The sequence below is a fragment of the Bradyrhizobium sp. AZCC 1578 genome (assembly GCF_036924675.1).
GTDB lineage: Bacteria > Pseudomonadota > Alphaproteobacteria > Rhizobiales > Xanthobacteraceae > Bradyrhizobium.
On the sequence record NZ_JAZHRZ010000001.1, the window covers coordinates 788,108 to 898,174 of the forward strand.

General features: G+C 63.1%; 117 protein-coding genes, 2 tRNA genes and 1 pseudogene (2 of these 120 only partly in view). 54 read left to right on the forward strand and 66 right to left on the reverse strand.

Annotated elements, in window-relative coordinates; all coding sequences use genetic code 11:
- Together V1290_RS04030 and V1290_RS04035 are read right to left on the reverse strand one after the other, a co-directional pair.
- Nucleotides 1-1,343, reverse strand: the 5' portion of a protein-coding gene (locus tag V1290_RS04030; protein ID WP_334363128.1) for a porin. It extends 301 nt beyond the left edge of the window; only the first 1,343 of its 1,644 coding nucleotides appear in the window; the start codon lies at nt 1,341-1,343; its stop codon lies beyond the left edge, outside the window.
- A gap of 262 nt (nt 1,344-1,605) precedes the next feature.
- A complete protein-coding gene (locus V1290_RS04035) occupies nt 1,606-3,204 on the reverse strand; it encodes a porin (RefSeq protein WP_334363129.1) in 1,599 nt (532 codons plus the stop codon).
- Between the two features lie 858 nt (nt 3,205-4,062).
- Here V1290_RS04035 and V1290_RS04040 point away from each other — a divergent pair.
- Together V1290_RS04040 and V1290_RS04045 are read left to right on the forward strand one after the other, a co-directional pair.
- A tRNA-Ser gene (locus V1290_RS04040) sits at nt 4,063-4,156 on the forward strand.
- A gap of 139 nt (nt 4,157-4,295) precedes the next feature.
- Entirely contained in the window at nt 4,296-5,267 is a 972-nt protein-coding gene (locus V1290_RS04045; protein WP_334363130.1) for a DUF1186 domain-containing protein, read from the forward strand.
- Between the two features lie 12 nt (nt 5,268-5,279).
- Here V1290_RS04045 and V1290_RS04050 read toward each other — a convergent pair whose 3' ends face one another.
- From V1290_RS04050 to gatC, 7 genes are all read right to left on the reverse strand, one after another.
- Nucleotides 5,280-5,546 carry a hypothetical protein gene (locus V1290_RS04050; protein ID WP_028345640.1) on the reverse strand — a complete coding sequence of 89 codons (267 nt, stop codon included), beginning with the start codon at nt 5,544-5,546 and terminating at the stop codon, nt 5,280-5,282.
- Between the two features lie 75 nt (nt 5,547-5,621).
- Entirely contained in the window at nt 5,622-6,185 is a 564-nt protein-coding gene (locus V1290_RS04055) for a hypothetical protein (protein ID WP_334363131.1), read from the reverse strand.
- Between the two features lie 940 nt (nt 6,186-7,125).
- Nucleotides 7,126-8,610 carry an Asp-tRNA(Asn)/Glu-tRNA(Gln) amidotransferase subunit GatB gene (gene gatB, locus V1290_RS04060; protein ID WP_334363132.1) on the reverse strand — a complete coding sequence of 495 codons (1,485 nt, stop codon included), beginning with the start codon at nt 8,608-8,610 and terminating at the stop codon, nt 7,126-7,128.
- Nucleotides 8,607-8,900 (reverse strand): hypothetical protein, encoded by a 294-nt coding sequence (locus tag V1290_RS04065; protein WP_334363133.1) that lies wholly within the window; start codon nt 8,898-8,900, stop codon nt 8,607-8,609. Before V1290_RS04065 ends, gatB begins: the two co-directional genes overlap by 4 nt.
- A gap of 1 nt (nt 8,901) precedes the next feature.
- Nucleotides 8,902-10,377 (reverse strand): Asp-tRNA(Asn)/Glu-tRNA(Gln) amidotransferase subunit GatA, encoded by a 1,476-nt coding sequence (gene gatA, locus V1290_RS04070; RefSeq protein WP_334363134.1) that lies wholly within the window; start codon nt 10,375-10,377, stop codon nt 8,902-8,904.
- Entirely contained in the window at nt 10,374-10,589 is a 216-nt protein-coding gene (locus tag V1290_RS04075; protein ID WP_057850177.1) for a hypothetical protein, read from the reverse strand. Before V1290_RS04075 ends, gatA begins: the two co-directional genes overlap by 4 nt.
- 29 nt (nt 10,590-10,618) lie before the next feature.
- Nucleotides 10,619-10,906, reverse strand: coding sequence for an Asp-tRNA(Asn)/Glu-tRNA(Gln) amidotransferase subunit GatC (gene gatC, locus V1290_RS04080; protein WP_334363136.1), 288 nt, complete (start codon nt 10,904-10,906; stop codon nt 10,619-10,621).
- Between the two features lie 376 nt (nt 10,907-11,282).
- Between gatC and V1290_RS04085 the strand changes: the two genes are divergently transcribed.
- Nucleotides 11,283-11,462 carry a hypothetical protein gene (locus V1290_RS04085; protein WP_334363137.1) on the forward strand — a complete coding sequence of 60 codons (180 nt, stop codon included), beginning with the start codon at nt 11,283-11,285 and terminating at the stop codon, nt 11,460-11,462.
- 14 nt (nt 11,463-11,476) lie between these two features.
- Here V1290_RS04085 and V1290_RS04090 read toward each other — a convergent pair whose 3' ends face one another.
- The gene (locus V1290_RS04090; protein ID WP_334363138.1) at nt 11,477-12,553 is read right to left on the reverse strand and encodes an NAD(P)H-dependent flavin oxidoreductase; all 1,077 of its coding nucleotides are present in this window, start codon (nt 12,551-12,553) and stop codon (nt 11,477-11,479) included.
- A gap of 33 nt (nt 12,554-12,586) precedes the next feature.
- Complete coding sequence (locus tag V1290_RS04095) at nt 12,587-13,561, reverse strand: NAD(P)H-dependent flavin oxidoreductase (RefSeq protein ID WP_334363139.1); 975 nt, start codon at nt 13,559-13,561, stop codon at nt 12,587-12,589.
- Nucleotides 13,562-13,664: 103 nt separating this feature from the next.
- Between V1290_RS04095 and V1290_RS04100 the strand changes: the two genes are divergently transcribed.
- Complete coding sequence (locus tag V1290_RS04100) at nt 13,665-14,546, forward strand: LysR family transcriptional regulator (protein ID WP_334363140.1); 882 nt, start codon at nt 13,665-13,667, stop codon at nt 14,544-14,546.
- Here V1290_RS04100 and V1290_RS04105 read toward each other — a convergent pair.
- The gene (locus V1290_RS04105; RefSeq protein ID WP_213286452.1) at nt 14,533-14,748 is read right to left on the reverse strand and encodes a hypothetical protein; all 216 of its coding nucleotides are present in this window, start codon (nt 14,746-14,748) and stop codon (nt 14,533-14,535) included. The genes V1290_RS04100 and V1290_RS04105 overlap by 14 nt on opposite strands.
- Nucleotides 14,749-14,947: 199 nt before the next feature.
- Between V1290_RS04105 and V1290_RS04110 the strand changes: the two genes are divergently transcribed.
- From V1290_RS04110 to V1290_RS04120, 3 genes are all read left to right on the forward strand, one after another.
- Complete coding sequence (locus tag V1290_RS04110; protein ID WP_334363142.1) at nt 14,948-15,883, forward strand: cyclase family protein; 936 nt, start codon at nt 14,948-14,950, stop codon at nt 15,881-15,883.
- 85 nt (nt 15,884-15,968) lie between these two features.
- Nucleotides 15,969-16,451: a Holliday junction resolvase RuvX gene (gene ruvX, locus V1290_RS04115; protein WP_334363143.1), complete on the forward strand. Its 483-nt coding sequence runs from the start codon at nt 15,969-15,971 to the stop codon at nt 16,449-16,451.
- A 2-nt stretch (nt 16,452-16,453) separates the two neighbouring features.
- A complete protein-coding gene (locus tag V1290_RS04120) occupies nt 16,454-17,383 on the forward strand; it encodes an AEC family transporter (protein ID WP_334363144.1) in 930 nt (309 codons plus the stop codon).
- A gap of 14 nt (nt 17,384-17,397) precedes the next feature.
- Here V1290_RS04120 and V1290_RS04125 read toward each other — a convergent pair whose 3' ends face one another.
- From V1290_RS04125 to V1290_RS04135, 3 genes are all read right to left on the reverse strand, one after another.
- Complete coding sequence (locus tag V1290_RS04125) at nt 17,398-18,180, reverse strand: CPBP family intramembrane glutamic endopeptidase (RefSeq protein ID WP_334363145.1); 783 nt, start codon at nt 18,178-18,180, stop codon at nt 17,398-17,400.
- Nucleotides 18,181-18,286: 106 nt separating this feature from the next.
- Nucleotides 18,287-19,930, reverse strand: coding sequence for an acyl-CoA dehydrogenase family protein (locus V1290_RS04130; RefSeq protein ID WP_334363146.1), 1,644 nt, complete (start codon nt 19,928-19,930; stop codon nt 18,287-18,289).
- A 22-nt stretch (nt 19,931-19,952) separates the two neighbouring features.
- Nucleotides 19,953-20,753, reverse strand: coding sequence for a M15 family metallopeptidase (locus V1290_RS04135; RefSeq protein ID WP_334363147.1), 801 nt, complete (start codon nt 20,751-20,753; stop codon nt 19,953-19,955).
- A 184-nt stretch (nt 20,754-20,937) separates the two neighbouring features.
- Between V1290_RS04135 and V1290_RS04140 the strand changes: the two genes are divergently transcribed.
- The 3 genes from V1290_RS04140 to plsY are packed head-to-tail and all read left to right on the forward strand — an operon-like array spanning nt 20,938 to nt 23,824.
- Nucleotides 20,938-21,891 (forward strand): aspartate carbamoyltransferase catalytic subunit, encoded by a 954-nt coding sequence (locus tag V1290_RS04140; RefSeq protein WP_028345624.1) that lies wholly within the window; start codon nt 20,938-20,940, stop codon nt 21,889-21,891.
- 4 nt (nt 21,892-21,895) lie between these two features.
- Entirely contained in the window at nt 21,896-23,197 is a 1,302-nt protein-coding gene (locus V1290_RS04145; RefSeq protein ID WP_334363149.1) for a dihydroorotase, read from the forward strand.
- A gap of 33 nt (nt 23,198-23,230) precedes the next feature.
- On the forward strand, nt 23,231-23,824 hold the full coding sequence (plsY, locus tag V1290_RS04150) for a glycerol-3-phosphate 1-O-acyltransferase PlsY (protein ID WP_334363151.1): 594 nt from the start codon (nt 23,231-23,233) through the stop codon (nt 23,822-23,824).
- Between the two features lie 16 nt (nt 23,825-23,840).
- On the opposite strand, the gene V1290_RS04155 is transcribed toward plsY, so the two are convergent.
- The 3 genes from V1290_RS04155 to V1290_RS04165 all read right to left on the reverse strand — a co-directional run bounded on the left by V1290_RS04155 (nt 23,841) and on the right by V1290_RS04165 (nt 25,827).
- Entirely contained in the window at nt 23,841-24,221 is a 381-nt protein-coding gene (locus tag V1290_RS04155; RefSeq protein WP_334363152.1) for a helix-turn-helix domain-containing protein, read from the reverse strand.
- A complete protein-coding gene (locus V1290_RS04160) occupies nt 24,211-24,498 on the reverse strand; it encodes a type II toxin-antitoxin system HigB family toxin (RefSeq protein ID WP_334363153.1) in 288 nt (95 codons plus the stop codon). The genes V1290_RS04155 and V1290_RS04160 overlap by 11 nt, the downstream gene beginning before the upstream one ends.
- 87 nt (nt 24,499-24,585) lie before the next feature.
- Entirely contained in the window at nt 24,586-25,827 is a 1,242-nt protein-coding gene (locus tag V1290_RS04165) for an amidase (RefSeq protein ID WP_334363154.1), read from the reverse strand.
- Between the two features lie 86 nt (nt 25,828-25,913).
- On the opposite strand from V1290_RS04165, the gene V1290_RS04170 reads away from it, so the two are divergent.
- Entirely contained in the window at nt 25,914-26,123 is a 210-nt protein-coding gene (locus V1290_RS04170; protein WP_334363156.1) for a GDCCVxC domain-containing (seleno)protein, read from the forward strand.
- 67 nt (nt 26,124-26,190) lie between these two features.
- Nucleotides 26,191-27,306 carry a DNA-processing protein DprA gene (gene dprA / locus V1290_RS04175; protein ID WP_334363157.1) on the forward strand — a complete coding sequence of 372 codons (1,116 nt, stop codon included), beginning with the start codon at nt 26,191-26,193 and terminating at the stop codon, nt 27,304-27,306.
- On the opposite strand, the gene V1290_RS04180 is transcribed toward dprA, so the two are convergent.
- Nucleotides 27,303-27,704, reverse strand: coding sequence for a winged helix-turn-helix transcriptional regulator (locus tag V1290_RS04180; RefSeq protein WP_334363158.1), 402 nt, complete (start codon nt 27,702-27,704; stop codon nt 27,303-27,305). The genes dprA and V1290_RS04180 overlap by 4 nt on opposite strands.
- Before the next feature lie 97 nt (nt 27,705-27,801).
- On the opposite strand from V1290_RS04180, the gene V1290_RS04185 reads away from it, so the two are divergent.
- Nucleotides 27,802-28,410 carry an FMN-dependent NADH-azoreductase gene (locus V1290_RS04185; protein ID WP_334363159.1) on the forward strand — a complete coding sequence of 203 codons (609 nt, stop codon included), beginning with the start codon at nt 27,802-27,804 and terminating at the stop codon, nt 28,408-28,410.
- 49 nt (nt 28,411-28,459) lie between these two features.
- Here the strand turns inward: V1290_RS04185 and V1290_RS04190 are convergent, their stop codons facing one another.
- Nucleotides 28,460-28,600, reverse strand: a complete 141-nt coding sequence (locus V1290_RS04190) for a hypothetical protein (RefSeq protein WP_176721964.1) — start codon at nt 28,598-28,600, stop codon at nt 28,460-28,462.
- Nucleotides 28,601-28,772: 172 nt separating this feature from the next.
- Entirely contained in the window at nt 28,773-29,546 is a 774-nt protein-coding gene (locus V1290_RS04195; RefSeq protein ID WP_334363162.1) for an SDR family oxidoreductase, read from the reverse strand.
- A gap of 111 nt (nt 29,547-29,657) precedes the next feature.
- On the opposite strand from V1290_RS04195, the gene V1290_RS04200 reads away from it, so the two are divergent.
- The gene (locus V1290_RS04200; RefSeq protein WP_334363164.1) at nt 29,658-30,134 is read left to right on the forward strand and encodes a winged helix-turn-helix transcriptional regulator; all 477 of its coding nucleotides are present in this window, start codon (nt 29,658-29,660) and stop codon (nt 30,132-30,134) included.
- 77 nt (nt 30,135-30,211) lie between these two features.
- Here the strand turns inward: V1290_RS04200 and V1290_RS04205 are convergent, their stop codons facing one another.
- Nucleotides 30,212-30,466, reverse strand: a complete 255-nt coding sequence (locus tag V1290_RS04205; protein WP_334363165.1) for a hypothetical protein — start codon at nt 30,464-30,466, stop codon at nt 30,212-30,214.
- A gap of 229 nt (nt 30,467-30,695) precedes the next feature.
- Between V1290_RS04205 and topA the strand changes: the two genes are divergently transcribed.
- The 6 genes from topA to rpmG all read left to right on the forward strand — a co-directional run bounded on the left by topA (nt 30,696) and on the right by rpmG (nt 38,962).
- The gene (gene topA / locus V1290_RS04210) at nt 30,696-33,461 is read left to right on the forward strand and encodes a type I DNA topoisomerase (protein WP_334363166.1); all 2,766 of its coding nucleotides are present in this window, start codon (nt 30,696-30,698) and stop codon (nt 33,459-33,461) included.
- Complete coding sequence (gene rnr, locus V1290_RS04215) at nt 33,462-35,804, forward strand: ribonuclease R (RefSeq protein ID WP_334363168.1); 2,343 nt, start codon at nt 33,462-33,464, stop codon at nt 35,802-35,804. It abuts the gene before it with no gap.
- Entirely contained in the window at nt 35,792-36,229 is a 438-nt protein-coding gene (locus V1290_RS04220) for a DUF983 domain-containing protein (RefSeq protein ID WP_334363169.1), read from the forward strand. Before rnr ends, V1290_RS04220 begins: the two co-directional genes overlap by 13 nt.
- A 39-nt stretch (nt 36,230-36,268) precedes the next feature.
- Nucleotides 36,269-37,006, forward strand: a complete 738-nt coding sequence (locus V1290_RS04225) for an NUDIX hydrolase (RefSeq protein WP_334363170.1) — start codon at nt 36,269-36,271, stop codon at nt 37,004-37,006.
- A 274-nt stretch (nt 37,007-37,280) separates the two neighbouring features.
- The gene (locus V1290_RS04230) at nt 37,281-38,606 is read left to right on the forward strand and encodes an LLM class flavin-dependent oxidoreductase (RefSeq protein ID WP_334363171.1); all 1,326 of its coding nucleotides are present in this window, start codon (nt 37,281-37,283) and stop codon (nt 38,604-38,606) included.
- Between the two features lie 188 nt (nt 38,607-38,794).
- Entirely contained in the window at nt 38,795-38,962 is a 168-nt protein-coding gene (gene rpmG, locus V1290_RS04235; RefSeq protein WP_007603295.1) for a 50S ribosomal protein L33, read from the forward strand.
- 205 nt (nt 38,963-39,167) lie between these two features.
- Here rpmG and V1290_RS04240 read toward each other — a convergent pair whose 3' ends face one another.
- The gene (locus V1290_RS04240; protein ID WP_334363172.1) at nt 39,168-40,400 is read right to left on the reverse strand and encodes an MFS transporter; all 1,233 of its coding nucleotides are present in this window, start codon (nt 40,398-40,400) and stop codon (nt 39,168-39,170) included.
- A gap of 133 nt (nt 40,401-40,533) precedes the next feature.
- On the opposite strand from V1290_RS04240, the gene V1290_RS04245 reads away from it, so the two are divergent.
- Nucleotides 40,534-41,136, forward strand: coding sequence for a TetR/AcrR family transcriptional regulator (locus V1290_RS04245; RefSeq protein WP_442894964.1), 603 nt, complete (start codon nt 40,534-40,536; stop codon nt 41,134-41,136).
- A gap of 182 nt (nt 41,137-41,318) precedes the next feature.
- Entirely contained in the window at nt 41,319-42,536 is a 1,218-nt protein-coding gene (locus V1290_RS04250) for a serine hydrolase domain-containing protein (protein WP_334363173.1), read from the forward strand.
- Between the two features lie 47 nt (nt 42,537-42,583).
- Here the strand turns inward: V1290_RS04250 and V1290_RS04255 are convergent, their stop codons facing one another.
- Both V1290_RS04255 and V1290_RS04260 read right to left on the reverse strand, forming a co-directional pair.
- Nucleotides 42,584-43,957 (reverse strand): PleD family two-component system response regulator, encoded by a 1,374-nt coding sequence (locus V1290_RS04255; protein WP_334363174.1) that lies wholly within the window; start codon nt 43,955-43,957, stop codon nt 42,584-42,586.
- 12 nt (nt 43,958-43,969) lie between these two features.
- On the reverse strand, nt 43,970-44,335 hold the full coding sequence (locus tag V1290_RS04260; RefSeq protein WP_027538546.1) for a response regulator: 366 nt from the start codon (nt 44,333-44,335) through the stop codon (nt 43,970-43,972).
- Nucleotides 44,336-44,564: 229 nt separating this feature from the next.
- Between V1290_RS04260 and V1290_RS04265 the strand changes: the two genes are divergently transcribed.
- Nucleotides 44,565-44,864, forward strand: a complete 300-nt coding sequence (locus tag V1290_RS04265) for a DUF3572 domain-containing protein (protein ID WP_334363175.1) — start codon at nt 44,565-44,567, stop codon at nt 44,862-44,864.
- A complete protein-coding gene (locus tag V1290_RS04270; RefSeq protein ID WP_334363176.1) occupies nt 44,861-46,168 on the forward strand; it encodes a DNA polymerase IV in 1,308 nt (435 codons plus the stop codon). Before V1290_RS04265 ends, V1290_RS04270 begins: the two co-directional genes overlap by 4 nt.
- Before the next feature lie 35 nt (nt 46,169-46,203).
- On the opposite strand, the gene V1290_RS04275 is transcribed toward V1290_RS04270, so the two are convergent.
- Nucleotides 46,204-46,605 (reverse strand): RidA family protein, encoded by a 402-nt coding sequence (locus V1290_RS04275; RefSeq protein WP_334363177.1) that lies wholly within the window; start codon nt 46,603-46,605, stop codon nt 46,204-46,206.
- Nucleotides 46,606-46,899: 294 nt separating this feature from the next.
- On the opposite strand from V1290_RS04275, the gene V1290_RS04280 reads away from it, so the two are divergent.
- Nucleotides 46,900-47,247, forward strand: a complete 348-nt coding sequence (locus V1290_RS04280) for a hypothetical protein (RefSeq protein ID WP_334363178.1) — start codon at nt 46,900-46,902, stop codon at nt 47,245-47,247.
- Between the two features lie 132 nt (nt 47,248-47,379).
- Here the strand turns inward: V1290_RS04280 and V1290_RS04285 are convergent, their stop codons facing one another.
- The 5 genes from V1290_RS04285 to V1290_RS04305 form a co-directional block, all read right to left on the reverse strand.
- A complete protein-coding gene (locus V1290_RS04285; protein WP_334363179.1) occupies nt 47,380-47,673 on the reverse strand; it encodes a GYD domain-containing protein in 294 nt (97 codons plus the stop codon).
- Nucleotides 47,674-47,772: 99 nt separating this feature from the next.
- Entirely contained in the window at nt 47,773-48,873 is a 1,101-nt protein-coding gene (locus V1290_RS04290) for a dihydrolipoamide acetyltransferase family protein (RefSeq protein ID WP_334363181.1), read from the reverse strand.
- Nucleotides 48,874-48,892: 19 nt separating this feature from the next.
- Nucleotides 48,893-49,873, reverse strand: a complete 981-nt coding sequence (locus tag V1290_RS04295) for an alpha-ketoacid dehydrogenase subunit beta (protein WP_334363182.1) — start codon at nt 49,871-49,873, stop codon at nt 48,893-48,895.
- The gene (pdhA, locus tag V1290_RS04300) at nt 49,866-50,966 is read right to left on the reverse strand and encodes a pyruvate dehydrogenase (acetyl-transferring) E1 component subunit alpha (RefSeq protein WP_334363184.1); all 1,101 of its coding nucleotides are present in this window, start codon (nt 50,964-50,966) and stop codon (nt 49,866-49,868) included. Before pdhA ends, V1290_RS04295 begins: the two co-directional genes overlap by 8 nt.
- Nucleotides 50,967-51,404: 438 nt before the next feature.
- Complete coding sequence (locus tag V1290_RS04305) at nt 51,405-52,271, reverse strand: cell envelope integrity EipB family protein (RefSeq protein ID WP_334363185.1); 867 nt, start codon at nt 52,269-52,271, stop codon at nt 51,405-51,407.
- 252 nt (nt 52,272-52,523) lie between these two features.
- On the opposite strand from V1290_RS04305, the gene V1290_RS04310 reads away from it, so the two are divergent.
- From V1290_RS04310 to V1290_RS04325, 4 genes are all read left to right on the forward strand, one after another.
- Nucleotides 52,524-52,991, forward strand: a complete 468-nt coding sequence (locus V1290_RS04310; protein ID WP_334363186.1) for a RidA family protein — start codon at nt 52,524-52,526, stop codon at nt 52,989-52,991.
- A gap of 15 nt (nt 52,992-53,006) precedes the next feature.
- On the forward strand, nt 53,007-53,759 hold the full coding sequence (locus V1290_RS04315) for a glycerophosphodiester phosphodiesterase (protein WP_334363187.1): 753 nt from the start codon (nt 53,007-53,009) through the stop codon (nt 53,757-53,759).
- A gap of 108 nt (nt 53,760-53,867) precedes the next feature.
- Nucleotides 53,868-55,106 carry a GNAT family N-acetyltransferase gene (locus tag V1290_RS04320; protein WP_334363189.1) on the forward strand — a complete coding sequence of 413 codons (1,239 nt, stop codon included), beginning with the start codon at nt 53,868-53,870 and terminating at the stop codon, nt 55,104-55,106.
- A 53-nt stretch (nt 55,107-55,159) separates the two neighbouring features.
- Complete coding sequence (locus tag V1290_RS04325) at nt 55,160-55,582, forward strand: HIT family protein (RefSeq protein ID WP_334363190.1); 423 nt, start codon at nt 55,160-55,162, stop codon at nt 55,580-55,582.
- Between the two features lie 41 nt (nt 55,583-55,623).
- On the opposite strand, the gene tsaA is transcribed toward V1290_RS04325, so the two are convergent.
- From tsaA to V1290_RS04345, 4 genes are all read right to left on the reverse strand, one after another.
- Nucleotides 55,624-56,115 (reverse strand): tRNA (N6-threonylcarbamoyladenosine(37)-N6)-methyltransferase TrmO, encoded by a 492-nt coding sequence (gene tsaA, locus V1290_RS04330; RefSeq protein WP_334363192.1) that lies wholly within the window; start codon nt 56,113-56,115, stop codon nt 55,624-55,626.
- A gap of 82 nt (nt 56,116-56,197) precedes the next feature.
- A complete protein-coding gene (locus V1290_RS04335) occupies nt 56,198-56,542 on the reverse strand; it encodes an AzlD domain-containing protein (RefSeq protein WP_334363194.1) in 345 nt (114 codons plus the stop codon).
- Nucleotides 56,539-57,282 carry an AzlC family ABC transporter permease gene (locus V1290_RS04340; RefSeq protein ID WP_334363196.1) on the reverse strand — a complete coding sequence of 248 codons (744 nt, stop codon included), beginning with the start codon at nt 57,280-57,282 and terminating at the stop codon, nt 56,539-56,541. The genes V1290_RS04335 and V1290_RS04340 overlap by 4 nt, the downstream gene beginning before the upstream one ends.
- Before the next feature lie 255 nt (nt 57,283-57,537).
- The gene (locus V1290_RS04345; protein WP_442895045.1) at nt 57,538-58,440 is read right to left on the reverse strand and encodes a transglycosylase SLT domain-containing protein; all 903 of its coding nucleotides are present in this window, start codon (nt 58,438-58,440) and stop codon (nt 57,538-57,540) included.
- A 286-nt stretch (nt 58,441-58,726) separates the two neighbouring features.
- Here V1290_RS04345 and V1290_RS04350 point away from each other — a divergent pair, with 286 nt between their 5' ends.
- Nucleotides 58,727-59,083, forward strand: coding sequence for a PilZ domain-containing protein (locus V1290_RS04350; protein WP_334363198.1), 357 nt, complete (start codon nt 58,727-58,729; stop codon nt 59,081-59,083).
- A 77-nt stretch (nt 59,084-59,160) separates the two neighbouring features.
- Nucleotides 59,161-59,346: a DUF1737 domain-containing protein gene (locus V1290_RS04355; protein ID WP_028345587.1), complete on the forward strand. Its 186-nt coding sequence runs from the start codon at nt 59,161-59,163 to the stop codon at nt 59,344-59,346.
- Between the two features lie 59 nt (nt 59,347-59,405).
- On the opposite strand, the gene clpA is transcribed toward V1290_RS04355, so the two are convergent.
- Complete coding sequence (gene clpA, locus V1290_RS04360) at nt 59,406-61,808, reverse strand: ATP-dependent Clp protease ATP-binding subunit ClpA (RefSeq protein WP_334363199.1); 2,403 nt, start codon at nt 61,806-61,808, stop codon at nt 59,406-59,408.
- Nucleotides 61,809-62,074: 266 nt separating this feature from the next.
- Nucleotides 62,075-62,407 (reverse strand): ATP-dependent Clp protease adapter ClpS, encoded by a 333-nt coding sequence (gene clpS / locus V1290_RS04365; protein ID WP_028345585.1) that lies wholly within the window; start codon nt 62,405-62,407, stop codon nt 62,075-62,077.
- 502 nt (nt 62,408-62,909) lie between these two features.
- Between clpS and V1290_RS04370 the strand changes: the two genes are divergently transcribed.
- Nucleotides 62,910-64,559 carry a TadE/TadG family type IV pilus assembly protein gene (locus V1290_RS04370; protein WP_334363200.1) on the forward strand — a complete coding sequence of 550 codons (1,650 nt, stop codon included), beginning with the start codon at nt 62,910-62,912 and terminating at the stop codon, nt 64,557-64,559.
- Nucleotides 64,560-64,635: 76 nt separating this feature from the next.
- On the opposite strand, the gene V1290_RS04375 is transcribed toward V1290_RS04370, so the two are convergent.
- Nucleotides 64,636-64,974, reverse strand: coding sequence for a phasin family protein (locus V1290_RS04375; RefSeq protein WP_334368930.1), 339 nt, complete (start codon nt 64,972-64,974; stop codon nt 64,636-64,638).
- A gap of 398 nt (nt 64,975-65,372) precedes the next feature.
- Here V1290_RS04375 and V1290_RS04380 point away from each other — a divergent pair, with 398 nt between their 5' ends.
- Entirely contained in the window at nt 65,373-67,220 is a 1,848-nt protein-coding gene (locus V1290_RS04380) for a serine hydrolase (protein WP_334363202.1), read from the forward strand.
- A gap of 255 nt (nt 67,221-67,475) precedes the next feature.
- On the opposite strand, the gene V1290_RS04385 is transcribed toward V1290_RS04380, so the two are convergent.
- The 4 genes from V1290_RS04385 to V1290_RS04400 all read right to left on the reverse strand — a co-directional run bounded on the left by V1290_RS04385 (nt 67,476) and on the right by V1290_RS04400 (nt 71,169).
- Complete coding sequence (locus V1290_RS04385; protein WP_334363203.1) at nt 67,476-68,204, reverse strand: DnaJ domain-containing protein; 729 nt, start codon at nt 68,202-68,204, stop codon at nt 67,476-67,478.
- A gap of 67 nt (nt 68,205-68,271) precedes the next feature.
- Nucleotides 68,272-69,036 carry a VWA domain-containing protein gene (locus V1290_RS04390; RefSeq protein WP_334363204.1) on the reverse strand — a complete coding sequence of 255 codons (765 nt, stop codon included), beginning with the start codon at nt 69,034-69,036 and terminating at the stop codon, nt 68,272-68,274.
- A 104-nt stretch (nt 69,037-69,140) separates the two neighbouring features.
- Nucleotides 69,141-70,040, reverse strand: coding sequence for an alpha/beta hydrolase (locus V1290_RS04395; protein ID WP_334363206.1), 900 nt, complete (start codon nt 70,038-70,040; stop codon nt 69,141-69,143).
- A gap of 340 nt (nt 70,041-70,380) precedes the next feature.
- Nucleotides 70,381-71,169, reverse strand: coding sequence for a helix-turn-helix transcriptional regulator (locus tag V1290_RS04400; RefSeq protein WP_334363208.1), 789 nt, complete (start codon nt 71,167-71,169; stop codon nt 70,381-70,383).
- 106 nt (nt 71,170-71,275) lie between these two features.
- On the opposite strand from V1290_RS04400, the gene V1290_RS04405 reads away from it, so the two are divergent.
- A complete protein-coding gene (locus V1290_RS04405; protein WP_334363209.1) occupies nt 71,276-72,358 on the forward strand; it encodes a zinc-binding alcohol dehydrogenase family protein in 1,083 nt (360 codons plus the stop codon).
- Between the two features lie 23 nt (nt 72,359-72,381).
- On the opposite strand, the gene V1290_RS04410 is transcribed toward V1290_RS04405, so the two are convergent.
- Nucleotides 72,382-73,317, reverse strand: a complete 936-nt coding sequence (locus V1290_RS04410) for a division plane positioning ATPase MipZ (RefSeq protein WP_213286404.1) — start codon at nt 73,315-73,317, stop codon at nt 72,382-72,384.
- A gap of 323 nt (nt 73,318-73,640) precedes the next feature.
- On the opposite strand from V1290_RS04410, the gene panC reads away from it, so the two are divergent.
- Entirely contained in the window at nt 73,641-74,492 is an 852-nt protein-coding gene (gene panC, locus V1290_RS04415; protein WP_334363211.1) for a pantoate--beta-alanine ligase, read from the forward strand.
- A 121-nt stretch (nt 74,493-74,613) separates the two neighbouring features.
- On the opposite strand, the gene V1290_RS04420 is transcribed toward panC, so the two are convergent.
- From V1290_RS04420 to V1290_RS04435, 4 genes are all read right to left on the reverse strand, one after another.
- Nucleotides 74,614-75,054: a DUF1489 family protein gene (locus V1290_RS04420; protein ID WP_057848543.1), complete on the reverse strand. Its 441-nt coding sequence runs from the start codon at nt 75,052-75,054 to the stop codon at nt 74,614-74,616.
- 56 nt (nt 75,055-75,110) lie between these two features.
- Complete coding sequence (locus V1290_RS04425; protein WP_334363213.1) at nt 75,111-76,088, reverse strand: hypothetical protein; 978 nt, start codon at nt 76,086-76,088, stop codon at nt 75,111-75,113.
- Between the two features lie 151 nt (nt 76,089-76,239).
- Complete coding sequence (locus V1290_RS04430) at nt 76,240-76,443, reverse strand: hypothetical protein (protein ID WP_108517906.1); 204 nt, start codon at nt 76,441-76,443, stop codon at nt 76,240-76,242.
- Nucleotides 76,444-76,731: 288 nt separating this feature from the next.
- Nucleotides 76,732-77,388, reverse strand: a complete 657-nt coding sequence (locus tag V1290_RS04435) for a glutathione S-transferase family protein (protein ID WP_334363214.1) — start codon at nt 77,386-77,388, stop codon at nt 76,732-76,734.
- Between the two features lie 102 nt (nt 77,389-77,490).
- On the opposite strand from V1290_RS04435, the gene V1290_RS04440 reads away from it, so the two are divergent.
- Nucleotides 77,491-78,168, forward strand: a complete 678-nt coding sequence (locus tag V1290_RS04440; protein ID WP_334363215.1) for a DUF599 domain-containing protein — start codon at nt 77,491-77,493, stop codon at nt 78,166-78,168.
- A gap of 247 nt (nt 78,169-78,415) precedes the next feature.
- Nucleotides 78,416-79,234: a phytanoyl-CoA dioxygenase gene (locus V1290_RS04445; RefSeq protein ID WP_334363217.1), complete on the forward strand. Its 819-nt coding sequence runs from the start codon at nt 78,416-78,418 to the stop codon at nt 79,232-79,234.
- Nucleotides 79,235-79,293: 59 nt separating this feature from the next.
- On the opposite strand, the gene V1290_RS04450 is transcribed toward V1290_RS04445, so the two are convergent.
- From V1290_RS04450 to mgtE, 4 genes are all read right to left on the reverse strand, one after another.
- Complete coding sequence (locus V1290_RS04450) at nt 79,294-80,076, reverse strand: hypothetical protein (protein WP_334363219.1); 783 nt, start codon at nt 80,074-80,076, stop codon at nt 79,294-79,296.
- A 114-nt stretch (nt 80,077-80,190) separates the two neighbouring features.
- Nucleotides 80,191-81,009 (reverse strand): aldo/keto reductase, encoded by an 819-nt coding sequence (locus V1290_RS04455; RefSeq protein ID WP_334363220.1) that lies wholly within the window; start codon nt 81,007-81,009, stop codon nt 80,191-80,193.
- Between the two features lie 113 nt (nt 81,010-81,122).
- Entirely contained in the window at nt 81,123-81,482 is a 360-nt protein-coding gene (locus V1290_RS04460; RefSeq protein ID WP_334368932.1) for a helix-turn-helix domain-containing protein, read from the reverse strand.
- 73 nt (nt 81,483-81,555) lie between these two features.
- A complete protein-coding gene (gene mgtE, locus V1290_RS04465) occupies nt 81,556-82,992 on the reverse strand; it encodes a magnesium transporter (protein WP_334363221.1) in 1,437 nt (478 codons plus the stop codon).
- Nucleotides 82,993-83,098: 106 nt separating this feature from the next.
- On the opposite strand from mgtE, the gene V1290_RS04470 reads away from it, so the two are divergent.
- Nucleotides 83,099-83,893 (forward strand): polysaccharide deacetylase family protein, encoded by a 795-nt coding sequence (locus V1290_RS04470; protein ID WP_442894965.1) that lies wholly within the window; start codon nt 83,099-83,101, stop codon nt 83,891-83,893.
- Between the two features lie 184 nt (nt 83,894-84,077).
- Complete coding sequence (locus V1290_RS04475; protein ID WP_334363223.1) at nt 84,078-85,370, forward strand: polysaccharide deacetylase family protein; 1,293 nt, start codon at nt 84,078-84,080, stop codon at nt 85,368-85,370.
- Nucleotides 85,371-85,438: 68 nt separating this feature from the next.
- Here the strand turns inward: V1290_RS04475 and V1290_RS04480 are convergent, their stop codons facing one another.
- Both V1290_RS04480 and V1290_RS04485 read right to left on the reverse strand, forming a co-directional pair.
- The gene (locus V1290_RS04480) at nt 85,439-85,813 is read right to left on the reverse strand and encodes a hypothetical protein (RefSeq protein ID WP_028345561.1); all 375 of its coding nucleotides are present in this window, start codon (nt 85,811-85,813) and stop codon (nt 85,439-85,441) included.
- A gap of 467 nt (nt 85,814-86,280) precedes the next feature.
- On the reverse strand, nt 86,281-86,706 hold the full coding sequence (locus V1290_RS04485) for a hypothetical protein (RefSeq protein ID WP_156908435.1): 426 nt from the start codon (nt 86,704-86,706) through the stop codon (nt 86,281-86,283).
- Between the two features lie 719 nt (nt 86,707-87,425).
- On the opposite strand from V1290_RS04485, the gene V1290_RS04490 reads away from it, so the two are divergent.
- The 6 genes from V1290_RS04490 (at nt 87,426) to V1290_RS04515 (ending at nt 90,747) form a co-directional block, all read left to right on the forward strand.
- Entirely contained in the window at nt 87,426-87,806 is a 381-nt protein-coding gene (locus tag V1290_RS04490; RefSeq protein WP_334363225.1) for a hypothetical protein, read from the forward strand.
- 132 nt (nt 87,807-87,938) lie between these two features.
- Nucleotides 87,939-88,181 (forward strand): type II toxin-antitoxin system Phd/YefM family antitoxin, encoded by a 243-nt coding sequence (locus V1290_RS04495; RefSeq protein ID WP_334363227.1) that lies wholly within the window; start codon nt 87,939-87,941, stop codon nt 88,179-88,181.
- A 5-nt stretch (nt 88,182-88,186) separates the two neighbouring features.
- Complete coding sequence (locus V1290_RS04500) at nt 88,187-88,633, forward strand: type II toxin-antitoxin system VapC family toxin (protein ID WP_334363229.1); 447 nt, start codon at nt 88,187-88,189, stop codon at nt 88,631-88,633.
- A 293-nt stretch (nt 88,634-88,926) separates the two neighbouring features.
- Nucleotides 88,927-89,556 (forward strand): DUF1326 domain-containing protein, encoded by a 630-nt coding sequence (locus tag V1290_RS04505; RefSeq protein ID WP_334363230.1) that lies wholly within the window; start codon nt 88,927-88,929, stop codon nt 89,554-89,556.
- Between the two features lie 49 nt (nt 89,557-89,605).
- The gene (locus V1290_RS04510) at nt 89,606-90,418 is read left to right on the forward strand and encodes a DUF2182 domain-containing protein (RefSeq protein ID WP_334363231.1); all 813 of its coding nucleotides are present in this window, start codon (nt 89,606-89,608) and stop codon (nt 90,416-90,418) included.
- A 161-nt stretch (nt 90,419-90,579) separates the two neighbouring features.
- Nucleotides 90,580-90,747 carry a hypothetical protein gene (locus tag V1290_RS04515; protein ID WP_334363232.1) on the forward strand — a complete coding sequence of 56 codons (168 nt, stop codon included), beginning with the start codon at nt 90,580-90,582 and terminating at the stop codon, nt 90,745-90,747.
- A gap of 186 nt (nt 90,748-90,933) precedes the next feature.
- Here the strand turns inward: V1290_RS04515 and V1290_RS04520 are convergent.
- Together V1290_RS04520 and V1290_RS04525 are read right to left on the reverse strand one after the other, a co-directional pair.
- A tRNA-Leu gene (locus V1290_RS04520) sits at nt 90,934-91,018 on the reverse strand.
- Between the two features lie 97 nt (nt 91,019-91,115).
- Nucleotides 91,116-91,358 (reverse strand): FliM/FliN family flagellar motor switch protein, encoded by a 243-nt coding sequence (locus V1290_RS04525; RefSeq protein WP_027583831.1) that lies wholly within the window; start codon nt 91,356-91,358, stop codon nt 91,116-91,118.
- A gap of 63 nt (nt 91,359-91,421) precedes the next feature.
- Between V1290_RS04525 and lipB the strand changes: the two genes are divergently transcribed.
- Nucleotides 91,422-92,150 carry a lipoyl(octanoyl) transferase LipB gene (gene lipB, locus V1290_RS04530; RefSeq protein ID WP_334363234.1) on the forward strand — a complete coding sequence of 243 codons (729 nt, stop codon included), beginning with the start codon at nt 91,422-91,424 and terminating at the stop codon, nt 92,148-92,150.
- Nucleotides 92,151-92,257: 107 nt separating this feature from the next.
- Complete coding sequence (locus tag V1290_RS04535; protein WP_334363235.1) at nt 92,258-92,554, forward strand: hypothetical protein; 297 nt, start codon at nt 92,258-92,260, stop codon at nt 92,552-92,554.
- 116 nt (nt 92,555-92,670) lie between these two features.
- Here the strand turns inward: V1290_RS04535 and V1290_RS04540 are convergent, their stop codons facing one another.
- Entirely contained in the window at nt 92,671-93,564 is an 894-nt protein-coding gene (locus tag V1290_RS04540; RefSeq protein ID WP_334363236.1) for a LysR family transcriptional regulator, read from the reverse strand.
- Nucleotides 93,565-93,657: 93 nt separating this feature from the next.
- Between V1290_RS04540 and V1290_RS04545 the strand changes: the two genes are divergently transcribed.
- Entirely contained in the window at nt 93,658-94,074 is a 417-nt protein-coding gene (locus V1290_RS04545; protein ID WP_334363237.1) for a tautomerase family protein, read from the forward strand.
- Nucleotides 94,075-94,118: 44 nt separating this feature from the next.
- Here V1290_RS04545 and V1290_RS04550 read toward each other — a convergent pair whose 3' ends face one another.
- Nucleotides 94,119-94,547 (reverse strand): tautomerase family protein, encoded by a 429-nt coding sequence (locus tag V1290_RS04550; protein ID WP_334363238.1) that lies wholly within the window; start codon nt 94,545-94,547, stop codon nt 94,119-94,121.
- Nucleotides 94,548-94,639: 92 nt separating this feature from the next.
- On the opposite strand from V1290_RS04550, the pseudogene V1290_RS04555 reads away from it, so the two are divergent.
- Both V1290_RS04555 and V1290_RS04560 read left to right on the forward strand, forming a co-directional pair.
- Nucleotides 94,640-95,516, forward strand: a pseudogene (locus V1290_RS04555) (LysR family transcriptional regulator).
- 82 nt (nt 95,517-95,598) lie between these two features.
- Entirely contained in the window at nt 95,599-97,116 is a 1,518-nt protein-coding gene (locus V1290_RS04560) for an ATP-binding protein (protein ID WP_334363239.1), read from the forward strand.
- A 27-nt stretch (nt 97,117-97,143) separates the two neighbouring features.
- Here the strand turns inward: V1290_RS04560 and V1290_RS04565 are convergent, their stop codons facing one another.
- Genes V1290_RS04565 through V1290_RS04575 form a run of 3 tightly spaced genes read right to left on the reverse strand, consistent with a single transcriptional unit; the run spans nt 97,144 to nt 99,821 of the window.
- Nucleotides 97,144-98,580, reverse strand: a complete 1,437-nt coding sequence (locus V1290_RS04565) for a TIGR01777 family oxidoreductase (RefSeq protein ID WP_334363240.1) — start codon at nt 98,578-98,580, stop codon at nt 97,144-97,146.
- Nucleotides 98,577-99,236 carry a DUF4166 domain-containing protein gene (locus tag V1290_RS04570; protein ID WP_334363241.1) on the reverse strand — a complete coding sequence of 220 codons (660 nt, stop codon included), beginning with the start codon at nt 99,234-99,236 and terminating at the stop codon, nt 98,577-98,579. The genes V1290_RS04565 and V1290_RS04570 overlap by 4 nt, the downstream gene beginning before the upstream one ends.
- A gap of 27 nt (nt 99,237-99,263) precedes the next feature.
- Nucleotides 99,264-99,821 carry a GbsR/MarR family transcriptional regulator gene (locus V1290_RS04575; protein WP_334368934.1) on the reverse strand — a complete coding sequence of 186 codons (558 nt, stop codon included), beginning with the start codon at nt 99,819-99,821 and terminating at the stop codon, nt 99,264-99,266.
- 272 nt (nt 99,822-100,093) lie between these two features.
- Here V1290_RS04575 and V1290_RS04580 point away from each other — a divergent pair, with 272 nt between their 5' ends.
- Nucleotides 100,094-101,998: a diguanylate cyclase gene (locus V1290_RS04580; RefSeq protein ID WP_334363242.1), complete on the forward strand. Its 1,905-nt coding sequence runs from the start codon at nt 100,094-100,096 to the stop codon at nt 101,996-101,998.
- Nucleotides 101,999-102,083: 85 nt separating this feature from the next.
- Here V1290_RS04580 and V1290_RS04585 read toward each other — a convergent pair whose 3' ends face one another.
- The 5 genes from V1290_RS04585 to V1290_RS04605 all read right to left on the reverse strand — a co-directional run bounded on the left by V1290_RS04585 (nt 102,084) and on the right by V1290_RS04605 (nt 106,226).
- A complete protein-coding gene (locus V1290_RS04585; RefSeq protein WP_334363243.1) occupies nt 102,084-102,455 on the reverse strand; it encodes a nuclear transport factor 2 family protein in 372 nt (123 codons plus the stop codon).
- Between the two features lie 132 nt (nt 102,456-102,587).
- A complete protein-coding gene (locus V1290_RS04590; protein ID WP_334363244.1) occupies nt 102,588-102,887 on the reverse strand; it encodes an acylphosphatase in 300 nt (99 codons plus the stop codon).
- Nucleotides 102,884-103,753: an isocitrate lyase/PEP mutase family protein gene (locus V1290_RS04595; RefSeq protein WP_334363245.1), complete on the reverse strand. Its 870-nt coding sequence runs from the start codon at nt 103,751-103,753 to the stop codon at nt 102,884-102,886. Before V1290_RS04595 ends, V1290_RS04590 begins: the two co-directional genes overlap by 4 nt.
- A gap of 109 nt (nt 103,754-103,862) precedes the next feature.
- On the reverse strand, nt 103,863-105,878 hold the full coding sequence (locus V1290_RS04600; protein WP_334363246.1) for an acetyl/propionyl/methylcrotonyl-CoA carboxylase subunit alpha: 2,016 nt from the start codon (nt 105,876-105,878) through the stop codon (nt 103,863-103,865).
- 138 nt (nt 105,879-106,016) lie between these two features.
- On the reverse strand, nt 106,017-106,226 hold the full coding sequence (locus V1290_RS04605; protein ID WP_334363247.1) for a hypothetical protein: 210 nt from the start codon (nt 106,224-106,226) through the stop codon (nt 106,017-106,019).
- 109 nt (nt 106,227-106,335) lie between these two features.
- Here V1290_RS04605 and V1290_RS04610 point away from each other — a divergent pair, with 109 nt between their 5' ends.
- From V1290_RS04610 to V1290_RS04620, 3 genes are all read left to right on the forward strand, one after another.
- Complete coding sequence (locus V1290_RS04610) at nt 106,336-106,512, forward strand: RNA polymerase sigma factor region1.1 domain-containing protein (RefSeq protein WP_334363249.1); 177 nt, start codon at nt 106,336-106,338, stop codon at nt 106,510-106,512.
- A 75-nt stretch (nt 106,513-106,587) separates the two neighbouring features.
- Entirely contained in the window at nt 106,588-107,352 is a 765-nt protein-coding gene (locus V1290_RS04615) for a thermonuclease family protein (protein WP_334363251.1), read from the forward strand.
- A gap of 56 nt (nt 107,353-107,408) precedes the next feature.
- The gene (locus tag V1290_RS04620; RefSeq protein WP_442894966.1) at nt 107,409-109,862 is read left to right on the forward strand and encodes a PAS domain S-box protein; all 2,454 of its coding nucleotides are present in this window, start codon (nt 107,409-107,411) and stop codon (nt 109,860-109,862) included.
- Nucleotides 109,863-109,868: 6 nt separating this feature from the next.
- On the opposite strand, the gene V1290_RS04625 is transcribed toward V1290_RS04620, so the two are convergent.
- Nucleotides 109,869-110,067, reverse strand: partial view of a bifunctional diguanylate cyclase/phosphodiesterase gene (locus V1290_RS04625; protein WP_442895046.1) — the 3' end only. The gene runs 2,462 nt beyond the window's last position; only the last 199 of its 2,661 coding nucleotides appear in the window; its start codon lies off the right edge, out of view; its stop codon occupies nt 109,869-109,871.

Consider the following 110,067-nt stretch of genomic DNA (forward strand, 5'->3'; position numbering starts at 1 on the left):
GTCGAGGTTCCTGCACCGAGCAGATTGTCGTTCGCGCCACCATCGTACCTGACGGCAGAGTAGCTGCCGAACAGGCTGGTCGACCAGTTCGGATTCCAGTTGTGGTTGAACGCGCCACGGACGCCCCAGGCCGTCGTCAAAGCGATACCGCCGGTACCGGCCGCGCCCGGGAAATAGACGCCGTCGGTGGTCGCGCCGAAGCCGACGCTCTGATAGCCGAAGCCGCTATCGCCGAACATCGCGAAGTTCGGCGAGGTGCCGCTGGTGGCGATAACGTACTTGGTGGCGCCCTTGGCGTAGGAAACGTCGAGCTTGATGTCGTCGCCTGCACCGGTCGGAATGTTCTTGATCTGCAACGCCGCCATCACCGCGCCGCCCCACTTGCTCTCGGGGTGGCCGCTGATTTCGGAAAGTGCGGTCGGGACAGCGCCCGCGCCCAGCGTGTTGTACGAACCGTTCACTTCATGCGCGGCTGCCGAAAGCTGGAACAGACCCCAGGCCTGATCCACCCGGATTCTGCCGACGATGTCGGGCGCGTGGACGCCGGCATAGGCGTTGGACGGAATCCCCACCGCGTTGACTGAACTGGTCGGATTGGTCGCGAGTGCAGTTGGAGTGGCAGCAGTGGCTGGGAAGAGCGCCAAATATCCGACACTGGTGCGATCCCACACCGTCGGGTCGTCGAGACCGATCGAGGCCGACACGCCGTTTCCGAACTCGGCGGTGTACTGGATGTTGTTGACGCCGGTATCGGTGTTGTGACCGCCGAGCAAGGAGGAGTTGATATTGCCCGGGAAACCCTGCCACGGCGTGGCATAGGCTGAGGCGGACTTACCGAAGGTGAAGCCGGCGAACTGGATGAAAACGAATTCGACCGCGACATAGCCGTTGCCCGCGGTGTCAAGAAGCTGCGGGTTGTTGCCGAGGTTAGTCGCGAGGGAGTTGGGGTTGAACGTGCTGCCGCCGAGCGTGGTGAACTGAATGTCAGCCTGGCCGAAGGTGCGGACGACGCCGTATTCGGTAGCGGTGCGGGTATCGACCGTCAGCGCCATACGGGAGCGGGCCACGAAGTAATTAGCGTAGCGGTTCTGCTGACCGATATCACCGTTCCAGGCGGGGGCGCCGTGCGCACCGCCGTTGAACGTGACGTCCGCGCGCAGGTAGCCGCCGAGCTTGATGCAGGTGTCGCTGCCCGGGATGTAGAAGAAGCCGGCGCCGTAAAGCGAGCAGCCCCTGACATATTCGACTGCCTTGGCTTTGACCGGAAGGTCGGCCGCTTGTGCGCCGCTCAGGGCGATCAAGCCTGCCGCCGAGCTTAAAATTAAAGTTCGCGCTGTTTTCATTGTTATATATCTCCTGTTCGCGATGCCCCGCGACTTATGCAAGTTGTGTCCCGCGATGCCCCGCGCTTCATGCAAATGCATGCTGCATACGTAATCCAAAAATTTTTGCGTGGAATGACAACGCCGTGAAGAGTTTCAGTTTAACGCGCCGGTGTGGCTGTTCTGCTACGGAGATTCGACTCACAACAAAAGATGTGGGCTGCAATGAAAAACCCCGGCAGTTGCCTGCCGGGGTTCTCCTAGTGTTTCAAGTCTTTCGGGATCAGAAGTTACGCTGAGCGCGAATGTTCAGGAACACAGTGCTCTGGTCCCGGAACTCGTAGGTGGCAACCGGCTTCGGGCTGGTAGCGCCCGGAGCTTGTGCCGTGATCGCACCCGTCATCTTCTGGTCGAGGAAGAACGCGCCGACTTCAGCCGAGAACGTCAGGTTCCTGACGGGGGTCCAGCGGGTGACCGCACCCACCATCGCAACATTGAAGTCCGGGTTGCAGGTGAAGTCGCCACTGAAAGAGCGACCCGTTACAGGGGCTGCGAAGGCCGCACAGTAGTTCGCGGTCGCTGTACCATTGTAGCGAACCTGGGCGTAGCTACCCCAGAGGCTGGTCGACCAGTAGGGATCCCAGTTGTGGTTGAACGCACCACGGACGCCCCAGGCATCCGTAAGCTCGATCTCGCCACCCGGGACGTATACGCCGTCACTGGTGTAGCCAAAGCCGTAGCTCTGATAGGCTCCCGCACGGCTAGTATCGCCGAACATCGCAAAGTTCGGCGAAGTGCCGCTGGTGGAGATCACTGACTTGGTGGAGCCCTTGGCGTAGGTGGCGTCGATCTTGAAGTCATCGCCCGCACCGGTCGGCAGATTCTTGATCTGCAAGGCCGCCATCACCGCGCCGCCCCACTTCGAGTCGGGGTGACCGGAGATTTCCGACAGAGGCGTCGGCAAGCCCGCCGAGGTCAGCACGTTGTACGAAGGGTTCACGAGATGCGCCAAACCGCCAATCTGGAACAGACCCCAGGCCTGGTCGACGCGGATGTTGCCGACAATATCCGGAGCATGGACGCCACCATAGGCGTTCGGCGCAACTCCGAGCGTCGAGACCGAACTGGACGGATTGGTTGCGAGTGCCGTGGGAGTAGCAGCGGTTGCCGGGAAAGTTGCCAGATATCCGATGGTCGTACGGTTGTACACGGTCGGTTCGTCCAGGCCGATGGTGGCCGACACGCCGTTGCCGAACTGCGCGGTGTACTGGATGTTGTTGACGCCGGTGACGTAGTCCGGACCGCCGATCAGGTTCGAGTTGTTGTTGCCCGGATAGCCGTTCCAGGGCGACGCAAAGGCCGAAACCGACTTACCGAAGGTGAAGCCTGCGAACTGCAGGAAGATCTGGTCGACCGCGACATAGCCGTTGCCTGCGGAGTCAAGCAGGTTCGTGTTGTTGCCGAGGTTGGTCGCCAGCGAGTTCGGATTGAAGGTGGTGTTGCCGAGCGTGCTGAACTGGATGTTGGCCTGACCGAAGGTGCGGACAACGCCGTATTCAGTGGCGGTGCGGGTATCAACCGTCAGCGCCAGACGAGAACGGGCCGCGAAGTAGTTGGCGTAGCGGTTGCCCTGACCGATATCGCCGTTCCATGCCGGCGAGCCGTAGATGCCGCCGTTGAACGTGGTGTCGACGCGCAGATAACCACCCAGCTTGATGCAGGTGTCGGTGCCCGGGATATAGAAGAAACCCGCACCATACAGGGAGCAGATCCTCACGTACTCGACCGCTTTGGCCTTGACGGGAAGATCGGCCGCCTGAGCTCCGCTCATGGCGATCAGACCCGCCGCTGAGCCGAGAATAAGGCTCTTAACCATCTTCATGTTAAACCTCCAAGTTGCTCTGTAGGGAAGGTTCCGGATCCGCTGGGTGAAACACCCTAAGGTTGGTTCCCTTGTCCCCTGAAACCCGCTTAGCCACTTCGCGCCTTCGGACACTCCCGCATGAACGCGAGGGACTTAAGCGAACCACCTAAAACGGGACGACCTCGGGATGCCCCCCTCCGTCGCCCGATCACAATTACCGAGGACTTCTGCACAAGCAACAAAGGAACCGCCTCGAACGGCCCGACTCCGCCCCTTTTCCGAAGGGTGTTGCACAAATAACACGTGTTTGTGATCGAAGTTTTTCTGCAAGGCTTTGTTTCTAATAGATATTTTTGATTAGTTCTATTTGACACGTGAATAGTTGCGTGGGCGGCGCAGCAAGCGGGTTCTGACCTCCGGGTGATCTCAATTGCGTCGAATCGAATGGTGGGATTCGCCGAATCCGCATCGAACAAACGCGCATAGAAAAGGCGACGCGCGGCAGCCGGTTTGGGCGCGAGTCACGACAAGTATTATTAAGACTAAGCCGGCGCCCCCGCCGTCATGGTCAGTTTCGGCCGGCGGCTCCCAGGGAACCAGCTCACGAGGAACTGCCAAAGCCCCGGGATCGAAATGCATTCGCTTCGGGCGAAGATGACGCCTTATATAAGCGCCTGCTCCCAAGCCCTTGGTCGGGGCTACATCCCCGGCGCCGAATCGAATGCGAAGCCTTGAAAAGAAGCGGTGTGAGCTGCTCCGCGGGATACGGGATCGACCGGAAGGAACGCCTGCGGCAGCACCGCCACCAAATAGCCCCGGCGTAACCTGAATCTGCCGCTTGCGGCTCGCCCTCGCGTCGGGCATATCCGCCCTCATGGAGCTGTGGCCGAGTGGCTGAAGGCGGCGGTTTGCTAAACCGTTATAGGGTTGTAAAGCCCTATCGAGGGTTCGAATCCCTCCGGCTCCGCCAACCCGCCTTGTCCAGCCCAAGACGTCGGTAGCAGGTCTTGCCTGACGTAGCGCACACCCCATCACCGCGCCATTTGCGATGATGCTGGATCGTCTCTTGCCGTTGCGAGCGCATCCGATCAGCATCGGCCCAGCACGCAGTGGAGCGCAGCATGAAAAAGGAAGAACTCGAAGCAATCCTCGGCGATGGCGAGAACACGCCTGATCTCGGCCCGATCGAAGACCACCTTCATGCCATCGCAACGGAAGCAGACCTTCCTGATTTCGCCATCGCGGTTTGTACGGCGAGGATCGAAGAAGCCGCGCCGAAATTGCGCGCCGTCCTCGAGAGCGCTGCGGATGGCGAGGCCTTGTCAGATGATGAAAGCCTGCTGCTGTTCCGCGGGCTTCATATCCTGGGCGGAGCTCGTAACCGCGAAGCGTGCCAGCCGCTGCTGCGTCTGCTGCGCCGGCCCTATGAAGATGTCGACTTCCTGCTGGGCGACACCGTCACCGAGAGCCTGGCCAAAATCGTCGCTGGCGTATTCGATGGCGATACCGACGGCTTGTTGGCCTTGATTGCCGACAGCTCGATCGACGGATTCATCCGTGAAGCATTGTTTGGCGCAGCGACCTTCCTGGCATGGGAGCGCCGCATCGAGCGCGATCGGCTAAAGGGATTTCTTGTCCGGTTCCATGAGGAACGGCCGGAAGACGGCGATCAGGCCTGGGTCGGCTGGCTGCGGGCGATCGCCCTGCTCGGCCTGCGCGACCTGGTGCCGCTGGTTGACAAGGCCTTCCACGAAGACCGCATTCCCGAGGAGTGGATCGGTCGCCCTGACTTTGATGAGTATCTTGCCGAAGCCGAACGCGCGCCCGACGACATCGACCGGTTCGCGCAAGCCAATCTCGGTTACATCGAGGATGTGCTCGAATCGCTGGCCTGGGTGCGCAGGTCCGAAGACGACGTGTTCGAAGGAGACGATGAGAAATCGCCCTGGGCCGATTTCGTGTATCCGAACGAGCCGGTCAGAAATCCCTGGCGCCACGTCGGACGTAACGATCCATGTCCCTGCGGGAGCGGCAAGAAAGCAAAGAAATGCTGCCTTGCCAACGGAGAGCCGCCGGCGTGACGCCGGCGACTTTCAATGCGCAGTCATCCACGCACGCGCCTCGCGTTGCGCGGTGGCGATTTCGGCATCTGACATCATGGCGGCCACCTCGCGGCGCATGGAGATTGCATCCGCGCGTCCCTTCAGCGCGGCGAGATTGAACCATTTGTGAGCCGCGACGAGATTAACCACGCCGGAACGGCCGCTCGCCCAGTAAAGGCCGCGCTCGAACAGCACATCCGGAATCGCGGTCGCCTCCACCGGAATTGCGTTGTCGAGATCGATCTGCCCCTGAAACATCTGTAGCCCCTTCTTATCGTTGCCGCCCTCCCCCGAGCGCGGCCCCTGTCCACTGTTGACATCCCCGGCGCGCGATCAGCAAAAGTGGAAACCGGTTTTGCGTCCGATCGCGCAGCCCTTATTTAGAAGAGCGCATGATCTGATCGCCAAACCGCTTACACTTTGGCGGATCATGCGCGTGCCGTTTTTCGGTCTGTTGTTGGGATGATCATGGCTGAACAAATTTGAAGGGCAGTTTAAGGTTCGCGATGAACGGGGTGTAAACGCGCACTTTGCGCCGTCGAACACGGAATCGCAGAAGTATCTGCGGCACAGGGAGAAGTGGCCAATCGTGAAAGTCGGTTTACCCTGCGGCTTCGCGGAACGATAACCATTGCGGCCAATGTCGGTGTCATCATTCACCCCGTCACCCGATCGGGGCGTTGACGGTTCCAGCAGATAACCCGGCGTCGCGCCGCGCTGCGGCCATGCGAGTTCAAGGCGTGCCGGATAACCGAAACGCGCCAGAACCGGAGCGACAGGCGGAACCGAACCGGCGGGGCCAACAAACAATGAAGGGAGTTTGGAAAACTTCAGCGCCGGACGCCTGATGCGCGGGCTGTCGGAGCGCTCCAGCGAAAGCGGGCGTTCCGGGGGCAAGTACGCCCCAGGGGAACGAGGGCGTCGGCGAACACGTCAGGACCAGATTTCAAGCCGGGCTTTTGGCCCCGATGAAATTGCGGGCAGTTAAGGATACCCGCACCGAACGAAGAAAACCTGTTTCTTCTGCCGGACCGGTTTGAAAGAGCAAGCTCTTCCGAAATACGATCCAGCCGTTTGACCTGATGTCTCGCCGACACCCTCTTTCGTCGACCAGAGCCTTCAGCGTTTCGTCTTGGGGCTCGGGTGACGTGCCGGCATCGAACCGCCGGCAATTTTCAAAGAAGCGAACTTACTTCTTCTTCTTGGCGACCTTGCGGGTCTTCTTCGCAGTCTTCTTCACTGCGCTCTTCGCTTTCTTCGCCTTCTTAGCCTTCTTAGCCATGTTGCCCTCCTAATGTAGTGAGATGGCTCGTTAGTCGCTGCGTGCACTCGGGAATCGAGATGCACTACATCCCGAATACACCAACACATTCAAAAAAACAGCGTCCCACTTAAGGAAGTGTTGACGCAGCGATTGGAGCGCGCGCGAAGCACTTCGTTCGATGGCACAACGATCGATGCGCATGTCGATGCAAAAAGTGCCGCAACGACCGACATCGGCGTTTGTCAAGATTGCAAGAAGCGCCTGTGCCGCAGCACTTTCTTGAATTCGCGCAAACCACGTTCGATGCACACTCGATGTCGTCGCGACTCACTGATGCCGCGGAAACGTCATGTGCGCGGACTCTGAGTCGCAAATTTTGGCAATAAAAAAATTTTCGTGGGTACAGGGTTGGCGTCTCATCGCCGCTCGCCAAAACCGAACTTTTTTGCGAATCGCGAAGACCGATTCGCAACTGCGCTATCGGGCGCGCGGGTGAATGTCAGATCGCGATGGACGATCGAAACACGCTCGCGCGCATCAATCAACGACGGAGTCGTCCCGTTACGGGACGCCTCAGATGCCGAGCTTCGTCTTCAGGAGATCGTTGACTGCTTGCGGATTGGCTTTGCCGCCGGACTGCTTCATCACCTGGCCGACGAACCAGCCCGCGAGCTGCGGCTTGGCTTTCGCCTGCGCGACCTTGTCCGGATTGGCGGCGATGATGTCGTCGACGACCTTCTCGATTGCGCCCAAGTCAGTGACCTGCTTCATGCCGCGCGCCTCGACCAGCTCGCGCGGGTCGCCGCCTTCGGTCCAGACGATCTCGAACAGGTCCTTTGCGATCTTGCCGGAGATCGTGCCCTCGCCGATCAGGCCGACGATCGCGGCCAACTGCGCCGCCGACACTGGCGACGCCGTAATGCCATGGCCTTCCTTGTTGAGGCGTCCGAACAGCTCGTTGATCACCCAATTGGCGGCGAGCTTGCCGTCGCGCGCCTTGTCCGCAAGTCCATCCAGCACGGTCTCATAGAAGACCGCGCTCTCACGCTCGGCCACCAGCACGCCGGCATCGTAGGGTGACAGGCCGAGGCTCTCGATGAAGCGCGCCTTCTTCTGGTCCGGCAATTCCGGCAGCTTCGCCTTGAGCTCATCGACATAGCTTTGCGTGAACTCGAGCGGCAGCAGGTCGGGATCGGGGAAATAGCGATAGTCGTGCGCCTCTTCCTTGGAGCGCATCGATCGCGTCTCGCCCTTGTTGGGGTCGAACAGGCGCGTCTCCTGGTCGATCGTGCCGCCATCCTCGATGATCTCGATCTGGCGCCGGGCCTCGTACTCGATCGCCTGGCCGATGAAGTTGATCGAGTTCATGTTCTTGATTTCGCAGCGGGTGCCGAGCGGTCCGCCGGGCTTTCGTACGGAAACGTTCACATCGGCGCGCAACGAGCCCTTCTCCATGTCGCCGTCGCAGGTACCGAGATAGCGCAGGATCGAGCGCAGCTTGGTCACATAGGCCTTGGCCTGCTCGGCGTCGCGGATATCGGGTTTTGACACGATCTCCATCAGCGCCACGCCGCAGCGGTTGAGGTCGACATAGGACATGGCCGGTGCCTGATCGTGCAGCAATTTGCCCGCATCCTGTTCCAGGTGCAGCCGCTCGATCCCGATGGTGGCGGTTCTGCCGCCGTCGAGTTCGACCACGATCTCGCCCTCGCCCACCACGGGCGACTTGTACTGGCTGATCTGGTAGCCCTGCGGCGAGTCCGGATAGAAATAGTTCTTGCGGTCGAACACCGAGCGCAGGTTGATCTTGGCGTTAAGGCCGAGCCCGGTTCGGACAGCCTGCTTGACGCATTCCTCGTTGATGACCGGCAGCATGCCCGGCATCGCGGCATCGACCAGCGACACATGGCTGTTCGGCTCGCCGCCGAATTCGGTCGAAGCGCCCGAGAACAGTTTTGACTTCGAGGTGACCTGGGCGTGCACCTCCATCCCGATCACGACTTCCCAGTCGCCGGTCTGGCCCTTGATCAATTTTCCCGGTTTGACTGACACGGTCATGCTTTTCCACCTCCGAGCAGCGCGGACACGATCCGCTCCCATTCGGCTTCCAGAGAATCCTTCGCCACCGGCTGGCCGGCCTGGCGATACCAATAGCCGGCATTGCCGAGATCGCCTTCGACCCGGTGCAGATAGGCGTGCACCCAGGCGGCGTTCGCATCGCTCTCGTCCTGAACGATCTTGTGCGCCCGGTCCCAGTCGCCCTTGGCAGCCCACCACAACGCGGCCAGCGGCGGCTCGAGGCCCGGCGCGGGCGCTGCATCCGTCAGGCTGGCGCGGAAATCCGGCATGTCACCACCAGCGCGGCGGCGTGAAGCGGCCGGCCGCCTGCTCCACGACTTCGCCGAGCGAGAATAGCGTCTCCTCATCGAACGGACGGCCGATCAACTGCAGTCCAAGCGGCAGTCCCTGCGCATCCTTGCCGGCCGGCACGGCGATGCCCGGCAGCCCCGCCATGTTCACCGTCACCGTAAAAATGTCGTTGAGATACATTTCGACCGGATCGGCGCCGCCTTTTTCGCCGACGCCGAACGCGGCCGAGGGCGTCGCGGGCGTCAGGATCGCGCTGATGCCCTTGGCGAAGCAATCTTCAAAATCCTTCTTGATCAGCGTGCGGACTTTTTGCGCGCGCAGATAATAGGCATCGTAATAGCCGGCCGAGAGCACATAAGTGCCGATCATGACGCGGCGACGCACTTCATCGCCAAATCCTTCCGCGCGGGTGTTCTCGTACAACTCGCCTATGCTGCGGCCCGGCACGCGCAGGCCGTACCGCACGCCATCGTAGCGCGCGAGGTTGGACGAGGCTTCCGCCGGCGCCACAATGTAATAGGCCGGCAGCGCGTATTTGGTGTGCGGCAGCGACACCTCGACCAGTTCGGCGCCGGCCGCTTTCAGCCATGCCGCGCCTTCGCTCCAGAGCTTTTCGATTTCCGCCGGCATGCCGTCGAGGCGATACTCTTTCGGGATACCGATCCTCATCCCTTTCACGGACTTGCCGACGGCGGCTTCGTAGTCGGGCACGCCGATGTCGACCGAGGTCGTGTCCTTTGGGTCGTGGCCGGCCATCGAGCGCATCAGGATCGCGGAATCGCGCACCGTGCGCGCGATCGGACCGGCCTGATCGAGCGAGGACGCGAACGCCACGATGCCCCAACGCGAGCAGCGGCCGTAGGTCGGCTTGACGCCGACGGTTGCGGTGAAGGCGGCGGGCTGGCGGATCGAACCGCCGGTATCGGTCGCAGTCGCGCCCATGCAGAGCAGCGCTGCCACCGCGGATGCTGATCCACCGGACGAGCCGCCCGGCACCAGCGTGGTGTTGGAACCCTCGCGCCGCCACGGATTGACCACCGGGCCGAAGCACGAGGTTTCGTTCGACGAGCCCATCGCGAATTCGTCATTGTTGAGCTTGCCGAGCATCACGGCGCCGTCGCGCCAGAGCTGCGAGGTCACGGTGGATTCATACGGCGGCACGAAGTTGCCGAGGATTTTCGAGCACGCGGTGGTGCGCACATCTTTCGTTGCGAACAGGTCCTTGATGCCGAGCGGAATGCCGGCAAGCGGCCCGCCCTCGCCCTTGGCAATCTTCGCATCGACGGTACGCGCCATGGCACGCGCCTGGTCGGGCGTTTCCAGCACGAAGGCATTGAGCGAACGCGCCGCTTCAATCGCGGCGAGATGCGCGTCCGTCAGTTCAAGCGAGGTGAAAGACTTGCTCGCGAGGCCCTCGCGGGCCTCCGCGATCGTCAGAGATGTCAGGTCGGTCATTTATTGATCGGGCTGCAGAAGAACGGAGAAAGCGTCTTGTCGTTGGCGGGGCTGTTCGATTCCTGGGCGCGCGCCTTGTCGGCTGCCTCGAGCTGATCGAGCACGGCATCCATCGCCTTGTCGGGATCGGCGGCCTTGCCCTGCCGCTCCATCGCGTCGAGATAGTTCATGTAGGCCTGATAGGCCTTTTCATCGTCGCAGAGCAGACACATCGGACTTCCGATCTAAAACAGAGTAGATGTTATTCGACCACCTTTGGCACCAGGAAGAAACGGTTTTGCGTCTCCGGCGCATTCCTGACGATGTCGTCGGGAATCTCGCCGTCATTGACCACATCCTGCCGCTTCTTCATTTCCATCGGGGTCACCGAGGTCATCGGCTCAACGCCGTCGATGTTCACTTCCGAAAGCTGCTCCACGAAGGCCAGCATGGTGTTCAGCTCGCCCTGCAGATGGAGAACCTCGGCCTCGGTGACCGCAATCCGCGCCAGATGCGCGATGCGGCGAACGGTGGCGGCATCAACGGACATAAATATAGGCCTCAAACGGGGAATTCGCACCCGCCGTATAGCAGAGGCTGCTTTTGCGCCGCAACCGCGGGAACAGGCGGCCGCAGGCCCTTTCGGTCGCCCTTGCCCTGATGGACAAGATTTCGTGTGCGAAGCGCAGATTTCTTGCGCAAAAGCGCCCCGACGAAACCATTTTATCGATTGACGTAGTCATCCTGAAACAGTCGGGGGACGAAAGTCGCGGCCGGAACATCGGGAGGCCGTGTGATGTCGACCATCGAAAATGACCGCGCCGGATTGGAAAGCTGGGATCCGGCCCTCTGGTCCATCGGGACCGTTCTCGGCGTCGCGATCATCTACCTCGCCTGCTTAACCTGACCCAAACGGGAGGAGAGCCATGTCCCAGGCTAAAATCTCCCACGCTGAAATCCTGCGGGAAAAGGCGGAAATGTTCGAACGCCGCGCCGAAAATGCGACCGACCCCATCTCCAGGCAGCACTACAAGGAGATGGCCGCACATTACCGGTCGCTGGCCGCGGAGCATCTGGACGTCAGGCGCGACGAACCGGCGCACTGAGCGGCGAACAGGACTTATCCGCTTAGCGCACCGAACCGCGCCAGCGCAGCGCCTGCGAGCGAGCGGGTCAATTCCGCCGCCGGCATTTCGCGGCCCATCCGCACCGCCTGCCCGGCCCACAGACTGGTGAAATCGACCCTGCCGAGCTTTTCGGCCGCCGCCTTCAGCGGCCCGAGCGCGGTTGCGGCGTGCGGGAACGCCGGCGCGTCCGGCGAGATCGGTCCGACCTCGCGCATGACACGGTTGGCAACGCCACGCGCAGGACGGCCGGTCATGACATTGGTGATGACGGTGGAATCATCATGCGCCCGGGCCAGCGCCGTGCGCGCCGGTCCGATCACCCTGGATTCCGGGCAGCGCAGATAGGCGCTGCCGATCTGCACGCCGGATGCGCCGAGCGCGAACGCCGCCGCAATACCGCGCCCGTCGGCGATGCCGCCGGCCGCGATCACCGGCACTTTCACGGCGTCGGCCACCTGCGGCACCAGCGCAAACGTGCCGGGCTGCTGGGCGATATTGTCGGTCAGGAACATGCCGCGATGGCCGCCGGCTTCCGCGCCTTGCGCGATGATGACGTCGGCGCCGTTCTCCTCCAGCCAGATCGCTTCCTTTACGATGGTTGCCGAGGACATCACGAGGCAGCCCGCCGCCTTGACGCGCTTGACCAGCGCCGGATCCGGCAGGCCGAAGTGGAAGCTGACGATTTCCGGCTTCAGTTCTTCCACCACCGCACACATGGCTTCATCGAACGGCGCGCGGTTGGTGGCGTTGATGGGCGAGGCAGGATCGATACCCAATTCCTTGTAATAAGAGCCAAGCCGCGCCTTCCAACCGGCCTCGCGCGCTGGATCGGCATCGACCGGCTTGTGACAGAAGAAGTTCATGTTGACCGGCGCGGTGACGCGTTGGCGGACGATGTTGACCTGCTCACGCGCTTTCTCGGCCGAGATCATCGCGCAGGGCAGCGAGCCGAGCGCCCCGCCCTGCGCCGCCGCGATCACGAGCTCGGCGTCCACGACGCCGGCCATCGGCGCCACCACGATCGGAAATTCGGTCTTGAAGAGGTCGATGATCCGGCGGTCTGGCCACATGGTTCTGCTCGCTTGAATGTATTGTGTTGCGGGTCAGGCGGCGACGGAATTCCGTCGTCCACCCACTATCTGCTCTGCCTCGGTAACGATCCTGTCAACGATCTCGCTGGCCGGCGGGATATCATGAATCAGCCCGACGGCTTCGCCCGCGATGACGGCAGCGATATCGAAATTGCCCGCCGCTCTCGCCGCCGCATATTCGGCAGCGACCGCTTTGAGGTTCTGCATCAGTTCGACCTCGTGTCCCATCCAGCGCCGCGCATGATCGTTGATCAGGCAGCGGCCGGTAAACGGCGCCGGCCAGACATTGTTGCGCGAGAGATCGAAAATGATGCCGCGGACGCTGTTGCCGCTGGTTGCGGCACAGATGCGCCGCTTGGCTTCGTCCGCTCCATCGCATTCCTGGCTGGCATAAAAGCGGGTGCCGAGCAGCACGCCGGAAGCGCCCAGCATCATCATCGCCGCGAGCCCGCGGCCGTCGCCTATCCCGCCTGCTGCTGCGACTGGCACCCGGCCGGCCGCCAGATCAACAATCGCCGGCACGATGTCGATCGTGCTGCGCGAGGCGCCGTGGCCGCCGGCTTCCGTTCCCTGCGCGATCAGAATGTCGGCGCCTGCATCCAGCGCCTGTCGCGCCATGTCCTCGTCCTGAACCTGGCAGATCAACAACGCGCCCGATGATTTGACGCGCGGTGCGAAAGGTGTGGGATCGCCGAACGAGAGCATGATGGCGCGTGGACCGGCTTCAAACGCGACATCCAGTAGCGCCGGCTGCTTGGCAAGGCTCCAGGTGATGAAGCCGATGCCGAAGGGATCGGATAGATCGGCAAGCTTGGCCGTCTCCTGCTCGAGCCACGCCCGGTCGCCATAACCTCCGCCGAGGATGCCGAACCCTCCGGCAGCACTAACCGCGGATGTGAGACGCGCCCCCGCAATCACATCCATCGGCGCCGACAGGATTGGATGCGGGATGCCCAGACGGGCGGTCAACGGCGTGGAGATCGGCATGTCCATTCCCTGCAAACTGGACAGGCAATCTAGGCCGAACTATCATTCTCTAAAAATGAATACTATAGAACTCTGCCATCTCTAGAACAAAACGGAGCTTGCCATGGAGCTGAGCGATCTCGTCACCTTCTCGGCCGTAGCCCGGCTCGGCGGCATCACCCGCGCCGCCAACGAACTCAACACCGTGCAGTCCAACGTCACCCAGCGCGTGAAGGCGCTGGAAGCCGAGATCGGCACCGCGCTGTTCGAACGGCACAGCCGCGGCATGATGCTGACCGGCGCCGGCCGCCGCCTGCTTCCCTATGCCGACCGGATGGCGGCGCTGTCGCGCGAGGCGGTGCTGGCCGCGCGCGACGATGGCGAGCCGAAGGGGCCGCTGTCGATTGGCTCGATGGAAACGACGGCCGCAGTACGCCTGCCCTCTTTGCTCGCCGAATTCCATCGCCGCTTCCCCGCTGTTCAATTGAGCCTGCGGACCTCGACAACGGCTGACCTCGTGGCCGGCGTGCTCAACGGCAAAATTGATGGCGCATTCGTTGCCGGTCCGATCGAGCATGCCGAACTCGACGCGGCGCTCGCCTTCCGCGAAGAACTGGTGCTGGTCACGGCACGGCGCTGGCAGAGCCTCAGCGCTTTACGCGCAGGCACGCCCGGCTCGGGTCCGACCGCCCTGGTCTTCCGCACCGGCTGCACCTACCGGCAGCGGCTCGAACAGGTATTTTCGGAATTCGGCTGGCCGTCGGCCACGCGCTTTGAGCTCGGCACGCTCGACGGTATGATCGGCTGCGTCGCCGCCGATATGGGCGTGACACTGCTGCCGCGCGCCGTGGTCGGGCGGAACGACACCGTCAACGTCCACACGCTGAACCCGGCGCAGGCACGTGTCGAGACGCTTTTCATCACCCGCCGCACGGCCCATCAATACAGCGCCCTGCAGGGCTTTGCCGCCTGTCTGGAAAATAACGGCGAGGTCATCGCCGCCTGATATGCCAGCGCCGCAGCGCGACGCCGGCCCAGATCGCTTCGACCAGCCCGAACGGCCAGGCGCCCTGCAGAAATCCGTACACCGAGCCGAGCGCGCATGCGCCTGCAAAGGCAAGAATGAACCAGTGGCTGCGGTCCTCCAGCGCGTAGGCCACCAGCATCGCGGTTACCGCGAACAGGCCGAACAGGCTTAGCGCATCCACTGAACTGCCCCATGCGTTCCGTTGCGCGAAAATTCCGCTGCCTCAATTCTGCAACAAGTCGAATTGCGGCGCAGCACTCGCGGCCTTCCATCGCAACACACGCATCGGCTCGAAAAATTTCTAGCCGCCGCGCACCGCTACGTTAGTATGAGCCGCTAGTTACCAAAAACCATAACGTCAACATCTGGGAGGAACTGCGATGCGCAACGCATTCGTGTTGTGCTGTTCTATTGCCCTGTTGGGTACGGTCGGAACGGCAAGCGCTCAAGACTGGACGAAATCGAAATGGGGACCGAACGACGAGATCGGCGCCGCCAATTACATGAAGCCCGAACTCGTTGTGAAGGCAGCGGGTTTGGTCAAGACCGGCAAGACCTACGCACTCGGTATCCCCGTCGATTCCAAGACCCCCGCCTATCCACCGCGGGCCTTCAAGATCACCGTCGTGCAGCCCGGCCAGGCCGGCATTCCCGGACTTGGTCCCAACAAGACCACCTATAATGACGACATCATCGAAGGCTGGGTCGGCGTCGGCAGCCAACTCGACGGCCTCGGTCATCTCGGCATCGAGCACGTCTACTACAACGGCAACAAGCTCGCCGACTTCGCCGACCCCACCGGGTTGAAAAAGCTCGGCATCGAGAAAGTCCCGCCGATGGTGACACGGGGCGTACTGCTCGACATGGCGGCTCACTACGGCACCGAGGTGGTCAAGGAAGGCACCGCCTTCAACGTCAAGGAGATTGAGGAAGTCGCGAAGAAACAGGGCGTCGAAATCCGCCAGGGTGACGTCGTGATCTTCCACACCGGCTGGCTCAGCCTGATCGGCAAGGATGACAAGCGCTATGGTGCAGGCGAGCCGGGCCTGGGGGTCGAAGGCGCCAAGTATCTCACCGGCAAGGGCGTGGTCGCAGTCGGCGCCGATACCTGGGGACTCGAAGTCCTTCCCTTCGAGTCGAAAAACGTCTTCGAGGTGCATCAGATCCTGCTGGCGATGAACGGCACCTACATTCTCGAAAATCTCGACACGGCAGAACTCGCCAAGGACAAGGCCTATGAGTTCCTGTTCGTGCTTGGCCAGCCGCGCTTCAAGGGCGGCGTGCAGAGCATGATCAACCCGGTCGCGATCCGGTAAGACCAAGCGCGGCGTGGCGTTCTCGCATGGATGCCACGCTGCGATCGGCTTTGCGTGCGCGCCGCGACGCGTGTTAAGCGGGGCGATGCCCGCCCCCATCCTCCCCTTGATCGACGCCGTCACCCATTGGCCCGAGCGCGGCGCCCTGATCGGCCTCGATCTCGGCACCAAGACCATCGGCGTCGCGGTGTCCGATCCCGATCGCCGGCTGGCGACCGGTGTCGAGACCATCCAGCGCAAGGCCTTCAAGGCCGACGCGGCGCGGCTGCTCGCGATATCGAGCGAGCGCAACGCGGTCGGCTTCGTGCTTGGGCTGCCCATCAACATGGACGGCAGCGAGGGGCCGCGCGCGCAGTCGACTCGCGCCTTTGCTCGCAATTTCTCCAATCTCACCGGGCTTGCCATTGCCTTGTGGGACGAGCGGCTCTCGACCGCGGCGGTCGAGCGTGAGCTGATCGGAATGGACGTTTCTCGCACCCGCCGCGCCGAAGTGATCGACGAGCACGCCGCGATCTTCATCCTGCAGGGCGCGCTGGACCGGCTCGCAAAACTGCGCAGAGATCGCTGAAGATGGCGGTCGTCATCGCGGCGCTGCTGCCGGTGTTTTTGCTGATCGTGCTCGGCTTCATCCTGAAGCGGACCCTGATCCGGCCCGAGACGCAATGGCATGGACTGGAACGGCTGACCTACTACGTGCTGTTTCCGGTGCTCTTGGTACAGACGCTGGTCAAGGCCGACCTGAGCAAGGTGCCGGTGGCCGGCGTTGGCGGCGCGCTACTGCTCTCGGTGCTGCTGATGTCGCTGCTCTGTCTGGCGCTACGGCCCTTGCTCGCCCGCCTGTCGATCGATGGCCCCGCCTTCACCTCGATCTTCCAGGGCGCCACCCGCTGGCAGACCTATGTGGCGCTCGCCGTCTCCGGCAATCTGTTCGGCGACCTCGGGCTGGCGCTGGCTTCCGTTGCGATGATCGCCATCATTCCGCTGGTCAACGTGTTCAGCGTTTCCGTGCTCGCCCACTACGCTTCACCGGAAAAGCGCTCGCTTGGCACCATCGTCGCGACCGTGGCACTCAATCCGTTTATCTGGGCCTGCGTCATCGGGTTGGCGCTCAACGTCACCCACATCCCGCTTCCCAAACTCTGGCACGAGGTGGCCGATGCGCTCGGACGTTCCTCGCTCGCCATCGGCTTGCTGGTGACCGGCGCCGGCCTGCACCTTGAAGGCATGTTCCGGCCGAGCCTCGCCGCCTCGGTCGCGCTGGTGCTCAAGCTCGTGTTGATGCCCGTCATCGCGGTCACGCTGGCGCTCTGGTTCGGAGTTTCGGGTTCGAACCTTGCCATCGTCACGGCCTGCGCCGCGGTGCCCACCTCTTCCTCGGCCTATGTGCTGGCGCGACAAATGGGCGGCGACGCACCGCTGCTGGCCCAGATCATCACCCTGCAGACCATTTTGGCAGCCATTACGATGCCGATCGCGATCGCGCTGGTGGCCTCGCAATGACGGACGGAAGCATCCTACCCCTGCCCCGCCAGCCAGAACGTCTGAATCGTCGCGGCCAGATTATTGATGCCGTGCAGGACGATCGTCAGCCAGGTCGAGTTGGTGCGGTAGCGCAGATAGCCCAGCAGCAGGCCGATCGAAAACACCTCGCCGAAAAAGAACCAATCGTATTGCAGATGCAGTGAAGTCCAGGCCAGCGAGGACAGGAAGATGGCCCCGGCGACGCCGAGCCGCGACTCAGACCAGCCGCGGTAGAGAAACCCGCGCGCGAAGATCTCCTCCCACATAGGCGCGGCGACGGCAAACGCGATCACCAATAGCCACAGCGCGCCGTCGGCTTGCGCTGTTTTGAGAACCTCGCCCATGAAGCCCGGCGTCACCTCGCGCCCGAGCGCCCGCGACAGCAGGTCCCAGCCGCCGACAAGGATGGCCAGCGCCGCGACGCCGACGAAGAAATCGCGCCATGAGATCCAGCGCAGCGCCAGATAATCAGCAAAGGGAATGCGCGTCGGACGGATCGCGACCCACGTCGCCAACAGCACGGCGGGCAATCCCAGGATCACCGAGAGCGAGATGGTCAGGCCGCCGCCGATGACACGGATCGCCTCGGCGATGTCGAACGATCCGCCCTGGCGCAGCACAAAATAGATGATGACCGTAACCTGGCCGAGGAACATCGCGGCGAAGATGAACAGGCCCCACAACGTCGTGCCCCAGAATTTCCAGGCGCGTGGCGGCCGCTGATCTGGTATCGCGGGCGATACTGCAGTGGGACTTGCGGTGCTGAGGGAGTCCATCAAGTGACTTTCATAGCCGGAGGATTATCTTCGTCATGCCCGGACTTGCCGCTGAAGCTTCGGCAAAGCCGACAAGCCCAGCCATGACGGCGAGACGCATTCATGGTCACGGCAGCGCGCGCTCCATAAGGCCGCGGACATCGCCACTATCCAGATCGACCGCGCCATACATGCCGGCGTGGTTGCCGGCAAGGCGCGTGGCTGCGAACAACTCGGCATGCCGCGGCGAAACGGCATTGAGCGCGGCGGCAGCCGCCAGCAGCGCCAGCTTTTCGACCGCCAGTCGCGCCACGCGCTCGCTGTCCGGCCGGTGGAACGCCTTGCCGATGAACGCGGTTGCTTCACCCGCGCCCGGCAATCCGAGCGTCTCGCCAGTCAGTTCATGCACGATGCCGGAGGCTGCGTCGGGCTCGCGCGACAGCGCGCGCAGCACATCGAGGCACATCACATTGCCGGAGCCTTCCCAGATCGCATTGACCGGCGACTCCCGAAAATGCCGCGCCAGAATGCCCTCCTCCACGTAGCCGTTGCCGCCGAGGCACTCCATCGCCTCATAGAGAAAGCCAGGGGCGCTCTTGCAGACCCAGTATTTGATGGCGGGCGTCAGCAGCCGCATATAGGCGGCTTCCTTGGCGTCAAGGAGAGCGCGATCGAACGAACGGCATAGCCGCATCACCAGCGCGACGGTGGCCTCGACATGCAGCGCCATGTCCGACAGCACCGCCTGCATCAGCGGCTGGTCGGCGAGATGTTTCTGGAACACGCTGCGGTGCCGTGCATGATGCAACGCGTGTGCGAGGCCCGATCGCATCAGCCCGGCGGAAGCAATCGCGCAATCCTGCCGCGTCAACTGCACCATCTGGATGATCGTGCGGATGCCCTTGCCCTCGGCGCCGACACGCTCGGCGTAGGCGCTGTGAAACTCAACTTCCGAGGAGGCGTTCGAGCGGTTGCCGAGCTTGTCTTTCAGCCGCTGGAACCGGATCGCGTTGACCGAGCCGTCCGGGGCAAAGCGCGGCATGAAGAAGCAGGTCAAGCCATCCTTGGCCTGCGCCAGCACCAGAAAGGCGTCGCACATCGGCGCCGACATGAACCATTTGTGTCCGGTGATGCGGTAGACGTCCCCGTCACGCTCCGCCCGTGTCATGTTGGAGCGGACGTCGGTGCCGCCCTGCTTCTCGGTCATGCCCATGCCGAGCGTCATGCCGCGTTTTGTCGGCCACGGTGCAAAGCTCGGGTCATAGGAACGCGTCGCGACGACCGGCATCACCTTCGCCAAGAGGTCAGGCTGTTCCGCAAGCGCCGCCACCGACGCGCGCGTCATGGTGATCGGGCAGAGATGCCCGGTCTCGACCTGTGCTGCCATGTAGAATTTTGCTGCGCGCACCACTTCGGAGGCACCGCCGGCCGGTTTACCCTCAGCAGTCCAGGTCGAATTATGCACGCCGGCATGCGCAGAATGCGCCATCAGCTCGTGATAGGCGGGATGAAACTCGACCTCGTCGCGGCGATTGCCCCTGGAATCGAAGGTGCGCAGTTTCGGCGTGTTCTCGTTGGCAACACGGCCGCGCTCCGCCATTGCCGCAGACCCCCAATGCTTGCCGAACTCCGATAACCCGCTCGCGGCCGACGCGCCGCCATTGGCAGCGACAGCATCGACCAGCGGAGGGTCGGCCACGTATAGATCGACATCCCAAAATGGCGGCGACTGGTTGAAGACCTCGTGGGTCGAAAATGTTGCCTGGCTCATGGCTGATCCTGAAACGGCTAAATTACTTCCACGGCGTGATCGGGAAATCATAGGCCCGCCCGCCCACGCCCGGCAGCGAAAAGTGCCACCACTCCTTCGAATAGTTTACAAATCCTCGCCGCGCCATCACCTGAGCCAGCTTCTCGCGCCAGCGGCGTTGCGCCGCGGTGATGGATTTCGCCGCCGTGTGCGACTTGGTGTCGGAACAATCGTAGCCGGTGCCCATGTCGACGCTGCCTTCCGGCGCGCGCAGGTTCACGTTGGCGATGCAGTCGGCATAATCCTTGGCGGGATCGAAGGTTGCCGAATTGTCGGCCTTCAGATCAACCAATGTGAGATCGAGCGCAGCTCCGGTCGAATGCCCGGAACGTTCGGCAATATAGCCCAGGCGAAACAGGTCGGCCTTGCGGAACGATGGATTGTAGCGCTTCTGCGCCGGTGTTTCGCGGCCATCGCGCGACCACGCCACCAGGTCGGCCACCGCGCGCACCGGGCGGTAGCAATCGAACATCTTTAGCGCCAGGTTCTGCAGCGCGAGTTCTTCCTGAACGCTCTTCAAGCGTATGCCGACCTCGCGCTTCACCACGCATTCGGCAGCCTGATAGCCCCGCAGCGGACGGCCGACAAAATTGTTCGAGCCGGCGTAACGGATATCCTGGATGATGGTCGGATCGATATCGCGCAAATATACGAAACCGGCAGGGAGTGGCGCCTGCGCGGCGGCGCTCGCGATGCAACCCGCCGCGAATATCGCCACGAGTGCCACCCGCCTTCCAGCAGCCCTGCCGACGGTCACGCCGGTGCCCACATAGTCCGAATGCATTGAGTGAATTGCCGCACGTTTTCCCCGATGTATCGCGTGCCAATCCCGGCCATTCTAGTAGAATCCCCCAGGCCCGGAACACTGGCGGCCCATTTACCCTGTCGCGGAAGCGCTAGTGGATAAGTCGGCACCTCGGATTTGAAGCTTGCCCTGCATGGCATCTCTGCCTATAGCTCTCGCTTTAATGACCCCTGCATCGAAATCGACCTTCGTCCTCGGGCACCGGCACTTGCTGGGAATCGAGGGGCTTTCCGCTGCCGACATTACCGGCCTGCTCGACCTTTCCGAGGAATATGTCGAGCTCAACCGCCAGGTGGACAAAAAGCGCACCTCCTTGCGCGGTCGCACCCAGGTGAACCTGTTTTTCGAGGCCTCGACCCGCACCCAATCCTCGTTCGAACTGGCGGGAAAACGGCTTGGCGCCGACGTCATGAACATGTCGGTGTCCTCGTCCTCGATCCGCAAGGGCGAGACGCTGATGGACACCGCGGTGACGCTCAACGCCATGCACCCGGATATCCTGGTGGTGCGGCACCACGCCTCCGGCGCGGTGGAACTTCTGGCGCGCAAGGTTGACGGTTCCGTGATCAATGCCGGCGATGGCGCGCACGAACATCCGACCCAGGCGCTGCTGGACGCGCTGACCATCCGCCGGAATAAAGGCCGGCTGGAAGGCCTCGTGATCGCGATCTGCGGCGACGTCATGCATTCCCGCGTAGCACGCTCCAATATCCTCCTGCTCAACACCATGGGCGCGCGTGTCCGCGTCGTCGCTCCCTCCACGCTGCTGCCACGCGGCATCGAGCGGATGGGCGTCGAGGTCGCGCGTGACATGCGCGAAGGCCTCAACGGCGCCGACATCGTGATGATGCTGCGGCTGCAGCGCGAGCGCATGAACGGCTCCTTCGTGCCGTCGTCGGGCGAATACTTCCACTATTTCGGCCTCGACCAGAAGAAGCTTGCTTACGCCAAGCCGGACGCGCTGGTGATGCATCCGGGCCCGATGAACCGCGGCGTCGAGATCGACTCGATCGTGGCCGACGGCGCGCAATCGCTGATCCGTGAACAGGTGGAAATGGGAGTGGCAGTGCGGATGGCGGTGCTTGAAGCACTCGCCCGCAACCTGCCGAACGCGTGAGATCATGCTGACCGACCGACGCCCGATCCTGCTCGCCAATGCCCGCGTCGTCGATCCCTCCCGGGATTTCGACGGCCTCGGGGACGTTCTGATTGCCGATGGCACGATCCGGGATTCAAGGCGCGGCATCGGCGCCGCCGGCGTGCCCGAAGGTACCGACATCGTCAATTGCGCCGGCAAGATCGTCGCCCCCGGGCTCATCGACATGCGCGCCTTTGTCGGCGAGCCCGGCGCCAGCCATCGCGAAACCTTTGCCTCTGCCAGCTTGGCCGCGGCCGCGGGCGGCATTACCTCCATCATCTGCCAGCCGGATACCTCGCCCGTCATCGACAATTCGGCGACGGTGGACTTCGTGCTGCGCCGCGCGCGCGACACCGCCATCGTCAACATCCACCCGATGGCCGCGCTGACAAAAGGCCTCGGCGGACAGGAGATGACGGAGATCGGGCTGTTGAAGGCCGCCGGCGCGGTCGCTTTTACCGATGGCGACAAGAGCGTCACCAATGCACAGGTGATGCGCCGGGCCCTGACCTATGCGCGCGATTTCGACGCGCTGATCGTGCACCACACCGAGGACCCTGATCTCGTCGGCGAAGGCGTGATGAACGAGGGCGAGTTCGCCGCCCGGCTTGGGCTCGCCGGCATTCCCAACGCCGCCGAGGCAGTGATGCTCGAGCGCGACATGCGTCTCGTGGCGTTGACCGGCGGGCGCTATCACGCGGCCTCGCTGTCGTCGATCGAGTCGCTGGAAATCCTCAAGCGCGCGCGCGACGCCGGCCTCGACGTTAGCGCTTCCGTATCGATCAACCACGTCACGCTGAACGAAAACGACATCGGCCCCTACCGCACCTTCCTGAAGCTTTCGCCGCCGCTACGCACCGAGGAGGACCGCCTCGCCCTCGTCGCAGCGGTCGCCTCCGGCCTGGTCGATGTCGTGATGTCCGATCACAATCCGCAGGACGTCGAGGTGAAGCGGCTGCCGTTCGCGGAAGCGGCTTCCGGCGCGGTCGGGCTGCAGACCATGCTGCCGGCGGCGCTCCGGCTGATCCACAACGGCGAGATGGACTTCAAGACGCTGATCCGGGCGATGTCGACCCGCCCTGCGGAGCTTCTCGGCCTGCCCGGCGGGTCGCTGCGGGCGGGTTCCCCGGCCGACGTGATCGTCATCGACCCCGATACGCCCTGGGTGCTCGATCCCGCCGACCTCAAATCGCAGTGCAAGAACACGCCGTTCGACGAAGCCCGCTTCTCGGGACGCGTCGTGCGTACTATCGTGGGCGGGCGGACAGTTTATGAACACGTCTGATTCGTCCGAACCAGCCCGCGTGGAGTAACGGCGATGTCACCTGAAATATGGCTGCCGTTGGCATTCGTTCTCGGCTATCTGCTGGGCTCGATTCCCTTCGGGGTGGTGCTAACCACGGTCGCGGGCACGCAGGACCTGCGCTCGATCGGCTCCGGCAACATCGGTGCCACCAACGTATTGCGCACGGGGCGCAAGGGCCTCGCCGCTGCGACGCTGATCGGCGATATGCTCAAGGGTACGGTTGCGGTGATGATCGCAGGCTATTTCGGCGGCGCCGATGCGGCGATGCTGGCTGCGCTCGGCGCATTCCTCGGTCACCTCTTTCCGGTCTGGCTCAAATTCAACGGCGGCAAAGGCGTCGCCACCTATATCGGCGTGCTGATCGGCCTGTTCTGGCCGGGGGCCGTGATGTTCTGCCTGATCTGGTTAGCCACCGCCTTAACGACGCGCTATTCGTCACTGTCGGCGCTGGTTGCCGCTTTCGTCACCCCGCTGTTCCTGTGGTGGTTCGGCCACCCTGCGTTGGCGTCACTGTTCGTCGTGCTGACGCTGCTGCTGTTCTGGAAGCACAGCGAGAACATCAAGCGGCTGCAGGCCGGAACTGAGGGGCGGATCGGCGCGAGGTAGCGGGGCAAGCCGCCGATCAGGCTGCCTCTTCCTTACGCGTCGGGCGGATCAGTATCTCGGCAGAAATTCCGAGTTGCTCATGCAGACGCCGGATCATATCGATTGACAGGCTACGCCTGCGATTCATTACCTCTGCGACCCGCGCGCGAGTGCCAATCAACGGCTCGAGATCCTTGCGGCTAAGGCCTTGCTGTTCCATCCGAAATTGGATCGCCTCGATCGGATCCGGCGGATCCATGGGATAGTGCTTCGCTTCATAGGCGTCGATCAGGGTCGCCAGCACATCGAGCCGGTCGCCCTTCGCTGTCCCGCTCTTTGCGCCCCAAAGCCGTTCAACCTCGGCAAGCGCGTTTTTGTAATCCGCCTTGGTGCGGATCGGTTTCAGTTCAGTCGCCATATCGCACCTCCGTCACGTCGATCTTGTCGTATGCTTTATGCGTGCCGATCCATTTGATCCAGACGATGCCCTTTTCGAAATCGACAGCCACTACAAGTCGATAGTCATTACCCTTGATGTTGAAGACGATCCGCTCCGCGCTGACGATACTTGCCGTGGCATAGCGACGCTTGACCTCCGCCGTGCTCTTCCACGAAGCCTTGCTCACTTCGTCGAACCATGCATCCAGCGCCGCTTTTACTGCCGGTTGGTCCTTCCTGCCGGAAAGCCTCTGCACGAATTCTCGCAACGTGCGGCGAGCAATAACTCTCATTCGTTATCACATATCATGGTCCCATTATGGGAGCAACAAGCCCATTGGCATTTATTTCCGGGCAAGCGCCCCCTCCACAAACCGCGCCGCCGCCAGTGCCTGGGCATCAGCGCCGTATCTCGCAATCACCTGCACGCCCACGGGCAAATTGACTTCCGCCACAATAGCCGGAACGTTGACGCAGGGTACGCCCATCAGCGTCCATAGCCGATTGTAACGGGCGTCGCCGGTCGAAGCCAAACCCCGCGGGGCAGCACCTGGTGCCGACAAGGTCAGCAGCACATCGACCTCATCGAACACTTTTTCCAACGCTTGTCTGGCGCGGTCCGCTATTCTAATCGCCGCGTCATAGGCGGCGGGCGTTGTGTCCCTGCTCCCGTCCAGCTTGGCCCGCAAGAGCGGCGCCATTTCCGCGTAATGTTCACGATACTCCCAGGCGAGCGCCCGATGCGCCTCAAACTCTTGCACGACCGGTTGCGCCAACCATGCCTCGGCAACAATTTTGGGCAAATCCAATGCGCGCACCGGGGCACCGGCTTTCTCCACCGCCCGCTTCGCAATCCGCAACGCCGCCTCGCCTGACGCTTCCGGCGCGCCGGCGAAATCCTGGATCACGACGCCGATGCGTGGTGTTGAAATCGTGAGCGGAAGAAGCAATTCGGGCCGGCCGGTCATTGCCGATAACCCGCGCGCGAGGTCATCGACGCTGGCCGCGAACAGCCCGACTGTATCGAGCGTCCACGAATAGCATTTCACCCCGACCGTCGGCAGCACGTGGTAGGACGGCTTGATCGCGGCGACGCCACAGAACGAGGCCGGCCGGATCACCGAACCGCCGGTCTGCGTCCCCAGCGCCAGCGGGATCATGCCGGCCGCAACCGCTGCCGCCGAACCCGATGACGATCCGCCGGGTGTATGACCCTTGTTGTGCGGATTGAGCGTCGGCGTCGGATCCAGCGAGGCGAATGCCGTCGTTGTGGTCTTGCCTATGATGCTTGCGCCCGCCTGCTTCAGCATCATCACGACGGCAGCGTCGCCGCGCGATCGATATCCCCGGTAGATCGGCGAGCCCATCTCGGTCGGAAACTCCGCCGTATCCATGATGTCCTTGATGCCCGCCGTGATGCCGCGCAGCGGTCCGGTGCTTGCCGCGCGCAGATTTTCGGCACGGCAGACGAAAGCGCCGATCGTCCTGTCCTGTGTGGCGATCGCTTCCATCGACTGCGCGACGGCGGCATCGGGTGAAAGCTCGCCAGCACCTATGCGGCGCTGGAGGCCGGCGAGCGAGATCATGGGGCGCGGTTCCCTGCGGCTTTTGATCGTGGCGGCTGGATGGAATATGATTGATCCGCCGCTGTCAAAGTTATCCGTGACTCCTGATGCAGCTTGAATCCATCCTGACCTTTCCGCGCTGCAGTCATCAAGCCTGCGAGCAAATGCCAACGGACGCCTGCCAGTTTTTGTATGTCTGTAAAGGCTGCGGCGAGAGGCTGAAACCGCTGGCGGGCGACTGCTGCGTGTTCTGCTCGTACGGCTCCGTGCCGTGTCCTCCCGTTCAGGAAAGCGGCAAAGCTGCCTGCTGCCGCTAACAAGGTCAGGACGTTTTTACGTCAAACAGGTTGATCGCAATCTCAGGTTGGGCAAAGCTGCGTCCGCATGCATGACCGGACGCCACAAACCCTTCACCTCACCGACGCCGAGCGGATCGACCGGCTGCGCCTGATCCGCAGCGACAATGTCGGCCCGCGCACCTTCAACTCGCTCATCAGTCATTTTGGCAATGCTCGCGCGGCGCTGGAGCGACTGCCCGATCTGGCGCGGCGTGGTGGCGCTGCGCGTTCGGGGCGCATCTGCAGCGAGGAGCAAGCTTGGGTCGAGATCGCGGCGGCAAGCAAGATCGGCGTTTCGCTGGTGGCGCCTGGCGAAGCCGCCTACCCGCCGCGGCTGGCGACGCTCGACGATCCGCCACCACTACTCGGCGTGCGCGGTGCGCCCGACGCGCTGATGCGGCCGATGATCGCGATCGTCGGCTCGCGCAACGCTTCCGGCGCCGGGTTGAAATTCGCCGGCCAATTGGCGCGCGATCTCGGCGACGCCGGCTTCGTTGTCATCTCCGGGCTAGCGCGCGGCATCGATCAGGCCGCGCATCGCGCAACGATCGAAAGCGGCACCGTCGCGGCGCTGGCCGGCGGCCACGACCGGATCTATCCGCCGGAGCATCAAGATTTGCTGGCGATCTTGCTGAAACAAGGCGGAGCGATTTCCGAAATGCCGCTCGGCCACGTGCCACGCGCCCGCGACTTTCCACGCCGCAACCGCCTGATCTCGGGCGCCTCGCTCGGCGTCGTCGTGATCGAGGCCGCGCACCGGTCGGGATCGCTGATCACGGCCCGCATGGCCGCCGAACAGGGCCGCGAAGTGTTCGCGGTGCCCGGCTCGCCGCTCGATCCGCGCGCCGCCGGCACCAACGATCTGATCAAGCAGGGCGCGGCGCTGGTCACCGAAGCGAACGACGTCATCAACGCCATTCAGCCGATCCTCGAACGGCCGATCACGCTCGCGGCGCGCGAGGACGACGAGCCGCTCGACTTCGACACCGATCCAGGCGGACGCGAGCGCATCGTTGCGCTGCTGGGACCGAGCCCGGTCAGCCTCGACGATCTGATCCGGATGTCGGGCCTCTCGCCCACCATCGTCCGCACGGTGCTGCTCGAACTCGAACTCGCCGGACGGCTTGAGCGTCACGGCGGCGGGCTGGTGTCGCTGATTTAGTCCTTCTCGCTGCGTGCGTCGAACTTCATCCGCGCGCGTTGGATCTCTGGCTGATGCTCGATCGCCCAGGTGCCGAGAGCTTTCACCGGCTTGGATAAGCCACGTCCCAGATCGGTCAATTCGTAGTCGACACGCGGCGGAATGGTTGGAAACACCGTTCGCGTCACAAGACCATCGCGTTCCAATCCGCGCAGCGTCAGCGTCAGCATGCGCTGCGAGATGCCGCCGATCATACGCTTGATCTCGTTGAAGCGCTTCGGGCCATCGCCAAGCATCATGATCACGAACACGCTCCATTTATCGCCGACCCGCGCCAGCACGGATGCAGCGCCGCGGCAGTCACTGTCGAGGTGGGGACCGGCTGGCAGGGCAGGCACTTTTTTGTGCTCGGGTCTCATGGATGTGCTCGGGTGTAAAAAATGTGCGTTCTTGCTGGACCTTACGACAGTCACTCATATAGCGCCAGTTACAAACGTATACCAAGGGTGACCCCTCATGAAGCTTCTGCATCTCGATTCCAGCGTTCTCGGCCCCCACTCCGTCAGCCGCCAGGTTTCCGCCGCCATCGTCGACCGCCTGCGTCAATCCACCCCCGGCCTCGAAGTCAGCTACCGCGATCTCACGCTGACCCCGCTGGCGCATCTCACCGGCTCACACCTCGCTGCCGGCCAGGGAGCGGCCCCGGAAGCTGCATTGCGGGAGGATATCGCCGCCGGTCAGGCCGTCATGGAAGAGTTTCTGGCCACCGACATCGTCGTGATCGGCGCGCCCATGTACAATTTCACGATCCCGAGCCAGCTCAAGGCCTGGATCGACCGTATCCTAGTCGCGGGGAAGACCTTCAAATACGATGCCCAAGGTGTCCAGGGGCTGGCCGGCAACAAGCGCGTCATCGTCGCGATCTCGCGCGGTGGCTATTACGGCCCGGGCACGCCGGCCGCGCTCGGCGAACATCTCGAAACCTATTTGCGCTGGGTATTCGGCTTCATCGGCATCAGGAATCCCGAATTCATTTCCGCCGATGGCATTCAGGTCGGCCCGGAGCACCGCGAAAAAGCCGTCGCCGGCGCGCTGAGGGCCGCGAGCGATCTGCACGCGGCGTAGTTTGGAGCGAGAGCGGTTGCCGCTGCCAGGCGCGACGGCAGCCGCTCAATCAAAAAACGCCGTTGATGCGGAGGATAACGACGACCAGCGAGATCAGCAGACCGACCCCGGAAAACAGGGCGACTGAAACAAGTTGAGCGGTATCCGAACTTTGCGACGCCGACGAGGAGATGCCAGCGGTTTTCGGCATGACGGCTCTCCGGTTCTTTGATTGGCAAGAACGCCTGCCTCAAAATGTCCTGCAGTTACACCCCGGGTTCAATGCGCGTTCTGGCTCCGCGCCAATCCGCCGCAGGGCGCCGGAGCCTGTCAGCGCGACGGAGATTAGACCGCTGACCGGCTTGGATCATGCCGGGACCTGCTTACCCCCGATAGATTGGCGCACCGCTCGGAGAGGCCGTGGCGCCACCGTCGACGAACAACTCCTGGCCCTGAACATGGGCGGAATCGTCGGAAGCGAGAAACAGGACCGTCTTGGAAATATGCTCGGGTTCGCCGATCCGGCCGAGCGGCGTCGACAACGCGATGCGCTTTTCAAACGCCTTTTCGGCTTCCGGCGTGGCGATCGCCGCCCCCCAGATCGGGGTGCGAATCGCGCCGGGCGCCACCACGTTGACGCGGATGCCACGCGGCGACAATTCCGACGCCATGATCCGCGCCATCGCGCGCACGCCGGCCTTGGCCGCGCCATAGGCCGAATAGCCGGGGATCCCGAGCACCGAGATCACCGAGCCGTTGAGAATGATCGAGGCGTTGTCGTTGAGATGCGGCAGCGCCGATTGCACGGTGAAGAACACGCCGATCAGGTTGGTGCTGATGACCTTCTCGAACGCCTCAAGGGTTGAGTCACCAAGCGGCGTGCCACCGGCGATCCCGGCATTGGCGAACAGGATGTCATATTTGCCGAACTTTTCGGCCCCCTTCCCGATCGCGGCTTCGGTCGCCGCGATGTCGGTGGCGTCAGCCGCGAGCGCAAGCGCGCTTGGGCCCAATTCCTTCGCGGCGGTATCGAGCGTCGCCTGATTTCGTCCGGTTATGACGACCCGGGCACCTTCGGCCACGAACAGCTTTGCGGTCGCAAGCCCGATGCCGCTGTTGCCCCCTGTGATCAACGCCGTCTTGTTCGCGAGCCTCATGGTCATCTCCGGTGGTTGCATTATTAAACTAGATTGATTAGCTAGAGCAACTAGTTTAATATTGCAACCACACAAAGCCGTGATCGGTCTCAAACCCGATCGGAGACTGAAATGGTGAAACGAACGAGCTTTGAGCATGACGATTGCCCGATCGCGCGCTCGCTGGATGCGATCGGCGACTGGTGGTCGATGCTGATCATTCGCGAGGCGCTGTTTGGCATCAGCCGCTTCAGCGAATTCCAGAAGAGATTGGGGCTTGCCAAGAACATCCTCACGGTGCGGCTGCGCGCGCTGGTCGACCAGGGCATTCTGAAAACCGCGCCCGCTTCCGACGGCAGCGCGTATCAGGAATATCTGCTTACGCAGAAAGGCCGTGGCGTCTTCCCTGTCCTGGTCGCCCTGCGGCAATGGAGCGAGGAATTCGACGAGCACCCGGAAGAGATCGCCACCATCCTGGTCGACAAGGAAGAGGGTAAGCCGGTTCGCAAACTCGAACTCTATTCGCAGGATGGGCGGCTATTGAGTGCGGGGGATACCGCGCTGAAGCCACGGGCGGTGGTGAAGCAAGGCGGGCGGGTCACGGCGTAGCCGACCTTCTTCTTCCTCTGCCGTTCTTACGAGGAAAGGGAGAGTGCCCCGTGAGAGGCTGCCGTCGGTTCGAACTCTCACGACAGTTTGCGTTTGCTGCGGGTGCGCAGGCGCTCTTCCGCCTCGAGCTGCGCCATGCCCAGCAAATGGCTGAGCACCTCGAGCCGGTGGCGCTCCGCCAGTTTGACCAGTTCGGCAACGGTCTCCGCGATAAAGGCCACGGCCTCGTCGGGGCCGCCCTCCTCACCTCGTTCAGTGTTACGTTCGTCGGGTGGCGAGCCCTTCTTCCTGCCTGAAGCTTTCCGCTTCCGGCCGCCTGCAGCCTTGCTCAAAAAACTTGCATCCAATTGAATACAGTATTGCCCAGAAATAACCCCTTTGGAGGCGCAACTCTAGGGCGCATTTCGCAACTCCTCAGATATAAGTGGACAGCGAAAGGTTCCCTGGCGGCATTTGCCGATTTGACAGGGGCCGCCTCACCACCCATGTTCGGGTCCAATCGGTGGGCCGCGAGTCTCGCGGAACCCGCCTTTATCTTTTCCCGTAAGCCATTGGAATGACATGAATATCGTCATCGTGGAGTCGCCGGCGAAAGCCAAGACGATCAATAAGTATTTGGGCGCCTCCTACGAGGTTCTGGCCTCGTTCGGCCATGTCCGCGACCTGCCCGCCAAGAACGGTTCCGTCGATCCGGACGCCAATTTTCAGATGATCTGGGAGGTCGATCCCAAGGCGGCCGGCCGGCTCAACGACATCGCCAAGGCCCTGAAGGGCGCCAGCCGACTGATTCTCGCAACCGACCCTGATCGCGAGGGCGAAGCGATCTCCTGGCACGTGCTGGAGGTGATGAAAGAGAAGCGCGCGCTGAAGGATCAGAAGATCGAGCGCGTGGTGTTCAACGCAATCACCAAGCAAGCGGTGACCGATGCCATGAAGGCGCCGCGCCAGATCGACGGCGCGCTGGTCGACGCCTATATGGCGCGGCGCGCGCTGGACTATCTGGTCGGCTTCACGCTCTCCCCCGTGCTCTGGCGCAAACTGCCGGGCGCGCGCTCGGCCGGCCGCGTGCAGTCGGTCGCGCTGCGGCTGGTCTGCGACCGCGAACTCGAAATCGAAAAATTCGTCCCGCGCGAATACTGGTCGCTGGTCGCGACCCTGACAACGCCGCGCGGCGACAGCTTTGAGGCGCGCCTCGTCGGCGCCGACGGCAAGAAGATCCAGCGGCTCGACATCGGCTCGGGCGCCGAAGCCGAAGACCTCAAGAAGGCCATTGAAGCGGCGAACTTCACGGTTTCGACCGTCGAAGCAAAACCCGCGCGCCGCAATCCGCAGGCCCCCTTCACGACCTCGACGCTGCAGCAGGAAGCCAGCCGCAAGCTCGGCTTTGCGCCGGCGCACACCATGCGGATCGCGCAGCGCCTCTATGAAGGCATCGACATCGGCGGCGAGACCACCGGCCTCATTACCTATATGCGAACCGACGGCGTGCAGATCGACGGCTCGGCGATCACCCAAGCCCGCAAGGTGATCGGCGAGGATTACGGCAACGCCTATGTCCCCGACGCGCCGCGGCAGTACCAGACCAAGGCCAAGAACGCGCAGGAGGCGCACGAAGCGATCCGCCCGACTGATCTGTCGCGCCGGCCCGCCGAGATGCGCCGCCGCCTCGATCCCGATCAGGCGAAACTCTATGAGCTGATCTGGATCCGCACCATTGCGAGCCAGATGGAATCGGCCGAACTCGAACGCACCACCGTGGATATCGCGGCGAAAGCCGGCTCCCGCGTGCTGGAGCTGCGCGCTTCGGGCCAGGTCATCAAGTTCGACGGCTTCCTCGCACTCTATCAGGAAGGCAAGGACGACGACGGTGACGACGAGGATTCCCGCCGCCTCCCCGCCATGAGCGAAGGCGAAGCCTTGAAGCGGCAGGCGCTTGCCGTCACCCAGCATTTCACGGAGCCGCCGCCGCGCTTCTCGGAGGCCTCGCTGGTCAAGCGGATGGAAGAGCTCGGTATCGGCCGTCCCTCGACCTACGCCTCGATCCTGCAGGTCCTGAAAGATCGCGGCTACGTCAAGCTGGAGAAGAAGCGGCTGCATGGCGAGGACAAGGGTCGCGTCGTGGTCGCGTTCCTCGAAAACTTTTTCTCGCGCTATGTGGAGTATGACTTCACCGCCGCGCTGGAAGAACAGCTCGACCGCATCTCCAACAACGAGATTTCCTGGCAGCAGGTGCTGCAGGATTTCTGGATCGGCTTCATCGGCGCGGTTAACGACATCAAGGATCTGCGCGTCGCCGAGGTGCTGGATGCGCTCGACGACATGCTGGGCCCGCACATCTATCCGCCACGCGCCGACGGCGGCGACATAAGGCAGTGCCCGACCTGCGGCACTGGCCGGCTCAATCTGAAGGCCGGCAAGTTCGGCGCATTCGTCGGCTGCTCGAACTATCCGGAGTGCCGCTATACCCGTCCGCTAGCCGCCGACTCCGAGGCGAGCGCCGACCGCGTTCTCGGCAAGGATCCCGAAACCGACTTCGACGTCACGGTAAAGGCCGGCCGCTTCGGCCCCTACATCCAACTCGGCGAGCAGAAGGACTATCCCGAGGGCGAAAAGCCCAAACGCGCCGGCATCCCGAAGAACATGTCGCCCGGCGACATGGAGCTCGATCTGGCGCTGAAGCTGCTGTCGCTGCCGCGTGAGATCGGCAAGCATCCGGAAACCGGCCACCCGATTACCGCCGGCATCGGCCGCTTCGGCCCGTTTGTGCGTCACGAGAAGACTTATGCGAGCCTGGAGGCCGGCGACGAGGTGTTCGACATCGGCCTCAACCGCGCGGTGACGCTGATCGCGGAAAAGATCGCAAAAGGCCCGAGCGGCCGCCGCTTCGGCGCCGATCCCGGCAAACCGCTCGGCGAGCATCCGAGCCTTGGCGGAGTAGCTGTCAAGAACGGCCGCTATGGCGCCTATGTCACCGCAGGCGGTGTCAACGCCACGATCCCGAGCGACAAGACGCCGGAGACGATCACGCTGGCCGAAGCCATCGCGCTGATCGACGAACGCGCCGCCAAAGGCGGCGGCAAGCCGAAACGCGGCGCCAAGAAGGCCGCACCGAAGAAGGCCGCTACCAAGACTGCCAGCAAGGCTGCCGATCCCGATGCGCCGAAGCCCGCCAAGAAGGCGCCGGCGAAGAAGCCGGCAGCGAAGCCGAAATCGGAGGCCGTGAGCAAGGCGCGCGCGCCGGTCGCCTCCGCCGCCAAGACATCGGCGGCGAAGCCCGCTGCACCCAAGACGCCCGCGAAAAAGCGCGCGGGCAAGGCGCGAGGATAAGTGAAGAGAAAACACGACCATGGCTTTCCGGCCCGGGACGCCATCGTCGCCTTTATTCGTGCCCATCCGGGCAAGGTCGGCACCCGCGAGATAGCCCGCGAGTTCGGCCTGAAGAATGCCGACCGCGCTGAACTGAAACGGATCCTTCGCGAGCTCGCCGACGAAGGTGCCATCGCCAAACGCGGTCGGAAGATTCACGAGACGGCCCTCCTGCCCCCAACCGTGATCGCCGACATCACCGGGCGCGACACCGACGGCGAACTGCTCGCCACTCCCACCGAATGGGACACTGAACAGAGCGGGCCCGCGCCGAAGATCCGCATCCACGTCCCGCGCCGTCTGCAACCCGGCACCGCGGCGGGTGTCGGCGACCGGGCGCTGCTGCGGATCGAGAAGGCCGATGATAGCGAAGGCGCCCCCTATCGCGGCCGCGTCATCAAGATCATCGACCAGGCCCGCACGCGCGTGCTCGGCATCTTCCGCAAGCTGCCTGGCGGCGGCGGCCTGCTCGTTCCCGTCGACAAGAAGCAGGCCGGGCGCGAATTGAACATCGCGCCATCGGACACCGCGGGCGCCGAGGATGGTGACCTCATTAGCGTCGATCTGGTGCGCTCGCGCGGCTATGGCCTCGCCTCCGGCAAGGTGAAGGAGCGGCTCGGCTCGTTGTCGAGCGAAAAGGCGATCAGCCTGATCGCGATCCACGCCCACGAAATCCCGCAAGCGTTTTCACCATCCGCCTTGCGCGAGGCCGAGGCCGCGCAGCCTGCTGACTTGAAAGGTCGCGAGGACTGGCGCGATTTGCCGCTGGTGACCATCGATCCGCCTGATGCGAAGGACCATGACGACGCGGTGCACGCCGCGCCCGATTCCGATCCGAACAACAAGGGCGGCTATGTGGTCCATGTCGCGATTGCCGACGTCGCCTTCTACGTGCGGCCGGGCTCGGCGCTAGACCGCGAAGCGGTGACGCGCGGCAACTCGGTGTATTTTCCGGACCGCGTGGTGCCGATGCTGCCCGAGCGCATCTCCAACGATCTCTGCTCGCTGGTGCCGGGCGAAGCGCGCGGCGCGCTCGCGGTTCGGCTGGTCATCGGCCCCGACGGCCGCAAGCGCTCGCACAGCTTTCATCGCGTGCTGATGCGCTCGGCCGCGAAACTGCACTACGCGCAGGCGCAGGCCGCGATCGACGGGCGGCCCGACGATATCACCGGCCCGCTGCTGGAGCCGATCCTGACGCCGCTCTACGCGGCCTATGCGCTGGTGAAGCTCGCGCGCGACGAACGCGATCCGCTCGATCTCGATCTGCCCGAACGAAAAATCCTGCTCAAGCCCGACGGAACGGTCGATCGCGTCATCGTGCCCGAACGTCTCGACGCGCACCGTTTGATCGAGGAATTCATGATCCTCGCCAACGTGGCCGCGGCCGAAATGCTTGAAAAAAAGGCGCTGCCACTTATCTATCGGGTGCATGATGAACCCACCTTGGAGAAGGTTCATAATCTCCAGGAATTCCTGAAAACGCTCGACCTGCCGTTTGCGAAGACCGGCGCGCTACGCCCCTCGCTGTTCAATCGGGTGCTGGGCCAGGTCCGCGGCGAGGATTATGAGCCGCTTGTCAACGAGGTGGTGCTGCGCTCGCAGGCGCAGGCGGAATACTCGGCAGAGAATTACGGCCATTTCGGCCTCAACCTGCGCCGCTACGCCCATTTCACCTCGCCGATCAGGCGATACGCTGATCTGATCGTGCATCGCGCGCTGATCCGCGCGCTCGGTCTCGGTGAAGGCGCGTTGCCGGAGATCGAGACGCTGGAGACACTGAGCGAGATCGCGGCGCAGATTTCGCTGACCGAGCGCCGCGCGATGAAGGCGGAGCGCGAAACCGCCGACCGGTTGATCGCGCATTTCCTCGCCGACCGTATCGGCGCGACGTTTCAGGGCCGCATCTCGGGCGTTACCCGCGCCGGGCTGTTCGTGAAGTTATCGGATACCGGCGCCGACGGGCTGATCCCGATCCGCACGCTCGGCACCGAGTACTACAATTATGACGAGACGCGTCACGCGCTCGTCGGCTCACGCAGCGGTGCCATGCACCGGTTGGGGGACGTTGTCGACGTGCGTCTGGTAGAAGCTGCACCGGTAGCCGGCGCGTTGCGGTTCGAGCTGTTGTCGGAAGGCCAACTCATTCCGCGCGGCAGAAAACGCGATGGCTCGAAGGCATCGGCAAAGCCATCGAAATCGCATCCGGGCCGCAGCCCGCGCGACAAGGTTCGCAAGCCTCACAAGGGCAAGTCGGGCAAAGCCAAGCCCGGCAAATCGAAGAAAGGCAAGTCATGGAAACGGTGAACGCCGCGACGACATGGACCCGGGACACCGCGCAGACCGAGAAGCGCGACCTCTGGACCGCGATGAAGCGCGGCTTCCGTTGCCGCTGTCCGCGTTGCGGCGAGGGCAAGATGTTTCGCGCTTTCCTGAAGACTGCCGATAATTGCTCGAAGTGCGGGCTCGATTTTACCCCGCACCGCGCCGACGATCTGCCGGCCTACCTCGTTATCGTCATCGTCGGCCACATCGTGGTGCCGGCGGCGCTGTGGATCGAAACCAACTACTCGCCCGCGGTGTGGCTGCAACTGGCGATGTATCTGCCGGCGACGCTCGTCTCCTCGCTCGTTCTGCTGCAGCCCATCAAGGGCGCGGTGGTCGGCATTCAATGGGCGCTGCGCATGCACGGCTTTGACGAAAATGCCCCTAGCGACATCCCGCCGGTCTAGCTAAAGCACGAGCAACAAGAGCACTAAAATGGGGATGGGATGAACGACGCCGCGACCGCCGTAAAAGAAGAAAAAGAAGCCGATCACCATCCCTATTTCCGGCCCAAGGATGCAGCGACGCTGATCCTGATCGACCGCTCCGGCGACAAGCCGAAAGTTCTGGTCGGCAAGCGCCACGACAAGGTGGTGTTCATGCCCGGCAAATATGTTTTTCCCGGAGGCCGCGTCGACAAGTCGGACAACCGCATCCCCGTGGCTGCGCCGATTTCCCCGGAGCTCGAGGCCAACCTGCTCAAGGGCAGTCCGAAGATTGCACCATCGCGGGCGCGCGCGCTGGCGGTTGCTGCGATCCGCGAGGCCTGCGAGGAAACCGGGCTCTGCCTCGGATGCAAGGTCGACAAGCCCGTAAAACTCGACGGCGCGTGGAAACCGTTTGCGGAAGCAGGCCTGCTGCCCGATCCGTCCGGCCTGTTCCTGATCGCACGCGCGATCACCCCGCCTGGCCGCGTCCGCCGTTTTGATACGCGCTTCTTCACCGCCGATGCGTCTGCCATCGCCCATCGCGTCGAAGGCGTTGTTCACGCCGATGCCGAACTGGTGGAGTTGGTGTGGGTCGAGATCGGCTCGCAGCCGCTCGCCGACGCGCACGCCATGACCAAGAACGTGCTCGCCGAACTCGACCGTCGGCTCGCGACCGGCCCCTTGCGCCACGACGCGCCGGTGCCGTTCTTTCACTTCTACGGCGGCAAGATGCAGAAGGACGTGCTGGGGGCGTAAGGGCTCCCGGGATGTAAGGGCTGCGCTCGCTCCCCGTCATTGCGAGCGAAGCGAAGCAATCCATCGCGCCGCGCGGGCAGAATGGATTGCTTCGCGGAGCCTGTCATCGGGCGCGCATACGCGCGACCCGTTGGCTCGCAATGACGGTATCGCCACTATCGAATCGTTCTCCGCCTGTCCCTCAAATTGCAAAATTCTTCTGCTCGCCCCTAATGGCGCAGCCCTTGCCCGTGCCTATCTCTTTCCCAACAATAACAGCTACGGAAACGGGGCAATGGCACAGCGGCAACTCAAACTCGGCGCGTTCATGCGGCCGGTCTCCATCCACACCGGCGCGTGGCGCTATCCCGGCGCCTGGCCCGATGCCAATTTCAATTTCCCGCGCATCAAGCAACTGATCCAGAAGCTCGAAGCCGGCAAGTTCGACGCGTTCTTCATGGCCGATCATCTGGCCGTGCTGAACATGCCGATCAATGCGCTCAAGCGCAGTCACACGGTCACTTCGTTCGAGCCGTTCACGCTGTTGTCGGCGCTGTCAGCCGTGACCGAACATATCGGCCTGATCGCGACGGGATCGACGACCTTCGACGAGCCCTATCACGTGGCCCGGCGCTTTGCCTCGCTCGATCACATCTCAGGCGGACGCACCGGGTGGAATATCGTCACCACCTCCAATCCGGATGCTGCGCTCAATTTCGGGCTCGACGATCACATGGAGCATGCCGAGCGCTACAAGCGGGCGCGCGAGTTTTATAACGTGGTGACGGGTCTGTGGGATTCCTTTGCCGATGACGCCTTCGTGCGCGACGTCGAACAAGGCCTCTATTTCGATCCCGCCAAAATGCGCGTGCTCAATCACAAGGGCAAATATCTGTCCGTGCGGGGCCCGCTCAACATTGCCCGCCCCGTGCAGGGCTGGCCGCTGATCGTGCAGGCCGGCGCGTCCGAGGACGGCAAGCAACTCGCGGCGGAAACCGCGGAGGCAGTATTCACCGGCGGCGGCAGCCTCGCCGACGGGCAGAAGCTCTATGCCGACATCAAGGGCCGCATGGAGAAGATCGGCCGCAACCCCGAGCATCTGAAGATCCTGCCCGGTGCCTTCGTCGTGGTCGGCGACAGCGTCGAGGAAGCCAAGGAGAAAAGGGCCAAGCTGGACAGCATGGTGCATTACGACAGCGCCATCGCTTCGCTCTCGGTGCAGCTCGGCACCGAAGCCTCCGGCTTCGATCCTGACGGCCAGTTGCCGCCAATCCCCGAGACCAACGCCAGCAAGAGCGGCCGCCAGCGCCTGGTCGATGCCGCTGCGCGCGACAAGCTGACGGTGCGCCAGCTCGCCCAGCGCGTCGGCGGCCATGGCGGACTGTCATTCGTCGGCACGCCGCAAACCATCGCCGACCAGATGGAGGAATGGCTGATGAGCCGCGGCAGCGACGGTTTTAACATCATGTTCCCGTTCCTCCCGGCGGGATTGGACGATTTCGTCGACAAGGTGGTGCCGGAACTGCAGCGGCGCGGGATTTTCCGCAAAGAGTATGAGGGCAAGACGCTGCGGGAGAACTTGGGGCTGCCGAGGCCGAAAAACCGGTTCTTTGAAGGTTAACGCGCGTATTTTCGCGAAAGTGGGCACCGGTTTTGCGATCAGAGTGCGCGCAAAACATGGATTCCACCTCGAATCAGGCCGGTTTTTGCCCCGAAAACCTTGACTTTGGGCGATCAGAAGCTAGGTTGCGCGGCAAATGCAGGCCGGTTTGGCCGGCGCCTGACACCCCCATTTTTGAGGTTCTGAACATGGCCAAAGCGGTCACCATCAAGGTCAAGCTCGTTTCCTCGGCGGATACCGGCTTCTATTACGTCGCCAAGAAGAACTCGCGCACCATGACCGACAAGCTGGTCAAGAAGAAGTACGATCCGGTCGCGCGCAAGCACGTCGAGTTTCGCGAAGCGAAGATCAAGTAAGCGAGCCAATCGCTCACGGTTTTGAACGGGGCCTTGCGGCCCCGTTTTTGATTCCTGGCTATATCCGTGTCCCGGACGCGGTGCAGCGTTCTTCACGCTGCTCCGCAGAGCCGGGACCCACGATAGCCGCGGATGGACCCCGGATCAGCAGCGCACCACGCCGCAAGAGGGCGTGCTGCGCAGCATCCGGGGAAAGCGGCGCGCCCTACGCCGCTTGCACCTGCGGTGGCCCGCTCGGCCGGATCAGCGCGAACGCGACCTGGACAATGCCGCCGGCCAGGCCAAGCGCGACGCCGATCCGCCACGCCATGGTGTAGGAGCCGAGCACGTCGTACAGCACCCCGCCGCCGAACGCACCGAGGAAGCTGCCGACCTGGTGGCTCATGAAGGCGAGCCCCTGGATCATCGCCTGCCATTTCAGGCCGAACATTTCCGCCACCGCGCCCGCGACCAGCGGGCCGACGCCCATCCACAGGAAACCCATGATGGCTCCGAACAGTAGCGTCGTTGCCGGCGTCGGCGGCAGCGTGAAATACCAGGCGAGCGCGATCGAGCGGAAGATGTAGATGCCGCCGAGCAACGCCAGCTTGTTCCAACGCTGGCCGGCCCAGCCGAAGAAGATGCTGCCGAGCACGTTGAAGCCGCCGATCATGCCGAGTGTCTGCGCGCTCAGCATCGGGTCCATGCCGCAGATCGCCAGATACGACGGTAGGTGCGTGGTGAGAAAGACGAGCTGCATGCCGCAGACGAAATAGGCGCCAGTCATCACCACGAAAGACGCGTTGGCGAACGCCATCTTCGTTGCAGCGGTGGCCGACGTGTCGCCGATCTCGTCTTCTGTCGGCTTGGGTAACGGAATCTTGTCCACCCTGCCCGCATACCAGGCCGCGGGAATCATCAACAGCGACAGCACCACGAAGCCGACCAGCCCCATCCGCCAGCCATAACCTTCATTGAGCATCTGCCCGATCGGCGCCGACAACAGCGCGCCGAGGGAGCCGGCGCCCGACACCAGACCGAGCACGGTGGAGCGCACCGACGCAGGAACGGCGCGCGCCGCAACCGACATCGCAATCGCCGCCGCGGTGCATGCCAGCGACGTGCCGATCAACACGCCCCCGCCGATCATGACGGCGAGAACGCCGTTCGCCCCCGCCATCAATGCAAGGCCGGCGACATAGAGCAGCGCGCCGACCACCATGATGGCGCGAAAGCCGTAGCGCACCGTCAACGCCCCGGCGAGCGGCTGCAAAAATCCCCAAGCTAGGTTCTGCACTGCGATTGCCAGCGTGAAATCGGAAATCGATATTTTGATATCCTGCGTCAGCGGCTGCATGAAAATGCCGAGCGACTGCCGCAGCCCCATGCTCAGCGTCAGCATGATGGATGCGCCGATCAGAATGGGTAGCGTCGGACGCAGGATTTGCAGCAGGGCCATTGTTTTTATTCTCCCTAAGGGGCGCGATTCGAACGCCGCGTCCTGCAATTGGCATCTGAAATAGGTACACAGACCTGTGTACCTGGGCTATAAGGGGCGCTGCTGTCAAGCAAACGGTGACCCACGCATTCGCATGGCTACCCTGCCCGCCAAACCGGCGATGAAGGAACGGATTCTGGAAACCGCGGATAGGCTGTTCTATCTGCAGGGAATTCGCGCGGTCGGCGTCGACACCATCGCGGCCGAAATCGGCATCAGCAAACGCACGCTCTACAATCATTTCCCGTCCAAGGACGCGCTGATATCGGCCTATCTGGCGCGGCGCTTCGTGGCGCCGCGGCCATCCGACAAGTCGCCGGTCGAACAGATTCTCGGCACCTTCGATTCGCTGGAGCGGCGCTTTTCGGCGAAAGATTTTCGCGGCTGTCCCTTCGTCAACGCGGTGGCCGAACTCGGCGAGGATCAGTCGGTCCGAAAGGTTGCGGTCGAGTTCAAGGAAAGCCGCCGCCTCTGGTTTCGCGGCCTGCTGGTACAACTCGGCATCCGCCAAGCGGACACGCTGGCGACGCAGCTCGCTCTGCTCGTCGACGGCTCGATCGCCCAGGATCTCGTCCGCAACGACCCCGCGATGGCGCGCGCGGCAAAGGAAGCCGCAACGGTGCTACTCAGGAATGCGGGGGTGAAGGTGGGTGCTAGCGGCGCCGCGGAGAAGCGTGCGAGAAGACGTCGGTCATGAGTCGGTTACTTGACGACGCCCTCTCCTTCGTCGTCGTCCCTGCGAACGCAGGGACCCATACGCCGTGGCTTTTCAGTGAGGCGATGTGGTGGTTACCCTTTTCACAACTAGCGCCGGTGGTTATGGGTCCCTGCGTTCGCAGGGACGACAAGCAGCGCGAAGCTGCGACAAAGGGAGCGAGCATGGAAGACCTGAAAGTGACCGCAAACGGTTACGACTTCGAACCGGCACGCGCGGCCATGCAGCGCTATATCGACAACAACCTGCTGTCAGGCATTTCCTGGGCGGTCATGGTCGGGCGCGACCTCGTCGACGTGAATTGCGTCGGCTGGGCCGACAAGGAAGCGCAGACGCCGCTCCGCACCGATCACATCTTCCGCGTCTTCTCCAACACCAAGCTGATCACCTCCTGCGCCGTGCTCTTGCTGTTCGAGGAAGGAAAACTCAGGCTCGACGACGCAATCGAAAAGTTCATTCCGCAGCTCGGAAATCGCAAGGTGCTGCGGCCCGGCGCCAGCTCGCTGGATGACACCGAGCCTGCGAAGAGCTCGATCACCATCCGTCAGTTGCTCAGCCACAGCTCCGGCCTGAGCTACGGCTTCTTCGATCCCGGTACCGCCATCTACAAGGCGCTCAACGAGCGCGGCGTCCACAATCCCATGACGACGCTCGCCGACATGGTGGACGTGCTGGCCGGCCTGCCGCTGATCTATCAGCCGGGCACGTCGTGGGAGTATTCGTTGGCCACCGACGTGCTGGGGCGACTGATCGAAGTCATCAGCGGCCAGAGTTTCGACAAGTTCATCCAAGCGCGCATTCTGGGTCCGCTCGGCATGGTCGATACCGGCTTCGTCGTGCCGGAAAAGGATCAGGGACGGCTTGTCGCCTATTACGCCGGTGCGGACCTGATGGAGCCGATGAAGCCGGGATTGACCCGAACCGACAACTCGCCTTTCCCCGGCGCTTATCTGCGCCCGATCGCAAGACTGAGCGGCGGCGGCGGCCTGGTTTCAACCCTGCCCGACATGGTCGCGCTGATCCGAAGCCTGCTGCCCGGCGGGCCGACCCTGCTCAAGCCCGAGACGATCGCGCTGATGCTGTCCAACCAATTGCCCGAGAGCCAGTGGATCCGCTTTGCCACGATGGGAGAGCAGCCCGGCAAGGCGTTTAGCTTGGCCGGCGGATTGATCTTGAAGCCCTCGGCGTTCGATCACCCCGACGCCGCGGGCGAGCTCTATTGGGGCGGCGTCGCCGGCACCCAATGGTGGATCTCGCCGAAGCGCAACATGGCCGGCGTGATGATGGCGCAGCGCCAGATGGCGTTCGTGCATCCGTTCTCGTTCGAGTTCAAGCGGCTGGCGCATGAAGCGGTGAAGCAGAATGCCGAGGTCGTTGCTTGACGCGACAACCTATCTGCCGCGGTCCCTGCGAACGCAGGGACGACAGTTCAGGCCGCCGCTGATACCACCCGGTTGCGTCCGTCGTGCTTGGCGCGATATAGCGCGGTGTCGGCGCGCTTGAGCACGTCGGCGACCGGCTCGCCCTTGTGATCCAGCGTCGCCAGGCCGATCGAGATCGTGACGTCGATCCGCTTGGTGCCCTTGTTGACGGCAAAGGTTTCGCTGGCGATCGAGCGGCGCAGGCGCTCGGCGACCATGCCGGCGACGGTCAGGTCGGTTTCCGGCATCACGATGACGAATTCCTCGCCGCCATAGCGGCAGGCGAGATCGATGCCGCGGATCGACTTGCGAATGCGCACGGCGAACTCGCGCAGCACGTCGTCGCCGGCGTCGTGGCCGTAGGTGTCGTTGATGGATTTGAAGAAGTCGATGTCGAGGATCATCAGCGCGAGCGGCTTGCCGCGGCCCGAGGCCTGCTCGACGAGCGTCGAGAGATGGCTTTCCAGGTAGCGGCGGTTATGCAGCCCGGTCAGCGCGTCGGTGATCGCCATTTCGATCGAGTTCTGCACGTTGTCGCGCAGGTGGTCGGTATAGCGCCGCTTGCGGATCTGGGTGCGCGCCCGCGCCAGCAATTCGTTCTTGTCGACGGGGCGCAGGAGATAGTCGTTGACCCCGATTTCGAGCCCGCGCAGCAGCCGCGCGTTATTGTCGGCGTCGGAGATGGCGAGAATGGGCAACTGGCGGGTGCGCTCCAGCGAGCGCGCCTGGCTGCACAGCCGCAGGCCGTCGTAATTTTCCAGGCTGAGAGAGACGATCAGCAAATCGTAATTGCCGTCAGCGGCGTGAAACAGCGCTTCCGCCGGATTGATTTCGACGTCGACGGTGTGCTCGGCGGCAAGGATCGGCGCCAGCCGCTCGTAGGACGACGGCCGGTCGTCGACAAGCAGGATCCGCCCGCCGACGCCCTTGTCGGCAATCGCGCTGCGCTCGGGCGCTTCCATGCCGATCTCGAGCGAGGTGATGGCGCGCATGCGCAGCTCATCGGTCATCATCTTCAGCCGCGTCAGTGACCGAACACGCGCGATCAGAACGATGTCGGACACCGGCTTGGTGAGAAAATCGTCGGCCCCGGCTTCCAGCCCGCGGACGCGATCGGACGGGCTGTCAAGCGCGGTGACGATCACGACAGGAATGAAATGGGTCGCCGGGTTGGATTTCAGCCGGCGACAGACCTCGAAGCCGTCCATGTCCGGCATCATGACGTCGAGCAGGATGATGTCGCATTCGGAGCGCGAGCAGAGGTCGAGCGCCTCGGCGCCGTTGGAAGCGGTCAGCACGTCGAAATACTCGGCCGACAGCCGGGCTTCCAGCAGCTTGACGTTCGCCGGAACGTCATCGACGACAAGGATACGCGCAGACATCGAAACTCACCCCTACCCGATAAAACGCCGTACGGTTTCAATAAACTTGCCGACGGAAATTGGTTTGGACAGATACGCCTCGCAGCCGCCTTCGCGGATGCGCTCTTCATCACCCTTCATCGCAAACGCGGTGACGGCAACCACCGGAATGGCGCGCAACTCCGGATCGTCCTTGATCCAGCGCGTCACTTCGAGGCCCGACACCTGCGGAAGCTGGATATCCATCAGGATCAGATCAGGGCGCAGCTTGCGGACGAGATCGAGCGCCTCGAAACCATTGCTAGTGCCGGAGGTTTGATAGCCATGCGCTTCCAACAGATCGCGAAAGAGCTTCATATTGAGCTCGTTGTCCTCCACGATCAGGACGGTTTTCGCCATCCCGTCCCTCCCTCATCCCAGGAAACAAGTCCGGCCTTTCGGCACGTCTTGCACCGACGCCGCCCCCTGTCGAAAACTGAATTCAAACTAGCGCCAGATTCGCTCTAAGCCGTTAAATCGATGCGCCAACTTTTACGAAGCGGTTTCGATTGTTGAACACACTTCGCAGACTCGGGCATGATGGTTCCCAAATTAGAGACCATAAGTTAACGGAAAGGCAAACGATCTATTGAAAAAGCCTGTTCACAACCCCCGCGAAGTGGCTGAAATCGTTGCGGTTCAGGCGCTGAGTTTTATTGCCGGCGATCCTGAGAGGCTAGGCTTGTTCCTGGCTGAAACCGGCATCGGTCCGGAGACACTGCGCACCGCCGCGACCGACCCGCAGTTTCTGGCCTCGGTGCTGGATTTTGTGATGCGGGACGACGCCACGGTGAAGGCGTTTGCGAGCGCCTCGCAACTGCACCCGACCAATATCGCCGCCGCCCGCCAGGTGCTCGGTGATCCGCATTGGGAGCGCGACGTGCCGTGAGCGCGCAGGCGCCAACCTTCTTGGATGGTCCGCGCGCGTTCTGCCGGGATTGCCTCGGCGACCTCGATATCAAGGCAAGGCGATGCAATGAATGCGGTTCCCCGCGCCTGGTCCGCCACCACGCCCTGCCCTCGCTGACGCTGGCGCATATCGATTGCGATGCGTTCTACGCCACGGTGGAGAAGCGCGACAGTCCGGAACTCGCCGACAAGCCCGTGATCATCGGCGGCGGCAAGCGCGGCGTGGTTTCGGCTGCCTGTTATGTCGCGCGGACCTATGGCGTGCGCTCGGCGATGCCGATGTTCAAGGCGCTGGCGCTCTGCCCCCAGGCGGCCGTGATCCCGCCAAACATGGCCAAATATGTCCGCGTCGGCCGCGAGGTGCGCCATGCCATGCAGACGCTGACGCCGCTGGTGGAACCGCTCTCGATCGACGAGGCATTTCTCGATCTTTCCGGCACACAGCGTGTTCACGGCATGATCCCCGCAAAAGTGCTGGCGCGCTTCGCCCGCGAGGTCGAGCGCGACATCGGCATCACGGTTTCCGTCGGCCTGTCCTGCAACAAGTTTTTGGCCAAGATCGCCTCCGATCTCGACAAGCCGCGCGGCTTTGCCGCCCTCGACCAGATTGAGGCCCGCGAGATGCTCGCCGAGAAGCCGGTCGGCTTCATCTACGGCGTCGGTCCCGCGACCCAGGAAAAGCTGCTGCAGCGGGGGTTTCGCATCATCGCGGACCTGCAGCGCGCCGACGAGATCGAGCTGATGAAGCAGTTCGGCGGCGAAGGCCGCCGGCTGTGGCGGCTGGCGCGCGGCATCGACGACCGCCGCGTGGTTCCCGACCGCGGCGCCAAGACGATATCGAGCGAAACCACGTTCGAAAACGACATCCGCGATTTCGCCACGCTGGAACGGCTGTTGTGGCGGCTGTCGGAAAAGGTGTCGTCCCGGCTGAAGAACGGCAATCTTGCAGGCCTCACCATCACGCTGAAGCTGAAGACCGCCGATTTCAGGCAGCGCACCCGCTCGCAATCGATTCAAGCGCCGACCCAGCTCGCCGCGAAGATCTTTGCGGTGTCGCGCGAAATGCTGGCCAGGGAGATCGACGGCACCGCCTTCCGCCTGGTGGGCACGGGCGTCAGCGCGCTGCGCGAGGGCTCGCGGGCCGATGATATCGACATGCTCGACCGCCGCTCCGCCCACGCCGAGCGCGCGATGGATGACTTGCGGAAAAAGTTCGGCAATGCCGCCGTGATCCGGGGCATCGCCTACAAGGGGCCGGCAAAAGAAGAGGAGGAGGAAGAGTAGACCGCTCTCTCCCGGTCATTGCAGCAACGACGACGTCAATCGACGACCGCCACTGCCTCAATCTCGATCAACCATTCAGGAGCCGCGAGCGCCGTTACACCGACGAGCGTGCTCGCCGGCGGCTCCATGCCTTCAAAGAAAGCCGAGCGCGCCTTGCCGATGATCGGACGGAGCTCAGGCTTGTAGCCGACGACGAAGGTCGTGATCTTCACGATGTCAGCGTAACTCGCACCGGCCGCTTTCAGCGCCAGGCCGATATTCTGCATCACCTGCGTCGTCTGCGCGGCTATGTCACCCTCGCCGACCACCCGCCCCTCCTCGTCGGTGGAGACCTGTCCCGCGATGTAGATCGTGCGCGCGCCCGAGGCGGCGACGACGTGGGAGTAAGCCGGATTGTGGTGAAGGCCGCTTGGCCGAAGTTTTTCGAGCTTGCTCATGTTTGCGCCTCCCTGACGTGCATGGTTCGGCCGAAGCGTATCCGGGTCCGGCGCTCTCGACCAGACTCGTTGTCGCAGGATGCGCAGCACGCGTCCCAAGGCCTGACGCGAGGACAAGCCCCCTTAATTGCAGGGCTTGGAATCCCTGACGCCGAATTTGCCTACCCTTAAGGAAAATACCAACTAAGCGGGCTTGAACCGGCAAGGAATGATCAGATTTCTATCAAGTCTCCAACTTGTAGGGGCCCGTAGGTCGGGATGCGTCCACGAAACCCTACGCGGAAGGAGCGGAACATGGCCTTTTTAAAGCGGGAGTTACATCGGCAGGTCAAAGGCCCGGAAACCACCGAACTGGATCTTTGGAACCTGGTCTTCGACACTGACACCAAGCGCTTGTACGTCGAACATGAGTGGACCTACATGGATCCGCGTATTCGCGGGGCGGCGGACTATCGAACGGACGTAATGGATATCGCGGAGTATCTGTCGCAAGGCGGTCAAACCGCGGGCCACCGTGAACTCTGGCGGTTGCTGCGAGCGATCTTCAAGGAACAGTTCGAACCTGAGGAGGATGACCGCCAAGCGGCGCTTTCGGAGCAGCCCCCTGTTCAGGAAGTCGAGCAGAAGTCGCCAAGTCGCTGATGCAGATTGTGATGAGAGCCTCGCCATCGTCACCCGCGCGGCGTCTTTCCGACGCACAACAGGCCTATCCTCATGGCATGACGGCAAAGCCAGCCCTCGGCTTCAGAAGACGGTCGACTTGCGCAGCGGTTGTCAGAGCATCTTGCCGACGACCTCGGTCATGTCCTCCACCGAGAAGGCTCGCAACGACTCGGTGCGAACATTGCCCAAGGCGCCGAGGCTCAAGCTGAGCGTCATGGCGGAAAATTCATCCGGCGCATCGATGATCGTCACGATGTCGTAGCGTCCCTGCGTCCAGAACAGCTCCTTTACCGTAATTCCGAAGGTCTCGGCCATTTTCTTGAAAGCCTCTGCCCGTTTCGGCGAGTCTTTTGCGCTCCGGATTCCCTGATCGGTGAAGTTGGCAAGCACGACGTAAGTTACCATCCTGGCTCTCCCTGATTGTCGGGCTTAGCCGAACCTCCTGGTCGACTGTTCACGGCCATCCATAGATCAGCGCTCGTGGATGCCCTGCGCACGGCTGTCTCACGAAAACTGCTCAAGGTCCGCTTTGAGCGCTACCAGGAAGCGAGCGGCTTCGCCGCCTGTCACGACGCGATGGTCGAAGGTGAGCGACAACGGCAGGACGCGCCTCACCGCCGGCTGGCCTCGATAGGCGACCACCCCTTGGGTAATCCGGCCGGCGCCTATGATCGCCACTTGTGGCGGTACGACGATCAGGCCGGCGAAGCGGCCTCCGATCATTCCGAAATTCGACAGCGTAATCGTCGCTCCGCGCAACTCTCCCGGAGGTATCGAGCGCGCGACCGCGTCCGCCCGCATCCGGTCAAGGCCGGCTCGCAGGTCCGATATGTCCCGCTCGGCGACATTGCGCAACACGGGAACGATAAGACCACCCCCGGTATCGACGGCGATGCCGAGATCGATACGGTCGATCAGACGCCGTTCACCGGCGTTGGAATTGTACCAGGCATTGAGCGAAGGCTCCGTCTTGCAGGCGACAGCGATCGCGCGCACCAGTCGGATTGTCACGTCCTCGCCGGTTCGCCAATCATCGATATCGGCCTCGTCGGTGACGCTGGCCGGAACGATCTCGGCATGAGCCGCTGTCATGCGCTGAGCCATCGCGCGCCGCAAACCGCGCAACGGTTCGGCAGGTCCGGTATGGGACAAGCCCTTGGCAGCCCGTTCCACATCCGCACGCGTGATGGTGCCGCCGGGTCCTGTGGCTTCGATCAGATCGAGGTCGACATCGAGCTTGCGGGCGAGCGCGCGCACTGCCGGATACACCTGGGCTTTCTGTCCAGCCGCTGGCCCGGAAGGTGCCGCTGCCGCCGGCGGCGGCTCGCCTGCGCCAAGTTCGCCGACAATGGTGCCGGTGTCTTGCTCGGGGCCTTCGGCAAACTCGACAAGCGGTGCGCCTACCTTCACCACATCTCCCTTGGCGCCAAACAGGTGCAGGATGCGTCCGCTCGAGGGTGACGGCACCTCGACGACGGCTTTGTCGGTCTCGACCGAAACCAGTGGCTGATCGGTAACGACGTGATCGCCTTCGTTGACATACCAGTTCACGATCTCTGCCTCTTCGAGGCCCTCTCCCAGATCCGGCAATACGAACTGGCGCATGGGACAAACCCGCTGGCAATCAGCTGAACTGGCACGCCTTGCGCGCGGCCGTGACGATACGATCAACCGACGGCATCATGTGTTGCTCGAGCCGCGCCATCGGAATGACCGTGTCGTAGCCGGTGACGCGGGCCACGGGTGCGAGCAGAGAGGTCAGAGCGCGCTCGGCGATCAGCGCCGCGATCTCGGCTCCGAATCCGCCGGTGCGTGTCGCCTCGTGCACGATGACACACCGCCCTGTTTTTGCGATCGAACCGAGCACCGTGATTTCATCGTAGGGCTTGAGCGTGGCGAGATCGATGACCTCGGCGGCGATGCCGTCAGCAGCCAGCGTGTCGGCCGCCGCCATGGTTTCCTTCAGCATCGCACCCCAGCTTATCAGCGTGACGTCGCGGCCTTCCCGCAGGACAAAGGCGACATCCAGCGGCAAAGCCTCACCGTTATCTTCCACCTCGCCTTTCGCCGCGCGGTAGATGCGGGTCGGCTCCAGAAATACCACCGGATCGGGATCGCGGATCGCGGCGAGCAGCAGTCCGTAGGCGCGCTCGGGCGACGAAGGAATGACAACGCGCAGGCCGGGGATATGGGCGAGCATCGCCTCGGTGCTTTCGGAATGGTGTTCCGGCGCGCGAATGCCGGCGCCATGCGGCGTCCGCAGAACCATTGGGCAGGTGAGCCGCCCCTGGGTGCGGTTGCGGAATCGGGAGGCGTGGTTCACCAGTTGATCAATGCAGGGATACAGAAACCCCATAAACTGGATCTCGCCGACGGGCTTCATCCCCTGCGCCGCCATGCCGACGCAGAGCCCGCTGATCAGGAGTTCGGCAAGTGGCGTATCGAGGACCCGCTCCGGGCCGAAGCGCGTTTGCAGGCCGACGGTTGCGCGGAAGACGCCGCCATTGATGCCGACATCTTCGCCAAGCACGACGACATCAGGGTCATCCTCCATCGCGCGGGCGAGCGCCAGATTGACAGCCTCGACCAACGTCACCTCAGGCATCGCCCTCTCCCGCAAGTTGGCGGCGCTGCGCGGCGTACGTCTCGGGCAGCTCGGCATAGAGATGATCGAACATGGTTTCGGGTCGGCGTGGCTCCGTTGCCAGATAGCACTCAACCGCCGCCTCGACGCGCTCATGGCACTCTGCGGCGAGCTGTTCTTCCTCCGCCTTGCTCCACATTTTTTGGCTCACGAGATAGTTCCTGAGGCGCGCGATCGGCTCTTCTTTCCAACGGGCCTGGACTTCGTCAGCCGAACGATAGCGTAACGCGTCATCGGAGGTCGTATGATCGCCGAGCCGGTAGGTGACCGCCTCGATGAAGCGCGGGCCCCGGCCCTCACGGGCGGCGGCAATGGCGTCTTCGGCCGCGGCGCGCATCGCCACAACATCGCTGCCGTCCACTTGCTCGCCTATAAAGCCGGCGGCGACGGCTTTCTGCGCCAGCGTTTCGCAACCGGTCTGTAGTCGTAACGGGACGGAAATAGCCCATTGATTGTTGGTGGCGACGAACACGACAGGCAATTTGTGCACGCCGGCAAAATTCATCGCCTCGTAGACATCACCCTTCGAAGTGGCGCCATCGCCGAACATGCATACGGCGACACGCGGCTGCTTGCGAAGCTTGAAGGCATAGGCAACGCCGGCGGCATGCGGCGCCTGCGATCCCACGGGAACGCAAAACGGGAAATCCTCGACCGGTCCGGAGAAGCAATTGCCCCGCTCGTCCCCTCCCCAGAACAGCAGGATCTCCTCCAGCTTGACGCCACGCCAGATCAGCGCGCCATTGTCGCGATAGGAGGGCAACAGCACGTCCTCTTCGCGCATCGCACTGGCTACGCCAACCGATACCGCCTCCTGGCCAAGCGAAACGGCGTACGTCCCGAGCCGGCCGGTGCGCTGCAATGCGACAGCCTTTCGGTCAAAATTGCGCAGCAGCAGCATCGCTCGATAGAGCGCAGTGAGAAGGTTGGTATCGGAGGCGAATGCAGGGAGCGGCCGATTAATCGAGCCGTCTGGCGCGAGGTAATTGCGGTGACGCACCTCAAAGCGCGCGATGACGGGAAGTCCTCCGCCTGACAATTTTTTGCTGGCCACGTCCTCGCTCCCGGAGCGATTCTGCATCCCACAATTCGTAATTGGTGCTGGGCCGGAACAATACAAGATGGGCGCACCCATCTTGTATTGCTGCACCGCGCTCGCGAGGCGGCCTTTACCACCGTGGAAACGACACCGCGTCAGTGGTATATCAAGCCATGGCAAATGGTCAGGTTGTCCTCGTAACAACTGAACCGTTGGGAGGCGGTGCACCCGTTCGCTCGGTCTACTATGTGGCTGAACGGGATCCGGCAAAGGCCGAGGCAATCATCGCAGCAATGATGGCCCCGAATGAAAGGGTCGAGGCCTGGGGGCCGCTTCCGGCGCCGGCTGTCCAGGCGCTCGGATTGAAGCCCGGCGATTTCATGCGCGGGTGACATCAAGAAAAACTGTGAGACGCCCGCGCGATCTCCAGGCGCGACCGTTTTCAGGATGCCGTCACTTGCAGGGTTTGGAATCCCTGACGTCGAACCGGCCCATGGCGCCGGCAATCACGAAATCGTTGTAATCGAGTACCAGCGCGCGGGAGACGCCGTTTTCAAACAGCTCGAACGACATGGCGTAAACCGGCGTCTGCTCGCCGTCTTTCGCCTTGGCGTCGCGGTCGTAATAGCTCACGGTCACGGGCCAGCGGGTCAGCGCCTTCATCTGGTCGTTCACGGTCGAGGGATCGGGCGATGCAATGCTTTGGGTGCCCGGGATCGGCTTCCCGATCACCGACAGCGTGTTGTAGACCTTCTCGCCATTATCCGAGCCGTCATAGACCATCAGCTCCAGCACCGACTTGCCCGCGCGCGCGGCGGCGATGATGTGCTGGATCTGCTCGGTCGGGAACACGACCTTGCCGTCGAGCTCGAACGTCTTGGCAACCGGCTGTTTCAGCTTGACCGTGATGCGGTCGCCGACCCGTTCCGCCACGCCGTCGATCGGCGCGGAGTCGGCATCGTTCATGCGGGTGTCGATCTTGAAGCGATAGCTCTTGCCGGCGGCATCTTCCCAGGAACGCGAGCGAAGATCGCTCAGCGTCAGCCTGCCCTCGCCGCTGTCGAGTTCGGACACCTGGCGGAATTCGGAGGTGTAGCCCTCGCAGACGCTGCCTGAAAAATTGTAGAGAATGCGCCCGCGCGCACCCGATATCGCATTGGATCCGCGCGACTTGACCAGCTTCAATTCATACAGCGCCTGGTGGGCGAGAAATGGCCCGCTGGCGCCGGCCAGCGCCGGACCGTTTGGCAAGCCTGAGAGCAAACTGGCAGCAGCCGAAAATACCAAAGCACGAACCGGAATCGGGAACGAGCTAGCCATGTTCAATTTTTTCCTCGAGGGAGATTCGATTACATTAGTGACGGGTCCATTGCGCCGCAACTAGGGCGGTGCCACGAAAACGCAAGAATTCGAGGCCGAGGCGCGCCGTTTTTGGCTTTTCCAGGCACGATCCGCCGCGATCGCCATGCTGGACGGAAGCTCTGCCGTCGCTTGCAAGACGAGGCACGATGCGCGAAACAATGCCCGCCTGACCGCAGGTCAGGAACGGTCACATCAAGCGGGGATGCAAACATGGCGGGTACGGTCGAACAGAAGCTGGCGGCACAAGGTATCGTCCTGAACGAGCCGCGCACCCCCATGGCGAACTATGTCGGCTTCGTGCGCTCGGGAAACCTGCTGTTCGTCTCCGGCCAGGTCTGCGCCGACGCCGAAGGCAAGCTGATCGCCAAGGGCAAGCTCGGGGCCGGCGTCACGATCGAACAGGGATACGCTGCAGCGCAGGGCTGTGGCGTCAACCTGCTGGCCCAGGTCAAGGCGGCGCTCGGCGATCTCGACAAGGTCGTGCGCGTGGTCAGGCTCGGCGGCTTCATCAATTCCGCGCCTGATTTTCTCGACGGGCCCAAGGTGCTCAACGGCGCCTCCGACCTGATGGTCACGGCATTTGGCGACAAGGGCCGGCACGCCCGCACCACGGTCGGCGTCGCTTCGCTCCCCTCGGATGCCGCCGTCGAGGTCGACGCGATCTTCGAGGTATCCTGAAGCGGAGCGGCTCTCGTGCGCGCGCCGGACTGGCTGACGGCAAGGCCGGTCGCTCATCGCGGCCTGCATGATATTTCGCGCGGCATCGTCGAAAACATGCCGGCGGCCGCGCAGGCCGCCGTCGACGGCAATTTCGCCATTGAATGCGATATCCAGCTTTCGTCCGACGGCGAGGCGATGGTCCATCACGACGATGCGCTCGGCCGCCTCACCGACGGTTCGGGCGCGTTGCTCGGTATGACCGCGGCCGAACTCAAGGCCGTCAATTTCAAGGATACGCCGGAGCGGATGATGACGCTCGGCGATCTCTGTTCGCTTGTCGGAGGCCGCGTGCCGCTGGTGATCGAGGTGAAAAGCCATTTCGACGGCGATCGCCGGCTGGTGAAGCGGATGGCCAAGGTGCTCGCCTCTTATGACGGCCCGGCGGTCGGGATGTCCTTCGATCCGGATCAGGTGGTGGCGTTGCGCGAACTGATCCCTGGCCGCGCCCGCGGCATCGTAGCCGAACACGACTATACCGCCGAGGAGTGGCCGGAAGCGTCGGCGGAACAGCGCCGCGGCATGACGCATCTGCGCCACGCTTTTCGCACCCGGCCGCATTTCGTCGCCTATTGGGTGAATGAGCTGCCCGCAGCCGCGCCTTGGATCGCCCGCAACGTCTTAGGCCTTCCGTTGTTAGCCTGGACCGTGCGCACACCGGAGCAGCGTGCGCAGGCGGCACGCTACGCCGACCAGATGATCTTCGAGGGTTTCCTGCCGGGAACCTGATGCTGTCAGCGCCACCTTGAACTCGCCTGCCGGATGCACGATCTTTGCAGGGCGTTGGTCGCCATGCGCGATGGCTGATCGCATGATGGGACCGGTTTGAATTTCTAGATGGCATCATCCGAAATCACTCTCGAAGCCGTCCCCTCCGTCAGCGACATCAAAGCTGCGGATTGGGACGCCTGCGCAAATCCGGCGGGCGACCCGAACGGCCTCGATAGCCTGGACACGCTGGCTCCGCGGAACGGCTCCTGCGCCGCTGCAAAGCCGGCCTATAACCCCTTCGTTTCTCATGCCTTTTTTGTAGCCGCGGAAGCTTCTGGCTCGGCCTGCGCCCGCACGGGCTGGGGTCCTCGGCATCTGCTGGCACGGCTCAACTGCGAGATCGTCGGCGTCGTGCCCTGCTATCTGAAAGCCCATTCGCAAGGCGAATATGTCTTCGACCGCGGCTGGGCGGATGCTTATGAGCGCGCCGGCGGACGTTATTATCCCAAGCTGCAGGCCTCGGTGCCGTTCACGCCGGCCACCGGCCCCCGACTTCTGATCCGCGACGGCGTCGACCGCGAACAGATCGGCTCAGCGCTGGCGCGCGGGCTAATGGCGCTGTGCAACGCGACCCACGCCTCCTCCGTGCATGTGACCTTTGCCCGCGAGGCGGAAGCGAAGTTATTGGGTCAGCATGGCTTCCTGCAACGGAACGACCAGCAGTTTCACTGGCACAACGAGGGCTATGGTAGTTTTGACGATTTCCTGAACTCGCTGAATTCGCGTCACCGCAAAGCGATCAAGCGCGAGCGACGCGAAGCGGTGGCCGCCGGCGTCACGATCCACCGCTTGACCGGAGCCGATATCACCGAGGACGCGTGGGACGCATTCTTCACGTTCTATATGGAGACCGGCTCGCGCAAATGGGGCCGCCCCTATCTCACGCGAAAATTCTTCTCGCTGATCGGCGAGAGCATGAGCCGCGACGTGCTCCTGGTGATGGCCAAGCGAAACGGCCGCTGGATTGCGGGTGCCATCAATTTCATCGGATCGGACACGCTGTTCGGCCGCAATTGGGGCGCCATCGAGCATCACCCGTTCCTGCATTTCGAGGTCTGCTACTATCAGGCGATCGATTTTGCGATCGAGCGCGGCCTCAAGGTCGTCGAGGCCGGCGCGCAGGGCGAGCACAAGCTGGCCCGCGGTTACCTGCCGCAAACCACCTATTCCGCGCATTTCATCGCCGATCCCGATTTGCGCCGCGCGATCGCCGACTATCTGAAGCGCGAGCGCGCCTATGTGGCCGAGGTCGGACGGGAACTGACCGAGGCCGGCCCGTTCCGCAAGGCCGCCGACGAGACTTGACCGGTTGAGCTGCCGACGTGAGATTTGAGATCAAACCTTGAGGGAAGAAGCCCATGCCCGCCTACGACGCCAACAATCCCTTCGCAAAAATCCTGCGCGGCGAGTTTCCCTGCCACAAGGTTTATGAGGACGACCATGTGCTGGCCTTCCTGGACATCATGCCGCGTTCGCCGGGCCACACGCTGGTGATCCCAAAAGTCCCTGCCCGCAACATCCTCGACATCGCGCCCGACGATTACGCCCACGTCGCGCGCGCCGTCCACAAGATTGCCGCCGCCGCCATGAAGGCGTTCAAGGCCGACGGCATCACCGTGCAGCAATTCAACGAGCCCGCCGGCGGCCAGGTCGTGTTTCATTTGCACATGCATGTCATGCCGCGCCACGATGGCGTGGCGCTGCTGCCGCCCGCGAGCCGCAAGGAAGATGTGAAGGTGCTGGAGGACAACGCGACCAAGCTGATGGCGGCGCTGGGGTAGCTTTCAACCCCCACGACGTCATTGCGAGCGCGTGGAGAAGCCTAATCCCCCTCCACATCCCCGCTCTTCGCCTCCGCCAGCGGCGAGAACTCGCAGCGGTCCGGCTTGACGTCGAGCAGCGGCGTCTCGTCGAGGCAGTCGAGGCCGCGCACTAGGATCGTGTTACCTTCGACGCCGACGAACTTCACGATCGAGGTGCCGATCGGATTGGGCCGCACCGGCGAGCGCAGCGAGAAGGTGCCGCGGGTTTTCCGGTTGTTCCTCGGGCTCTGCAGCACGAGATCGCGGCGCGAGTGATGCAGCCAATAGATCACTTCGAGATTTTCATAGAAGTCGACGCCCTTGATGGCGGGCACCCAGGGCTCGAAAATCTCGAGCCGGCAAACCGGGCCGTCGTGGCGGCCCTGTCGCGGTGTGTCCAGCCGCGACTTCCAGGGCGTGCGGATGCGGCCGATGAAGACCAGCCCGGCATCGCGGGCCGGCGGCATGTCGACGGTAACTTCGCCCTCGCGGAGTTTGGTGTCCTGAACCATTGCCTAATCCAGTGAGATGGGCACCGATCGCGTGCAACTTTTCTTGTCGGGGCAGGACAGTACCGGATTATGGGCCATGCAATCAACCGAGCCACCATTTGCCGGCCAGAAGGATGATCTCGCCAGAGACCACGCCGGCAAAGATCGAGCGCCGCGTCAGCATGAACACCGCAAAGCCGGCCGCGACCGCGCCGTAGCGCAGCCAGTCCGGCACGCCGGCCAGCGCGCCCGGCGGCTGCACCAGGATTTGCGCGATGACCCCGGCGAGAATCGCGGTCGCCACCGCCCTCACCCACACCAGGACTTCCGAGCCCTCGTCGACGCCGGCGCCTAACCAAAGCCCGGCCATGCGCCAGATCTCGTTGGGCAGGAAACCTGCAAGCACCAGGACCAACAGCGCGTGCGGGCTGCCGAAAAATTCGCTCATGCGCGCGCCCTCTCCCGCCACCAGTGCACGCCGTAGGCAATGCTGCCGGCGGTGACGCCGCTGATCAGGATGTCGACGCCGGTATGCAGCATCGACACCAGCGGAAACAACGAAAGCCCCAGCACCAGCGCCAGCACATCCGATATCTGCTTGCAGTTGCGCGCCGTCGAAAGCAGGAACGCCAGCGGCGTCAGCAGCAGGATCGCCGCCGCAAACAGCGGCGGCAGCTTGGCAGCAAGTGCATAACCAAACGTAGTCGCGATCATGCAGACGGTGACCAGCCCACAGCCGAGGCCATGCGTGAACGCAATCCGCCGCTCGCGCGGCACCTTTGGCAGCAGCCGATAGCATTCGACCCAAAGCGTGACGGCAATGAAATGCGTCGCCAGCACGAGGTGGCGGCGCCTGGTCTTGGGTGTCTTCATCAGCGGCAACACCGATACCACCATCGGAAACAGCCGGATCGCGCTCACCGTCACCGCAATCGCCGCCTGCACCGCGGTCGCCCCGGAGCCGAGCGTCGAAATCAGGATGATCTGCGCCGGACCAGCCCATACCAGCAACGTGCTGCCGAGCACCCAGCCGAGGCTGAAATGGCTGTCATGGGCCAGCGCGCCGATGCCGAGATAGGTCGCAAACAGCACCAGCGTCAGCACGGTGGATGCGACCGAACTCATGCCCCATGCGAAGGCGCGAATGGGGCTTTTCCATTGGGGGGACTCGAGTGGAGGTAGCGCCACGGATGACCGGATGGAGGATTGAATCGTCGCGGGGCATAGGGCTGGCGAAAGCCCCTTGCGTCAAGGAATCTAGCTACAGAGCTGTTATGCGTCGGTAAGCCGTTTCCCCGTCATTGCGAGCCACCGGGTCGCGCGTATGCGCGCCCGATGACAGGCTCCGCGAAGCAATCCGTAGCGCGGCATACCTGATAGATGGATTGCTTCGTCGCTAGCGCTTCTCGCAATGACGGGATCAAGCCCCGTAATCTGGTCTCATCACCCCGGCACGCCCCTGTTCCTCAGCACAAAACACGCGCCTCCTGCTTTGCGAATGCGGTTGCAGAGGTCGTCTGCCTCGCGGCGCGTGTCGGCGCCGAAGCGCACCTGGTAGAACGTCGCCGGGCCGCGGCTGCGCAGGCGCGAGGCGAGAATGCTGGGGTCGCGATTGCCGATCGCGCTCGAAAGGCGCGAGACCGCGCGCCCATACATCGCAAGCGCCTTGTCGCGGGAAAAGCCGGCGGCGAGCTGCACGCCCCACACCTTCGCGGCGGCGAGCTTCACGCGCTGCTCCAGCCCGGCGATAAAGGGATTGGGCGCCTGTTTCAAAAGCGCCATCAATTCGCGGCAGCTCGATGTCGGGATTCGTTGGGGCTGCTTGCCGCCCTTTCCCGCCGCGGCCCACTCCTCGACCGTGGAGCCGGTGATGGCGATCACGTAGCTGCGGGTTTCCTGCGGCATCCCACCAGTGCCGGCCAGCCATTCCTGCACCCGCCGCGGGCCGGCATTGTACGCCGCGGCGGCGAGCCCGAGATTGCCGAACTGGTTGCGCAGCTCGTCGAGAAACTCGGCCGACTTCGGCAGCGCCTGCACGGGATTGAAGGGATCGAGCAGGCCGCGCTCGTTCGCCGTTCCCGGCATGAACTGCGCAATGCCCTGCGCCCGCGCGCCGCTGCGCGTCACCGGCCCGACCGCATCGGACTGAAAGCGGCTCTCCTGCCAGATCACGCGCGCGAAGAACTCCAGCGGCAGGTCCGAGGCCCTCGCCGCCGACTCGATCATCAGGCACATCGCCTCGCGCGCCTCGCTCTCGCGCGCGGTGGTCGGCTTTTGGCTAGCCGTCGCGCTCGACCGGGTAGCCTCACCCGCGTCCTCGGCGCGGACGTTCGCAATCGAGGACAAAAGCAACAGCGTGCACCATAGGGCGCGAAGAAGCCGACCTCTTTGCATGGCAGTTCGCAATCCGGGAATGCGTATTGCGGTGGAAACGTTGGTCAAACGATCATGGCTTGCAGGTGGATCCGCCGCCTTTCCGCTGCGCGCCGCCTTTTTTGCGTTGCAATTGCTCCGAAATCCCCGCCATCGGAACCGGCGTTAATTTACGTTAACGCCGCATTTTGCGGCGGCCGGACTTTTACGGGCAACAAAGCGGGGTAAAAGTCTCCTCACTTTTTTGGGAGAACTTTCAATGCAGGACCGGCGCGGGAGCGTGCGCGACAAGGTGATGTATGGCGGCGTCGCCGAGATCGGCGAACACGGCGCGACGCGCGAATGCATCGTCCGCAACATCTCCGATCACGGCGCGACCATCGAGTTCAGCAATGACATCCAGGTGCCGAAAGAGCAGCTCTCGCTGCGCATCGCGCGCAAGGGTCGCTCCTTCCTCGCCAGGGTCATCTGGTGGCGCGACAATTTCGTCGGTGTCGCATTCTATGGTCAAAGCCCGGCCGAGCCGGTCTCCGATCTCGAGGAGCGGCTGCGCCGAAGCGAGATCAAGAAGCGGCAACTCGAGCGGCGGATCGACGAACTGCTCGGCGAGCGCTGAGCGCCGACGGGTCTTGTACGCAACACCATTGACGACTTACGGTGCCGCGGCCCAACCACGGTATTGCTGGAGTTAGCATGTCTCCAAAACCGCCAGACGACCTGCCCGTCTATCGCCTGCTGACCGGCAAGGATGACGCTGCCTTCTGCCGGCGCGTTTCCGAGGCAATTGAGCTCGGATATGTGCTGTATGGCTCGCCTTCCGTGACGTTCAACGGTGAATATGTCGTGGCCGCCCAAGCGTTGGTTTGGCCGGGCAGTTAGGGCATCAAAAAGCCGGCGGTCTTGCGACGCGCCGGCTCTTCGTTTCGGATTGAGGCCGCTTATGCCTTGACCAGCGGTCCCTTGGACGCAGGCCCCTTGGAGCCGCCGCCCCCGTTGGGGCCGCCCGGCTTCGGTTTGCGCTTGCGCGCCCCCGGCAGCTTCTCGGGCTTCGGCGTGACCGGGCCCTCGACGAACTCGAAGCCGATCTTGTCTTTGCCCTCGGCGTCCTTGACCAGCACGACGCGGACATGGCCGCCGCCCTTGAGCTGACCGAACAGCACCTCGTCCGCGAGCGGCTTCTTGATGTACTCCTGGATCACGCGCGCCATCGGCCGCGCACCCATCTGCTCATCGTAGCCATGCTCGATCAGCCAGGCCTTGGCTGGTTCCGACAGCTCGATGGTGACGTCGCGGTCGGCGAGCTGCGCCTCGAGCTGCAGCACGAACTTCTCCACCACCATACCGATGACGTCGGCGTTGAGGTGAGCGAACGAAACGATCGCGTCCAGCCGGTTGCGGAATTCCGGCGCGAACTGGCGGTTGATCGCCTCATGGTCGTCGCCTTCCCGCTTGTTGCGCGTGAAGCCGAAGGCTTGGCGCGCGAGGTCGGCAGCGCCCGCATTCGTGGTCATGATCAGGATCACATTGCGGAAGTTGACCTGCTTGCCGTTGTGATCGGTCAGCCGGCCGTGATCCATGATCTGCAGCAGCACGTTGTAGAGATCCGGATGCGCCTTCTCGATTTCGTCGAGCAGCACCACGCAGTGCGGATGCTGGTCCACGCCATCGGTCAACAGGCCGCCCTGGTCGAAGCCGACATAGCCAGGAGGCGCGCCGATCAGACGCGACACCGTGTGCCGCTCCATATATTCGGACATGTCGAAGCGAAGCAGCTCGACACCGAGCGAGGCCGCAAGCTGTTTTGCAACTTCGGTCTTGCCGACGCCGGTCGGACCGGAGAACAGGTAGGAGCCGATCGGCTTTTCCGGTTCGCGCAGGCCGGCGCGCGCCAGCTTGATCGCGGCGGATAGCGACTCGATCGCCTTGTCCTGGCCGAACACCACGCGCTTCAAGGTCTGCTCAAGGTGCTTCAGCACCTCGGCATCGTTCTTTGACACGCTCTTGGGCGGAATCCGCGCCATGGTCGCGATCGTAGTCTCGATTTCCTTGATGCCGATCGTCTTCTTGCGCCGGTTCTCGGCGACCAGCATCTGCGCCGCGCCGGACTCGTCGATCACGTCGATCGCCTTGTCGGGCAGCTTGCGGTCGTGGATGTAGCGCGAGGAGAGCTGCACGGCCGCCTCGATCGCCTCATTGGTGTATTTCAGCCGATGGTAATCCTCGAAATAAGGCTTGAGGCCCTTCAGGATCGCGATCGCGTCTTCCACCGTCGGCTCGTTGATGTCGATCTTCTGGAAACGGCGCACCAGCGCGCGGTCCTTCTCGAAATGCTGGCGATATTCCTTGTAGGTGGTTGAGCCCATGCAGCGGATGTTGCCCGCGGCGAGCGCCGGCTTGAGCAGGTTGGACGCGTCCATTGCGCCGCCGGAGGTGGCCCCTGCTCCGATCACGGTGTGGATCTCATCGATGAACAGGATGGCGTTCGGATGCGCCTCCAGCTCCTTCAACACCTGCTTCAACCGCTCCTCGAAATCGCCGCGATACCGCGTGCCCGCGAGCAGCGTGCCCATGTCGAGCGAGAATACGGTGGCCGCAGCCAGCACTTCCGGCACCTCGCTGTCGACGATGCGCTTGGCGAGCCCTTCCGCGATCGCAGTCTTGCCAACGCCGGCATCGCCGACGAACAGCGGGTTGTTCTTCTGGCGGCGGCACAGCACCTGGATGGCACGGTTGATCTCGGCATTGCGCCCGATCACCGGATCGATCTTGCCGTCCCGCGCCTTCTTGTTCAGGTTGACGCAATAGGTCTCGAGCGCCTCGCCCTTCTTCTTGGCGTCCTCGTTGCCCTTGGTCTCGGTCTCCTCGTCGACGCCGCGCACCGGGCGCGCTTCGGAGACGCCCGGCCGCTTGGCGATGCCATGGCTGATGTAGTTGACCGCGTCGTACCGCGTCATGTCCTGCTCCTGCAGGAAATAGGCGGCGTGACTTTCGCGCTCCGCGAAAATCGCGATCAGCACGTTGGCGCCGGTGACTTCCTCGCGCCCCGATGACTGGACGTGTATCACCGCGCGCTGGATCACGCGCTGGAAACCGGCCGTCGGCTTGGCGTCATCGGCGCCGTCAGTCACCAGATTTTCGAATTCGGTCTCGAGATAATTGACGAGGCTGGTGCGCAGCTTGTCGAGATCGACGCTGCACGCGCGCATCACCGCAGCCGCATCCGAGTCATCGATCAGCGACAGCAGAAGATGTTCGAGCGTCGCATATTGATGATGGCGCTCGTTTGCAATCGCCAATGCACGATGCAGGGATTGTTCAAGGCTTTGGGAAAAAGTTGGCATTCGCGTCCTCTATGGCCCCCGGTCATCATGATCGCCATTACCCGGTGAGGCAACAACAACCTTCGTCATCCCCTGTCATATAGTTACACACGATCGTGGCGAAAGACCGGTTCCGCAAGCGTGGTTTTCCTCTAAATTCGCCGCACCACGGCGGCGGCACGCGACCTCTCCCCTGAAAAAACTGCCGGGAATACGGTCGGCGTCCATCAACACCGATCCATGCAATCCCGTTCCTTATTTCCGGCCGGATCGCGAGCCACGCGCGGCTATTTTTTTTCCATCACACATTGCAGTGGGTGCTGGTGCTTGCGCGCAAAGTCCATCACCTGCGTGACCTTGGTCTCGGCAATCTCGTAGGTGAAAACGCCGCACTCACCGATCCCGTGGTGATGGACATGGAGCATGATCTTGGTGGCCGCTTCGGCGTCCTTCTGGAAGAACTTCTCCAGCACATGAACGACGAACTCCATCGGCGTGTAGTCGTCGTTCAAAATAAGGACCCGATAGAGGTTCGGACGCTTGGTCTTCGGCTTGACCTTGGTGATGACCGATGTTGACGGCCCGCCGGTTCCGGCGTTGCGGTTCTCGTCATTGCTCATTCGGGGAGCAGAAGGTGACTTTGCCGGCACGGACGGACAAGTTTTGAAGGTTGGCTGCAACATGGCTCAGGCGTTCGAAATTCCAAAAGGGATGACCGGAGAGAGCATCCTGGCCCACACGCGATCGGCTCCGAGGTGAGCCACCGCCTGGTACCCAGTAACGCTTATTCCAGATCGCCGCTCCCGGTCCGACCCGTTGGCCGGATCGGCACCTGGAATATGGGTCCGCCGCCGGATCGCCGCAAGCGCACTGATGTTGCCCTGCCACGTCCCTTGACCGGCCCGATTCCCGGCTCGGCTATCCGGAGCAAGGTTAATCGTTTCTCACGGATTTGACAAAGGACGGCGACGGCCCGTTTAGCCGCCGTTGAGCATACCGGGGTCTTTTGGCGACCGGTCTGGCGGTGCACCGGGTTTCACCCGTTTTTGGCGGAACCGGTTTACCGCCTGTTTAGCGGACCGGGCGGAAATGCCCGCAAGAAATCACATTTGCGGTGAGGCCATGCTCGATACAGTCGCATTCCGTCGCTTTCGCACGGCTGCCAGCCGGTTTGCCGGCGCCAATGACGGCAACATCGCGATCCTGTTTGGGCTCGCGGTAATCCCGATCATCGCTTTCGTCGGCGCAGCGGTTGACTACACCCGCGCCAACACCGCCCGCTCCTCGATGCAGGCAGCCCTCGATTCCACCGCGCTGATGCTGGCGAAGGACCTGACCGAGGGCACCATCAAGACCTCTGAAATCTCGGAGAAGGCAGACGCGTATTTCAAGGCCCTCTATACCACGGACGCCAAGTCGGTCACGATCACGGCAAGCTATACCCCAACCTCCGGCAACGGCGCGACCATCCTGGTCAACGGCTCCGGCGCGGTGGATACCACTCTCATGCGGGTGGCCGGTTTCCCGACCCTGGACTTCAAAACCAGTTCCACTTCCGCCTGGGGCAGCAAGCGCATGCGCGTGGCGCTGGTGCTGGATAATACCGGGTCGATGGATGCGAATGGCAAGATGGGGGCCATGCAAAAAGCCGCCACGGACATGATCACGGACCTGTCCAAATACTGGAAGAAGACCGGCGACGTTTACATCTCCATCATCCCGTTCGCGAAAGACGTCAATGTCGGCACCGCGAATGTCGATGCGTCATGGATCAATTGGGCAGAGTGGGAGGCTGAGCCTCCGATTCTGAACGACAAATCCAAAAGCATTAACAATGCCTTCAGGACGGCCATAGCTGGTTCGGACTGTCCTTTCTCGAAAAGCACGCACGGCTTTGTTTGTATGGACAGGCCCGCAACACAAAGCGGAGCTCAGACCAGAAGCAAAATACCTTCGAACGGCTACATCTGCCCCGGCCTCGATAACGGCCAAAAGGTGTCCGGCAAAGCCAACATTTACTACAATGGGTGCTACACGACCACGACCGGCTCGAGCGCAAGTTGCGGAGCATTCGGCCCGAGCAGATGCACGTGCTTCGGGAGCGGCTCAAGCAAGGTCTGTCACTTTTGGCGTGGTGATGACACCGCGGCGACGGCGCCAGCAAGGCCCGCGCGCAGCACCTGGACCGGCTGCATCAACGATCGCGACCAGGCTTACGACACGACGAACATCGCACCGGGATCAAGTGGCGGCAGCCCATCAACGCAGTTCTATGCGGAACAGTGGTCTCAATGCCTTGACTCAACGGTGACACCGATGAGCGAGAATTTTCAAACTCTCAAGGATCAGATCAACGCCATGGTTGCCAGCGGCAATACCAACCAGGCGGTGGGTCTGGCATGGGGCTGGCAATCCGTCAGTACGGATAATGGCCCTATCAAGGCGCCACCGAAAGAAGCCAACTACGTCTACCAGGACTTCATCGTCCTGCTGTCCGACGGACTGAACACCCAAAACCGCTGGAGTTCATCCACGTCGAGCATTGACGCCCGTCAAAAGATCCTCTGCCAGAACATCAGGGATGATAAGTTGCACCCCGTCACGGTGTTCACGATTCAGGTCAACATCAATAGCGCCGATGCGGAGTCCCAGGTGCTGAAGGAGTGCGCGACTCCCGATGGCAGCTTCCAGATGATCACGAGCGCCACTCAGACTTCGGATGCATTCAAGAACATCCTCACGCAAATCTCCAGGCTCCGCGTCGCGAAATAAGCGCCGCGAAAAGCTCACGAAAAAAAGCCCGGCCGTTACGGCCGGGCTTTTTGTTTTCGAAATAGGGAGCCGCGAATTAGTGCGCGGCCGGGGAGAACTTCGCGACCAGGCCTTCGTAGGGCTTGTAGGCCTGCTTGGCGAGGTCGGTGTAGAGGCCGGCAATCTTCTGCGATTCCGCGACGAAGGTTTCGTAGGAAGAACGCGCAAATTCGGTCTGGGCTTCGAGCGCCTTGTCCAGCGACTTCACGCCGGAGAGCTTTTCGACAAACGACTTGGTGTCTTCGAACGATTTCTTGGCGTAGTCGCCATAAGCGGTGGCGATCGCCTGAACGCCGCTCTGCACGTTGGTTGCGGAAGCGGCAACCGATTCGAGATGCTCTTTGCCGTAGTTCTGAATGTCTTCAATTTTGACCATCATGGAGTCCTTTCCCAGACTGAGCGTTCCTATTGCCGGGAGGTCCCGGCTCCCTGACCACAACGCCCCTATATGTGCACCGCACAATAAAGTCAAGGAATCTTGTGCGACGCACAAATATGGTCAATTAACGAAAATCCCGGGGTCTTACGCAACGGTTAATTAATCTTTTGGAAACTCGCTCCGCCTAACCTGATTCCTGGACTTGTTCGTCTTCCGACAGACAGCCCGAAAGCTGTTTGTGAACAGCATCTTAGCTAGAAAAGCGACCTGATCGGCCACTCCAGCCTCGCACCATGGCCGGACCGGCGCTTCGAACGGGGAACCATCAGCGGCTGGTGGGCACAATTTTGCCTCACGAGCCGGTGATCAAGACAGAAATTGGGACGGGGAAGTAAATGCTTCGTACAACCTTGGCTTCCTCGCGCACATTGCGAATGTGCGCCCTCGGACTGATTACCTTCACGACAGCAATATTGATCTCGAGCGAGAGCGCCGAGGCGCGCCGCTCCAAGCACCGTCGCCACCATCACGTCGCGCGCGAAAGCTACAGCCCGCAATTCTCCTCCATCATCGTCGACGGCAATTCAGGCGCGGTGCTCGCCTCCAACAATCCCGACGGCATCCGGCGCCCGGCGTCGCTGACCAAGATCATGACGCTCTATCTGCTGTTCGAGCGCCTGGAATCCGGCAAGATGAAGCTCGACACCGAAATGGAAGTCTCCGAGCACGCCTCCGAGCAGGCGCCGACCAAGCTCGGCCTGCGCCCGGGCCAGACCCTGAAGGTCGAGGACGCCATCAAGGGCCTTGTGACGCGTTCCGCCAATGACGCCGCCGTCGTGGTCGCCGAAGCGATTGCCGGCGATGAAGCCGAATTCGCCAGGCTGATGACGCGCAAGGCGCGCGCGCTCGGCATGAGCAAAACCACCTATCGCAACGCCTCCGGCCTGCCCAACGACGAGCAACTGACCACCGCGCGCGATCAGGCGACCCTCGGCCGCGCCATCCAGGATCGCTTCCCGCGCTACTACCGCTACTTCGCGACCACGGTGTTCAATTATCGCGGACAGTCGATCCGCAATCACAATCGCCTGCTCGGCAATGTCGAAGGCGTCGATGGCATCAAGACCGGCTACACCCGCGCGTCCGGCTTCAACCTCGTAAGCTCGATGCGCCGTGGCAACCGCCACCTGATCGGCGTGGTGCTGGGCGGCCGCAGCGGCGGTTCGCGCGATGCCACCATGCGCAACCTGCTGGCCGAAAACCTCGAGAAGGGCGCGACCAAGCGCACCGTCGTTGCGATCACCGAGCGCAATCCCGCCGACGGCACCGTCGATGTCGCCGCAGCCGAGACCGTTGCGCGTCCGGCCGAAACGGCCCAGTCCGGCGGCGCCCTCGCCGCCGCCGAGCCGGGGCTCGCCGCCATGCCGGCCACCCGCTCGATCGCGCCGGCCAAGCCGTCGCTGATGGCGGCCGCAGCCGCTGCCCTGCCCCCGCCGCCCGCCAAGGTCGAACAGAGCAAGTTCGAGCAGCAAGCCAGGCCCGAACCCGCACCATTGACCAACGGCGTCATCCAGACCCAGCCGATATCAGCGATCCCCGGTTCGGCCGAGCCGATGAAGCCGGTCAGGGTCAAGACGGTTCAGGTCAAGGCTGGACCGATGAAGCTCGCTTCAGCCGGCCCCTCGCAGCCCGCGGCGCCGCCGATCACCAACACCATTCCGGCCCGCCCTGAAATCGCCGAGACCTCCAGCGCCGTCGTCGCAAAGGTCGCGGAGACCAAGGCCGAAGCCGCCAGGGTCGCGATGCCGCCGCAGCCGGCCAATCACGGTACCGGACAAGGCGTGCTCGGCGTGTTGCCCGCTTCCAGCCTGACACAGCCCCCCTCGCAAGCCCCGCACTCGCAGGCGCTGGCCTATGCCGATCCGGCACCCCACACCCAGCCACCCGCCGTCCAGCAGAACAGCGCCGTCAAGCCGGCCGCGCCGGCCGTGGTCCGCACCGGCTGGATCATTCAGGTTGGTGCGCTCGAAAGCGAAAGCGAGGCCAAGCAGCGGATCGATCTCGTCCGCACCAAGGCCAGCGCGCTGCTCAGCAAGGCCGATCCGTTCACCGAGCCGGTGGTCGCCAAGGACAACCGCACGCTCTATCGGGCCCGCTTCGCCGGTCTCGATCGCGATCAGGCTGAAGCGGTTTGCAAGACCCTCAAGCGCGCCGACATTTCCTGCATGACCGTTCGCAACTGATCTGGACGGTTCTTTGAATTTGGCAAAGCCGGCGACGCAAGCGCCGGCTTTGTTGTTTTCCAAACACAGTCGCAACGGCTCTCGCAAGATCACGCCCAAGGCGGTCCGCGAAAACTTCTCGTCAAGAATTTCCGGTTAGGTTTCCCTGCAATGAACGATCGACCACGCCGGACAACGGCGGGCGATATGGGGCGTCAGTCAGAGAACGGCATGGAAGCAACTCGCGGTTTGTAGCGTCGGTGGCGTGAGCCGGAGTTAGCTAGAATGCGTGCGAAGAAGAGTATCCTTGGCCTCGTTTACGCGGGCAGCGAGGTACGTCGAGCCCCCCTGGTCGGGATGGAGTTTCTTCATCAGGGCGCGGTGCGCCCGGCTGATGTCGTCACGCCCCGCCCCCGGCTGCAAGCCAAGGATCTGATAGGCTTCCTCGTCCGTCATTTTTCCGCTCGCCGCCGTGCGGCGCTGCCCCCCTGCCGCATCGCCTTGCGCGTTCTGACGCCAAGCGGGAAACCGGCGGTCAAGATAGCTTTCAAGTAAGGCGACGCTCTCGGCGTCGAAGGCCGGTATCATCGCGATCAATTGCGGCAGATCGAACTCGCCGAGCGAACGCCCGGCATTCGGCCCGTCCACGATCCGCCCCGACAGTTCGCCGCTGTCGTGATCGAGACTCATGTCAAGAAACTGCGAGCGGACGCGCGAGGCCTGCCCCGACGAACGCTGCGCGCCGCCGCCGAAGATCCCGCCGATATTGCTGAAGCCGCCCGGCCCGAACGGCGACCAGCCGAGCAGGCCGGCGCCGAAGATGCCGAGCGGAATTGCCACCGCAAGCTCGCCGCGCAGCCCGGTGAAAGCTGCGACCGCCAGCGCCACCACGCCGCCCACGATCTTGATCACGCGCGCGAGCACGACCGGGTTGGCTGCACGAAACATCTGCAGCAGCAAGTACAGAACGACAACGGCGATAACGCCGGCAATCAGGGTTGCCATGGCTCCAATATAGCGGCACTGGCGCCGAAAAGCATGGCGCTGGGCCTGGTCGCAACCAAAGTCGTAATCACTTCATCTGGCCGATCAGCGCGGCCGCGCCGCTTGTTGTCTTCGACAGCCGCAGCAGCGCTTCGCGCCCGCCGGCAGCGTAGGCTGCGGCGGCGCGCAGCAGTTCGCGCAACTGCGCCGCGGCGCCAGGGTCGAACCTGCACCATGCGCCGCCGGTGAGCCGCGCAATCTCCCGGAACGCCTGCTCGGCGGTCGGGTCGTGGCCTTCCTGGAACATGAACACGGGTACCTTGAGCAGGCCGAGTTCGCCGGCCTTGGCGCAGAGGTCGTCGACGGATTCCTCCATGGCATCGCCGACGAACACCACGGCGCGCACGCCGGACGCCACCGCCTCGCGGCGCGCCTCCGACAGCACCTTGCCGATTTGAGTGTTGCCGCCCTGGCAACCGATCTTGCTCATCAACCTTGCCAGTTGCGCGGAATCGGAGATCCAGCCCGTGGCGCGGCATTCGTTGAAGCCGCGGTAATAGACCAGCCTTATGTCGAGGCTGCCGAGCGAGGCCGCCTCGCGAAACATGTCGGCCTGCAGCGCGCAGGCCATGTCCCAGGTCGGCTGCCGGCTCATGGTGGCGTCGAGCGCAAACACCAGTTTTCCCCTGGCGCCCGGGCGGTGCGGCGACATCGCGCGCGCTTTCGCCACGAAGGCTGCGATGTCCTCCGACGCCGACGGCTTGGCCTCCGGCAATGGACCGCCTTTACGTGTCTCGGCCTTTGCCGAAGCAACATCGCCTGCCGATTTTGGCTTGATGGGTTCGCCGGCCATGAGCGCTCGCGAGTATGTAGCAAGCTCTATGTGGGACGGTGCACGGCACCGGTCAATGCGCCGGACGGTGGCGCAGCCGCAAACGCACGATAGCGGTCAGTTGCCTAGTTCGTGACGGACTTGTTCTTCGGCGCTGGGTTGCTGGCCAACGGCACGGACAGCGGCACCGGTCCCGGGCTGCTGGTCAGAACGTCCGGTATCTTGGTCGGCACGGGCTTCAACGTGCCGCTCTTGTCGGATTCGTCTAGGAACTTGTCGAGCATCGACTGGATCGAGGATTTGGCTGCGTCAGGGCCGGTGTCCCGCATATCGTTGTGCTGGAAGCCAGTGTTCACGACGGTGATGCCGGCCTGCTCGCATTGCTCGTCGTCAGGCACGACGCCGGGGTCCGCTTTGAAATGCGTGTCCTGGGAGCGGAACGACAGGATCTTGAACTTGCCGTCGGTCAGGAACGGCACGCGCAAATTGTCCAGCGTCACGACTTTCTTGATCTCGTCGGGATACTGCTTGGCGAAATACATCGAGATGTCGCCGCCCATCGAATGGCCGACCATGGTCACCTTTTCATAGTCGGCATTAGGCTGGATCTTCTTCATTTCGTGGACAGCGAAATGGATGTTGGCGACGCCGCGCTGAATCTGCGGCAGACGGCCGACATAGGGTTCACCGATCTTGGTCACCATCGGCGGATCGGTCGGTAGATCGTGCTGCGGGCTGACCGCAAGATAGCCGCGCCAGGCGAACACGGTCGACAGGAATGAATACTCGGTATTCTTGACGGTGTTGCCGTGATTGAGGATCGCAACCGGCAGCTTGATCAAGCCGGCATTGGCCTGCATTTCCTTGTCGCGGCGAACGGCGATGCTGACCGCCACCAGACGATTGTCGCGGACGGGATCATGAAACGCGATTGTCTCGTGCCGGATCGCCCACTTGTTCGCGGTGAAAAACGCGACTGCGACCAGCACGGAGAGTGAAAGCAGAACGAGAATTCCACGTTTCATATTTGTCTTCGTCCTCGCGCCCGCTAGGGGCTCAACCCTGTTTGAGACTCTTTCGGTCCCTTGTTGATGATATATGTCACGATGGCGTGACATAAAGGCCAAATGTTGTGTATTGACCGCCTGATCATTGTGCGGTGCATCCATCAATTATGCAGCCGCTCATTTCCACAAATTCGGCCTCCTTTTTACTTTATGACGTTTCCTTTCAAGCTTCGGTTCGAGCATCCGATAAAAGTCTAATGAAAATGGCGTAGTAACGCCCAAGTAACGGCGTAGTGCCGCCCAAGTTCCCGGGAACCCGCTGCGTCACGGTGCATCACGGTGCAGAAATACCAGTGACTTAAACCGCCGTGTAGATGACAAGCTTCAAGGCCGGGTCGTCATTGGCCTGGAAACTCGCATACTCCAGTTTCAGTCGGCCCTTCTTGGGATGGGTCAAGGATTTTCGTCCTGCCGCGACGCCGCTGACGTCGTGGGCTTCCCACCAGCCAACAAATTCCGGACAGCCTTCGCGCAGGCGCGTCAGCAGGTCGCGAAAGGCTGGATCGCCGGCCCACAGGTCATGCGTCGCCCTGAACTGGGCAACCATGCGCTGGGCCTCATCCGTCCATGACTCACCGAACAGCCGCCTCGTCGCGGGATTGGTCAGTACCGAGAGCAGGCTGTTGCGGTCGGCTTCCGCAAGCCGGCTGAACGCAAAGATTTCGTCGGCGGCTGCATTCCAGGCGAGAATGTCCCAGCGCCGGCCGGTGACATAGGCCGGCAGGTTGAGTTGCTCGACGGTGCGGCGGACGGCGGGCGGAACGGTCTCGCGGACAAAGGCGCGCCGGTCGGCATTTTGCGTCAGCTCTCGCAGATGCCGGTGTTCGGCCCTGGTCAGCCGCAGCGCGCGCGCCAGCGCATCGATCGTTGCTGCCGAAGGGCTGACGGATCGTCCCTGCTCGAGACGGATGTACCAGTCGACGCCGATACCGGCGAGGTCGGCCACTTCCTCCCGCCGCAGGCCGGGCGTGCGCCGCCGACGGCCGCCGGGCAGCAGGCCGGCCGCCTTCGGAGTCAGCTTCTGCCGCCGTGAGCGCAGGAAGTCGCCGAGTTCGCTTTGCCTTGAATTCGTGCCTGGTTCTGCCATGCGCGCCGCGCCCCGAGGAAGGGTTCCTTAGTCCTAGGATAATACCAGGTCTTGTTGGGGCGATGAAGCCTGCGAGAATTCGGCTACATCGAAACGAGGAGGCCCCATGAAGGCTGCCGTTCTGAACGCGTTCGGATCGCCGCTTGCGATCGAGACCCTTCCCGACCCGCTGCTCGGCACCGGCGAGGTTATCGTCAACGTCATGGCGAGCCGCGTGCTGGCCTATGCCAACGAAGTGCTCGGCGGGCAGCGGAAATACCTGATGGAACTACCCATGGTGCCCGGCCCCGGCGCGATCGGCCGTGTCCGGACCACCGGCCCCGACGCGACCCGCCTTCGCCCCGGCGATTGGGTCTATTGCGATCCGACCGTGCGCTCGCGCGACAACGCACTATCGCCCGACATCGCCCTGCAGGGCCTCACCGCCGGCAGCGAGGGCGGGCTGCACCTGCAACGGTATTTCCACAATGGCGCCTGGGCCGAGCAGATGCGCGTGCCGACCGAAAACGCGGTTCCGATCGGCGACATCGATGAGAAGGATGCAGGTCGTTGGTGTGCGCTCGGCACCTTGCTCGTACCCTTCGGCGGCTTCCTTGCCGCACAACTGCAAGCCGGAGAGATCGCGCTGGTCAACGGCGCCACCGGCAGCTTCGGCAGCGCGGCCGTCGCCCTCGCATTGGGGCTGGGCGCGCAATGCGTGGTCGCGACCGGGCGGAACGAGCAGGCGTTGGCTGAGCTAACGCGGCGGTTCGGTAGGCGCGTCCGGACCGTGCCGATGCGTGGCCACGAGGCCGACGATCGCGCCCGCATCCTGCAGGCGGCGCCCGGCCCGATCGACTGCGTGCTCGACATCCTCCCGCCGGCGGCCAACGCCGCGCAGGTGCGAACCGCCATCATGGCGGTGCGGCCTTACGGCCGGGTGGTGCTGATGGGCGGCGTCGGCCTGCTCGGCGGCGTCGGCCTCGATCTGCCCTACCCCTGGATGATGCGAAACTGCATCACCCTGCGGGGGCAATGGATGTACCCACCGCATGCGGCCGCGCTGATGACCGGCCTGATCCGCGCCGGCCTGGTCAATCTCGATCATTTTGAGATCACCGTGTTCGGTCTGGACCACGCCAACGAGGCGGTCGCGCATGCCGCCGCACACGGTGCTCCGTTCAAAATGACGGTCATCCAGCCGCGATAGGCTGAGCCGGCTGCCGATGGAGATCAGGCGCTGATGATGTCGCCAATGATGTCGTGGACTTCGAGCGGCTTGTCGACCTGGGTGAACCATTCAGCGCGGTTGGCGGCGCGGCGGCGGCCGCGCTCGTCGAGCGGCAGCTTGAGCTGGCGCAACAGGCTGGTCACTTCCTCGCGTGCCGTGACATGGCCCATGCTGGGCCGGGTGCCGAGGGTAGCCTCGTCGATGTTGTCCAGGGCCGTCAGTCCGCGCGGGAAGAATTCGCGGTAGACCACCCGCTCGGCGAATCCATCTATGGAACGGAAGCCGAGCCGCAGCGAAAGGTCCTTCAGGCTGTCGGCGACGAGCTGCTTGTTGCGCGATCCGATCATCGACAAGCGGTTGCGCACCACGATCCAGTCGGTGGTGGCGCCGTCGAGCTGGCGGCGCTTGCGCCTGGTGTCGCGCACCATCTCCGCATAATGGCTCTCGCCGGTTACCGTGTAGGTTGCGGGATCGACCGTGCCGAGCACATCGAAATCGAGGAAGCTGTCGTTGATCGGGGTCACCAGCGTGTCGGCCATCGAATGCGCCAGCCGCATCAGGTAGGAGTCCGAACCGGGCGTATCGATGACGATGAAGTCGAAAGCGCGCTCGACCGTGCCGACCGCCGCCGCGAACTGCTGGAACTCGGAGTTTTCGTTGTCGGCGATCTGCATCGTCTCGCCGAGCTTAATGCAATAGTGCACGGGGATTTCGAGATCGAGACCGGTGCGGCGGGCCCACGCGCTCCGGTTGGCGATGTAGCGGGTAAAACTCTGCTGGCGGCAGTCGAGGTCGATGGTGGCGACGCGCTGCCCGGCCTTCAGCAGGGCAACTGCGATATGCAGGGCGGTGGTGGATTTTCCAGAACCGCCCTTCTCGTTGCCGAGCACGACGACATGCGCCGAACCAAATTGACCCTGACTCGCCTGAAGCAACATGATTCAACCCCCGCTCGATATCTTCAAATCACAGCGCGGCTGCGGTCAAGTGAAATGCGTGACGACGCATTCAATTCGCTCGCGGTGTGTCTTAATCATGAATCCGATGGTGCGGATTTCGTTCCGTTGCAGCGATCTGCTCGCAGCCTTTTCGATCAGCGCGGCGGACACATCTAGCTTTCGCGTTTGAGCTGCCGCAGGCTTGCCATTCCCGAGTAACCTTGGCGGCAAGGCTCTGGCCTTATAAGGTCGGCGCGCCCGCCGAAAGTATCGGGGCCACCGGCCCCCTCACCCCGTCACAAGCTGCAAGAGATCGAGGCCAGATGTCGCGAAGTCCCATGGTCGTCCGTACCGTTCCCGCATTGCGCCGCGCCGTCGAGGCCTTGCGCGCCCGCAAGGCCGCCGTCGCGCTGGTGCCGACCATGGGTGCGCTTCATGACGGACACATGTCGCTGGTCCGGCTCGCCAAGCGTCGCGCACAGAAAGTCGTCGTCTCGATCTTCGTTAACCCGACGCAGTTCGCGCCGACGGAGGATTTCGGCTCATACCCGCGCACCTGGAAGGCCGACCTCGCCAAACTCACCGCAGAGAAGGTCGACCTGGTCTGGAATCCGGACGTCAAGGCGATGTACCCGGACGGCTTCGCCACAAGGATCGTGCCCGAAGGTCCGGCCACCGCCGGGCTCGAGGATCGTTTCCGACCGCATTTCTTCGGCGGCGTCGCCACCGTGGTTGGCAAACTGTTCACGCAGGTCCGGCCGGACGTCGCGATCTTCGGCGAGAAGGACTTTCAGCAACTGCGGGTGGTGACGCAGATGGCCGCCGATCTCGACCTCGGCGTCAAGGTGATCGGCTCGCGCACCGTGCGGGAACGCGATGGGCTGGCGATGTCCTCGCGCAACGTCTACCTCTCGGCCGAGGAACGGCAGACGGCACCGACGCTCCATCGCGCCATGAAGGAAAGCGCAAAACGGCTGAAGGCAGGCGAGGATTTCGAGGCCGCGATGGCGGTCGGCCGCGAACTGATCACCGCCGCCGGCTTCGCGCTGGACTATTTCGAGGCCCGCCACGCCGGGACGCTGGCGCCGATCGCATCGATCAAGGACGGACCGGTGCGAATCCTCGTCGCCGCGAAGCTCGGCACGACCCGCTTGATCGATAACATCGGCGTCTAGAGCCTTTTCGGTTCTGATTGAATCAGAACCGGGCTCTAGATTCTTGTTTTGACGCGTTTTCTTGACGCGAACCGGTGTCCACTTCGCTGGAAAACGCTCTAAGACGTAGCCGCAGCCCCGGTCAGAGCAGCCCCAGATCGCGCAATTCGCGCCGCATCGGTTCCGGCATCGCGGCGACGCTTGCGGCGGAGGATTTGGTGAGGTCCGGAGGTGCTGCGTCCTCGGTCAAATAGCGCCAGCCCTGGAACGGGCGCATCGGCCGCGGTGAGACTGCAAACACCTTGGGCTGCATCACCAGGCGGCACCGCCCGATACCGTCCTTGTCGCGGAACGGTTCGATCGCGATGATCTTTTCGCGGGCGGCGATTTCACCCTTGATGACCCAGTAGAGCGAACCACCGGCGAGGATCTCGCCGTCGCGCTTCGGCGTCATCCGCGTGATGTGGACGTGACGAAGCGGCAGGCCCTTTTTCTTGGCGGTTGCCATCCGTTCGGCAACCCACCCTTTGAGTTCTTTGACCGACTCGCAGCCAACGGCGAGCTTGATGAGATGAAGCGGCATGATCCCGCCGATGTAGCGGCCCAAGCGCGCTTTGAAAAGATCACTCCTTGCGGAGATCACTGCTCGTTGTCGGCAGCCCCCGAAGCCGACGGCGCGAGCTGGACCGGCGCCGCAGTGGACGGGGACGGCCGCTTCGGCGCCGGCGGCGGCTTCTTGGCAGCCGCGAGTGCGGGCGAAGGCGCAGGCGACGGCGGTGTCGCCGCGGCCGGTCGCGGCGCGGCTGGCGATGCCGGCGCAGCAGTGGCCGATGGCGACGGCTTCGCCGGCGGCTCGGGCGTCATGATGCTAACCGGCGGAGTAGAGGCCGAGGTCGGGAATTCGGCATTGGTCGGCTTCCCCGTCGGCTGGGACGGCGGTAGCGCCGCCATCATGCCGGCCGCAGTCTGCGGCGGCGCGTTCCACGACGCCGCGTGGCGCATGACCAGGCTTTCGTAGACACGGTCTTCCATGTTGGCCGCGACCTGGCGCGTGTCGGTCAGCGAGCTGAACGCGCGGCAGGCCGCTGGCGTACAGCGGTCGCGCGCGGTCAGCACATAGGCCATCAACCCGTAACGGTCGCGCTCGACGGCGCGGCGCAGCGCCAGCAAATCGGAGCCGGCCCCCTTGTTCGCGGTGGCGACATCGCCCAGCGAGGTCAACAGGGTGATCTGCGAGGCGGCGTAGGCGACCGCCGCCGCCACCGACTCGGCCGAACCGAACAGCGCCTTCTCGCACGCGGCCAGCACGGCATCACCGGCAAGCTCGTCGATACAGGAAAGCTGCGGCAATGCGGCGGTGGCCGTCAGAACCGGCCGAGCCTCCGCCGGCTGAACCGCGTTTGCAGTGCCGAACCCGCGGAAGGTCACGGCTCCCGCGACGCCGATCGCCAGCAGCGTGATGAGCGCCAGCACGCCGTTGGCCACGGATCTCTCCGAGCGCAGCAGCGTGATCAGAACCACAAGCCCGACAAAGCCGGCCGTGGCCAGCGTCAGGTACAGCGGAAGGTTCGCCGAGCGCCAGATCTGATCCAGCGAAGCAGCCCAAGCCCAGTTCATGCGCAGTGTCCCTCAACGCAGCATCAAACGCGATCGAAAGGCGAATGCGTCTTTATCGCATTCGCTTTTCGGCAGAATGGTTCTGCGAACGGGGCCTTTTGACGGCGCTTTGAACGGAACTCCGTCAGCCGGGTGCTTGCGCACAACTGTTTCAGGAAATCGCGAGCTGGCTTTCCTTGGCGACCCGTTCGAAAGCTTCGGTCGAGCTTTTGATGCGATACTGGCAGTCGTCGCCATCAGTCGGCAGCAGCCGGATCACCTCATAGGTGCCGCTGGCGGCCGGACGGGCCACGTTGCTGGCAGTAAAATAGACAGTCTCTCCAACGGAGTACTTATGCTTCAACGCCCTCTCCATTACGCAAGAACGCCGGCCGCGCTCACGGTCCCGCTAGCTTTCGGCCGACTTGAGAACCCTGTGGCAACATAGCACAGGCCATCGCCCAAAAGCCAGCGGCATCGAGGCATGGCAAATGCGCAAATTCTGCATGTTTTTCAGGGCGATAAACGCCAATCCAGGGGGTTCCCGGTCATCCGCCTACCCGGCATCGAAGCCGTCTTTCCCAAAATCGGACAGTCCGGCGGCGGATTGATCGAGGGCCGCAAGCCGCGGGCGGAGCGCAGCACCCGCCGGCTCGCTCCGTCGTCAGACCGTCTCGAACCGATCGATGACAAGCGTTTCGGCAAGGCCGGCGCGGGTCCATTCCTGGAATGCCGGCAACGACATCATCGCATCGAAATAGTGCCTCGCCTCGCCCTCCACTTCGATCGCATAGGTGCGGAAGCGATGCACCACCGGCGCAAACATCGCGTCTGCCCCGCCGAACGCGCCGAACAGGAACGGTCCATCCTTGCCGTAACGGCGATGACAATCGGACCAGATCTCCTGAATGCGCGCCACATTGGCGCGTGCATCGTCCGACAGATCGACGGCGCCGATCGGGCGGTGCAGGTTCATGCCGCATTCGTTGCGCAGCGGCATGAATCCCGAATGCATTTCCGCCGAAATCGAACGCGCATGCGCCCGGCGGGCGCGGTCTTCCGGCCACAGCTTCGCCTGCGGGTATTTCTCGGCGAGATACTCGATGATTGCGAGCGAATCCCACACCGTGACATCGCCATCGATCAACGTCGGCACCTTGCCTGAATCCGAAAAGCTCAGGATCCGGTCCTTGTCCGCCTTGTCGTTGGTGTAGAGCGGGATGAACACCTCCTCAAAGGGGATGTCATTGGCGCGCAGCGCCAGCCATGGCCGCATCGACCATGACGAATAGTTCTTGTTGCCGATGACCAGTTTCAACATTAGCGGGGAAATCCTGTTGGGACGGGCATGTTGCCATAGTGCGCCGCACACGTCCAACCTGTACATCACGATCGCACAAGCCATCATCGGAGATGCCGCCACATGGGCGCCTATTGGGTCGATATCGCCGCCGTCGCCTTCTTCGTCGTCGAGTGGCTGGCCTATGGCTTCACGCTCGAACACACGGCTTACGGCCGCGACAGCCTGTCGGCGCGCATGAATACCTACCGCGAGGTCTGGGTGCGCAACATGCTCGATCGCGAGGCACGCATGGTCGACATGCAGATCATGGCCTCGCTGCAAAACGGCACCGCCTTCTTCGCCTCCACCAGCCTGATCGCGATCGGCGGCGCGCTGGCGCTGCTGCGGGCGACCCACGACGCCTTGGCCGTGCTTCGCGAGCTGCCGGTCGATCTCACCCCCTCGCCGGCGCTGTGGGAGATCAAATGCGTCGGGCTGATCCTGATCTTCATCTACGCCTTCTTCAAATTCGCCTGGTCGTATCGCCTGTTCAACTATGTCGCGATCCTGCTCGGCGCGATGCCGCCCTCGTCGCAGCGCGACACGGCGGAAGCAGAAGCCCATGTCATGCGCACGACGCGCCTGTTCGAGGCGGCGGGACGGCATTTCAACCGCGGCCAGCGCGCGTTCTTCTTTGCGCTCGGCTATCTCGGCTGGTTCGTCAGCCCCTGGCTGTTGCTGATTACGACCGCACTCGTCGTGATCGTGACCTGGCGGCGGCAGTTCGCCTCGAACGCCTGGCGGGCGATGGGGAACTGACGGGCCGGTGGCTTCATTGATACCTCAATAGGCCTGTGCTATTTCTCCGGCCCACCATGATGATGATCCGCATCTTCAATATCGCTTCGGCCTTTTTCCTCAGCCGCTAACGGCTTGCCCGCGCCGGCGGGCGGAAACGAGCGCGTCCGTGCCGCTTTCGGCGCCAGCGCGATTCAAAGGACCGAATGAGCCGACCCATTCTCGCTGCGCGCGATGATGCTGGCTGGCCAAGCGATATGAGGATTTCATGCCTTCGAATACCAAGCGACACGTGCGCGCGCTCAGCGACGCACAACTGAACCAGTTTGTTCAAGACGGGTTTGTCCGACTGGACAACGCTTTCCCCGAGCAGCTTGCCGAGGAAGGCCGCGCCATTCTCTGGCGCGACACCGGATGCGATCCCTTCGACAAGAAGACCTGGACGCGGCCGGTGATCCGGCTCGGCTATTACGGACAGGAGCCGTTTCGGAAAGCGGTGAACACGCCGGTGCTCCACGCAGCCTTCGATCAGCTCGTCGGAAGCGGCCGCTGGCGGCCGCGCGCGGACCTCGGCAGCTTCCCGGTACGCTTCCCGCATGCCGAGGATCCCGGCGATACCGGCTGGCACGTCGACCTCAGCTTCCCCGGCCCGTCGGACGATCCAAACGAGCGCAACGATTTCGCCTCGTGGCGAGTCAACGTGACGTCGCGTGGCCGCGCGCTGCTGATGCTCTTCCTGTTTTCCGATATTGGTGAACTGGATGCGCCGACCCGTATCCGGGTGGGCTCGCACCTCGATATGGCGCGACTGCTCGAACCTGCGGGAGAAGTTGGCATGTCGCACCTGATGCTCGCCGACGTGGCGGCCGATCTGCCGGAAGCGCTGGCCGTCGGAAAGGCCGGCACGGTCTATCTATGTCATCCCTTCCTGATCCACGCCGCGCAACCGCATCGCGGTTCGAGGCCACGCTTCATGGCGCAGCCGCCCCTCCATCCGGCCGAACCTATCCGGCTTGAACGGGAGGACGGCGAATATTCGCCGATTGAAATGGCAATCCGGCGCGCGCTGCAGGAAAACCCGGACTGAGAAGCGAACGATGCCGCCCGGGTCGGGACCCCCGAACCGGGCGGCATTCGCGAAAGTTGCTAGCCGCTCGCAAAATCCTGCGGCGTAAAGCTGAGGTCGAGCACCTTCCATTCGCCGTAGCGGTCTACCGGCAGCATGGCATAGGGCTGGCAGGCCGAAAGGGCGCGGATGGCGCCCTGCATCAGCAACGGTCCCTTCATGGAGGCGCTGGCCTCGATCAGGATCGGTTCCGCGGCGAGCCTGCCGTCGGGCGTCATCAGGACACGCAGCTTGACCCTGACGTCGTCGGAGCCCGACAGCGAGGCCGGCAGTTTCGAGCAGGTCTTGAGGTGCCGCCGGAATTCCGCGATCAACGTGCTCGAGATGTCGGCGGCTTCGGTCGCCGGCCCATCGAAATTGTCGTCGTCCTTGTTGCGGGCTTGCGCCGGAGCTTGCGGCTGCAGCGGGAGGTCGGGCGGTAAACCCAGCAGCACCTGATACTTGATCGAGATATCCGGCTCGGGCGGCGCGTACGCTGGCGCCGCCGGTTGCGATGGTGGCTGTGCCATCGGCTGCGGCGGGACGGGGCGCGGCGCAGCAAGCGCAGCCTGCTTCTGCGGGGACGGCTGTAGCTGCCCTGATGGCGGAGGTGGACTGGCCGCGGCAGGCGTTTCCAGGAGCGAGAAATCGGGCTGCGGGATTGGCGCCGGTTCCGACCTGGTCTCAGCGGCTTGCTGTTCAGCCGGCTTGGGCTGTTCGGGAATTTCCTGCGGCGTAACGATCTCGACCGGGACCTGCTCGGCGGTCACCGAGCCGAACGGATGCACCTCCGAAAACAGCAGGAACAGCGTCAGCAGCGACACATGTGCGACTGCAGACGCCGTGATCTCGGTAGGTATGATCCGCCGCAGCTCCATCGTACCGAAATGAGGTTCGTCTCTTACGGTCGCCAGAATAGCGTTCGGCGACGCGGCTCCTCAATCCCATTTCGGCGCGAAGCCGAAATCCGTGAGCCGGCCGCTGGCGCTTCCCATGGCGGAGATCTCCTGCATGTCCTCGTCCGACAGCTCGAAATCGAAGATCTCGATGTTCTCCGAGAGCCGTTCGAGTTTCGAGGTGCGTGGAATCGCCGCCACGCCCTGCTGCACTAGCCAGCGCAGGCAGATTTGCGCCGCCGTCTTGCGATAGCGGTCACCAATCCGCTGCATCGCGCGATCGCTTTTGATGCGCCCCTTGGCGACCGGGCTATAGGCCACCAGCGCCATGCCGTAACGTGCGCAAGCCTCCGTCACCTTGGTCTGGTCGAGATAGGGATGATACTCGACCTGGTCGCAGACCAGCGGTTCCGGGCATGCCGCCACCGCCTCCTCGATCAAGGCCACGGTGAAATTGGATATGCCGATGTGGCGGGCGAGGCCCTGCTGCCTGACCCGTGCCAGCGCGCCCAGCGTCTCGACCAGCGGCACCTGCGGGTTCGGCCAGTGCAGCAGCAACAGGTCGACCTCGGTCAGGCGCAGCCGCACCAGGCTTTCCTTGGCGGAACGTTCCAGGTCATGGGGCGCGAAATGCGAGGGCCAGACCTTGGTGGTGAGAAAAACCTGATCGCGCTTCACGCCCGCAGCCCGCAGCCCCTCGCCGACCTCGCGTTCATTGTCATACGCTTGGGCAGTGTCGATGTGCCGATAGCCGAGCCGCAATGCCTGCTCGACGATCCGCGCGCAGGTGCGTCCACGCAATTCCCAGGTACCCAGCCCGATCGCCGGGATTTTTGCGCCATTGGCTTCGACAAATAGCATTGGTTGTATCCGCGGACCGTTCCCATTATGGGCTGCGGAAACAGCCGTGCCAACAGATTGCGCTTCGAGCGGAGCGAATTCCGGTACGCGTGACGAAACGCGCCAAATAAGCGCTAGGCGGGCTCCGGCTCCGTGGCCAGCGCGGCGAAAACGGTTTCCGGCGAATGGGCGATCACCGCGAGCAGCGCCCGCGCCGGTCCGCGCGGCACGCGCTTGCCCTGCTCCCAGTTCCGGATGGTTTCGACGGGCACGCCGAGCCGTGCCGCGAATTCGATCTGGGTCAGGCAGGCGCGACGACGAAGGTCGCGCACGGCGGGCAGCGCGGCGGTTTCGCCCGGCGCTGCGTCAGGCATGACGGTTGCGGTCGAAGGCTGCTTCGGCGCGAGGGCGGGCATCGTCGGCGCGAGCGGGAACTCCTGCCCGTCACGCAGTTCGACGATCCGCCCGTCCGCTTTCAGCCGCAACCGCTGCATGTTGACCTCGTGGGCCAACATCATCGGCGAAGCGCCTTAAGGTCCGATTAACGATAAATGAGACCTCGTTTTGCTACTTCAGCCCGAACCACAGCGTGGCGATGCCGAGAAACGAGAAGAAGCCGACCACGTCGGTGATCGTCGTGACGAACGTTCCCGACGCCACCGCCGGATCGGCGCGCACCCGGTCCAGCACCATCGGGATCAGGATGCCGCCGAGCGCGCCGGCCACCAGGTTGCAGATGATGGCGAGGCCGATCACGACGCCCAGGCCGGGGATCTTGAACCATGCCACCGCCGCAACGCCCGTGATGACGGCAAAGGCGAGACCGTTGACGAGGCCGACCATCGCCTCGCGCATGACAACGCGGAGCGCGTTGTTGGAACCGAGTTCGCGGGTCGCCAGCGCCCGCACCGCCACCGTCATGGTCTGGGTCGCGGCATTGCCGCCCTGGCTCGCCACGATCGGCGCGAGCACCGCGAGCGCCACCATCTTCTCGAGCTGGCCCTCGAACAGGCCGAGCACGGAGGACGCCAGAAACGCCGTCGCCAGATTGACCAAGAGCCAATTGAATCGGCCGCGCGCGATGGTCCAGACATTGTCCGACAATTCTTCGTCGCTGGTGACGCCGCCGAGCGCCTTCAGGTCTTCATCAGCCTCTTCCTCGATCACGTCGACGACGTCGTCGATGGTGATGACGCCGACCAGCCGGTTGGTGGTGTCGACGACGGGGGCCGCAACCAGATTGTACTTGCCGAACATCCGCGCGACCTCTTCCTGGTCGTCGAGCACCGAGACGCGGCGGCGGTCTTCCTCGATCAGGTCGACAAGCGGCACCGGGCGGCGTGCCCGCAACAGCGTGTCGAGCGAAACCGCGCCCTGCCAGTGCTGTTCGGAATCGACCGCGTAGATCTCGTAGAAGCGGTCAGGCAGATCGGGGGTGTCGCGCATGTAGTCGATCGCCTGCCCGACCGTCCAATCCGGCGGCACCGAGATAAACGCGGTCTGCATCCGGCGGCCGGCGGAATTTTCCGGATAGAGCAGAACGCGCTCGATCGCGACGCGTTCGGGCGGCGGCAGCTTTTCGAGGATCTCCTCCTGGTCCTCCTCGTCGAGGCCCTGGAGCAACTGGACGGCGTCGTCGGACTCCAATTCGCGAACGCCCTCCGCAACCGTTTCCGGCTCGAGCTCCTCAAGGATCTCCTCGCGGACGGCGTCATCGACCTCGTTAAGCGCCGAGAAGTCGAAATCGGTGCCCGTGATCTCGACCAGGGTGACGCGGTCCTCGGGCTCGAGGGCCGCGATCAAATCGCCGAGATCGGCCTCGTGTAGTTCCGCCACCACCTCGCACAACAACGGCCGGTCGGCAGCATGGATCGCGCGCGCAATCTCCTCGACAAACTCGCGGCGGAGCTGCCCTTCCTCGTCCCGCATCAAAAGATGGTCGAGCACCGATCCCTGGTCCGGTCGCGCTTCGGCGGCTTGGGCAACGTCGATTTTCTCGGCCATGCCGCGCCTCGCCGGTTTGACAGAATGAGGGAACTCGTCTGAGCTACGCTTGACGCATTACCCAATCGGCTGCGCCATGCGCAATGCCAAATATCACCAACGGCAAATGACCCTGAAATTTGGTGCGGCGCTGTGCTCGGCGGTCGCGATATTGATGACCTCGGCTGTGGCAGCGACGGCTGCCGAATGTCCCCGCAAGGACGCGCTCGGCACCTCACGCGTTCTCGCGGTGGATGCCGCTACCTACCCGCGCGTGGGCCTCAAGAGCTTTCCACAGACGCTTCCGCTGGAAGACCGCGAAGTGGTGCTGACCTTCGACGACGGACCGTGGCCGCCGACGGACCAGAAGATACTGGCTGCACTGGCGCAGGAATGCGTGCGCGCCACCTTCTTCCTGCTCGGAAGGCGCGCCTCCGAACATCCCGAACTGGTGCGAAGAATGGCCGCCCAGGGCCATACCATCGCGCACCACACCTGGACCCACCACAATCTCAAATACATGAAGCCGGAGGCTGCCATCGGCGAGATCGACAAGGGCATCGCGGCGGTCGAAACGGCGCTGCACCGCGCGGCCACCACGACCCCGACCACGCCGTTCTTTCGCTTCCCTTATTTTGAAATGACGCCCGCCACGCTGGAGACCTTGCAAAAGCGCGGCATCGCCGTGTTCGGCGCCGATCTATGGGCCAGCGATTGGAATCATATGACGCCGGCGCAACAGTTGAAACTGCTCACCGACCGGCTGCAAATTGCCCGCAAGGGCATCATCCTGCTGCACGATCCGAAAGCGCAGACCGCGGCCATGCTGCCGGCCTTTCTGCGCTACCTCCGCGACAATCACTACCGCGTGGTCCACCTCGTCCCGGCAGATGCCAAAACCGTGTCCGGCAAGGCACATTAGAGCCAAAATCGGCATGAAGTTCAGTCGATTAAAGCACGATTCATCGCGTCTCGTGTAAGCATGGCCCGCCTGAAAGATTGAACCTTGGTGCTGGTCGTCGGAACCAAGGTTGGAATGAAGCCGGTGTTCAATGATTGTTAGCGTATTCGAAGGCCCCCGATCGCGGCCATGGGCCGCTTTGTGCATGGGAGCGCTGGCCTGCCTCACCGTACAAGCAGCTTCCGCCGCCGATTGCCCCGGTCATCCCGACGCCATCGGCACGTCACGCACCATCGTGGTCGATCCGCGCGCCCATCCCATCATCGGCACCATGCAATACCGCAAGACGCTGCCACTCGAAGACCGTGAGGTGGTGCTGACTTTCGACGACGGACCGCTGCCGAAATACAGCGACCAGATTCTCGCTATTCTCGCCGCCCACTGCGCGAAGGCGACCTTCTTCCTGGTCGGGAGCCAGGCCAACGCCAGTCCGGAAGGCGTGCGCAAGGTGCGCGATGCCGGCCACACGGTCGCCACCCACACCCAGAACCATCCAGGCGGCATGGATCGCCTGCCGTTCGACCGCTCCAAACAGGAGATCGAACAAGGCATCGCATCGGTGACCGCGGCGCTCGGCGACGGCACCGCGCCGGCGCCGTTCCTGCGCATTCCCGGACTGCGCCGCACCAACGAGATCGAGGAATTCGCCGCTTCCAAGGGGCTTCAGCTCTGGAGCGCCGATTTCCCGGCCGATGACTGGCGCGATGTGTCCGCCAATCGTGTCTATGAGCTCGCGATGCAGCGGCTTGAGCGAAAGGGCAAGGGCATCCTGCTGCTGCACGACATTCAGCCGCGCACCGTCACGGCGCTGCCGAAGATCCTGAGCGAACTGAAGGCACGCGGCTATCGCATCGTCCATGTGGTGCCGGCGACTCCGGAGCGGCCGGCGACGCCGACCGAGCCGCAGCAATGGCAGTTGCGTCCGCCGTCGGAAGTGGTGGCGATTTCGCGCTGGCCGAAGGTCTCGAAATTCGCTGCTGCCGGCCCCGCCGCGCTGCCCGTCCCGGCCTTGTCCAATCTCGACTGGCACACGGCCGATCTTGGTGCGCACGCCCGGCGACGCGGGCGCGGTGTATCCCTGTCACCGGCAACGCCGTGGCCGCGCCAGACGAGTTTGCCGCCGGTCGGCACGCTGGCCGCGCTGCCGATTCCGGCGGAGAGTATTTTCAATATCCCGGAATTGACGCGCGTAGCCATGCTGGCCTTGTCCGCGCGGCGGACGACGTCGATTGCGCAAGTTCGGTCAACGGAAGTCTCCTCGGCAAGGCTCGCAGGGAAATCCCGTCGCCACGACCGCGCAGCGACCGCTCAGCCGCCGGTACCCGCCGGACAGACCGCGCAGGCCCCGGAGGGCGCCAGCGGGACCGCGCCGAAGCCCGCTGCACAAGCCAAGCGGAATGCGCGGTCGGTTCGCGTTGCGGGCTTGAAAAAGCGCTGATCGGCCGCGGTCCCGCCGATCCGTTTTCCCGACGTTGGGCACTGCTCGCCCGCCATCGCGACAAAGGCTCAACTGGCCACGATCTTGGCAATGCAGAGCAGGATGACGATGGCGAGAAACAGCAGGTCGATATAGGCCTTGATCTCACCGGCTTGGCGAAGCCCGCTGACTTCGGCGATCACCTGCTTGCGCGTAGACGTCGAATTCGGCCCCTCGCCCAGCGCCGCCACCAAACGGCGGGCCTCCAGTTCCAGCCGTTCGATGCGCTGGAAGAAGTGAAACGACCGCAGCGCGGATGCCGCATGCATGCCGGCATAGACCAGCACGAGAACCGCGACGACCACGCGATGCTGGTACTTTTCTAGGAAATTCAGAGCAAAATAGACCAGCGCCAGGAACACGAAGTTGGAGAGGAATCGATAGGCGTAGCTCAGAAACAGCATGAAGATGCTCCGGGTGGTCTTGGTAGTCTCGAACGTCCTGGAAGCGCCGAACCGCGGCAAAGCCGGCGGGAATCAGCAGCCGGCTGGCTCATTCAGTTTACGCGAACGGTGCGACGGCAGGGGTATCACCCGCGCCCCGTCCCACAGGAATTGCTGCGGCGTGTCATTGCGGACACGCACCTGCCTCACCTGAACCGATTGTGCAGGAAAAATCTGCAACTCTTGGTCTGAGCGCAGACCGACCGATCAGGCGTGCGGCCATCGCAGCACTGACGGGTTGCTATCGCTATTGCAGGATACCGCAAAGGAGACCCGCCATTTGCGGCGGGTACAAGTTTAGGGAGGAGACTTCAAAATAAGCTGATTCGTGGCACCAGCCGTGTGCCGTAATTCACACACGCTAATCAAAAACAGGTCTTCCCGTCGGGACGACCAAGCTGATCGATGTTCCGGATGGCTCAACGCGGCTATGGCTTGCCTTCGACCATCTTGAGTTTGACGGTCTCGCAGGTCTTCCGCACCTGTTCTGTGAAGATCGAGCATTCCTCGATGCGCTTGAAGATCTTCTTGGCTTCCTCACGATACGAGGCCGCGGTGTCGCGCATGAAGGCAATGGCATTATGCACTTCGGCAGTCATTGCCTCGCATCTCTTCGCCGCGCTGATCAGCTCTGCTCCCATGGCTTCAATTTCCTTGGCGGCGGCTTCATAGTCACGCACCACGGCCTCGGCCGTGAGCGCACCGACGCGGGTGACGCCCTCTTCATGCTCGACGTAGTCCGGCATCGGCCCCGATGGAGCCGCCCTGATCGCAGGAAGGCTCCCTACGACATCTTCCTCAAGCTTGGCCAAATCCAGCGGCGCAGTCTTGTGAAGTCGTTCGATACTCGCCATCGGTCATTCTCCATCACTCGATGAAAAACCCCAGCGCATGAGCATGGCGACCGATTCGTGGCGAAATCCCGCATGGAAGAAAGCAACGAAAAGGCAGACATGTGAATGCAAGCACCGTGGGATAGTGCCGGGTCGCTTCTGTTGATCCGAAGCGGCACTGGCTCACGCATTAACCATGCCGGCGCATCAGGCTGCGCGTGGCCTACGCTTAATGCGCATTTAACCGTTTTGCATCATTGATTGAGGATCAGCGCAAACTCCTTCAAGCCGCAAGAATTGCGGGCAGCACTCAACCTCTTCAGGAGGATCGATTGAGGACGCTCCTTATTTGCGCGCTGGCTGTCGCCTTGGTCGGTTGCAGCAGCCAACCACCAACACAGCCATCCTGCGTTGGCCTGAACCCGTTAGCCTGTCTGACCGCGGTTCATGTGCCGATCGAACCTGAGTCGTATGAGAGCGATTCTGCCGCAACGAAACCGGTGTCCGCCGTCGCCTCGCGTGGCGACAGGCCGCCCCGATCTCACGCGGACTACGCGGTCCGTCGAACACCCAAGCCAATCAAGGTCGCGGCGAAAGCTACCATTCCCGTTCCGGTTCCTTCTCCGCAAGCGAACCAGCAGACGACGGGCAATGCCGTTGCTTCCCAAGCGCCTCCAGCAAGCGCCACCGATCCGCATCCAACGACTGACGTTCCGCCAACCCGAACGACAGAGGAGCAAGTGGCGGCCGCATCTGCCGTCGCGGAGCGAATGTCGGTCCCGACATTGGATGCGTCGCTGAACGCTCTCGTGGCCGTCCTCGTGACAGGTCCCGACGTCAAGTCGGTCCCCGACCTGGCCGGCAAGACAATTGCGATCGACGATAGATATTCCGAGTCGTCGATCAGCCGCGTCAGGACCGCGATGGCGGCAGCGGGTGCGCCCGACGTCCAACTGACCAAAGGTCAAACCACGGCGATCAGCCGGCTGGTCGGCAAAGAAGTTCCGGCCGCGGTCGTCGGGTTAGTCTCTACCAGAGCCGCGGACAGCTTTCCTGAGATCGCGCGATACAAGACGTTCCAAATCCCGCTCAAACCTCGATCGAGCCGGGCCGAGCCGTGACGGGTTTGCCCCTTGCACCCAAACCGTAAGGTGCCCATCAAAGCCCACCCCGGGAGGAAAGCCTGGACGCAGCTTGATTTTTACGTCAAGGCTAATTATGACTACTGTAGTCACATCCGATCGAGGGTCGTCATGCGTGAAATTCAGCTTCGGGACGCGAAGTCCGGCCTGTCGGCACTGGTTGATAAAGCCGTGGGCGGCGAGCCAGCCGTCATCACGCGGCACGGCAAGCGAGAGGCCGTGATCTTGAGCTATCAGGAATGGCAGCGGCTGTCGCAAGTGCCCTCTTTCGGCCGCCTACTCATGGCGGCGCCACTCGCGCCGGACGATCTGCCGCCGCGCGACACCGAGCCGCTGCGTCAAACCGAGTTCTAGTCGTCTTGTATCTAGTGGACGCCAATGTGATTTCAGCGGGCGCGCCATCGAGATCGGCATCACCGGCGTTGATAACGTGGATGGATGACCATTCCGCTCATCTCTATGTATCGGTGGTGACCATCGCCGAGATCGAGGACGGCATCGCAAAGGCACGGCGCGAGGGCGCGACACACAAAGCGGCCGACCTCGACGCTTGGCTCGAGACGCTGCTGCATCTCTATGGCGAGCGTATTCTCGCCTTCGATACCGCGACCGCTCGACGTGCGGGAGTCCTGTTGGATCGCGCGCGCGGACAAGGGCAAGCGCCGGGTTTCGCCGACATCATCATCGCCGCGACCGCGCTCCAGCACGGACTGACGATCCTGTCGCGGAATCTGAAGCATTTCGCACCGCTCAGCGTGCGCGTGCTCGATCCTTTCGCCGCGCTGCCGCCGGCATCTTGTCCCTGATCAGACAGAGACTTTAGACGCTCTTGGCGATGACGATCCAACGCCAACTGCGCCACGAAGAAACGCCAGACGAAAGCCGCCGAAAATTGATGTACCGGCGGAATTCTCCGATCAGGCGATCGTACATTTTTGAGCATCGTGCGCTCGGAGGGCGGTCGCATGTCCATCGCGCCTTCCTCGGGCGTATTTCGATCGCGGAATCGCCTTGCGGTACTTCTCCGCGCAGCGTAATTTCAACTACACGTAGCTCGTTCGAAAGCAATCAATCGGGTTCGGCCTAGCGGGAGAGAGCGATGGCGGACGTCCCATGGCACCTTTCCGGTGACTACTTCGAGAACTGCAGTTGCAGCATCGTGTGTCCCTGCCTCGTGTCGGCGGCCCCTCCGTTGACCTCGCGACCGACCGAGGGCTTCTGTAACGTCCCGCTGATCTTCCACATCGAAAGCGGCCGCTATGGCGACATCACGCTCGATGGACTCAATGTCCTGATCATCCTCCACGCACCTGGGGTCATGGCAGACGGAGATTGGTCGCTGGCCGCCTATATCGATCAGCGCGCCGACGATCAGCAGACCGAGGCCCTAGCTGCGATCTTTACCGGCGCTGCCGGTGGTCCTATGGCCGCGTTCACACCGCTGATCAGCAAGAACCTGGGACTGCGCAAGGTCCCAATCACATTCAGGATCGACGGCAAGACGCGGTCCGCTGAGATCCCGGGCATTCTGCACATGTCCGTCGATCCGTTGCCGACCATGCATCCGAGCGGGGAAATGTGGGCGAACATCGGCCATCCCGTTAGCCCCGACAACATGGTGTTGGCAGCCGGCGCCTCCGGCAACACGTTCAGCGATCATGGCATGCGCTGGGATAATTCCGGCAAGAACGGCCTCTATGCGCCGATCCGCTGGTCGAACCAAGCGTGATGCAGTTCCTGGTACGGCCCTGTAACAAGGCCAGCAACATCAGTCGCAAATGACCGACAGCACCCTGGAAATCGTGCTGCGGCGCGATCGCTGGGTCGTCGGCGGCGCGATCGGGATCATTGTCGCGCTGGCATGGGGCTATATGCTCTGGCTCGCCAATGACATGGACATGGGCGGCATGGACATGACCGGGTTCCGCATGATCCCGGCCGGAATCGGAATCATGTTGCCGGCCAACGAGCCATGGCGAGCGATCGAGTTCGCGTATGTGTTCCTGATGTGGGCGGTGATGATGGTCGGAATGATGGCACCCTCGGCAGCGCCCATGATCCTCATGTACGCCCGCGTGGGTCGACAGTGGAAAGAGCAGGGCAAGCCGTTCGCCGCGACCGGCTGGTTTGCGGCCGGTTATCTCCTCGTCTGGAGCGGCTTTTCGCTGGCAGCCACCTTTCTCCAATGGGTGATCGAACGGGCAGCCCTGCTGGATTCCCGGATGACGATCGCCAGCAACCTGCTCGGCGCAATCGTGCTGATCGCGGCGGGAGTCTATCAATGGACACCGCTCAAGGACGTCTGTCTCGCCCAATGCCAGTCGCCGTTTCAGTTCCTGATGCGCCACGGCGGCTTTCAGAACCACCTGCGAGGCTGCCTGCTGCTGGGGCTTCGGCACGGAGGCTATTGTGTCGGCTGCTGCTGGGTTTTGATGGCGCTTTTGTTCGTAGGCGGAGTGATGAACGTGCTTTGGATTGCGCTTTTGGCGCTGCTTGTCCTTTTGGAGAAACTTACGCCGGTTGGACGCTGGATCGCGCGTGCTGCCGGCATTGCATGTGTGGCCGCGGGCGCTTGGCTGCTAGTGTCGTAGCCGCCGTGATGAGAACCTGCTTGCTCAGTTCGAATTGCCATCAGCAACACCGCAAGTGCAACTCGACCTTACTGTCCCTCCATTGCTTTCTGTCCGCGCCTACGAGGTGAGAGCATGGCAACGCCTTTCGGAGCGAACCCGCGGTTGCCAACGCAATCGAGATGAAGCTCCAGGTCATTGTCATGCCTGTTGCGGACGTGGATCGCGCCAAGCCGCCGGCTAACCGCTGCGTGTACGAAATCGCGTGGCGCTCGTTGGTGGTGACGCTCGTTGATGAGAGTGCGAACCCGCCGATTTCTACGCTGGGCTACACCACTGCCCTCTCGTGACCAAACAACGGTTTTCCTTGGCGGGGCATTGGTACAAAGAAGGCTGCGACGACTACCAGAGCAAACGCTCGGCCGGGAGATCAAACATGGAAGGTTAGCGGAAGAGCACTCTAGAATTCGCTGCGGGTAACAACGTGGGAATAGAAAGATCACGAAAACATTTTTCGTATCAATGTCTTATTGCCTTGGTGCGCTCGGAGGGACTCGAACCCCCACGATGTTACTCACTGCCACCTCAAGGCAGCGCGTCTACCAATTCCGCCACGAGCGCTTGGGATACCGGCTGGAAGGATTGCAGCCCGCCGGATCAACGGCTGCGATGTAACAAATCAGGGATGGAGGGACAAGGAAGTTTTGCGCCCCGATAACTACCTGACATCAGGGGATTTCGGCAGCATTTGCTTGACTTCGACCGCGATGCGGTTGCGATCGACCAGAACCACGCCGGAGGCAATGGGCAAGTTATTGGCGAGGATCTTGACCTCGTCCGCCTCGGTAGCGTCCAGTTCGATGATGGCGCCGCGGGAAAGCCGCATCACCTGGTGGATGGGCATGGTGGTGGTGCCGAGCACCACCATGAGATCGACGCTGACTTTATCGAGGGTGGCCACTTCTGAACCGCCAAAGGGGACTAAATTGGTGTGGTTCCCACCTGAACACGTTATGGTTAGCCAATGGTTAATGACCGCCAAAGCCTTGATTTAACGACCTTCGCGCAAGCCCAAGGCGGCGGCGGGGTCGAATGGCGGATTTCGGCGGAACCGGTACCCTATCCCGAGGCCGTGGCTGCAATGGAGGCCCGCGCGGCCGAGATCGCCGAGCGGAAGGCGGCCGAACTGGTCTGGCTTCTGGAGCACCCCCCGCTCTATACCTCCGGCACCAGCGGCAGGCAGGACGACCTGCTCGAGCCGCGCTTCCCGTTGTTTACCACCGGCCGCGGCGGACAGCTCACCTATCACGGTCCCGGCCAGCGGGTGGCCTATGTGATGCTCGACCTCAAGCGGCGGCGGCCGGACGTGCGCGCCTATGTTGCCGGCCTCGAAGAGTGGATCATCCGCACGCTCGATGCCTTCAACGTGCGCGGCGAGCGCCGCGAGGATCGTGTCGGTGTCTGGGTCAGGCGGCCGGACAAGGGTGTCGGCCACGAAGACAAGATCGCCGCGATCGGCGTGCGGTTGCGGCGCTGGGTGTCGTTCCACGGCATCGCCATCAATGTCGAGCCGGAGCTTTCGCATTTTTCTGCCATCGTCCCCTGCGGCGTTGTCGATCCGCGTTACGGGGTGACCTCACTCGTGGACCTCGGCCTGCCCGTGACGATGGAAGACGTCGACATCGCGCTCCGGCGGGCGTTCCAGGAAGTGTTCGGAACGACCATGGCAGACCTGCCCGCGACAACGGCCTGAAACTGTCGATCGGTACCGCTTCCATCGCGGCTCTCTCTTGAGGTCTTCCGCCACGGCGAGTGCGGCCACATATCAGAGGCAGGCGGTGAACAGCGGAGGTCGCGGTGATGTCGCACAGGCTTCCCTTCGAGAACCGATGGACCAACAGCACGCACGCCTGGGAATGGAATTGCGCACTTGACCGACTGGGCGTGGCGAACGTGCGCGCCATGTTCGCGGATCACGAACTGCATCATCCGACCAGACTTAGCGTCACGATGAACATTCCCGCCGGATTCGTTCGCGACTGGCTGGCATTCCACGATCGCCGCGCGGCGCGTCAGCAACTGCTTTGGCGAGCCACCGTGATTGCGCTCGCACTTGTCGCAGCAACCGCGGCCGTGCTGGATGTGCTGATCGTGTGAAGCGGAGAGCCGCTCGGCGGACGAACCGCGATGCCGGCGTCGCGCTCGGGCGCATTCGAAGGTCTGTTCGGCGCCACGAGTCGCGCCTGCGCGTGGAAGCGGCTGTCCAACCGCCGTCAAATGCTCGCCTTCAGGAAATCAACGAAAGCCCGAACCCGCGGGATGGTTTGCCGCCCCGGCAGGATCAGGGCCGTGATCGGTTGCGGATCGGGATCATGGCAGTGCGACAGCACCGGAACCAGCCTGCCGTCCTTCACGGCCGCCTCCCCCAGAAAGTCGCCAAACCGCACCAGACCTGCGCCGGCCAGCGCGAGGTCGAGAAGAAAATCGGCGCTATCAGAGCGGATCGATCCTTTCACCGGCACGATGATCCGTTTGCCTTGCTCGAACATCGGCCATTGCGCGAGCCGCGAGAAGCCGCTGAGCTGCAGGCAATTGTGTCGGGCGAGATCGGCGGCTTGTTCGGGAATGCCATAGCGCTCCAGATATCGTGGGCTGCCGGCGATGACGCGCCTGACTTCGCCGAGGCGAACCGCGATCAGCTCGCTATCGCCAAGCGGGCCGACCCGAATCGTGACGTCGACCTGGTCGGCGATCGGATCGATGCGGTGATCGCTCACCGAAAGCTCGACCGCGATTTCGGGAAACTGGTCCATGAACTGCGGCAGCAGTCGCGCAAGCCGGTGCCTTGCGAACGCGGTGCCGCTGTTGATCCGCAGATGGCCGCGCGGACGTCCATGGACGGAGGCGACATCGGCTTCGGCGGCCTCGACCGCAGCCAGGATACTTCTCGCGTGAACCAGGAACGTTTCGCCCTCCTGCGTCAGCACCAGCCGCCGCGTCGTCCGATGCAGCAGTTTGGCCCCGATGCGGCGCTCCAGTCTCGTCACGATCCGGGAGACGCCCGAGGCGGTCAGTTCGATTTCGGCGCCCACGGCCGCAAAACTCCCCAGATCGACCGTTCGGACGAAAACCGCGAGGTCTGACATCGGGTGCATCAGCATATTCATGATTTTTCGGTATCAGTGTCTCGCAAAATCGAGAATTTATCTCTTTTCTTAGCACGAATAGGACGGAACTCCCAACGATTTGGAGGTCTTCCCATGCCCCTCGCCCGCATCGCCGTTCCGGCCCATCTTGCACCGGCCAGAATTCGCGCCCTTGCCGACGCCGTGCACGAGGGTCTCGTCGAGACCTGCGGCGTGCCGCCCAAGGATCGGTTTCAGCTCGTTTCGACCTACGCGCGCGAAATGATGTTCATTGACCCGACATTCCCGGATGTCGCGCGCACATCGGATGCGTCGATCATCGAGATTTTGTTTCTCGCAGGGCGCACGGTCGATCAGAAGAAAAATCTGTTTCGGTGGATTGCGGATCGGGCCGTCGACGCCGGATTTTCCGCAGACGACATCATGATCGCGCTGACTGAAAATGCGCCGGTCGACTGGTCGCTTGGACGCGGACTTGCATTCGGTGACCACCACGCGCCGATGGCAACCAGCCCAGCGGCCGCCCGCTAACAGCAAGCCGTGCGGACGCGCTCGCGCCGTCCGCACGTCGATCTTCACGCCGCAGCCTTCCGCGGCGCGACTTCGAGCTGGCCGGCGATGTAGCGGCGCTCCTGGGTGAGGCCGCCGAAGCCGTAGGCATCGCCCTTCACTTCATCGACATGGGCGTAGCTCTCCTCGTGCAGCGGCCCGAGCAATTCGCCCATGCGCTGGAATAGCGCGGCGAGATAGGCTGCCTTCTCGTCCTTGGTGTTGGTGCCTTCGCTGACGTGAACGTCGAGCCAGAAACTAGCGAGGCTCTGCTCGGCGAGCGATTTGCCGCCGGCGAACCAGTCGGCGGCATCGACTGACTTCACGATGACGGCAGTAACCTTCGGATCCTTGCGCAGGATTCGCGCGGTGAGATCGCTGACAGCAGACGCAATCTCGGCCTGCAGCGACGGGGCCTTACGGACGCTGGAATAGGTGACGGTGATGAGCGGCATGGTCGTTCTCCTTGAGTTGGCGCGCTGGCATTGCGCTTCCCTCTAGCTAGACCCGCGGCCATCATTTTGGTATCTTATCTTTATTCATATCAATGATAAGTCATGTTGATGATGCCGTGAGCACGCTTGATATCGATACAGTGCAGGCGTTCCTGCTGGTCGCCGAACTGCAAGGTTTTACCCGCGCCGCCGAAGCGCTTGGCACGACGCAGGCCGCCGTCAGCATGAAGCTGCAGCGGCTGGAGAGCGTCGTGGGCCGGCGGCTTGTCGAGCGCTCGCCGCGCACCGTCGCGCTGACCGCCGAGGGCGTTGCCTTCCTGCCCCACCCCCGCGCTGATCGCGGCGCATGACCGCGCGCTGTCGGGCGACAAGCCCGCGCGTCCCCAATTGTCGCTCGGCATCTCCGATCACGCCGCAGGGCCCGAACTGGTGCCGCTGCTCGAACGGCTGCATGCGGTGTCGTCGCACCTGGCGCTTTCCGTGACCATCGGCTTCTCGCGCCAGATACTCGACGCCTATGATGCCGGCGAATTCGATGCCGTGGTGGTCCGCCAGGAAGGCAGCCGCCGCGGCGGCGAGAAGCTGACTGAAGACGGCTTCGGCTGGTTTGCCGCCAAAGCTCTGGCCTGGCGCCGCGGCGAGACGCTGCCGCTGGCGATGCTGGCGCCGCCCTGCGGCGTACGCGCGCTTGCCGTCCGCGCCCTCGACAAGGCCGGCATCGCCTGGAGCGAGAGCTTTGTCGGCGGCGGTGTCACTGCCGTGGCCGCCGCGGCATTGGCTGGCCTCGCGGTAGCGCCACTGGCCCACCGGATCGCGCCACCGGGCCTGGTCGATATCGGGCCGGCCGAAGGACTGCCGCGGCTCGCTTCCTCGAAGGTGATGCTGCACTCGAAGGTCAGCGACCCAGCCAAGCTCGCGGCGCTGCGGACGCTGGCGGCGACATTCAGACGCGTGGCCGCAGCGCGGTAACCCACCATTTCGTTAAAAACCCAAACGGCCGTGGAACCAATCGGCAGGACATGCGTTTGCGCCAGTTAAATGGGCAGGTCGGATGTTCAAAAAGGATCAGCAGCAGCAAAGGGATCTATTCGAAAGCGAGCGCAATTTCCGACTCCTGGTTGAAGGCGTTTCCGACTACGCGCTCTACATGCTGGATCCGACCGGCGTGGTGACAAGCTGGAACATCGGCGGCCAGCGGATCAAGGGTTACGCCCCCGCCGAAATCATCGGACAGCATTTTTCCTGCTTTTATACCGACATCGACCGCGCGAATGGCAAGCCGCTTCGCGCCTTGCGCATTGCCCGGGAACAGGGCCGCTACGAGGAGGATGGCTGGCGCGTTCGCAAGGGCGGCACGTTCTTCTGGGCCAGCGTCGTCATCGACCCGATTTACGAGGACGGCAAGCTCGTCGGCTTCGCCAAGATCACCCGCGACATTACCGAACGCCGCGAAGCCCAGCTCAAACTCGAACGGATGCACCAGCAGCTCGCGGAATCGCAGAAGCTCGATGCGCTCGGCCAACTGACCGGCGGCGTGGCGCACGATTTCAATAATCTTCTCATGATCGTCAGCGGCAGCCTTCACACGTTGAAGAAAGCGGTGGGCAACGATCCCAGGTGCCTGCGGGCGCTGTCGGCGATCGAAGGAGCGACCAAACGCGGCGCCTCCCTCACCAGCCAGTTGCTGACATTCGCGCGGCGGCAGAGCGTCAATCCGCAGGCCGTCGACGTCGCCGAGCAGATCGATGCGATGCGCGAGGTGCTCGACAGCGGCGTCGGCAACGCGGTGAGCCTGCAGATCGCCGTCGACCCGGGCGTCTGGCCGGTGATGGTCGACGTCACCGAGTTCGAGACGGCGCTGGTCAACCTCGTCATCAACGCGCGCGACGCCATGACCGGCGGCGGCGTCATCACGATATCGGCGCACAACGACACGCCAGGTGAGGCCGAGACAGAACATGTCGCGATCTCGGTGGAAGATACCGGTATCGGCATCGCACCCGATGTGCTCGGCAAGGTCTTCGATCCCTTCTTCACCACCAAGCCGATCGGAAAGGGCACGGGTCTCGGACTATCGCAGGTTCACGGCTTCGCCCATCAGGCCGGCGGAACGGTCAAGGTGGCGAGCGAGCTCGGCAAGGGCACGAAGATCACAATCCTGCTGCCGCGAAAGGAGCCCGCTGATGCTGCCGGGGATGTCGACGCGGTTGAAACCGGCGGAAGCGGCACCGTGCTGCTGGTGGAGGACAATCCTGATGTCGCAGCCGTCAGCACTGGCCTGCTCGAACAGCTCGGCTACACCGTGCGCAGGGTAGCGAGCGCCGAGGCCGCGTTGCGCGAAATCGAACTCGACGGGATAGACCTCGTCTTCTCCGACATCGTGATGCCCGGCAAGATGGACGGCCTCGGCCTGGCGCACCACTTGAAGGCCGTCAGACCCGGACTGCCGATCCTCCTGACCAGCGGCTATAGCGATTCCGCGCGGAATGTGCGCGGCGACTTTCCGATTCTGCGCAAGCCCTACGAAATCCACGAGCTCAGCCAGGCGATCGCGAAACTGCCGCGGTGATGGCTGGCTGGTGGATCACTGCCCTCCTCACAAGATCGCCTCGAAGGCGCTGCGCAGCGTTTCATGCCGGAACACAAAACCGTTGCTGAGCGCCTTGTTCGGCAACACGCGCTGGCCGCCCAGCAACAATTCATTGGCGAAATCGCCGCCGATACGACGCAACAGCCCGCCGGGGATGCGGAACACCGCAGGCCGGCGCAGGCGACGGCCAAGCTCTTCGGTGAATTTCAGATTGGTGACCGGGATCGGCGCCGTCGCGTTGACCGGTCCTGAGATCTCGGGGCGCGCGATCACATGGGCGATCAGGCGGATCAGGTCGTCGCGCTCGATCCATGACATCCACTGCCGGCCCGAACCGAGTGGCCCGCCGAGGCCGAACTCGAACGGCGTCAGCATTCGCGTGATGAAGCCGCCGTCGGTGCCGATCACGAGGCCGATCCGCAAGTAGACCACCCGCACGCCGTACTCTTCCGCCGGACGCGCTGCCTTTTCCCAGGCGTCGCAGAGTTCATGGCTGAAGCAGGCATGCGACTTGGCCGATTCCGTCAGCACTTGGTCCTGCCAGAGCCCGTACCAGCCGATCGCCGAGCCTGAGACCAGCACCGCCGGCTTGCGCTCGAGCCGCGCGATCAGACGGATGACATCGCCAGTCATGTTGATGCGGGAATCCAAAATTTTGCGGCGCTTGGCTTCGGTCCACAGCCCGTTGCCGATCGGCTCGCCCGCGAGATTGACGATCGCATCGATACGGGTGTCGGCCGGAAGCTGGTCGAGGCTCGTGATCAGCGTGACCGGCGGCGGCAGCATCTCGATCTTGGCGGGGTTGCGCACCAGCGCGATCACCTGATGCCCTGCCTCGCTCAGGCCTGTCACCAGGCGGCTGCCGATGAATCCGGTAGCGCCGGTGACCAGCACCGTCTGCCGGTCGGGCAGTTTTTCGACCAGGTTTGCCGCCGGCGCACTCGTCATTCGCGAAAGGCGCTTTGACGCGGTGAAATCGCGCAGCCCGCACAAGGCGGCGCCGACGGCCGCAGCCGCCGCGATCAGGCTTAGCCATCCTGTGTAAGCCGATTTGACGCCGGTCGGCTGCCCCGCCCAACCGATGAGGACCGGCAGCAGCAGCACCAGAATGGCGCCGTAATTGATCGCGAGCAGCGTGTGATTGATGCGTTCGCTGGCCGGCAATTTCCGGCTCATGTCCTCCTCGACGAAATCCATCAGCGTGATGACGATTTCCGCAACGAGCACCACGATGATCAGCATGGCAAAGACGCCGTGCACTTCCAGCCAGCCCAGCACCAGGAACAAGAGGGCGTAGAGCATGTTGCGCAACGCATGAAGCTGCAGCTCATAGCGCTGCGATGGTCGCCATGCGAGCCGCTCGGTCAGCTCATGGTGGTAGAACGTGTCGAACACGCCCATCACGACCTGAACGGCGATCAGGATCCAAAGCAACGACGTCATGATGCGGCCTCCATGAACACGGCGGACTGACGAATGAGCCTGCCAAGGCGGGGGTGAACGATCTCGAGCGTGAAACGGAACGTGCCGCCGCCGAGGTCGGAATGGGTCACGGTGAGATCGCCGGGCGTAAGCCAGGGTGGAAGCGGCAACCGCAACGGCCCGATCTGCATGGAATAGCCGACGCTGCGAAACACCAGGGCTTCGTGCTCGACCGCTATGCGCAACGCCATGCTGACGCCGTAGCCGACATATTCTTCCAGCCCGGTCGGCCCGGCGAACCGTTTCGCCGAGTGAATGACCTGCGGAAAGCCGTTGCTGCGCGCGCAGATCCGGGTCCAGATCTGGCCGCCGCTCGCCGCATCTTCGGTCACCATCACGGCCATCGAGACGCCGGTCTCAGTGCATAGCGGAAACGGCCCGCCGATCACGCGCGCGAGCTGCGCCAGCCACCAGCCGGCGCGGCTAAAACTCGCCTCCTCCACCGTGCCGACATAGACGACAGTTTCGCCATCGGCGAAGCGCTTGGAAAATCGCCGCCAGATCGCCAACGGCAGTCGGCCCCACTCCTCGTCGGGCAACAGATCGTGGAAGCGGTGGTCGTCGAGCAGGATCGAGGCAGGCGTTGCGGGAAACCCGGGTACTCTCGTGGACACCATCACACGCTCCTGCTCTGCCCCTCTGCCCTATTTGGTTTTCCCCGCCGGCAAGAAGCTGACGATCTTCTCGCCAAGCTTGATCAGCGCGGCCAGCCTCGGCCGCGGCACGTTGAGCATCTGCGCGTACCAGCGGTCGACCAGTTCGGTGAAAGCCAGCATTTCCTTCAGCCGCTTGGCCGCGACTGGGCTGATGGTCGGATCGTCAGCGGCGTCGGAAACGCAGGCACGCAGCGCATCGATGGCCGGATCGATCTCGCGCTCCTTGCGGCGTGCGGCGATCCGCGCCGCCACTTCCCAGATGTCGGTTTCCGCCTCGAAATGATCGCGCCGGTCGCCGAGGATCGGCACCCGCCGGATCAAATTCCAGGCCAGCAGTTCTTTGATGGAATTGGACACGTTGGACCGCGCCATGCCGAGCGTCTCGGCGATATCCTCCGCGGTCATCGGCGCCTCGGCGAGATACAGCAGACCGTGGATCTGGCTGACCGAGCGGTTGACGCCCCACTCGTCCCCCATATCACCCCAGTGCAGGATGAACCGCTCGACCACGGCAGGAAGTTTCTTTTTGTCGGTCTTTTCTGTCATGACAGAAATATCTGACGTTACTGTGCGGCTGTCAAGGCCCCTTGCGGTTTGGAGGACCCTGATCCGCGCATCGAGCTTTCCAAGAGGGTCTTGGTTCCCGAAATGGAACTTGGGTTCGTAGTTCCGTGTTTTCCCGGTCAGCTCGTTAACCGCCCAGTACCGGTCGCGTCTTAGACTCCGCTCGCACGCTGCCAGCAACGAGGTCTGGCGCGGCATCAAGGCACGGAATGCCCCATCGAAATCCCCCAGACCCCGGTGGGCCGCTGCGGCGGGTGACATCGACGTCCCTGGTCATCGCCTTTGCGCTGGTCATGACCGCCTGCATCCTCGGCGTCATGGCCTGGAAGGTGCTCGACGCCAAGAAGGCGGCGCTGGCGAGCGGCCGCTCCGAGATCCAGAACCTCGCGCATTCGCTTTCCGAGCATGCCTCGCACACCATCCAGGCGGTCGATATCGCGATGGGCGGGATGGTCGACTTGCTGAAATACAGGGATCCCGATCCAGACCGGTTCAACAGATACCTCGCTGAAACGGCGAAAACGCTGCCCCAATTGCGGAGCATCGGCGTCACAGATGCCAAGGGCAACTGGACTTATTCGTCATTGGCGGAGACACCGCGCCATACCGTCTCGGATCGCAGCTATTTCGCCTACCATCGTGACAAACCGGACAACACGCTTCGGATCAGCGAACTGATGCAATCCCGTGTGGACGAGCAACCCTCCATGATCGTTCTTTCGAAACGCATTACCAAGCTCGACGGCAGCTTTGGCGGGGTCGTCGCAGCAGCGATCGAAAAGGATTACCTCAATAGCTTTTACCGGACATTCCAGCTCGGCCCCGACGGCGGCATCAGCCTGATACGGAATGATGGTGCGCTCCTGATGCGCTGGCCGCAGTCGGACAAGAGCACGGATCTCTCCAAGACCGACCTGTTCAGGAAGCATCTCAAGCAAAGTTCTGTCGGATACTACAAGATCATCTCGCCGTTCGACGGCATCGTGAAGCACCTTGGCTATGAGGAGACACCGCACTACCCGATGGTGGTCACCGTGGCCATATCGGAAGACTGGCTGCTTTCCGAATGGTGGAAGGGATTGCGGACCGACGCCATCGTCGCCGGCGTTCTGCTCTGCATGATCCTGATGCTGGCGGCGTTGGTTGCCCTTCAATTCCGCTTCCGCAGCAAGACGGAGCGCGCGCTGCGCGAGCGCGAGGCGCATTATCGCCTGCTGGCCAACAACATCGCCGATATCATCATCCTCATCGATGCCAACAGCCTGCTCCGCTATGTTTCCCGATCGGCCGAGCCGGTGCTGGGATTGCGTCCAAAAGATCTGGTCGGCAAGTCATGCTTCGACCTGGTCCATCCCGACGACAGGGACAGCGTCAAAGCGGCGACCATCCGGCTCGACGGCGCCGATAGCGTCAGTACGGTCGTGTTTCGGCACTATCGGGGCGACGGGACGCTGGCGTGGGTGGAAAGCAAGTTCAAGATGGCCTCCGCAACCAGCGACCCGGCGCGGACGGAATTCCTCTGCGTCATCCGCGATGTGACTGAACGGAAGCGGATGGAGGATGAGCTGACCCAGCTCAACCGCCGCCTCACCCAGCTCGCCGCGACCGACGGGCTGACCGGGCTCACCAACCGCCGCACCTTCGATGGCTTCCTGCGGCGCGAATACGGAGCCTGCGAAGAGATTTCGGTGCTGCTGTTGGATATCGACAATTTCAAGGGCTACAACGACACCTACGGGCACCAGGCCGGCGACCGTTGCCTGCAGGCGGTTGCAAAAGCCATCGGCAATGCGACCGACAACACGTCAGGCCTGTCCGCGCGCTATGGCGGCGAGGAATTCGCCGTCGTATTGCCGAACAGCTCGGGAGACGATGCCTTGAAGGTTGCCGAATCCATCCGGCTGACGGTTCGGGCGCTCGGCATTCCGAACACGGCCTCGAGCCGAGGCTACATCACCATCAGCGCAGGCGTTGCCGCAAAAACCCGTTCGACAATCGACGAGGCCGCGCTGGTGGGAGAAGCCGACACCGCCCTCTACGAAGCAAAGCGCCTCGGCCGCAATCGCAGCATCGTGTATTCCTCAGTCGACCTGCAATATGTCGGTAGCGCCTCTATCCAATACGATGGCGAATTCGAGCCGGGCGAACGGACGCATTAGCCAGGGCGCGCAGGTGCTATCTCGCTGTGCAAAAAGCAGCTCGCCGAATATCCGCTTTGCTGGACGCAAAAAGCCAAAACCGGACCTACTCCACGATTTTCCAATAGGAGTCCTTGCGGATCACCTTCCCGTTGCGAAACGTGTAGAAGTCACAACCTCGGACCTCCTTTCTCGTGCCCTCGCGGGTGGTGCCTGTGAGGGTCCATTTTGAGATGCCGGTCTCGGCAGTCGGATCCACAAAATGCTCATCGTTGCCGTAGTGGACGTCAGGCAGGCCTTCGAAGCGTGTTGCCAGCGCTTCCCGTACGTTCCGTTTGCCTTCGAAACGAGTCCCCCAAGGCTCGCTTCCCCGCGGCATCTCCAGCACGCAATCGTCAGAAAAGAACGCCATGATGCGATCAAGATCGTGCGCGTTGAAGGCATCACATAAACCCGTCAGCGTCGATCGAATGTCCATCGCCCGTCTCCGCCCAGTCGGATGGTTGATATTTGCTCTGTGCGTTCGATCTCCGAATAGGCCATTGGCGACTGGGTCGGTCAAGGTCGGAGGCCCCCCGAGAACGGGCCCTGGTTCAAACAGCCACCGACGTTATATCGTCGGGAGCACCGAGAACCGCTCCCCTGCCCGCCGCAGCTTCAGCATCTCGGGATTGCCGGCGTCGTCGTGTACCGCCTCGACCCGGGCCGATGACGGCCCTCGCCGGCAAGCCGAGATCATCGCGGTCACCGGCTCCGCGGGACCTGCGAACAACGCCTCGACACGGCCGTCCCTGCGGTTGCGCACCCAGCCTTCGAGATCGCGCGCCCGTGCCGTGTCGTCGACCCAAGCGCGATAGCCGACGCCCTGCACCCGGCCGCTTATCGTGACATGACGAATTGCATCGCTCATTTGTTCTTCAACCCGAGAAATGCGCCGGCGCGCGACTTTACTTCGGCATCGCGCATGGCCCGGCTGGTCAACTCGGCAGACGCAAGGCCGTTCAAATTTTTCGGCGAGGTTCCCTCACGCAACGCCTTCAGCGTCTGGTAGACGGCCTGCGTCGCGGCGGCGAATGGCGCGTGGCCCTGCAGCGCGATCCGCACGCGCTGACCGGCGAGATAATCCAGCGCCGTCATGTCCTCAGGCGCACCACCGAGCACGATCGGCAATCTCGTCGCGGCGGAAATCGCTTCCAGCTCGCCCCGGCTCTTGATGCCGGTGAAGAACAGCGCATCGACGCCGGTAGCTTCATACGCTTTCGCCCGCGCGATCGCGTCGTCAAGGCCGGTGACAGACACGGCGCCGGTGCGGCCCATGATGACCAGCGAGGAATCGCTGCGGCCATCGAGCGCAGCCTTCATCTTGCCGACGCCTTCCTCCAGCGGAATCAATTGCGTTCCGGCCTGCCCGAACGCCTGCGGCAAGAGCGTATCCTCGATCGTGAGGCCAGCGGCGCCGGCAGCCTCGAGTTCATGCACGGTACGGCGAACATTGAGCGCATTGCCGTAGCCGTGGTCGGCGTCGACCAATACCGGCAGTGTCGAAGCACGCGACATCCGGCGCATCTGCTCCGCGAGCTCGGTCAACGTGATCAGGGCGATGTCGGGATCGCCGAGAACGGCCAGCGAGGCCACCGACCCGCCGAACATGCCGAGCTCGAAGCCGAGGTCTTCCGCAATGCGGATCGAGGTCGCATCATAGACCGATCCCGGGCGGATGCAGGTGAAGCTGCCGAGGATGGAACGCAGAGCTTCGCGGCGTTTGCGGAAAGACATCAGGAGGCTCCTCATTCGTCATTGCGAGGAGCGCAGCGACGAAGCAATCCATACTTCCTTTGCCGCACGATGGATTGCTTCGCTGCGCTCGTAATGACGGGGGTTGCGTCTACGCAAACTCCAAAATCAACGCGTCCACCGCCAGTGTGGCGCCGGCCGCGGCATGGATCTTCTTCACGGTGCCGTCGCGTTCGGCGCGCAACACGTTCTGCATCTTCATCGCCTCGACCACGGCCAATGTCTCGCCGGACTTGACCTCCTGCCCTTCGGCGACCGCAATCGACACCACGAGCCCGGGCATCGGGCACAGCAGCTTCTTGCCGGCGTCGGCGGCTGAGTTCACCGGCATCAGCCGCGCGGCGGCAGCTTCGCTTTCAGTGAAAACGTTGACTGCAACTTCAAAGCCCTGATGCGCGAGGCGGAAGCCGTTCGGGATCGCGCGCACCTGCATCGCGACCAAGTGGCCGTCGATGGTGCCGTGCCAGACCGGCTCGCCCGGCGTCCAGGCCGAGATCAGGTTGTGCGGATTGCCGGGCAGACCGTCGGCGCCGATGAAACGCACCGCGATGCCGTCGGCCTCCCGCGCCACATCGAGCGCGATTTCGTCGCGGTCGAGCCACACCGCGCGGCGGCGTTCACGCTGCACCAGGCGGCCGGTCAACTGACCGGAAATCTGGCGCTTGCGCTCGCCGAGCACGTGATCGATCGCGGCACCCACGGCGGCCAGCCGCCGCGCGATCTCGCCTTCCGGCGGACGCGCCGAAAACCCTTTTGGAAATTCCTCCGATATGAAGCCGGTGGAAAGCTTGCCTTCGCGCCAGCGCGGATGGTTCATCAGCGCCGACAGGAACGGAATGTTGTGACGGATGCCGTCGACGTAGAACGCGTCGAGCGCCGTGGCCTGTGCCTCGATCGCGGCGGCTCGTGACGGCGCGTGCGTCACGAGCTTGGCAATCATCGGATCGTAATGGATCGAGATCTCGCCGCCCTCCTGCACACCGGTGTCGTTGCGGATGGTAACGCCGTCCTGGCTCGCTTCCGCCGGCGGCCGGTATTTCACCAGCCGGCCGATCGACGGCAGGAAGTTGCGGAAGGGATCCTCGGCATAGACGCGCGATTCCACGGCCCAGCCGGTCAGCGTGACGTCCTTCTGAGCGATGGAAAGCTTCTCGCCGGCCGCGACCCTGATCATCTGCTCGACCAGGTCGATGCCCGTGACCAGTTCGGTGACGGGATGCTCGACCTGCAGACGGGTGTTCATCTCCAGGAAGTAAAAGCTCTTATCCTGGCCGGCGACGAACTCGACGGTGCCGGCCGAATCGTAATTCACCGCCTTCGCCAGTGCCACCGCCTGCTCACCCATCCTGCGGCGGGTGGTTTCGTCGAGCAGCGGCGACGGCGCTTCCTCGATGACCTTCTGGTTACGGCGCTGGATCGAGCATTCGCGCTCGCCAAGATGGATCACATTGCCATGCTTGTCGCCGAGCACCTGTATTTCGATGTGGCGGGGATCGACGATGAACTTTTCGATGAAGACGCGGTCGTCGCCGAACGAGGATTTCGCTTCCGCCTTGGCGAGATTGAAGCCCTCGACGACTTCCTTCTTCGAGTACGCGATCCGCATGCCCTTGCCGCCGCCGCCGGCGGAGGCCTTGATCATCACGGGGTAGCCGATCTCGTCGGCGATCTTCACCGCGTGCTTTTCGTCCTCGATCACACCGAGATGTCCCGGCACGGTCGAGACTTTTGCCTTCGCGGCGGCCTTCTTGGATTCGATCTTGTCGCCCATCGCGGCAATGGCGCCGGGATTGGGGCCGATGAAGACGATACCCGCCTTGGCGAGCTCGCGCGGAAACGCCTCGCGCTCGGAAAGAAAGCCATAACCGGGATGCACGGCCTCTGCGCCGGTCTTGCGGCAGGCGTCGATGATCCGTTCGATCAACAGATAGCTCTCGGCCGCCGCCGGCGGGCCGATCAGCACGGCCTTATCCGCCATTTCGACGTGGAGCGCATCGCGGTCCGCTTCGGAATACACCGCGACCGTCTCGATCCCCATTCGGCGCGCAGTCTTGATGACCCGGCAGGCGATCTCGCCGCGATTTGCGATCAGAATTCTCTTGAACATGTTCTTCTTGCTTGAGCTTTGGGCGGGATCCTCCCCCGCAACGAGACATGCGGGACGCGGGTAACACACCCGTCGTACAGCAAAAATCGATGGAGGCAACGGTCTCGTACCGGCTTCGCGGCGCCGCCCGGCGCTAATTCAGCCGGAATAGGAGTTGAAGCGGCCCCGCGCATAGGCATGGGATACCGCTTTCATCAGCTCGCCGACCTCGGATTCCAGATAGTCGTTGGCCACGATCAACGCGCGGATCGTCGCCCTCATATCCCCACCACAGGCAGAAATCGCCTGATCTACAGCGGCTTCCAGCTCGTCGTTCTCTTCGGACTTCGGCTGTGAAGAGGACGACATGGCAATATTCCGTGTTGAGCGAGGGCCCCATGTTCTTATTTTGTTCTTGTGAAGTCAATGGTGCTCTCATCCCCTTTAGTAGGAGCTTCGATATCGAGAGGACGATCAAATGGATTTATCAGCGATCATCAGAAGAGCGATTGAAATTGGCGACCAATACGGGTTCATCACGTTTGACCAAATTGACGAGCTCGTGCCGTCATCTGCCGACAGGCTTGAGCCCGAAATCATCGAAGCTCTCTTCGAGGCCTTGAGCGTCCGAGGAATAAACGTCAGAGAGGCGTAAGGCCGCCGCGCTTGGTTCCTTGACGCCAGCATGTGCTAGAACGCATCGGTGCGAAATCTATTTAAAGTGAAACAGATGCGGTCACGAATTTTTCTGGTTGCGGCGTTGCTGTCGATCGCCCTTCCGGCCAGCCAGAGTTTGGCCGCAACGGCCACCATTCGAGATGGCAGCTCGCTTCAGCTCGGCAACATTACCTACCGGCTCGACGGCATCGATGCGCCCACCGTTGATCAACTCTGCATCGATCAGAATGCCGATAGCTGGACCTGCGGGATTGAGGCGCGCGATCAACTGACCAAGTTGATCGGCGGCAAACAGGTTCGCTGCGACGATCTGGGTCCCGACCCTACTTACAAGAAACGGCGCATCGGCGTGTGCAAGATCGAGGGCGACACGACCAGTTTGAGCCAACTCCTTGTCCGCAACGGCTTTGCACTGAATGTCGAAGTCTCCGCCAGCGGTCGCTTCCAGGTGGACGAGGCCCGCGCCAAGGACGACCGCCAGGGACTCTGGAAAGGCTGCTTCGTCGCGCCGCGCGAGTTCCGCGCCGGGAAGAAAGACGCTCCCCTGCTCGGCGCCGCGTGCCGCGTCGATCGCGACCGCGAAATCCGCGAGGCGCTGTTCCCCGAGGATCTCGTGATGCCGGCGAATTGCAACATCAAGGGGAAGTACGCGGTGCGCGCGCGCGTCACCGGGAACCTTGGCATCTACCACCTGCAGGCATGCCGCTCCTATCCGGGACTGACCAAGCCGGATCGCTGGTTCTGTTCCGAGGAAGATGCGCAGGCCGCCGGGTTCCGCAGGGCCTATAACTGCCGGTCAACCACCAAGAGCAAATGAGGCTGGCTAACGCGCCGGCTCTTGTGTGAAAGTGCCGCCAGAGGTTGCCGGCACGCATGACACCTTCCGACACCACGAACCTCCTGCCTGAAGCTGCCGCCGCCGAGCGCTTGCGGCAATATCTGCAGGAAATCGCAAGCGAGCGCGACAGAGCCCATCGTGCTTTGCAGGAGCGCGAAGCGGAGCTGGCGCGTATCCAGCGCATCGCCGGCGTCGGTGGTCTCGAAATCGATTTCCGTGACGGCGTCAAGAACCGCCGCTCCCCCGAATATCTTATCGTTCACGGGCTGCCGCCCGAGGCGGCCAACGAGACCTATGAGGAATGGGTCAGTCGAATCCATCCCGAGGATCGCGAGCGAACGGTCCAGCACCTGTTCGGCGTATTGAAAAGCCAGAGCGAGGATTACTCGGCCGAATACCGCATCGTGCGGCCGAACGACGGCGCGGTCCGCTGGATCCGCGTCGTCGCCAAGATCGAGCGCGAGGCCGACGGCCGCGCGCTGCGCCTCGTCGGCGCCGATTGCGACGTCACCGATCAGATGCTGGCGCAGGCAACCTTGCGCGAAAGCGAGGAGCGCTTCCGCCTGATCGCCAACAGCGCGCCGGTCCCGATCTGGGTCACCAAGCTCGACCGCACGCGTTCCTTCGCCAACCAGGCCTATGTCGATTTCCTTGGACTGCCGTTCGAGGAAGCCATCGTGTTCGACTGGCGCAAAAGGCTGCATCCGGACGACGCGGCGCGCGTCGTCCAGGAATCCGTCGCAGGCGAAGCATCGCTCAAGCCGTTCGTGCTGGAGGCCCGCTATCAGCGCGCCGACGGCGAATGGCGGTGGCTGCGCTCGGAATCCCAGCCGCGCTGGGATCCGACCGGCAAGCACATCGGCTTCATCGGCGTTGCCCACGACGTCACCTCGGCCAAGCAGGCCGAGCACGATCTGCGCCGGCTGAACGAAATTCTCGAGATGCGGATCACCGAGCGGACGGCGCAGCTCGAATCCAGCGAAGCCCAGATGCGGGCAATCTTCGAGACCAGCCATCAATATCAGGCGTTGCTCAACCAGCACGGCGAGGTGCTCTATGCCAACAGGACGGCGTTGGCCGGCATCCACGCCGACGCCGGCGCGGTGGTCGGCCAGCCGTTCTGGGAAACGCCATGGTTTGCCACGACCCCCGGCATGCGCGACGCCATCCGCGACGCCTTCATCACGGTCATGCAGGGCGAAGAGGTCAAGATTGAAATGCTGCTGCACCTGCCGATCGGCGACCGCTATTTCGATTTCGCGATGCGCCCGCTGCACGACCGGCGCGGCACCGTCATCGGGGCAGTGCCGGAGGCCATCGACGTCACCGAGCGCCGCCAGGGCGAGGAAGCGCTTCGCCAGTCGCAGAAGATGGAAGCGGTCGGACAGTTGACCGGCGGCGTGGCGCACGATTTCAACAACCTGTTGACCATCATCCGCTCCGCAACCGATTTCCTGCGCCGCCGCGAGTTGCCGGAAGAGCGGCGCCGGCGCTACATCGACGCGATCGCCGAGACCGTGGAGCGCGCCTCCAAACTGACCGGACAATTGCTGGCGTTCGCCCGCAGGCAGCCGCTCAAGCCGCAGGTGTTCAACGTCGGCACCCAGGTCGAATCAGTCGCGCAATTGATCCGTCCCCTCGTCGGTGCCCGGATCAGGATCGACGTCGAAATCGCCGATCTCAATTGCTTCGCAATCGCCGACGTCGCGCAATTCGAAACCGCGCTGATGAATCTCGCCGTCAACAGCCGCGATGCCATGGACAGCGAGGGCCGGCTGACCATTCAGGTCCGCAAGGTGGATGCGATTCCGCCGCTGCGTGCCCAGCCCGCCCGCGGCGGCGACTTCGTCGCCATCACCGTGACCGACACCGGCTGCGGCATTGCCCCTGCCCTGCTCGAGACGATCTTCGAGCCGTTCTTCACCACCAAGGAAGTCGGCAAGGGCACCGGCCTCGGGCTGAGCCAAGCGTTCGGTTTTGCCAAGCAATCCGACGGCGATATCGCAGTTGCAAGTGAGCCCGGCCAGGGCGCGACGTTCACGATCTACCTGCCGCAGGCCGCGGTGCCGGCCGATACGAGCGAAGCCGCCGCGACCGCCAGCGAGCCTGCTGCCCGCGGCCGCGGCTACCGCGTCCTCGTCGTCGAGGACAATGACGACGTCGGCCAGTTCTCCACCGAACTGTTGGAAGATCTCGGCTACACCGTGCGCCGCGTCGCCAGCGCGGACGCCGCGCTCGCAATCCTGGCCGAGGACGAGTTTTCCGCCGACCTGGTGTTTTCCGACGTCATCATGCCCGGGATGAACGGCGTCGAGCTCGCCGGCATCGTGCGCGAACGCTATCCCGGCCTGCCCGTGGTCCTGACCAGCGGCTACAGCAACGTGCTGGCGGAGAGCGCCCACCGCGGCTTCGAGCTGATCCAGAAACCCTATTCGGTGGAACTGCTGTCGCGAATTCTCAGGAAGGCGATTTCCGAGGCGCGCCGCTAGGGAAGCTCACGCCGCGGCGTCGACGCCGGCCTCCCCCGATGCCAGGAGCGCGCGGATTTCCTGCGCAGGGCGCGCGGCGCTGAACAGATAGCCCTGCATCTGCGTGCATCCGAGACTCTGCACGGTCTCGCGCTGCTGCAACGTCTCGACGCCTTCGGCAGTCGTGATCATATTGCGGTCGGCGGCGATGCTGACCACCGCGCGG

What these genes read in the sequence shown, in the direction of transcription:
- V1290_RS04610 (WP_334363249.1), top strand. Translation starts at nt 106,336, where the DNA reads ATGGATTTATCAGCGATCATCAGAAGAGCGATTGAAATTGGCGACCAA.
- V1290_RS04495 (WP_334363227.1), top strand. Translation starts at nt 87,939, where the DNA reads ATGCGTGAAATTCAGCTTCGGGACGCGAAGTCCGGCCTGTCGGCACTG.
- V1290_RS04430 (WP_108517906.1), bottom strand. Translation starts at nt 76,443, where the DNA reads ATGGAGAGGGCGTTGAAGCATAAGTACTCCGTTGGAGAGACTGTCTAT.
- panC (WP_334363211.1), top strand. Translation starts at nt 73,641, where the DNA reads ATGTCGCGAAGTCCCATGGTCGTCCGTACCGTTCCCGCATTGCGCCGC.
- V1290_RS04220 (WP_334363169.1), top strand. Translation starts at nt 35,792, where the DNA reads ATGGAAACGGTGAACGCCGCGACGACATGGACCCGGGACACCGCGCAG.
- V1290_RS04405 (WP_334363209.1), top strand. Translation starts at nt 71,276, where the DNA reads ATGAAGGCTGCCGTTCTGAACGCGTTCGGATCGCCGCTTGCGATCGAG.
- V1290_RS04125 (WP_334363145.1), bottom strand. Translation starts at nt 18,180, where the DNA reads ATGGACTCCCTCAGCACCGCAAGTCCCACTGCAGTATCGCCCGCGATA.
- V1290_RS04355 (WP_028345587.1), top strand. Translation starts at nt 59,161, where the DNA reads ATGTCTCCAAAACCGCCAGACGACCTGCCCGTCTATCGCCTGCTGACC.
- V1290_RS04290 (WP_334363181.1), bottom strand. Translation starts at nt 48,873, where the DNA reads ATGCGCCAGTTCGTATTGCCGGATCTGGGAGAGGGCCTCGAAGAGGCA.
- V1290_RS04600 (WP_334363246.1), bottom strand. Translation starts at nt 105,878, where the DNA reads ATGTTCAAGAGAATTCTGATCGCAAATCGCGGCGAGATCGCCTGCCGG.
- V1290_RS04420 (WP_057848543.1), bottom strand. Translation starts at nt 75,054, where the DNA reads ATGCCGCTTCATCTCATCAAGCTCGCCGTTGGCTGCGAGTCGGTCAAA.
- V1290_RS04305 (WP_334363185.1), bottom strand. Translation starts at nt 52,271, where the DNA reads ATGGCTAGCTCGTTCCCGATTCCGGTTCGTGCTTTGGTATTTTCGGCT.
- topA (WP_334363166.1), top strand. Translation starts at nt 30,696, where the DNA reads ATGAATATCGTCATCGTGGAGTCGCCGGCGAAAGCCAAGACGATCAAT.
- V1290_RS04260 (WP_027538546.1), bottom strand. Translation starts at nt 44,335, where the DNA reads ATGGCGAAAACCGTCCTGATCGTGGAGGACAACGAGCTCAATATGAAG.
- V1290_RS04560 (WP_334363239.1), top strand. Translation starts at nt 95,599, where the DNA reads ATGTTCAAAAAGGATCAGCAGCAGCAAAGGGATCTATTCGAAAGCGAG.
- V1290_RS04380 (WP_334363202.1), top strand. Translation starts at nt 65,373, where the DNA reads ATGCTTCGTACAACCTTGGCTTCCTCGCGCACATTGCGAATGTGCGCC.
- V1290_RS04620 (WP_442894966.1), top strand. Translation starts at nt 107,409, where the DNA reads ATGACACCTTCCGACACCACGAACCTCCTGCCTGAAGCTGCCGCCGCC.
- V1290_RS04255 (WP_334363174.1), bottom strand. Translation starts at nt 43,957, where the DNA reads ATGTCTGCGCGTATCCTTGTCGTCGATGACGTTCCGGCGAACGTCAAG.
- V1290_RS04190 (WP_176721964.1), bottom strand. Translation starts at nt 28,600, where the DNA reads ATGCCGAAAACCGCTGGCATCTCCTCGTCGGCGTCGCAAAGTTCGGAT.
- V1290_RS04350 (WP_334363198.1), top strand. Translation starts at nt 58,727, where the DNA reads ATGCAGGACCGGCGCGGGAGCGTGCGCGACAAGGTGATGTATGGCGGC.
- V1290_RS04470 (WP_442894965.1), top strand. Translation starts at nt 83,099, where the DNA reads ATGACCCTGAAATTTGGTGCGGCGCTGTGCTCGGCGGTCGCGATATTG.
- V1290_RS04165 (WP_334363154.1), bottom strand. Translation starts at nt 25,827, where the DNA reads ATGATCTCGCTCGCCGGCCTCCAGCGCCGCATAGGTGCTGGCGAGCTT.
- V1290_RS04110 (WP_334363142.1), top strand. Translation starts at nt 14,948, where the DNA reads ATGCGCAACGCATTCGTGTTGTGCTGTTCTATTGCCCTGTTGGGTACG.
- gatC (WP_334363136.1), bottom strand. Translation starts at nt 10,906, where the DNA reads ATGTCCGTTGATGCCGCCACCGTTCGCCGCATCGCGCATCTGGCGCGG.
- V1290_RS04565 (WP_334363240.1), bottom strand. Translation starts at nt 98,580, where the DNA reads ATGACGTCGTTGCTTTGGATCCTGATCGCCGTTCAGGTCGTGATGGGC.
- gatB (WP_334363132.1), bottom strand. Translation starts at nt 8,610, where the DNA reads ATGACCGTGTCAGTCAAACCGGGAAAATTGATCAAGGGCCAGACCGGC.
- V1290_RS04140 (WP_028345624.1), top strand. Translation starts at nt 20,938, where the DNA reads ATGACCCCTGCATCGAAATCGACCTTCGTCCTCGGGCACCGGCACTTG.
- V1290_RS04370 (WP_334363200.1), top strand. Translation starts at nt 62,910, where the DNA reads ATGCTCGATACAGTCGCATTCCGTCGCTTTCGCACGGCTGCCAGCCGG.
- ruvX (WP_334363143.1), top strand. Translation starts at nt 15,969, where the DNA reads ATGCCCGCCCCCATCCTCCCCTTGATCGACGCCGTCACCCATTGGCCC.
- plsY (WP_334363151.1), top strand. Translation starts at nt 23,231, where the DNA reads ATGTCACCTGAAATATGGCTGCCGTTGGCATTCGTTCTCGGCTATCTG.
- V1290_RS04130 (WP_334363146.1), bottom strand. Translation starts at nt 19,930, where the DNA reads ATGAGCCAGGCAACATTTTCGACCCACGAGGTCTTCAACCAGTCGCCG.
- lipB (WP_334363234.1), top strand. Translation starts at nt 91,422, where the DNA reads ATGGTTAATGACCGCCAAAGCCTTGATTTAACGACCTTCGCGCAAGCC.
- V1290_RS04120 (WP_334363144.1), top strand. Translation starts at nt 16,454, where the DNA reads ATGGCGGTCGTCATCGCGGCGCTGCTGCCGGTGTTTTTGCTGATCGTG.
- V1290_RS04135 (WP_334363147.1), bottom strand. Translation starts at nt 20,753, where the DNA reads ATGCATTCGGACTATGTGGGCACCGGCGTGACCGTCGGCAGGGCTGCT.
- V1290_RS04595 (WP_334363245.1), bottom strand. Translation starts at nt 103,753, where the DNA reads ATGTCTTTCCGCAAACGCCGCGAAGCTCTGCGTTCCATCCTCGGCAGC.
- clpA (WP_334363199.1), bottom strand. Translation starts at nt 61,808, where the DNA reads ATGCCAACTTTTTCCCAAAGCCTTGAACAATCCCTGCATCGTGCATTG.
- V1290_RS04575 (WP_334368934.1), bottom strand. Translation starts at nt 99,821, where the DNA reads ATGACAGAAAAGACCGACAAAAAGAAACTTCCTGCCGTGGTCGAGCGG.
- V1290_RS04455 (WP_334363220.1), bottom strand. Translation starts at nt 81,009, where the DNA reads ATGCTATTTGTCGAAGCCAATGGCGCAAAAATCCCGGCGATCGGGCTG.
- V1290_RS04400 (WP_334363208.1), bottom strand. Translation starts at nt 71,169, where the DNA reads ATGGCAGAACCAGGCACGAATTCAAGGCAAAGCGAACTCGGCGACTTC.
- V1290_RS04085 (WP_334363137.1), top strand. Translation starts at nt 11,283, where the DNA reads ATGTCCCAGGCTAAAATCTCCCACGCTGAAATCCTGCGGGAAAAGGCG.
- V1290_RS04170 (WP_334363156.1), top strand. Translation starts at nt 25,914, where the DNA reads ATGCAGCTTGAATCCATCCTGACCTTTCCGCGCTGCAGTCATCAAGCC.
- V1290_RS04240 (WP_334363172.1), bottom strand. Translation starts at nt 40,400, where the DNA reads ATGGCCCTGCTGCAAATCCTGCGTCCGACGCTACCCATTCTGATCGGC.
- V1290_RS04230 (WP_334363171.1), top strand. Translation starts at nt 37,281, where the DNA reads ATGGCACAGCGGCAACTCAAACTCGGCGCGTTCATGCGGCCGGTCTCC.
- V1290_RS04195 (WP_334363162.1), bottom strand. Translation starts at nt 29,546, where the DNA reads ATGAGGCTCGCGAACAAGACGGCGTTGATCACAGGGGGCAACAGCGGC.
- V1290_RS04590 (WP_334363244.1), bottom strand. Translation starts at nt 102,887, where the DNA reads ATGAGCGATGCAATTCGTCATGTCACGATAAGCGGCCGGGTGCAGGGC.
- V1290_RS04615 (WP_334363251.1), top strand. Translation starts at nt 106,588, where the DNA reads ATGCGGTCACGAATTTTTCTGGTTGCGGCGTTGCTGTCGATCGCCCTT.
- V1290_RS04050 (WP_028345640.1), bottom strand. Translation starts at nt 5,546, where the DNA reads ATGTTTCAGGGGCAGATCGATCTCGACAACGCAATTCCGGTGGAGGCG.
- V1290_RS04185 (WP_334363159.1), top strand. Translation starts at nt 27,802, where the DNA reads ATGAAGCTTCTGCATCTCGATTCCAGCGTTCTCGGCCCCCACTCCGTC.
- V1290_RS04480 (WP_028345561.1), bottom strand. Translation starts at nt 85,813, where the DNA reads ATGCTGTTTCTGAGCTACGCCTATCGATTCCTCTCCAACTTCGTGTTC.
- V1290_RS04585 (WP_334363243.1), bottom strand. Translation starts at nt 102,455, where the DNA reads ATGGACATTCGATCGACGCTGACGGGTTTATGTGATGCCTTCAACGCG.
- V1290_RS04100 (WP_334363140.1), top strand. Translation starts at nt 13,665, where the DNA reads ATGGAGCTGAGCGATCTCGTCACCTTCTCGGCCGTAGCCCGGCTCGGC.
- V1290_RS04510 (WP_334363231.1), top strand. Translation starts at nt 89,606, where the DNA reads ATGACCGACAGCACCCTGGAAATCGTGCTGCGGCGCGATCGCTGGGTC.
- V1290_RS04320 (WP_334363189.1), top strand. Translation starts at nt 53,868, where the DNA reads ATGGCATCATCCGAAATCACTCTCGAAGCCGTCCCCTCCGTCAGCGAC.
- V1290_RS04090 (WP_334363138.1), bottom strand. Translation starts at nt 12,553, where the DNA reads ATGTGGCCAGACCGCCGGATCATCGACCTCTTCAAGACCGAATTTCCG.
- V1290_RS04545 (WP_334363237.1), top strand. Translation starts at nt 93,658, where the DNA reads ATGCCCCTCGCCCGCATCGCCGTTCCGGCCCATCTTGCACCGGCCAGA.
- tsaA (WP_334363192.1), bottom strand. Translation starts at nt 56,115, where the DNA reads ATGGTTCAGGACACCAAACTCCGCGAGGGCGAAGTTACCGTCGACATG.
- V1290_RS04390 (WP_334363204.1), bottom strand. Translation starts at nt 69,036, where the DNA reads ATGGCCGGCGAACCCATCAAGCCAAAATCGGCAGGCGATGTTGCTTCG.
- V1290_RS04440 (WP_334363215.1), top strand. Translation starts at nt 77,491, where the DNA reads ATGGGCGCCTATTGGGTCGATATCGCCGCCGTCGCCTTCTTCGTCGTC.
- V1290_RS04540 (WP_334363236.1), bottom strand. Translation starts at nt 93,564, where the DNA reads ATGAATATGCTGATGCACCCGATGTCAGACCTCGCGGTTTTCGTCCGA.
- V1290_RS04435 (WP_334363214.1), bottom strand. Translation starts at nt 77,388, where the DNA reads ATGTTGAAACTGGTCATCGGCAACAAGAACTATTCGTCATGGTCGATG.
- V1290_RS04035 (WP_334363129.1), bottom strand. Translation starts at nt 3,204, where the DNA reads ATGAAGATGGTTAAGAGCCTTATTCTCGGCTCAGCGGCGGGTCTGATC.
- V1290_RS04095 (WP_334363139.1), bottom strand. Translation starts at nt 13,561, where the DNA reads ATGCCGATCTCCACGCCGTTGACCGCCCGTCTGGGCATCCCGCATCCA.
- clpS (WP_028345585.1), bottom strand. Translation starts at nt 62,407, where the DNA reads ATGAGCAATGACGAGAACCGCAACGCCGGAACCGGCGGGCCGTCAACA.
- V1290_RS04225 (WP_334363170.1), top strand. Translation starts at nt 36,269, where the DNA reads ATGAACGACGCCGCGACCGCCGTAAAAGAAGAAAAAGAAGCCGATCAC.
- V1290_RS04485 (WP_156908435.1), bottom strand. Translation starts at nt 86,706, where the DNA reads ATGGCGAGTATCGAACGACTTCACAAGACTGCGCCGCTGGATTTGGCC.
- V1290_RS04425 (WP_334363213.1), bottom strand. Translation starts at nt 76,088, where the DNA reads ATGAACTGGGCTTGGGCTGCTTCGCTGGATCAGATCTGGCGCTCGGCG.
- mgtE (WP_334363221.1), bottom strand. Translation starts at nt 82,992, where the DNA reads ATGGCCGAGAAAATCGACGTTGCCCAAGCCGCCGAAGCGCGACCGGAC.
- V1290_RS04295 (WP_334363182.1), bottom strand. Translation starts at nt 49,873, where the DNA reads ATGCCTGAGGTGACGTTGGTCGAGGCTGTCAATCTGGCGCTCGCCCGC.
- V1290_RS04395 (WP_334363206.1), bottom strand. Translation starts at nt 70,040, where the DNA reads ATGAAACGTGGAATTCTCGTTCTGCTTTCACTCTCCGTGCTGGTCGCA.
- V1290_RS04065 (WP_334363133.1), bottom strand. Translation starts at nt 8,900, where the DNA reads ATGCCGGATTTCCGCGCCAGCCTGACGGATGCAGCGCCCGCGCCGGGC.
- dprA (WP_334363157.1), top strand. Translation starts at nt 26,191, where the DNA reads ATGCATGACCGGACGCCACAAACCCTTCACCTCACCGACGCCGAGCGG.
- V1290_RS04200 (WP_334363164.1), top strand. Translation starts at nt 29,658, where the DNA reads ATGGTGAAACGAACGAGCTTTGAGCATGACGATTGCCCGATCGCGCGC.
- V1290_RS04180 (WP_334363158.1), bottom strand. Translation starts at nt 27,704, where the DNA reads ATGAGACCCGAGCACAAAAAAGTGCCTGCCCTGCCAGCCGGTCCCCAC.
- V1290_RS04550 (WP_334363238.1), bottom strand. Translation starts at nt 94,547, where the DNA reads ATGCCGCTCATCACCGTCACCTATTCCAGCGTCCGTAAGGCCCCGTCG.
- V1290_RS04155 (WP_334363152.1), bottom strand. Translation starts at nt 24,221, where the DNA reads ATGGCGACTGAACTGAAACCGATCCGCACCAAGGCGGATTACAAAAAC.
- V1290_RS04605 (WP_334363247.1), bottom strand. Translation starts at nt 106,226, where the DNA reads ATGTCGTCCTCTTCACAGCCGAAGTCCGAAGAGAACGACGAGCTGGAA.
- V1290_RS04570 (WP_334363241.1), bottom strand. Translation starts at nt 99,236, where the DNA reads ATGGTGTCCACGAGAGTACCCGGGTTTCCCGCAACGCCTGCCTCGATC.
- V1290_RS04445 (WP_334363217.1), top strand. Translation starts at nt 78,416, where the DNA reads ATGCCTTCGAATACCAAGCGACACGTGCGCGCGCTCAGCGACGCACAA.
- rpmG (WP_007603295.1), top strand. Translation starts at nt 38,795, where the DNA reads ATGGCCAAAGCGGTCACCATCAAGGTCAAGCTCGTTTCCTCGGCGGAT.
- V1290_RS04505 (WP_334363230.1), top strand. Translation starts at nt 88,927, where the DNA reads ATGGCGGACGTCCCATGGCACCTTTCCGGTGACTACTTCGAGAACTGC.
- V1290_RS04250 (WP_334363173.1), top strand. Translation starts at nt 41,319, where the DNA reads ATGGAAGACCTGAAAGTGACCGCAAACGGTTACGACTTCGAACCGGCA.
- V1290_RS04385 (WP_334363203.1), bottom strand. Translation starts at nt 68,204, where the DNA reads ATGGCAACCCTGATTGCCGGCGTTATCGCCGTTGTCGTTCTGTACTTG.
- V1290_RS04280 (WP_334363178.1), top strand. Translation starts at nt 46,900, where the DNA reads ATGGCCTTTTTAAAGCGGGAGTTACATCGGCAGGTCAAAGGCCCGGAA.
- V1290_RS04075 (WP_057850177.1), bottom strand. Translation starts at nt 10,589, where the DNA reads ATGTGTCTGCTCTGCGACGATGAAAAGGCCTATCAGGCCTACATGAAC.
- V1290_RS04145 (WP_334363149.1), top strand. Translation starts at nt 21,896, where the DNA reads ATGCTGACCGACCGACGCCCGATCCTGCTCGCCAATGCCCGCGTCGTC.
- V1290_RS04375 (WP_334368930.1), bottom strand. Translation starts at nt 64,974, where the DNA reads ATGGTCAAAATTGAAGACATTCAGAACTACGGCAAAGAGCATCTCGAA.
- V1290_RS04310 (WP_334363186.1), top strand. Translation starts at nt 52,524, where the DNA reads ATGGCGGGTACGGTCGAACAGAAGCTGGCGGCACAAGGTATCGTCCTG.
- V1290_RS04535 (WP_334363235.1), top strand. Translation starts at nt 92,258, where the DNA reads ATGTCGCACAGGCTTCCCTTCGAGAACCGATGGACCAACAGCACGCAC.
- V1290_RS04335 (WP_334363194.1), bottom strand. Translation starts at nt 56,542, where the DNA reads ATGAGCGAATTTTTCGGCAGCCCGCACGCGCTGTTGGTCCTGGTGCTT.
- V1290_RS04245 (WP_442894964.1), top strand. Translation starts at nt 40,534, where the DNA reads ATGGCTACCCTGCCCGCCAAACCGGCGATGAAGGAACGGATTCTGGAA.
- V1290_RS04410 (WP_213286404.1), bottom strand. Translation starts at nt 73,317, where the DNA reads ATGTTGCTTCAGGCGAGTCAGGGTCAATTTGGTTCGGCGCATGTCGTC.
- V1290_RS04515 (WP_334363232.1), top strand. Translation starts at nt 90,580, where the DNA reads ATGAAGCTCCAGGTCATTGTCATGCCTGTTGCGGACGTGGATCGCGCC.
- V1290_RS04460 (WP_334368932.1), bottom strand. Translation starts at nt 81,482, where the DNA reads ATGCAGCGGTTGCGGCTGAAAGCGGACGGGCGGATCGTCGAACTGCGT.
- gatA (WP_334363134.1), bottom strand. Translation starts at nt 10,377, where the DNA reads ATGACCGACCTGACATCTCTGACGATCGCGGAGGCCCGCGAGGGCCTC.
- V1290_RS04475 (WP_334363223.1), top strand. Translation starts at nt 84,078, where the DNA reads ATGGGAGCGCTGGCCTGCCTCACCGTACAAGCAGCTTCCGCCGCCGAT.
- V1290_RS04325 (WP_334363190.1), top strand. Translation starts at nt 55,160, where the DNA reads ATGCCCGCCTACGACGCCAACAATCCCTTCGCAAAAATCCTGCGCGGC.
- V1290_RS04275 (WP_334363177.1), bottom strand. Translation starts at nt 46,605, where the DNA reads ATGAGCAAGCTCGAAAAACTTCGGCCAAGCGGCCTTCACCACAATCCG.
- V1290_RS04285 (WP_334363179.1), bottom strand. Translation starts at nt 47,673, where the DNA reads ATGGTAACTTACGTCGTGCTTGCCAACTTCACCGATCAGGGAATCCGG.